This window comes from Saccharothrix sp. S26, from assembly GCF_021390395.1.
In the GTDB taxonomy this organism is placed as follows: domain Bacteria; phylum Actinomycetota; class Actinomycetes; order Mycobacteriales; family Pseudonocardiaceae; genus Actinosynnema.
Window position 1 is genome coordinate 57,672 of record NZ_JAJUWT010000004.1, and the last position, 112,248, is coordinate 169,919.

109 protein-coding genes, 2 pseudogenes and 1 riboswitch (2 of these 112 running past the window's edge) are annotated in these 112,248 nt (G+C 72.7%); of the genes and pseudogenes, 66 read left to right on the top strand and 45 right to left on the bottom strand.

The features are described 5' to 3' along the window. A protein-coding gene (locus tag LZG04_RS07360) for a P-loop NTPase fold protein (RefSeq protein ID WP_233814540.1) crosses the window boundary here: on the top strand, positions 1-1,125 show its 3' portion. Its footprint begins 1,914 nt before the window's first position; 1,125 of the gene's 3,039 nt are visible here — the last part of the coding sequence; its start codon lies beyond the left edge, outside the window; it ends in the stop codon at positions 1,123-1,125. Here LZG04_RS07360 and LZG04_RS07365 read toward each other — a convergent pair. Further along, a complete protein-coding gene (locus LZG04_RS07365) occupies positions 1,122-1,355 on the bottom strand; it encodes a hypothetical protein (protein ID WP_233814542.1) in 234 nt (77 codons plus the stop codon). The two genes, LZG04_RS07360 and LZG04_RS07365, sit on opposite strands and share 4 nt — an antisense overlap. A gap of 186 nt (positions 1,356-1,541) precedes the next feature. Between LZG04_RS07365 and LZG04_RS42940 the strand changes: the two are divergent. Then, positions 1,542-1,712 (top strand): annotated as a pseudogene (locus tag LZG04_RS42940) (Pvc16 family protein); the annotation flags it as partial. Between the two features lie 76 nt (positions 1,713-1,788). Here LZG04_RS42940 and LZG04_RS07375 read toward each other — a convergent pair. From LZG04_RS07375 to LZG04_RS07385, 3 genes are all read right to left on the bottom strand, one after another. Further along, on the bottom strand, positions 1,789-2,415 hold the full coding sequence (locus LZG04_RS07375; RefSeq protein WP_233814544.1) for a response regulator transcription factor: 627 nt from the start codon (positions 2,413-2,415) through the stop codon (positions 1,789-1,791). A gap of 75 nt (positions 2,416-2,490) precedes the next feature. Then, the gene (locus LZG04_RS07380) at positions 2,491-3,165 is read right to left on the bottom strand and encodes a response regulator transcription factor (protein ID WP_233814547.1); all 675 of its coding nucleotides are present in this window, start codon (positions 3,163-3,165) and stop codon (positions 2,491-2,493) included. A gap of 6 nt (positions 3,166-3,171) precedes the next feature. Continuing rightward, on the bottom strand, positions 3,172-3,807 hold the full coding sequence (locus LZG04_RS07385) for a sensor histidine kinase (RefSeq protein WP_233814549.1): 636 nt from the start codon (positions 3,805-3,807) through the stop codon (positions 3,172-3,174). Between the two features lie 215 nt (positions 3,808-4,022). Here LZG04_RS07385 and LZG04_RS07390 point away from each other — a divergent pair, with 215 nt between their 5' ends. Continuing rightward, positions 4,023-5,027, top strand: a complete 1,005-nt coding sequence (locus LZG04_RS07390; RefSeq protein ID WP_233814552.1) for a radical SAM protein — start codon at positions 4,023-4,025, stop codon at positions 5,025-5,027. Positions 5,028-5,031: 4 nt separating this feature from the next. Here LZG04_RS07390 and LZG04_RS07395 read toward each other — a convergent pair whose 3' ends face one another. Further along, positions 5,032-6,015, bottom strand: coding sequence for a PHP domain-containing protein (locus LZG04_RS07395; RefSeq protein WP_233814554.1), 984 nt, complete (start codon positions 6,013-6,015; stop codon positions 5,032-5,034). A gap of 127 nt (positions 6,016-6,142) precedes the next feature. Here LZG04_RS07395 and LZG04_RS07400 point away from each other — a divergent pair, with 127 nt between their 5' ends. Then, positions 6,143-6,772, top strand: coding sequence for a TetR/AcrR family transcriptional regulator (locus LZG04_RS07400; protein WP_233814556.1), 630 nt, complete (start codon positions 6,143-6,145; stop codon positions 6,770-6,772). A gap of 9 nt (positions 6,773-6,781) precedes the next feature. Here the strand turns inward: LZG04_RS07400 and LZG04_RS07405 are convergent, their stop codons facing one another. Next, positions 6,782-7,975 carry a serine hydrolase domain-containing protein gene (locus LZG04_RS07405; RefSeq protein WP_233814558.1) on the bottom strand — a complete coding sequence of 398 codons (1,194 nt, stop codon included), beginning with the start codon at positions 7,973-7,975 and terminating at the stop codon, positions 6,782-6,784. A gap of 113 nt (positions 7,976-8,088) precedes the next feature. Here LZG04_RS07405 and LZG04_RS41530 point away from each other — a divergent pair, with 113 nt between their 5' ends. The 6 genes from LZG04_RS41530 (at position 8,089) to LZG04_RS07445 (ending at position 17,099) form a co-directional block, all read left to right on the top strand. Beyond that, positions 8,089-10,851: a LuxR family transcriptional regulator gene (locus tag LZG04_RS41530; protein WP_267935513.1), complete on the top strand. Its 2,763-nt coding sequence runs from the start codon at positions 8,089-8,091 to the stop codon at positions 10,849-10,851. 306 nt (positions 10,852-11,157) lie between these two features. Next, positions 11,158-13,278 carry a molybdopterin oxidoreductase family protein gene (locus tag LZG04_RS07425; RefSeq protein WP_233814560.1) on the top strand — a complete coding sequence of 707 codons (2,121 nt, stop codon included), beginning with the start codon at positions 11,158-11,160 and terminating at the stop codon, positions 13,276-13,278. 11 nt (positions 13,279-13,289) lie between these two features. After that, positions 13,290-15,026: a long-chain fatty acid--CoA ligase gene (locus LZG04_RS07430; protein WP_233814562.1), complete on the top strand. Its 1,737-nt coding sequence runs from the start codon at positions 13,290-13,292 to the stop codon at positions 15,024-15,026. A 137-nt stretch (positions 15,027-15,163) separates the two neighbouring features. Then, complete coding sequence (locus LZG04_RS07435) at positions 15,164-15,739, top strand: transcriptional regulator (protein WP_233814564.1); 576 nt, start codon at positions 15,164-15,166, stop codon at positions 15,737-15,739. Between the two features lie 56 nt (positions 15,740-15,795). After that, positions 15,796-16,638, top strand: a complete 843-nt coding sequence (locus LZG04_RS07440) for a S9 family peptidase (RefSeq protein ID WP_233814566.1) — start codon at positions 15,796-15,798, stop codon at positions 16,636-16,638. Continuing rightward, positions 16,560-17,099, top strand: a complete 540-nt coding sequence (locus LZG04_RS07445) for a hypothetical protein (RefSeq protein ID WP_233814568.1) — start codon at positions 16,560-16,562, stop codon at positions 17,097-17,099. The genes LZG04_RS07440 and LZG04_RS07445 overlap by 79 nt, the downstream gene beginning before the upstream one ends. Here the strand turns inward: LZG04_RS07445 and LZG04_RS07450 are convergent, their stop codons facing one another. Next, positions 17,100-17,975: an RNA polymerase sigma-70 factor gene (locus LZG04_RS07450; RefSeq protein ID WP_233814570.1), complete on the bottom strand. Its 876-nt coding sequence runs from the start codon at positions 17,973-17,975 to the stop codon at positions 17,100-17,102. A 113-nt stretch (positions 17,976-18,088) separates the two neighbouring features. On the opposite strand from LZG04_RS07450, the gene LZG04_RS07455 reads away from it, so the two are divergent. The 6 genes from LZG04_RS07455 (at position 18,089) to LZG04_RS07480 (ending at position 23,665) form a co-directional block, all read left to right on the top strand. After that, positions 18,089-18,475, top strand: coding sequence for a DoxX family protein (locus LZG04_RS07455; protein ID WP_233814572.1), 387 nt, complete (start codon positions 18,089-18,091; stop codon positions 18,473-18,475). Positions 18,476-18,668: 193 nt separating this feature from the next. After that, complete coding sequence (locus tag LZG04_RS07460; RefSeq protein ID WP_233814574.1) at positions 18,669-20,738, top strand: PQQ-dependent sugar dehydrogenase; 2,070 nt, start codon at positions 18,669-18,671, stop codon at positions 20,736-20,738. A gap of 197 nt (positions 20,739-20,935) precedes the next feature. After that, positions 20,936-21,400, top strand: coding sequence for a hypothetical protein (locus tag LZG04_RS07465; RefSeq protein WP_233814576.1), 465 nt, complete (start codon positions 20,936-20,938; stop codon positions 21,398-21,400). 27 nt (positions 21,401-21,427) lie between these two features. Next, positions 21,428-22,336 carry a DUF1996 domain-containing protein gene (locus tag LZG04_RS07470; protein ID WP_233814578.1) on the top strand — a complete coding sequence of 303 codons (909 nt, stop codon included), beginning with the start codon at positions 21,428-21,430 and terminating at the stop codon, positions 22,334-22,336. Positions 22,337-22,415: 79 nt separating this feature from the next. Then, positions 22,416-22,967 (top strand): sigma-70 family RNA polymerase sigma factor, encoded by a 552-nt coding sequence (locus LZG04_RS07475; protein ID WP_233814580.1) that lies wholly within the window; start codon positions 22,416-22,418, stop codon positions 22,965-22,967. After that, complete coding sequence (locus tag LZG04_RS07480; RefSeq protein ID WP_233814582.1) at positions 22,964-23,665, top strand: anti-sigma factor; 702 nt, start codon at positions 22,964-22,966, stop codon at positions 23,663-23,665. Before LZG04_RS07475 ends, LZG04_RS07480 begins: the two co-directional genes overlap by 4 nt. Positions 23,666-23,711: 46 nt before the next feature. On the opposite strand, the gene LZG04_RS07485 is transcribed toward LZG04_RS07480, so the two are convergent. Beyond that, a complete protein-coding gene (locus LZG04_RS07485) occupies positions 23,712-24,668 on the bottom strand; it encodes a zinc-binding dehydrogenase (RefSeq protein WP_233814584.1) in 957 nt (318 codons plus the stop codon). Between the two features lie 686 nt (positions 24,669-25,354). Here LZG04_RS07485 and LZG04_RS07490 point away from each other — a divergent pair. Next, positions 25,355-26,095, top strand: coding sequence for a DUF4383 domain-containing protein (locus tag LZG04_RS07490; RefSeq protein WP_233814586.1), 741 nt, complete (start codon positions 25,355-25,357; stop codon positions 26,093-26,095). Between the two features lie 75 nt (positions 26,096-26,170). Here LZG04_RS07490 and LZG04_RS07495 read toward each other — a convergent pair whose 3' ends face one another. After that, the gene (locus LZG04_RS07495; RefSeq protein ID WP_233814588.1) at positions 26,171-27,115 is read right to left on the bottom strand and encodes an aldo/keto reductase; all 945 of its coding nucleotides are present in this window, start codon (positions 27,113-27,115) and stop codon (positions 26,171-26,173) included. A gap of 70 nt (positions 27,116-27,185) precedes the next feature. Here LZG04_RS07495 and LZG04_RS07500 point away from each other — a divergent pair, with 70 nt between their 5' ends. From LZG04_RS07500 to LZG04_RS07515, 4 genes are all read left to right on the top strand, one after another. Then, a complete protein-coding gene (locus tag LZG04_RS07500; protein WP_233814590.1) occupies positions 27,186-27,848 on the top strand; it encodes a M50 family metallopeptidase in 663 nt (220 codons plus the stop codon). Positions 27,849-27,926: 78 nt separating this feature from the next. Next, on the top strand, positions 27,927-29,711 hold the full coding sequence (locus tag LZG04_RS07505) for a thiamine pyrophosphate-requiring protein (protein ID WP_233814592.1): 1,785 nt from the start codon (positions 27,927-27,929) through the stop codon (positions 29,709-29,711). A gap of 9 nt (positions 29,712-29,720) precedes the next feature. Then, entirely contained in the window at positions 29,721-30,707 is a 987-nt protein-coding gene (locus LZG04_RS07510; RefSeq protein ID WP_233814594.1) for a TIGR03557 family F420-dependent LLM class oxidoreductase, read from the top strand. A gap of 93 nt (positions 30,708-30,800) precedes the next feature. Next, positions 30,801-31,091, top strand: a complete 291-nt coding sequence (locus LZG04_RS07515; RefSeq protein ID WP_233814596.1) for a WhiB family transcriptional regulator — start codon at positions 30,801-30,803, stop codon at positions 31,089-31,091. A gap of 393 nt (positions 31,092-31,484) precedes the next feature. On the opposite strand, the gene LZG04_RS07525 is transcribed toward LZG04_RS07515, so the two are convergent. After that, complete coding sequence (locus tag LZG04_RS07525; RefSeq protein ID WP_308198994.1) at positions 31,485-32,276, bottom strand: SigB/SigF/SigG family RNA polymerase sigma factor; 792 nt, start codon at positions 32,274-32,276, stop codon at positions 31,485-31,487. Beyond that, complete coding sequence (locus tag LZG04_RS07530; RefSeq protein WP_233814599.1) at positions 32,273-32,704, bottom strand: ATP-binding protein; 432 nt, start codon at positions 32,702-32,704, stop codon at positions 32,273-32,275. Before LZG04_RS07530 ends, LZG04_RS07525 begins: the two co-directional genes overlap by 4 nt. A gap of 125 nt (positions 32,705-32,829) precedes the next feature. Here LZG04_RS07530 and LZG04_RS07535 point away from each other — a divergent pair, with 125 nt between their 5' ends. Beyond that, complete coding sequence (locus tag LZG04_RS07535; protein ID WP_233814601.1) at positions 32,830-33,585, top strand: ATP-binding protein; 756 nt, start codon at positions 32,830-32,832, stop codon at positions 33,583-33,585. 16 nt (positions 33,586-33,601) lie between these two features. Here LZG04_RS07535 and LZG04_RS07540 read toward each other — a convergent pair whose 3' ends face one another. Then, positions 33,602-34,021 carry an STAS domain-containing protein gene (locus tag LZG04_RS07540; RefSeq protein ID WP_233814603.1) on the bottom strand — a complete coding sequence of 140 codons (420 nt, stop codon included), beginning with the start codon at positions 34,019-34,021 and terminating at the stop codon, positions 33,602-33,604. A gap of 445 nt (positions 34,022-34,466) precedes the next feature. Between LZG04_RS07540 and LZG04_RS07545 the strand changes: the two genes are divergently transcribed. The 8 genes from LZG04_RS07545 to gcvP all read left to right on the top strand — a co-directional run bounded on the left by LZG04_RS07545 (position 34,467) and on the right by gcvP (position 42,524). Continuing rightward, positions 34,467-34,709 carry a hypothetical protein gene (locus tag LZG04_RS07545; protein ID WP_233814605.1) on the top strand — a complete coding sequence of 81 codons (243 nt, stop codon included), beginning with the start codon at positions 34,467-34,469 and terminating at the stop codon, positions 34,707-34,709. Positions 34,710-34,779: 70 nt separating this feature from the next. Next, entirely contained in the window at positions 34,780-35,367 is a 588-nt protein-coding gene (locus LZG04_RS07550) for a CDP-alcohol phosphatidyltransferase family protein (protein ID WP_233814606.1), read from the top strand. A gap of 61 nt (positions 35,368-35,428) precedes the next feature. Continuing rightward, the gene (gene gcvH, locus LZG04_RS07555; RefSeq protein ID WP_233814608.1) at positions 35,429-35,812 is read left to right on the top strand and encodes a glycine cleavage system protein GcvH; all 384 of its coding nucleotides are present in this window, start codon (positions 35,429-35,431) and stop codon (positions 35,810-35,812) included. A 113-nt stretch (positions 35,813-35,925) separates the two neighbouring features. Beyond that, positions 35,926-36,387, top strand: a complete 462-nt coding sequence (gene garA / locus LZG04_RS07560) for a glycogen accumulation regulator GarA (protein ID WP_033427969.1) — start codon at positions 35,926-35,928, stop codon at positions 36,385-36,387. Between the two features lie 14 nt (positions 36,388-36,401). Further along, entirely contained in the window at positions 36,402-37,076 is a 675-nt protein-coding gene (locus LZG04_RS07565) for a MerR family transcriptional regulator (protein ID WP_233814610.1), read from the top strand. A 144-nt stretch (positions 37,077-37,220) separates the two neighbouring features. After that, positions 37,221-37,694 (top strand): bifunctional nuclease family protein, encoded by a 474-nt coding sequence (locus LZG04_RS07570; RefSeq protein WP_053720858.1) that lies wholly within the window; start codon positions 37,221-37,223, stop codon positions 37,692-37,694. A gap of 1,034 nt (positions 37,695-38,728) precedes the next feature. Further along, entirely contained in the window at positions 38,729-39,295 is a 567-nt protein-coding gene (locus tag LZG04_RS07575) for a MerR family transcriptional regulator (RefSeq protein ID WP_308198996.1), read from the top strand. A 94-nt stretch (positions 39,296-39,389) separates the two neighbouring features. Beyond that, positions 39,390-39,480, top strand: a riboswitch (glycine riboswitch). A gap of 155 nt (positions 39,481-39,635) precedes the next feature. Next, positions 39,636-42,524 carry an aminomethyl-transferring glycine dehydrogenase gene (gene gcvP / locus LZG04_RS07580; protein ID WP_233814612.1) on the top strand — a complete coding sequence of 963 codons (2,889 nt, stop codon included), beginning with the start codon at positions 39,636-39,638 and terminating at the stop codon, positions 42,522-42,524. An 80-nt stretch (positions 42,525-42,604) separates the two neighbouring features. Here the strand turns inward: gcvP and LZG04_RS07585 are convergent, their stop codons facing one another. Next, on the bottom strand, positions 42,605-43,006 hold the full coding sequence (locus tag LZG04_RS07585; RefSeq protein WP_233814614.1) for a DUF3224 domain-containing protein: 402 nt from the start codon (positions 43,004-43,006) through the stop codon (positions 42,605-42,607). A 54-nt stretch (positions 43,007-43,060) separates the two neighbouring features. Between LZG04_RS07585 and LZG04_RS07590 the strand changes: the two genes are divergently transcribed. After that, positions 43,061-44,023 carry a YafY family protein gene (locus LZG04_RS07590; RefSeq protein ID WP_233814616.1) on the top strand — a complete coding sequence of 321 codons (963 nt, stop codon included), beginning with the start codon at positions 43,061-43,063 and terminating at the stop codon, positions 44,021-44,023. A gap of 127 nt (positions 44,024-44,150) precedes the next feature. On the opposite strand, the gene LZG04_RS07595 is transcribed toward LZG04_RS07590, so the two are convergent. From LZG04_RS07595 to LZG04_RS07605, 3 genes are all read right to left on the bottom strand, one after another. Further along, a complete protein-coding gene (locus tag LZG04_RS07595; protein ID WP_233814618.1) occupies positions 44,151-45,932 on the bottom strand; it encodes a substrate-binding domain-containing protein in 1,782 nt (593 codons plus the stop codon). A gap of 98 nt (positions 45,933-46,030) precedes the next feature. Further along, positions 46,031-46,972: a 3-methyladenine DNA glycosylase gene (locus tag LZG04_RS07600; RefSeq protein WP_233814620.1), complete on the bottom strand. Its 942-nt coding sequence runs from the start codon at positions 46,970-46,972 to the stop codon at positions 46,031-46,033. Positions 46,973-46,978: 6 nt separating this feature from the next. Continuing rightward, positions 46,979-47,875, bottom strand: coding sequence for a DUF5937 family protein (locus LZG04_RS07605; protein ID WP_233814637.1), 897 nt, complete (start codon positions 47,873-47,875; stop codon positions 46,979-46,981). Between the two features lie 59 nt (positions 47,876-47,934). Here LZG04_RS07605 and LZG04_RS07610 point away from each other — a divergent pair, with 59 nt between their 5' ends. Further along, entirely contained in the window at positions 47,935-49,179 is a 1,245-nt protein-coding gene (locus LZG04_RS07610; protein WP_233814639.1) for an MFS transporter, read from the top strand. A gap of 99 nt (positions 49,180-49,278) precedes the next feature. Here the strand turns inward: LZG04_RS07610 and LZG04_RS07615 are convergent, their stop codons facing one another. The 3 genes from LZG04_RS07615 to LZG04_RS07625 are packed head-to-tail and all read right to left on the bottom strand — an operon-like array spanning position 49,279 to position 51,092. Beyond that, positions 49,279-49,551 (bottom strand): hypothetical protein, encoded by a 273-nt coding sequence (locus tag LZG04_RS07615; protein ID WP_233814641.1) that lies wholly within the window; start codon positions 49,549-49,551, stop codon positions 49,279-49,281. Between the two features lie 58 nt (positions 49,552-49,609). After that, entirely contained in the window at positions 49,610-50,530 is a 921-nt protein-coding gene (locus tag LZG04_RS07620) for a CU044_5270 family protein (protein WP_233814643.1), read from the bottom strand. Beyond that, positions 50,523-51,092, bottom strand: coding sequence for an RNA polymerase sigma factor (locus LZG04_RS07625; RefSeq protein ID WP_233814645.1), 570 nt, complete (start codon positions 51,090-51,092; stop codon positions 50,523-50,525). Before LZG04_RS07625 ends, LZG04_RS07620 begins: the two co-directional genes overlap by 8 nt. A 156-nt stretch (positions 51,093-51,248) precedes the next feature. On the opposite strand from LZG04_RS07625, the gene LZG04_RS07630 reads away from it, so the two are divergent. Beyond that, positions 51,249-51,911 carry an LmbU family transcriptional regulator gene (locus tag LZG04_RS07630; protein WP_233814647.1) on the top strand — a complete coding sequence of 221 codons (663 nt, stop codon included), beginning with the start codon at positions 51,249-51,251 and terminating at the stop codon, positions 51,909-51,911. On the opposite strand, the gene LZG04_RS07635 is transcribed toward LZG04_RS07630, so the two are convergent. The 4 genes from LZG04_RS07635 to LZG04_RS07650 form a co-directional block, all read right to left on the bottom strand. Further along, on the bottom strand, positions 51,880-52,323 hold the full coding sequence (locus LZG04_RS07635; RefSeq protein WP_233814649.1) for a nuclear transport factor 2 family protein: 444 nt from the start codon (positions 52,321-52,323) through the stop codon (positions 51,880-51,882). The two genes, LZG04_RS07630 and LZG04_RS07635, sit on opposite strands and share 32 nt — an antisense overlap. A 38-nt stretch (positions 52,324-52,361) precedes the next feature. Beyond that, positions 52,362-53,396, bottom strand: a complete 1,035-nt coding sequence (locus LZG04_RS07640) for a hemolysin family protein (protein WP_233814651.1) — start codon at positions 53,394-53,396, stop codon at positions 52,362-52,364. Then, a complete protein-coding gene (locus LZG04_RS07645; RefSeq protein WP_233814653.1) occupies positions 53,393-54,718 on the bottom strand; it encodes a hemolysin family protein in 1,326 nt (441 codons plus the stop codon). Before LZG04_RS07645 ends, LZG04_RS07640 begins: the two co-directional genes overlap by 4 nt. A gap of 151 nt (positions 54,719-54,869) precedes the next feature. After that, positions 54,870-55,910 (bottom strand): LacI family DNA-binding transcriptional regulator, encoded by a 1,041-nt coding sequence (locus LZG04_RS07650; protein ID WP_233814655.1) that lies wholly within the window; start codon positions 55,908-55,910, stop codon positions 54,870-54,872. Between the two features lie 120 nt (positions 55,911-56,030). Here LZG04_RS07650 and LZG04_RS07655 point away from each other — a divergent pair, with 120 nt between their 5' ends. Genes LZG04_RS07655 through LZG04_RS07665 form a run of 3 tightly spaced genes read left to right on the top strand, consistent with a single transcriptional unit; the run spans position 56,031 to position 59,115 of the window. Continuing rightward, positions 56,031-57,170: a Gfo/Idh/MocA family protein gene (locus tag LZG04_RS07655; protein WP_233814658.1), complete on the top strand. Its 1,140-nt coding sequence runs from the start codon at positions 56,031-56,033 to the stop codon at positions 57,168-57,170. Then, complete coding sequence (locus LZG04_RS07660; RefSeq protein ID WP_233814659.1) at positions 57,167-58,285, top strand: dihydrodipicolinate synthase family protein; 1,119 nt, start codon at positions 57,167-57,169, stop codon at positions 58,283-58,285. Before LZG04_RS07655 ends, LZG04_RS07660 begins: the two co-directional genes overlap by 4 nt. After that, entirely contained in the window at positions 58,282-59,115 is an 834-nt protein-coding gene (locus LZG04_RS07665) for a sugar phosphate isomerase/epimerase (protein WP_233814661.1), read from the top strand. Before LZG04_RS07660 ends, LZG04_RS07665 begins: the two co-directional genes overlap by 4 nt. Here LZG04_RS07665 and LZG04_RS07670 read toward each other — a convergent pair. Next, positions 59,112-60,416, bottom strand: coding sequence for a Dyp-type peroxidase (locus tag LZG04_RS07670; RefSeq protein WP_233814663.1), 1,305 nt, complete (start codon positions 60,414-60,416; stop codon positions 59,112-59,114). The two genes, LZG04_RS07665 and LZG04_RS07670, sit on opposite strands and share 4 nt — an antisense overlap. Positions 60,417-60,593: 177 nt before the next feature. On the opposite strand from LZG04_RS07670, the gene LZG04_RS07675 reads away from it, so the two are divergent. Together LZG04_RS07675 and LZG04_RS07680 are read left to right on the top strand one after the other, a co-directional pair. Then, positions 60,594-61,448 carry a PP2C family serine/threonine-protein phosphatase gene (locus tag LZG04_RS07675; protein ID WP_233814665.1) on the top strand — a complete coding sequence of 285 codons (855 nt, stop codon included), beginning with the start codon at positions 60,594-60,596 and terminating at the stop codon, positions 61,446-61,448. A 145-nt stretch (positions 61,449-61,593) separates the two neighbouring features. Then, on the top strand, positions 61,594-62,781 hold the full coding sequence (locus LZG04_RS07680) for a sugar efflux transporter (protein ID WP_233814667.1): 1,188 nt from the start codon (positions 61,594-61,596) through the stop codon (positions 62,779-62,781). On the opposite strand, the gene LZG04_RS07685 is transcribed toward LZG04_RS07680, so the two are convergent. Beyond that, a complete protein-coding gene (locus LZG04_RS07685; RefSeq protein WP_233814669.1) occupies positions 62,726-62,995 on the bottom strand; it encodes a hypothetical protein in 270 nt (89 codons plus the stop codon). The two genes, LZG04_RS07680 and LZG04_RS07685, sit on opposite strands and share 56 nt — an antisense overlap. A gap of 169 nt (positions 62,996-63,164) precedes the next feature. Between LZG04_RS07685 and LZG04_RS07690 the strand changes: the two genes are divergently transcribed. Both LZG04_RS07690 and LZG04_RS07695 read left to right on the top strand, forming a co-directional pair. Then, entirely contained in the window at positions 63,165-64,031 is an 867-nt protein-coding gene (locus tag LZG04_RS07690) for a helix-turn-helix transcriptional regulator (RefSeq protein ID WP_233814671.1), read from the top strand. Further along, positions 64,028-64,216 carry a DUF397 domain-containing protein gene (locus LZG04_RS07695; RefSeq protein WP_233814673.1) on the top strand — a complete coding sequence of 63 codons (189 nt, stop codon included), beginning with the start codon at positions 64,028-64,030 and terminating at the stop codon, positions 64,214-64,216. The genes LZG04_RS07690 and LZG04_RS07695 overlap by 4 nt, the downstream gene beginning before the upstream one ends. Before the next feature lie 48 nt (positions 64,217-64,264). On the opposite strand, the gene LZG04_RS07700 is transcribed toward LZG04_RS07695, so the two are convergent. Next, positions 64,265-65,305, bottom strand: coding sequence for a serine hydrolase (locus LZG04_RS07700; protein ID WP_233814675.1), 1,041 nt, complete (start codon positions 65,303-65,305; stop codon positions 64,265-64,267). Positions 65,306-65,405: 100 nt separating this feature from the next. Here LZG04_RS07700 and LZG04_RS07705 point away from each other — a divergent pair, with 100 nt between their 5' ends. Then, entirely contained in the window at positions 65,406-66,113 is a 708-nt protein-coding gene (locus tag LZG04_RS07705) for an SDR family oxidoreductase (protein WP_233814677.1), read from the top strand. On the opposite strand, the gene LZG04_RS07710 is transcribed toward LZG04_RS07705, so the two are convergent. Further along, positions 66,067-67,023, bottom strand: a complete 957-nt coding sequence (locus LZG04_RS07710) for a YafY family protein (protein WP_308198998.1) — start codon at positions 67,021-67,023, stop codon at positions 66,067-66,069. The genes LZG04_RS07705 and LZG04_RS07710 overlap by 47 nt on opposite strands. Positions 67,024-67,065: 42 nt before the next feature. Between LZG04_RS07710 and LZG04_RS07715 the strand changes: the two genes are divergently transcribed. The 3 genes from LZG04_RS07715 to LZG04_RS07720 all read left to right on the top strand — a co-directional run bounded on the left by LZG04_RS07715 (position 67,066) and on the right by LZG04_RS07720 (position 68,194). Further along, on the top strand, positions 67,066-67,734 hold the full coding sequence (locus LZG04_RS07715; protein WP_233814679.1) for an alpha/beta fold hydrolase: 669 nt from the start codon (positions 67,066-67,068) through the stop codon (positions 67,732-67,734). Positions 67,735-67,743: 9 nt separating this feature from the next. After that, positions 67,744-67,872 carry a hypothetical protein gene (locus LZG04_RS41535; protein WP_267935521.1) on the top strand — a complete coding sequence of 43 codons (129 nt, stop codon included), beginning with the start codon at positions 67,744-67,746 and terminating at the stop codon, positions 67,870-67,872. A 118-nt stretch (positions 67,873-67,990) separates the two neighbouring features. After that, positions 67,991-68,194, top strand: a complete 204-nt coding sequence (locus tag LZG04_RS07720) for a hypothetical protein (RefSeq protein ID WP_233814681.1) — start codon at positions 67,991-67,993, stop codon at positions 68,192-68,194. A 371-nt stretch (positions 68,195-68,565) separates the two neighbouring features. On the opposite strand, the gene LZG04_RS07725 is transcribed toward LZG04_RS07720, so the two are convergent. Continuing rightward, positions 68,566-71,394: a glycoside hydrolase family 9 protein gene (locus tag LZG04_RS07725; RefSeq protein WP_233814683.1), complete on the bottom strand. Its 2,829-nt coding sequence runs from the start codon at positions 71,392-71,394 to the stop codon at positions 68,566-68,568. A gap of 304 nt (positions 71,395-71,698) precedes the next feature. Between LZG04_RS07725 and LZG04_RS07730 the strand changes: the two genes are divergently transcribed. Beyond that, positions 71,699-72,565: an LLM class flavin-dependent oxidoreductase gene (locus tag LZG04_RS07730; RefSeq protein ID WP_233814685.1), complete on the top strand. Its 867-nt coding sequence runs from the start codon at positions 71,699-71,701 to the stop codon at positions 72,563-72,565. Then, on the top strand, positions 72,562-74,040 hold the full coding sequence (locus tag LZG04_RS07735; RefSeq protein WP_233814687.1) for an alpha/beta fold hydrolase: 1,479 nt from the start codon (positions 72,562-72,564) through the stop codon (positions 74,038-74,040). Before LZG04_RS07730 ends, LZG04_RS07735 begins: the two co-directional genes overlap by 4 nt. Here the strand turns inward: LZG04_RS07735 and LZG04_RS07740 are convergent. The 3 genes from LZG04_RS07740 to LZG04_RS07750 all read right to left on the bottom strand — a co-directional run bounded on the left by LZG04_RS07740 (position 74,033) and on the right by LZG04_RS07750 (position 76,045). Further along, positions 74,033-74,371 carry a hypothetical protein gene (locus LZG04_RS07740; RefSeq protein ID WP_233814689.1) on the bottom strand — a complete coding sequence of 113 codons (339 nt, stop codon included), beginning with the start codon at positions 74,369-74,371 and terminating at the stop codon, positions 74,033-74,035. The two genes, LZG04_RS07735 and LZG04_RS07740, sit on opposite strands and share 8 nt — an antisense overlap. A gap of 136 nt (positions 74,372-74,507) precedes the next feature. Further along, on the bottom strand, positions 74,508-75,143 hold the full coding sequence (locus tag LZG04_RS07745; protein ID WP_233814691.1) for a hypothetical protein: 636 nt from the start codon (positions 75,141-75,143) through the stop codon (positions 74,508-74,510). Between the two features lie 119 nt (positions 75,144-75,262). Beyond that, a complete protein-coding gene (locus LZG04_RS07750) occupies positions 75,263-76,045 on the bottom strand; it encodes an AraC family transcriptional regulator (RefSeq protein WP_233814693.1) in 783 nt (260 codons plus the stop codon). Positions 76,046-76,210: 165 nt separating this feature from the next. Between LZG04_RS07750 and LZG04_RS07755 the strand changes: the two genes are divergently transcribed. The 3 genes from LZG04_RS07755 to LZG04_RS07765 all read left to right on the top strand — a co-directional run bounded on the left by LZG04_RS07755 (position 76,211) and on the right by LZG04_RS07765 (position 79,158). Next, complete coding sequence (locus LZG04_RS07755) at positions 76,211-77,281, top strand: glycoside hydrolase family 19 protein (RefSeq protein WP_233814695.1); 1,071 nt, start codon at positions 76,211-76,213, stop codon at positions 77,279-77,281. Between the two features lie 466 nt (positions 77,282-77,747). Then, positions 77,748-78,506 (top strand): lytic polysaccharide monooxygenase, encoded by a 759-nt coding sequence (locus tag LZG04_RS07760; RefSeq protein ID WP_233814698.1) that lies wholly within the window; start codon positions 77,748-77,750, stop codon positions 78,504-78,506. Positions 78,507-78,591: 85 nt separating this feature from the next. Continuing rightward, the gene (locus LZG04_RS07765) at positions 78,592-79,158 is read left to right on the top strand and encodes a DUF305 domain-containing protein (protein WP_233814700.1); all 567 of its coding nucleotides are present in this window, start codon (positions 78,592-78,594) and stop codon (positions 79,156-79,158) included. Here the strand turns inward: LZG04_RS07765 and LZG04_RS07770 are convergent. After that, positions 79,155-80,057: a pseudouridine synthase gene (locus tag LZG04_RS07770; RefSeq protein WP_233814702.1), complete on the bottom strand. Its 903-nt coding sequence runs from the start codon at positions 80,055-80,057 to the stop codon at positions 79,155-79,157. The two genes, LZG04_RS07765 and LZG04_RS07770, sit on opposite strands and share 4 nt — an antisense overlap. Positions 80,058-80,059: 2 nt before the next feature. Continuing rightward, positions 80,060-80,638, bottom strand: a complete 579-nt coding sequence (locus LZG04_RS07775; RefSeq protein ID WP_233814704.1) for a DUF4386 domain-containing protein — start codon at positions 80,636-80,638, stop codon at positions 80,060-80,062. Between the two features lie 92 nt (positions 80,639-80,730). Between LZG04_RS07775 and LZG04_RS07780 the strand changes: the two genes are divergently transcribed. Then, complete coding sequence (locus tag LZG04_RS07780; RefSeq protein WP_233814706.1) at positions 80,731-81,396, top strand: TetR/AcrR family transcriptional regulator; 666 nt, start codon at positions 80,731-80,733, stop codon at positions 81,394-81,396. Here LZG04_RS07780 and LZG04_RS07785 read toward each other — a convergent pair. Next, on the bottom strand, positions 81,380-82,003 hold the full coding sequence (locus LZG04_RS07785; protein ID WP_233814708.1) for a DUF4230 domain-containing protein: 624 nt from the start codon (positions 82,001-82,003) through the stop codon (positions 81,380-81,382). The genes LZG04_RS07780 and LZG04_RS07785 overlap by 17 nt on opposite strands. A 23-nt stretch (positions 82,004-82,026) precedes the next feature. Further along, on the bottom strand, positions 82,027-82,707 hold the full coding sequence (locus tag LZG04_RS07790; protein ID WP_233814710.1) for an SDR family oxidoreductase: 681 nt from the start codon (positions 82,705-82,707) through the stop codon (positions 82,027-82,029). 69 nt (positions 82,708-82,776) lie between these two features. On the opposite strand from LZG04_RS07790, the gene LZG04_RS07795 reads away from it, so the two are divergent. The 6 genes from LZG04_RS07795 to lipB are packed head-to-tail and all read left to right on the top strand — an operon-like array spanning position 82,777 to position 86,702. Next, entirely contained in the window at positions 82,777-83,049 is a 273-nt protein-coding gene (locus LZG04_RS07795) for an acyl carrier protein (protein WP_233814712.1), read from the top strand. Beyond that, entirely contained in the window at positions 83,046-84,257 is a 1,212-nt protein-coding gene (locus LZG04_RS07800) for a beta-ketoacyl synthase (RefSeq protein WP_233814714.1), read from the top strand. The genes LZG04_RS07795 and LZG04_RS07800 overlap by 4 nt, the downstream gene beginning before the upstream one ends. A 10-nt stretch (positions 84,258-84,267) precedes the next feature. Further along, complete coding sequence (locus tag LZG04_RS07805; protein ID WP_233814716.1) at positions 84,268-85,230, top strand: beta-ketoacyl-ACP synthase III; 963 nt, start codon at positions 84,268-84,270, stop codon at positions 85,228-85,230. Further along, positions 85,227-85,571: a 3-hydroxyacyl-ACP dehydratase FabZ family protein gene (locus tag LZG04_RS07810; RefSeq protein ID WP_233814718.1), complete on the top strand. Its 345-nt coding sequence runs from the start codon at positions 85,227-85,229 to the stop codon at positions 85,569-85,571. Before LZG04_RS07805 ends, LZG04_RS07810 begins: the two co-directional genes overlap by 4 nt. Then, positions 85,568-86,011, top strand: coding sequence for a 3-hydroxyacyl-ACP dehydratase FabZ family protein (locus LZG04_RS07815; RefSeq protein ID WP_233814720.1), 444 nt, complete (start codon positions 85,568-85,570; stop codon positions 86,009-86,011). The genes LZG04_RS07810 and LZG04_RS07815 overlap by 4 nt, the downstream gene beginning before the upstream one ends. 10 nt (positions 86,012-86,021) lie before the next feature. Beyond that, positions 86,022-86,702, top strand: coding sequence for a lipoyl(octanoyl) transferase LipB (gene lipB, locus LZG04_RS07820; protein WP_233814722.1), 681 nt, complete (start codon positions 86,022-86,024; stop codon positions 86,700-86,702). Positions 86,703-86,750: 48 nt separating this feature from the next. On the opposite strand, the gene LZG04_RS07825 is transcribed toward lipB, so the two are convergent. After that, the gene (locus tag LZG04_RS07825) at positions 86,751-88,517 is read right to left on the bottom strand and encodes a 1-deoxy-D-xylulose-5-phosphate synthase (RefSeq protein WP_233814724.1); all 1,767 of its coding nucleotides are present in this window, start codon (positions 88,515-88,517) and stop codon (positions 86,751-86,753) included. A 372-nt stretch (positions 88,518-88,889) separates the two neighbouring features. Between LZG04_RS07825 and LZG04_RS07830 the strand changes: the two genes are divergently transcribed. Next, positions 88,890-90,008, top strand: a complete 1,119-nt coding sequence (locus LZG04_RS07830) for a polyprenyl synthetase family protein (RefSeq protein WP_233814726.1) — start codon at positions 88,890-88,892, stop codon at positions 90,006-90,008. A gap of 110 nt (positions 90,009-90,118) precedes the next feature. Here the strand turns inward: LZG04_RS07830 and LZG04_RS07835 are convergent, their stop codons facing one another. Together LZG04_RS07835 and LZG04_RS07840 are read right to left on the bottom strand one after the other, a co-directional pair. After that, a complete protein-coding gene (locus tag LZG04_RS07835; protein WP_233814728.1) occupies positions 90,119-91,285 on the bottom strand; it encodes an alpha/beta hydrolase in 1,167 nt (388 codons plus the stop codon). A gap of 19 nt (positions 91,286-91,304) precedes the next feature. Then, on the bottom strand, positions 91,305-92,087 hold the full coding sequence (locus LZG04_RS07840; protein WP_233814730.1) for a MerR family transcriptional regulator: 783 nt from the start codon (positions 92,085-92,087) through the stop codon (positions 91,305-91,307). A 147-nt stretch (positions 92,088-92,234) separates the two neighbouring features. On the opposite strand from LZG04_RS07840, the gene LZG04_RS07845 reads away from it, so the two are divergent. Further along, the gene (locus LZG04_RS07845) at positions 92,235-92,969 is read left to right on the top strand and encodes a sugar phosphate isomerase/epimerase (protein WP_233814732.1); all 735 of its coding nucleotides are present in this window, start codon (positions 92,235-92,237) and stop codon (positions 92,967-92,969) included. Continuing rightward, positions 92,966-94,069, top strand: a complete 1,104-nt coding sequence (locus LZG04_RS07850; protein WP_233814734.1) for a Gfo/Idh/MocA family protein — start codon at positions 92,966-92,968, stop codon at positions 94,067-94,069. Before LZG04_RS07845 ends, LZG04_RS07850 begins: the two co-directional genes overlap by 4 nt. Here LZG04_RS07850 and LZG04_RS07855 read toward each other — a convergent pair. Beyond that, entirely contained in the window at positions 94,050-94,640 is a 591-nt protein-coding gene (locus LZG04_RS07855) for a TetR/AcrR family transcriptional regulator (RefSeq protein WP_233814736.1), read from the bottom strand. The two genes, LZG04_RS07850 and LZG04_RS07855, sit on opposite strands and share 20 nt — an antisense overlap. Positions 94,641-94,968: 328 nt before the next feature. Between LZG04_RS07855 and LZG04_RS07860 the strand changes: the two genes are divergently transcribed. The 4 genes from LZG04_RS07860 to LZG04_RS07875 all read left to right on the top strand — a co-directional run bounded on the left by LZG04_RS07860 (position 94,969) and on the right by LZG04_RS07875 (position 102,632). Beyond that, a complete protein-coding gene (locus tag LZG04_RS07860) occupies positions 94,969-99,429 on the top strand; it encodes a carbohydrate-binding protein (protein WP_233814738.1) in 4,461 nt (1,486 codons plus the stop codon). Between the two features lie 27 nt (positions 99,430-99,456). Beyond that, positions 99,457-100,275, top strand: a complete 819-nt coding sequence (locus LZG04_RS07865; protein WP_233814740.1) for a sugar phosphate isomerase/epimerase — start codon at positions 99,457-99,459, stop codon at positions 100,273-100,275. Positions 100,276-100,408: 133 nt separating this feature from the next. Beyond that, complete coding sequence (locus LZG04_RS07870; RefSeq protein WP_233814742.1) at positions 100,409-101,356, top strand: hypothetical protein; 948 nt, start codon at positions 100,409-100,411, stop codon at positions 101,354-101,356. Between the two features lie 85 nt (positions 101,357-101,441). After that, complete coding sequence (locus tag LZG04_RS07875) at positions 101,442-102,632, top strand: lipase family protein (protein ID WP_233814744.1); 1,191 nt, start codon at positions 101,442-101,444, stop codon at positions 102,630-102,632. On the opposite strand, the gene LZG04_RS07880 is transcribed toward LZG04_RS07875, so the two are convergent. Beyond that, positions 102,566-103,879 carry a CdaR family transcriptional regulator gene (locus tag LZG04_RS07880; RefSeq protein WP_233814747.1) on the bottom strand — a complete coding sequence of 438 codons (1,314 nt, stop codon included), beginning with the start codon at positions 103,877-103,879 and terminating at the stop codon, positions 102,566-102,568. The two genes, LZG04_RS07875 and LZG04_RS07880, sit on opposite strands and share 67 nt — an antisense overlap. A 259-nt stretch (positions 103,880-104,138) precedes the next feature. Between LZG04_RS07880 and LZG04_RS07885 the strand changes: the two genes are divergently transcribed. Continuing rightward, positions 104,139-105,308: a lipase family protein gene (locus tag LZG04_RS07885; RefSeq protein ID WP_374202794.1), complete on the top strand. Its 1,170-nt coding sequence runs from the start codon at positions 104,139-104,141 to the stop codon at positions 105,306-105,308. Positions 105,309-105,372: 64 nt separating this feature from the next. Here LZG04_RS07885 and LZG04_RS07890 read toward each other — a convergent pair whose 3' ends face one another. The 3 genes from LZG04_RS07890 to LZG04_RS07900 form a co-directional block, all read right to left on the bottom strand. Then, complete coding sequence (locus LZG04_RS07890; protein WP_233814749.1) at positions 105,373-106,584, bottom strand: DUF6801 domain-containing protein; 1,212 nt, start codon at positions 106,582-106,584, stop codon at positions 105,373-105,375. A 138-nt stretch (positions 106,585-106,722) separates the two neighbouring features. After that, positions 106,723-107,265, bottom strand: a complete 543-nt coding sequence (locus tag LZG04_RS07895) for a hypothetical protein (RefSeq protein WP_233814751.1) — start codon at positions 107,263-107,265, stop codon at positions 106,723-106,725. A 38-nt stretch (positions 107,266-107,303) separates the two neighbouring features. After that, positions 107,304-107,987 (bottom strand): aspartate/glutamate racemase family protein, encoded by a 684-nt coding sequence (locus LZG04_RS07900; RefSeq protein ID WP_233814753.1) that lies wholly within the window; start codon positions 107,985-107,987, stop codon positions 107,304-107,306. A gap of 87 nt (positions 107,988-108,074) precedes the next feature. Between LZG04_RS07900 and LZG04_RS07905 the strand changes: the two are divergent. Next, a pseudogene (locus LZG04_RS07905) lies at positions 108,075-108,668 on the top strand (AMP-binding protein); the annotation flags it as partial. 377 nt (positions 108,669-109,045) lie between these two features. Here the strand turns inward: LZG04_RS07905 and LZG04_RS07910 are convergent. Then, entirely contained in the window at positions 109,046-110,896 is a 1,851-nt protein-coding gene (locus LZG04_RS07910; protein ID WP_233815162.1) for an ABC transporter ATP-binding protein, read from the bottom strand. A gap of 46 nt (positions 110,897-110,942) precedes the next feature. Continuing rightward, positions 110,943-112,148, bottom strand: a complete 1,206-nt coding sequence (locus LZG04_RS07915) for an FAD-dependent monooxygenase (RefSeq protein WP_233814755.1) — start codon at positions 112,146-112,148, stop codon at positions 110,943-110,945. A 93-nt stretch (positions 112,149-112,241) separates the two neighbouring features. Between LZG04_RS07915 and LZG04_RS07920 the strand changes: the two genes are divergently transcribed. Next, positions 112,242-112,248: the 5' end (the start) of a TetR/AcrR family transcriptional regulator C-terminal domain-containing protein gene (locus LZG04_RS07920; protein ID WP_233814757.1), read on the top strand. The gene runs 926 nt beyond the window's last position; 7 of the gene's 933 nt are visible here — the first part of the coding sequence; its start codon is at positions 112,242-112,244; its stop codon lies beyond the right edge, outside the window.

Genomic DNA, 112,248 nt, shown 5'->3' on the forward strand with positions numbered 1-112,248 from the left:
ATGGACATCGCGGGCTCCAACATCGCGGTGCTCATCGCGGTGTCCGTGTTCCTTGCGGCGGTCGGGCACTCGGCCTGGCGGTACCTCACCCGGCCCGCGGCCGACTTCCTGCCGGCCGACCTGTTCGTGGGTCCGGTGCCGAGCGGGACGTCCGACGAGGCGTTGCGCGACCCGTACCACAACGCCCGCTCCGGTTACCTCTACCTCGCCCAGCACGACGTCTTCGCGGTGTTGGAGGACGTGCGGGCCAGTGGGCACCACATGGTGGTGTTCGTGGACGACCTCGACCGGTGCACGCCCAGCGCGACGGCCGTGGTGTTCGAGGCGGTCAACCTGTTCGTGACCCGAACCTTCCCGGTCACCCGGTTCGTGCTGTGCCTGGACACGTCGGCGGTTGCGGCGCACCTCGACGAGGTCTACCCGAAGCTGAAGAAGACGGCGCTGCACGGCGACGACCCGAGCTCCGGCTGGAGCTTCCTGCGCAAGCTGATCCAGCTGCCGGTGCCCCTCCCGCCGGTCACGGCTGACCGCGTGCCCGACCTGCTGGTCGGTCTCCTCGGCGAGCCGAGGGGACCGGACCTCCCGCGGGGGGACTTCCGCGCGGACCCGACGACCGCGGAGGTGGACCAGGCTCCGCCGATCCGGGAAGAGGCGCCGAGCCGGGAGCCCGAACCGATGCCGACGCCCGAGGTCGACGCCGCGGTGGGCAACATCGAGCACGACGAGGGGGTGCTGGAACGGATGTCCGAACGCCTGCGCGAGCAACCGTCGCTGTCGGTGCGCGAGGCCAAGCGGATGCTCACGATCTGGCAGTACTACATCAGGGTGCTCATCCGGCTCGGACACCGGGAAGGGCTGGCGGCACGGGCCCGGCACCTGGTCGTCCTGGCCGAGATCATCGCCCGGTGGCCCGCTTCGCAACGGGCACTGGGCCGCCGCACGGCCGGCCGACACGGGCTCCAGCTCCTCGCCGAGGCCGCCCACGACGACTGGGCGTGGCTGCGGGCCCTGCGCCACCTCGACCTGCACGGCGCCGAACACCGCGACTGCGCCGCCGGTGTCCGCGACCTCCTGCTCAGGTACGACGGCGGGCAGGTCGCCGACCTGGCCGCCGAGCTGACCTAGACCTCAGGACGGGGGTCGGCCCGGACGGCCACGCGTTCCGGTCCCGGGCAGCGGCTCGGGTCGCCGGTCGGTGGTTCGACGCCGATGGCCAGCCGCCGGACGCCGGTGACGGGGACGCCGACCGGGTGCGGGGTGGGGCCGGTGTTCGGCAGCTCGGCGGCGCGCTGGTCGATCAATGAATCGTCCGCGATGGCGACCCGAGCGGTGAAGCGGGCGTATTCGCCGTCCACTGCGAACGTGAGTTGTGCCGCGGTGCACCACGCGTCGGTGGATGTATTTGGTGTGCGTCAGACCGCGCACGGGAGCGACGGCGCTGGGGAAATGTGTGCTCCCTGCCCGCACGGGCACCCGGCGCTGCCCCAAGGTCCGCCGGTGAGCCGCTGGTCGTGGGCACGGCGCGGGGCCAGGGTGGGTGCGTGATCCACGAGGTCGACGAGGCGTTGAGGCGGTTGGTCCGGGACGACGCGTTGCGCGGCACGGACGTCGAGGTGGCGTTCGACGCGCCCACGAAGGACTGGGCGGCCCGGCGCAACGCGCCCACCGTCGACGTCTACCTCTACGACATCCGCGAGGACCTCCGCCGCCGGCTGCCAGAACCCGGGTGGGAAGGGCAACTGCCGCCCGTCGGTGTCGTTCGCCGGCCGGGCCGTCTGACCGCCCGCCTCAGATCAGGCCCTCGCGCAACGCGAACGCCACGGCGTGCGCGCGGTTGCGCAGCTGGAACCGGTTGGTGATGTCGTGCAGGATCGACTTGACCGTGCGCTGCGAGTAGCACAGCTTCTCGGCGATCTCGCGGGTCTCGAAGCCGTCCGCGACCATGCGCAGCACCTCGGTCTCCCGGTCGGACATGCCGGCCATCGTCCAGCCGTTGGGGTGCAGCACGGTGCGCTGCAACCGCGACACCCGGTCCAGCAGCCGGCCGAGCAGGTCCGGCGGCAGCGCCCCCTGGCCCGCCGCGGTCGCCTTCACCAGGCGCACCAACGTGTCCGGGGTGGCGTCGCCGCGGCGGATCACCGCGGACACGCCGCCGCCGACCACGTCGAGCAGCTCGGGGTCGGCGATGTCGCCCGCGACCAGCACGATGCCCGCGCTGCCCGGCGCCTGGAGCCGGCGCAGCAACTGCCGCGCCTCGCCGTCGAGCCGGTCGAGCACGACCAGCGCCACCGGCGCGGGCTGGTCCGGCTCGACCAGCCGGATCTCGGGCCGCGACCGCAACGCCGCGGTCACCCCGGCCCTGGTGATGGAGTCCGTCGCGTGCAGGACGACCGCGATCTGGTGGTGTGCGTTCATCTCTGGCGCTCCCCGCCCTCTCCGGTGAACCCCCGGTGTGCCACCGCAATCGTGGCCGCCCGGCGCGTCCCGGCACTACGGGCGGACCGTCCCGACGTGTCCCGGGTCTTCGCCCAGACCGGCCCGCTTGGCCCGGGACACGGCCTGCGCCCGGTCGGCCACGTGCAGCTTGCGCAGGATGTTCGACACGTGGTTGCGCACCGTCTTGGGGCTGAGCACCAACGACCGGGCGATCGCGGTGTTGCCCCGGCCGTCGGCCATCAGCCGCAGCACGTCCCGTTCCCGCGCGGTCAGCTCCGGGAACGCCTCCACCCGCTCACGCGGCGCGGTGCCGAAGTACGCCAGCAGCCGCACCGCGATAGCCGGGCTGAAGATCGCCTCGCCCTCGCCGACCGACCGCACCGCGCGCACGATCTGCGTCGGCCGCGACGCCTTGAGCAGGTAGCCCAGCGCGCCCGCGCGCATCGCCGCGAACACCGACTCGTCGTCGTCGAACATGGTCAGCACCAGCACCTTGACGCCCGGGTCGCGCGCCACGATCCGCCGCGTCGCCTCGACACCGCCCAGGTCCGGCATGTTGAGGTCCATCACCACCACGTCCGGGTGCAGCACGGCGGCCATGGACACCGCCACCCCGCCGCCGGACGCCTCGCCGACCACCTCCGTGTCGGGCGCGGCCGCCAGCGCGGCGGCCAGGCCGTACCGGAACAGCGGGTGGTCGTCCACGACCAGCACCCGCAGCGCCGGCATCCCGGCTCACACCCCGCCCGCGAGCGGCAGGTCCGCCGCGATCCTGGTGCCGCCCGCGGCGGCGTGCTCCACCCGCCACGTGCCGCCGACCTCGCGGGCCCGGTCGCGCATCGAGCCGAGCCCCACCCCGACGTCGCGGTCCCCGACCAGGCCCACGCCGTCGTCCACGACCTCGACGTGCAGGCAGCCGTCGAACCGCAACCGCACCGAGCAGTGCCGCGCGCCCGCGTGCCGCACCACGTTCGTCAACGCCTCGCAGATGATCCGGTACGCCGCCACCTGCACGCACATCGGCAGCTCCGGCACGTCCGCGCACTGCACGTCCACCCGCACCGGGTGCCGGTCGGCCAACGAGGCCACGTGCGCCCGCACCGCGCCGGCCAGCCCCAGCCGCGTCAGCACCGCCGGGCGGGCACCGGACGCGAGCCGGCGGACGTCGGTGACCGCGGTGTGCACCTCTTCCTCCAGCCGCGCCAGCAGCGGACCCGCCGCCGCGGGGTCGTGCGCGGCGAGGTGCCTGGCCGCGCGCAGCCCGAGCGCGATCGCCGCCAGCGCCGGCCCGAGACCGTCGTGCAGATCCCGCAGCAGCCGGCGCCTGGCCTCGTCGGCGGCGTCCTCGGGAACCAGGAACTCGCGGCGCATGTCCCCTCCCCCACTGGGTGAGCGCGCGGGCCGCCTCGCCGCGACACCGGGCCGCCTCGCCTGTATGGAGAGTCGTCGGACCATCACACGGCGTTTCAACTACCGGTCAGGTTCCCACGTTGGGGGGAATGGCTGCGGAGAGTGGTGAACGCTGAGACGTATCACCGCGCATCGAGCGCCCTCCATACGGGTATCGGACACCACGGGAGGGTGGAATGGGGCAGACGAGTGGCCGGGCGGTCCTTCAGGTCCACCCGACCAGGCTGTGCAACCTGCGCTGCCTGCACTGCTACTCCAGTTCAGGCCCGGACGTGGCCGAGTCGATCCCCGTGTCCGTGCTGTCGGCCGTGGTGGAGGACGCGGCCGCGCTCGGCTACGACGTGCTCAACGTGTCCGGCGGCGAACCGTTCCTGTACCCGGAACTGCCCGCCCTGCTGCGCGCGGCCCGTGCGGCCGGGATGCGGACGACCGTCACGACCAACGCCGTGGCGCTGACCCAGCGGCGGGTCGGGCTGGTGCGCGGGCTGGTCGACCTGGTGGCCGTGTCGCTGGACGGCGACCGCGGCACCCACGACCGGATCCGGGACCAGGAGGGGTGCTTCGACAAGGCCCTGGCCGGGATCCGCAGGTTCACCGAGGTCGGCATCCCGGTCGGCGTGATCACCACCCTGACCCAGGGGAACGCGACCCAACTGGGTGATGTCGCGCTGGCCGCCGCCCAGTCGGGCGCCCTGCTGCTGCAAGTCCACCCGCTGGAGCCGGAAGGCGCGGCGAACCGGCTGATGGTCGGCGAGCGCCCGGACGCGGTGGAGCTGGCCTACGCGGCGGTGGAGCTGGGCCGCATCGCCGAGGAGCACGGCCTGGCCGTCCAGCTCGACGCCGTGCCGCGCACCATGCTGGCGCGCGAACCGGAGGCGTTCATGGCCGCACCGGTCGACGACGACCAACCACTGGGCCGCTGGCTCACCCCGCTGGTGATCGAGGCGAACGGCGCGGCGGTCCCGGTCTCCTACGGCTTCGACCGCCGCTACGGCCTGGGCAACATCCAGGACCGCCCACTGTCCGACCTGGCCCGCTACTGGGACGCGGCCCCGTTCCTGGCCCTGTGCCGAGCCACCTGGCAACGCCTGGTCGACGGCCGCACCGGCCCGCTGGTCCCGTGGTACGGCCACCTGGTCCGCGCGTCCCGAACCTCCCGCCCGGCCACGGCAGGTCGTTGAGCGGTCAGCGGGCCAGGAGTTCGTCCGCCTCCAGGGTGTTGATCACCCGGTCGGGGGTGACGCCGCACTCCTCGGCCCGTTCGCAGCCGAACGACAGCCAGTCCAGCTGCCCCGGCGCGTGGGCGTCGCTGTCGATCGAGAACACGCACCCCAGCTCCACCGCCAGCCGCAGCAGTCGGCCCGGCGGGTCGCGGCGCTCCGGGCGCGAGTTGATCTCCACCGCCGTGCCGTGCTCCGCGCACGCCCCGAACACCGCCTCCGCGTCGAACGTCGACTCCGGCCGGCCCTTGCCGACCACCAGCCGTCCCGTGCAGTGGCCGAGCACGTCCACGTGCGGGTTGGCCACGGCGGCCACCATGCGGCGCGTCATCTCCGGCGCCGCCATCCGCAGCTTCGAGTGCACGCTGGCGACCACGACGTCCAGCCGCGCCAACAGGTCGGGCCGCTGGTCGAGCGAGCCGTCGTCGAGGATGTCGACCTCGATGCCGGTCAGGACGCGGAACGGCGCCAGCTCGGCGTTCAGCTCCGCCACCACGTCGAGCTGGCGCAGCAGCCGGTCGGCCGACAGCCCGTTGGCGACGGTCAGCCGGGGCGAGTGGTCGGTCAGCGCCAGCCACGAGTGCCCGAGGTCGCGGGCCGCCTCCGCCATCTCCCGGATCGGGCTGCCGCCGTCGGACCAGTCGGAGTGCGAGTGGCAGTCGCCCTTCAGCAGGGCCCGCAACGCCTGCCCGCCCACCACCGGCTCGCGGAACCGGCTCAGGTAGGTCGGCTCGCGCCCGGCCACCGCGTCGGAGATCACGCCGGCGGTCGCCTTGCCGATGCCGGGCAGGTCGGTCAACGTGCCCGCCGCGACCCGTCGTTCCACCTCGCCGTCCGGCAGCCCCGCCACCACCTCGGCGGCCTTGCGGAACGCCCGGACCCGGTAGGTGGGTTCACCGGCGCGCTCCAACTGGAACGCCACCTGCCGCAGTGCCCAGAGTGGATCCACACCCCATTGTCTACCCCGCGGCGGGCGGTGGTGCGCGTCGGCGGAGTCGGCGGCGGAGTTCTCGACTTGGTGGCGGTGCGTGCGAAACGCTTGCGGCCGCCCGGGCGGGGAACCGAGGATGTGCGCCATGTCCCCACGTGCCGGCACGGTCGGGTCGCGGCGCAGGCCCAGCAAGGGCGACCTCACCTCGCAGGCGATCCTCGACACCGCCGAACGGCTGCTCCAGACGCGCTCCCTGGACGACATCGCGGTCGACGAGCTGGCCTCGGGGGCCGGCATCTCGCGGTCGACCTTCTACTTCCACTTCGCGTCCCGGGAAGCGGTGCTGCACGCGCTGGTCGGCGGCGTGCTCGACGCGCTCTACGAGTCGGCGTCGTCGTGGCTGCGGCGCGGCAGCGAACCGCCCGAGGACTCGATCCGGCGCGCGTTGGGCGCGAGCCTGGCCCTGTGGCGCAAGCACGGCCCGGTGCTGCGCGCCGCCGTCCGGGCCCGTGACACCGACCCGTTGATGCGCGAGTTCTGGGCCGGTGTCGGCCGCCGGTTCGTCGACGCGACCGCGTCGCAGATCGAGATCGAGCGGTCGGCGGGCGTCGCGCCGCCGGGCCCGGACGCCAGGGCGCTGGCCGCGGTGCTGGTGTCGATGAACGAGCAGGCGTTCCTGAGCCGCTCGCGGTCCCGCCGGTCGGCCGCGCGGGACCGCGAGCTGGTCGACACCCTCACCTGCGTCTGGCTGCGCTCGGTCTACGGCCTTTCCTAGCCGACCCGGTCAGCGGAACCAGGCGCCGTCGGACGCCCGGCGGTACCCCAGCGCGCGGTACACGGCGTCCACAAGGGACTGGCCGCGCGCGTTGACGCCCAGACCCGGCCCCATCCGCGTCATCGCGTACCCGAACGACATGCGCGCGCCGGGGTCGGCGAACCCGAGCGACCCTCCCATCCCGGAGTGCCCGAACGCGTCCTCCGACATCGCCGCGCCGCGCTCCACCGCGGGCAGGTGGAGGTTGGCCGCCGACTTCATGAACCCCAGCGAGAAGCGGGTCGGCGCGAGCAGCATCTCGTCGAACCCGGCCGACACCACGCCCGACATGACCGGGATCTGCGCCTCGTCCACCACCCGAACCCCGTTGTACTCGCCGCCCAACGCCAGCGGCCGGTACATCTGTGCCAGGCCGCGCGCGTTGCTCATCCCGCCGACCGAGCCGTACTGCGCGGCGTGCGCCTCACGGGTGTCGGACGCCGCCACGTACCCGCCGGAGTTGCCCGCCAGCAGCGCCTGCATCGACTCGGGCCTGGTCATCGCGGTCACGTAGACGTTCGGCACCGCCTCGCCGCGCTCGGCCGGGATGGTGCGCGCGACCAGCGGTTCCAGGTCCTCGGGCAGCGTCAGCCAGAAGTCCAGCCCCAGCGGGCCGGACACCTCCTTCTCGAAGAACTCCGCCGGCGACAGGCCGGACACCCGTCGCACGACCTCGCCGACCAGGTGCCCGAACGTCAACGCGTGGTAGCCGTGCCGGGTGCCGGGCGCCCAGAACGGCTCCTGCCGCGCCAGCCGGTCGGTCATGAGCTCCCAGTCGAGCATCCCGCCCGGCGGCAGCGGCTCGCGCACGGCGGCCAGGCCGGCCTGGTGGGCCAGCAGGTGCCGCACCAGGGTGCCCTCCTTGCCGTGCTGCCCGAACTCCGGCCAGTGCTCGGTGACCGGCGCGTCCAGGTCCAGCTCGCCCCGTGACGCCAGCACGTGCGCGCACAACGCGGTCGCGCCCTTCGTGCACGACCAGACGTGCGTGATCGTGTCCTCGGTCCACGGCCGCCCGCCCGCGTCACCGCCCCACAGGTCGACCACGGTCTCGCCGTCCACCGTCACGTGCACGCCCGCGCCGACCTCGCCGCGCTCGGCGAAGTTGCGCTCGAACTCGGTGCGGACCTCGGCGAACTCGTCCGCGCAGGTGCCCTCGACCGTCATCGACCCTCCAGGTGCGGCAGTTGTCCGCCGCCATGCCACCACCGTGAGCCACGCCACGTGAGTAGGGATTCCTCAGTCGGTAGGGTGGTGGGCCCAACGAGGGGAGGTCGCCCTTGTCGCCTTTCTTCGGCCGGGAAAGCGAACTGGCGGCCGTGTTCGACGCGGTCGAGCGCGTGCCCGCGGCCGGGTTGGTGGCCGTGGTGGTGTCGGGCGAGCCGGGGATCGGCAAGTCCAGCCTGCTGGCCGAGGTCGGCCGCCGGTTGCGCGACCGGGGCCGCGCGGTGGCGGCGGTCGAGTCGGACGACGTCAGCAGGCGCATCCCGTACGCGGCGGTGGCGACGGCGTTGCGGTCGGTCGCGGGCGGTCCCGAGGTGCGCGCCGCCTTGGCGGCGTTGGACCTCACCTCCGCGCCGGACGCCACCTGGTTCGGGCGGTCGTGCGAGCTGGTGTCGCGGGCGTTAACGGGCCTGGCCGCCCAGCGGCCGGCGGCGTTGGTGCTCGACGACGTCGACCAGGTGGACGACGATTCGCTGGCCATGCTGGCGGTGGTGCTGCGCCGGGTCACGGCCGCGCCGCTGGCGCTGATCGCCGCGGTGCGCTCGCACCACCGCAACCCCGGCGTCGAGGAGCTGCTCGACCGGGTCGAACGGCACGCCGACGTGGTGCGGGTGCGGCTGGAGCCGTTGAGCGGCGGTGACGTGGCGCGGATCGTGGAGACCGTGCTGGGCACGCCGGTGGACGACGGGCTGGCGCACGAGGTGCACCAGCGGGCGGACGGCAACCCGTTCTTCGCGGTGGAGATCGCCCGGTCGCTGCGCGAGCTGGACCTGGTGGCGGTGGACGGCGACCGGGCGCGGCTCACCGTGTCGCCGTCGGCGATCCGGCTGACCAGGCGCGAGGCGGTGTTGCGGCGGGTCGCGCCGCTGGACCGGGACACCAGGGCGGTGGCACGGGCGGTGTCGATCTTCCGGCGCGTGCGGCTGGACCAGATCGGGCTGCTGGCGCGGGTGTCGTCGCTGCCCGAGGACGTCGTGGTGGACGCGTTCGACGGGCTGCTGCGCGCGCACATCGTGGTGCGTGACGACGACCGGGGGTACCGGTTCTCGCACGCGCTGGTCGGGGAGGCGCTGTACCAGGAGATCGGCCCGGCCCAGCGCAGGCACCTGCACAGCCTGATCAGCGCCCGGCTGCTGGACGACCGGGCGCGCGGGCTGGCCGTGGACGAGATGGAGCTGGCCTGGCACCTGGCCGAGTCCGCGCCGCCGGGCGACCTGCGCGCCGTGCGGGTGATGGCGCAGGCCGCCGCCGCCAACCGGGCCACCGCGCCGGAGACGGCGGCGGCGCTGTGCGCGCGGGCGTTGGAGCTGCTCCCGGTGGCCGCGCCGGAACGGGCCGGGTTGCTGGCCTCGCAGTGCCGGGCGTTGGCGCACGCGTCACGGCCCGGCGCGGCGATCGGGCCCGGGCTCGCGGCGTTGGCGGCGCTGCCCGCGGGGGCGGAGCGGTCCCGGTGCGCGGTGGTCGTGCTGAGCAGCATGTTCCTGGTCGGGCGGTTCGCGGAGGCGCTGCGGCTGGCGGACGCGGAGGTGCGGGCCGGGGACGCGCCGGCGGCCTTGCACGCGCAGCGCGCGCTGCTGTTGGTGTTCACCGGGCGTCACGCCGAGGCGATGGAGGCGGTGGACCGGATCGAGGCCATGCCGGTCGCGTCGGCGGCCGAAGGCGTGGTCGTGTTCGACCAGTTGGCGGTCATCACGTCGATGCTGTTCCGGCACGACAAGACGGTCGAGCACGCCAACCGGTCGCTGGCCGCGGCGGACGGCCAGCCCGCGCTGGAGCTGCAGGCGCTGGCGGTGGGCGCGTCGACCGGGGCGTTGGCCGGGTTGGTGCACGACGCGTCGTGGCGGCTGCGGCGGGCCGAGGAGCTGCGGGAACGGGCCGGCGGGCACGCGTTCCGCGGTGAGCTGGAGATGGCGCGGGTGGCGCTGGACTGGTTCGGCGGGGCGTGGGACGCGTGCCTGGAGCGGGTCGGCCGGGCCGCGGCGGAGCTGGAGTCGCGGCAGGAGCTGATGATGCTGGACGGCCTGCGCGCGATCGAGCTGGAGGTGCGGACGTGGCGCGGTGAGCTGGACGTGGCGGCCCGGTTGGCGGCGTTGCGGGTGCCGGACAGCCCCAACATGTCCCGGCTGCACGCGTTCGCGATGGCCGGGTACCTGGCGGCGCGCGGTGACGTGGAAGGTGCGCGCGGGGTGTTGGTGGACGCGGTCGACGAGGACGGGATGACCGCGTACAGCTGCGTGTTGTTGGGCCGGTTGGTCGAGCTGGAGCTCGGGTGCGGGCGGGTGGGCGAAGCGCGGCGGGTGGTGGAGCGGCTGGAGGCCGTGGCGGCGGACCGGGTCGCGCCGTGGACCCGGACGACCGTGCGGAGGGTGGTCGGGGTGGTGGAGCGGGACGGCGCGGTGCTGCGGGAGGCGGTGCGAGAGGCGGAGGTAGGGGGGTTGGTGTTCGAGAAGGCACGGGGGCAGTTGGCGTTGGGGCTGGTGGAGGGGGGTGCGGTGGGGTCCGGTGCGGTGGAGGGGTTGCTGGAGGCGTACGGGGTGTTCCAGCGGGTGGGGGCGCACGGGTTGCGGCGGCAGGCGGGGGCGCGGTTGAAGGAGTTGGGGGCGAAGGTGCCGCGGGCGCGCGGGCGGGGGCGCGGGGTGTTGACGGCGGCGGAGGAGAACGTGGCGCGGCTGGTGCAGCAGGGGATGCGGAACCGGGACATCGCGGCGGCGCTGCACTACAGCCCGCGCACGATCGAGGTGTACCTGTCGCGGATCTACGCGAAGTTGCGGGTGTCGTCGCGGTTGGAGTTGGCGCGGGTGCTCGACGGGCGGGCTTAGTTGTTGTGGAGTCCGCACTAAGCCGGTGAGGGCCGTGGGGTGTTGGGTGGGGGTGTGGCGGGCGGTCTGGTACGGGCTCCGGGTCAGTCCCGAGGTCAAGACCGGGGTGTTCGGCTGCGCTCACTTCCGGCTCGATTTGACATGGGGCCCTTACGGGCACTCCAGGCTGGCCAAAGCCGGGCAGGCATGGCGGATAAAGCGCCCGCCAAGCCTGCCCGGCTTCGACCAGCCTAAAGCACCCGAACCCATGTCAAATCGGGCCTCGGTGGGATGGTGCGGGTCCGTTGTGGGTGGATTGGGAGGGGCATGCGTACGGCGTGGACGACTTGTCCGTTGTGCGAGGCGACTTGTGGGTTGGAGTTGACGGTCGAGGGGGAGTTGGTCACGGCGGTTCGTGGTGATCGGCGGGATGTGTTGAGTGGTGGGTTCCTGTGTCCCAAGGGTGCGTCGTTGGGGGCGTTGGACGCTGATCCGGACCGGTTGCGACAGCCGGTGGTTCGGCGTGGTGAGGGCTTTGAGGCGGTGTCTTGGGGCGAGGCTTTCGAGGTAGTCGATCGGCGGTTGGGTGAGGTTGTCTCGCGGTTCGGGCGGGATGCGGTGGGGATGTACTTGGGGAATCCCACGGTGCATTCGTTGGCTGGTGGGTTGTACGCGGGGGTGTTGCGGAGGTCTTTGGGGTCGCGGAATTTCTTCACGGCGGCGACGGTGGATCAGATGCCGAAGCACGTGTCGTCGGGATTGCTTTATGGCGGGATGTACTCGATTCCGGTTCCGGATGTGGATCGGACCGATTTCCTGTTGATCCTCGGTGCGGACCCGTTCTCGTCCAACGGGAGTTTGTGGACGGTGCCGGACGTGGTCGGGCGGTTGAAGGCGTTGCGGCGGCGGGGCGGGGCGTTCGTGGTGGTCGACCCGCGGCGCAGTCGGACCGCGGCGGCGGCTGATCGGCACCTGGCGATCGTGCCGGGGACGGACGTGTTCCTGCTGCTGGCCATGGTGAACGAGTTGTTCGCGGCGTCGTTGGTGGACCTCAAGGCGCTCGCGGGGCACGTGAACGGCGTGGCCGGGGTGCGGGAGTTGAGCTCGCCGTTCACGCCCGAGGCGGTGGCGGGGCGGTGCGGGATCGGGGCCGGGGAGATCCGGGCGCTGACGCGGCAGCTCGCCGAGGCGGAGCGGGCGGCGGTGTACGGGCGGATCGGCACGACGACGGTCGAGTTCGGGACGGTGGCCAGTTGGCTGGTCGACGTGCTGAACATCTTGACGGGGAACCTGGACCGGCCCGGTGGGGCGATGTTCCCGATGCCCGCGCACGGCCGGCGGGGGACGGGGTCGGGCAAGGGGTTCGAGGTGGGGCGGTGGCGCAGTCGGGTGCGGGGGTTGCCCGAGGTGGCGGGGGAGCTGCCGGTCGTCACGCTGGCGGACGAGATCGAGACGCCCGGGGACGGGCAGGTCCGGGCGTTGGTGACGGTGGCGGGGAACCCGGCGTTGTCGGTGCCCAACTCGGCGCGGTTGGACGCCTGCCTGTCCACTTTGGACTTCATGGTGTCGGTCGATCCCTACGTGAACGAGACGACGCGGCACGCGGACGTGATCCTGCCGCCTCCGCCGCCGAGCAGGCGTGCCCACTACGACGTGGCGTTCCTGTCGTTCGCGGTGCGGAACGTGGCGAAGTACTCGCGGCCGGCCGTGCCGTTGCGGCCCGGTGAGGTGGACGAGGGCGAGATCCTCCTGAGGTTGAGCGCGATCCTCGCCGGGGCGGGGCCGCGGGCGGACCTCGACGCGTTGGTGGGGTTGTCGGGGGAGTCGGAGCTCAGCCGTGAGGAACGGTTGCTGGACGCGAAGCTGCGGTCCGGGCCGTACGGGTTGTCGTTGGCGGACCTCCTGGAGCAGCCGCACGGTGTCGACCTGGGGCCGTTGACGAGTCGGGTGCCGGAGATCCTGCGCACGCCGTCCGGTCGGATCGAGCTGTGCCCGGAGCCGATCGCGGCCGACGTGCCGCGGGTGGTGGCGGCGTTGCGCCGGCCGGTCGACGGGCTGGTGCTGGTGGGGCGGCGGCACCTGCGGTCGAACAATTCGTGGTTGCACAACGTGCCCGCGCTGGTGAAGGGCAAGCAGTTGTGCACGTTGTTGGTGAACCCGGCCGACGCCGAGCGGTTGGGGTTGGTGGACGGCGGGTCGGCGCGCGTGGCGTCACGGGTCGGTGAGGTCGAGGCGACCGTGGAGGTCAGCGCCGACATGGCCGCAGGCGTGGTCAGCCTGCCCCACGGCTGGGGTCACGACCGGCCCGGCACGCGCCTGAGCACCGCCCGCGCCCACCCCGGCGTCAACGTCAACCTGCTCACCGACGACCTGGCCGTGGACCCGCTGTCCGGCACCGCCGTGCTGAACGGCGTCCACGTGCGCGTCACCCCGTCCGCAGCACAGTGAGGAGCACCGCCATGCCCGCGCGTGTCATCGCCGACCTGCCCTTCCTCGCCGCCCAGGCGCACGACCACCGGGTGGCGTGGCGCTGTTCGCGGGACGGGACGTGGCACGACCTGACGTTCACCGAGGTGGCCGAGTGGGTCATGGAGCTGGCGTCCGGGCTGGTGCACCTGGGCGTGCGGCCGGGTGAACGGGTGTGCGTGCTGTCGGACACCAGGGCCGAGTGGTCCGCGGTGGAGCTGGCGGTGCTCGCGGCGGGCGGGATCGTGGTGCCGATCTACCCGTCCAGCGCGGCGGAGGAGTGCGCGTGGATCATCGGCGACTCGGGCGCGGTGCTCGTGGTGGTGGAGGACGAGGCGCAGCGGGAGAAGGTCGAGTCGATCCGCGCGCGGGTGCCCTCGTTGCGGGACGTGGTCGTGATCGAGGGCGGCGGGCTGGACGAGCTGCGGTCGCAGGGGCGCACGTCGCCGGTGCCGGGCGAGCTGGACGACCGCCGTGCCGCGATCGACCCCGACGACCCGACGTTGATCATCTACACCTCGGGCACCACCGGGCCGCCCAAGGGCTGCGTGCTGACCAACCGGAACTGGCTGACGATGTGCCGGCTCAGCGAGGAGCTGTCGTACGTCCTGCCGGGTGACGTGGCCTACCTGTTCCTGCCGCTGGCGCACGTGTTCGCGCAGATCGTGCACCTGGGGGCGCTGTACACGGGGCACACGATCGCGTTCTACGGCGGTGACACATCCCAGGTGGTGGCCGAGCTGGCGCAGGTGCGGCCGACGTTCCTGCCGTCGGTGCCCCGGATCTTCGAGAAGATCTACACCGCCGCCACGGCCGGGGTGCCGGAGGAGCAGTTGCGGCAGGCGGTGCGGGTCGGTCTGGCGGTGCGGCAGCTCCAGGACGCCGGACAGCCGCTGCCGCCCGACCTGGCCGCCGCGTTCGAGCGGGTGGACCCCGTGTTCGCGCGGGTGCGGGCGATCTTCGGCGGCAGGCTGCGGCAGGCGCTGTCCGGTGCGGCGCCCATCTCGGTGGAGGTGCTGGAGTTCTTCCGCGCCGCCGGCGTGCCCGTGCTGGAGGGCTACGGCATGAGCGAGTCCACGGGCGTGGGCACGGTGAACACGCTGGCGCGGCACAAGCTCGGCTCGGTCGGCACGTTCGGGATGGCGGGGTTGCAGGTGAAGATCGCCGAGGACGGCGAGATCCTCATGCAGGGCCCGCACGTGTTCGCGGGCTACTGGAACAACCCGGCCGCGACCGCCGAGGTGCTCACGGACGGCTGGCTGCACACCGGCGACCTGGGCGAGATCGACGACGACGGCTTCGTCACCATCACGGGCCGCAAGAAGGACATCATCATCACCGCCGGCGGCAAGAACATCGCCCCCGCGAACGTCGAGAACCAACTCCGCCAGTCCCGCTGGATCTCGCACGCCGTCGTCTACGGCGACCTCAAGCCGTACCTGGTCGCGCTGATCACGTTGGACGAGGACGAGGTCGTCCCGTGGGCGAAGGCGCAAGGCCTGCCGACGGACCTGCCCGCGCTGTCCCGCAGCCCCGAGGTGCGGGCCCTGATCCAGGACGTCGTGGACGAGGCCAACTCCCACTTCGCCCACGTCTCGCAGATCAAGCGCTTCACCATCCTGGACCGCGACCTGAGCCAGGACGACGGCGAACTGACCCCGACGCTGAAGGTCAAGCGCAAAGTCGTCCACTCCACCCACGCCACCCTCTACGACGCCCTCTACCGCTGAACCGACCTGCCGGCCGCCGGTCCCCTGATTTTCCTCCGCAGGACTTCGGGTGGGCCGGTGGCTGGGCATGGGCGGCGCACGGGCGTGCCGGAGGTGAGGAGGTTGCAAAGACGTCTTTGCAACGGTAGCTTTGCATCATGGTCGCACCGCGTGAGATCGCCGACGTAGACGAGTTGCGGACGCTCGCGCACCCGTTGCGGCAGAGGATTTTGCGGTTCCTCGGGCAGCACGGGCCGGCGACGGCCAGCATCGTGGGCAAGGCGTTGGGCGAGAGCAGCGGTGCGACGAGTTACCACCTGCGGATGCTCGCCAAGCACGCCTTCGTGGAGGAGGTGCCCGAGCGGGCGCACGGGCGGGAGCGGTGGTGGCGGGCGCCGGCGCAGGACCTCCGGTCGCCGCGCGCGCCGCGAGACCCGGAGGTGCGGGCCCTGGTCGAGCAGCTCAACCAACTGAAGTTGGCGGCTGACCAGGAGTTGTTCGCGAGCTTCCTGGAACGGCGCGCGGAGCTGGGCGAGTGGGCCGACGCGCTGCCCTACTCGCGCGGCTCGGTCCGGGTGACGTTGGACGAGCTGCACGAGTTCTTCGACGAGTACATGGCGCTGCTCAAGCGCTACCAGCGCCCGGTCGACGAGACGCCCGCGGACGCGCGGCACGTCGCCGTGCGCTTCTTCGCCTTCCCCGTGCCCGGGGTGACCCCGGGCGACCCTTCCTGAAAGAAGGCACACCCTTGTTGCGCGACACCCGGTGGTTTCGGCACGCCCTTTTCCGGTTGCTCGCGGCACTTGCGCTGGGTCTCGCGCTGGTCCCGCAGGCACAGGCGGAGACCGCGCTGGTCGAGCAGGACATCACCTTCTCGAGTGGAGAACTCACCCTGCACGGCACCGTGATCGCGCCCGCGACCGGTGGTCGGCACCCCGCCGTGGTGATGGTGCACGGCTCCGGCCGGGTGTCGCGGGACGGCTACCGGCCGGAGGCGGAGTCGTTCGCACGGGCGGGCATCGCCACGCTCGTCTACGACAAGAGGCCGAAGCGGTCCAAGTCGGACGTGGACTTCGACCTCCTCGCCGACGACGCGCTGGCCGCGTTGCGGGCGCTGAAGGCGCATCCGGCCGTCGACCCCGCCCGCACCGGCCTGTGGGGTGTCAGCGAAGGCGGCTGGGTCGCACCGATCGCCGCGGCCCGCTCGACCGACGTGGCGTTCGTCGTCACGGTCGGCGCACCGGGCGTGGCACCCGAACGCCAGCAGTCGTGGAACCTCGTCAACCGCCTCACCGCGGCGGGGGTGTCGGGTTCCCTGGTGGACACCGTCTCCCGCACCACGCTGGGCCTGCTCGTCGGCGCGGGCCAGTTCCCCGAGTCCGGCTACGACCCGGCGCCGGTGCTGGCGCGGGTCACCCAGCCGGTGCTCGGCCTGTGGGGCGATCTCGACCGGGTGATCCCGGGGCGGAGAGCATGCGCGTGTTCCAGGAGTCGCTCGACCGGGGCGGCAACGACCGCTACACGCTGCTCGCCGTGCCCGGCGCGGACCACACGATGCGCCGGTCACCGGACGGCTTCCAGCGCGGCGACGAGATCGCCCCGGCCTACCTGGAGCAGGTCGCGTCCTGGGTGACGGGCGACCGGTCGCGCGCCGGCGAGGTCGGCACGCCGCCGCAGCAGGAGCGGCAGAGCGCACCCGTGCCCGCCGGGTCGCCGGTGGCGCAGCTCGCGGTGCTCGGGGTGCTGGTGGTGGCGTTCGCCGGGTACGGGGTGGGCGCGCTGGTACGGCGTGGACGTCGATCCGGCGGCGCGGCGGCCCGGGTGCTCGCGACGACCGGCCTGCTCACCGTGCTCGGCCTGGTCGCCTACCTCGGCTACCTGGCCTCCAGCGGCGCGAAGAGCCTCGGCGTGGTGGTCCTGGGCCGTCCGCTGCCGTGGCTGGCGCTGCAACTCCTCGCGGTGGCGGTGGTGGCCGCCACCGTCGTCACGGCCGTGAAGCTGCGGTCGGGCGTCACGGTCCGCTCCGGCCTGCTGGTGGCGGGCGGTGTGCTGTTCGTGCCCTGGGCCGTGCACTGGGGCCTGCTGCTGCCGTGATCAGCGGCTCACCGCGGTCTCCCGCGTCACGTGCCCGAGCTTCTCGGGGTTGCGCAGGAAGTACAGGCCGGTGACGACGCCGTCCTCGACCCGGGCCGTGACGACGCCGTCGAGCTCCCCGTCCACCCGCATGATCAGCGCGGGAGCGCCGTTGAGCAGCACCGGTTCGGTCGACGTGCGCGTGGTCACGACGTCCCACCGGGCGGCCAGGAAGCGGGCCACCTTCTCGGCGCCGACCACGGGCTTGCGCGCGGCCTGCTTGAGGCCGCCCGCGTCGCTGAGCACCACGACGTCCGGCGCGAGGACGTCCAGCAGCCCTCGCAGGTCGCCGGTCTCGACGGCGCGCTGGAACGCCGAGAGCGCGTGTCGGGTGGCGTCCGGGGAGACGGTGCCGCGCGGTCGGCGTTCGGCGACGTGCGCGCGGGCCCGGTGGGCGATCTGGCGGACGGCGGCCGGGGTCTTGTCCACGGCCTCGGCGATCTCGTCGTAGCCCAGATCGAACACCTCGCGCAGCACGAACACCGCCCGCTCGGTCGGCGCGAGCGTCTCCAGCACCAGCAGCATGGCGGTCGAGAGGCTGTCGGCCAGCTCCACGTCCTCGGCGACGTCCGGCGAGGTCAGCAGCGGTTCGGGCAGCCACGGGCCGACGTAGGACTCCTTGCGCCGGCCCAACGCGCGCAGCCGGTTCAGCGCCTGGCGGGTGGTGATCCGGACCAGGTACGCGCGCTCGTCGCGCACCTCGGCGAGGTCGACGCCCGTCCACCGCAGCCACGTCTCCTGCACCACGTCCTCGGCGTCGGCGGCCGAGCCGAGCAGCTGGTAGGCGACGGTGAACAGCAGGTTCCGGTGGGCGACGAACGTTGCCGTGCCGTTCATGGTGCTCCCGTCTCGTCGACGCCGGGTAATGGGCGTCACGCGGCGGTGGTGTCACAGGGGTCGAGCCGGCGGTGTCTCCTGACCGACCGACTACCGGCAACCAGGAGGAACGCGTGGACCTCGCCCTGTGGATCGTGACCGGCGCGCTCGCCGCCGCCTACTTCTTCGGCGGCGCCGCCAAGCTGGTCCTGCCCAAGCAGAAGATAGCCGCCGCCGGGCCGAGCGCCGCGTGGACGGAGGACTGGAGCGCCGGGGGCATCAAGGCCATCGGGGCCGCGGAGGTGCTGGGTGCGCTGGGCCTGGTGCTGCCCGCGGTGCTCGACATCGCGCCCGTGCTGGTGCCGGCGGCCGGCATCGGCCTGGTGATCGTCATGGCGGGCGCGGTGGTCGTCCGTGCCCGGCGAGGTGAGGTCAAGCTGGTCGTGGTGGACCTCGTCTACCTGGTCCTGCTGGCCTTCGTGGTGTGGGGCCGGTCGGTCGTCGAGCCCTTCACCGGCTGAGCACCCCACTGGACGGTCGTCGGGAAAGCCCTTACCGTTCGGAGGTGATGCCGAGGACGGGGTTCGGAGGTCACCGGTTGCGCAAGTCCCGCAGACGCAGACCCTGAGTCCGGCCCGTCCTCTTCCGCCGCCACGCCGCCGCACCCCTCCCTCGCATCCGGCGGGGGAGTCGCCAACGACCGTGGAGGCTCCTGTGGCACCCCGTACTAGGCGCGCCGCGCCGACCCTGCTCGGCGCGCTCGCCACCGCGCTGGCCGTGGTGGCGTCGACCCTGGTGTCCGCCGCGCCCGCCGGCGCGGCCCCCGTCCTGCTGTCCCAGGGAAAACCGGCCACCGCGTCGTCTTCGGGCGCTTCCGGTTTCGCGCCGTCGATGGCGGTGGACGGCAACGCGTCCACGCGCTGGGCGAGCCAGGGAGGCGTGGACCCCTCGTGGATCTCCGTCGACCTCGGCACCACCGCGACGATCACCCGCGTCCGGTTGCAGTGGGACCTGTCGTGCGCCCGCGCCTACCGGATCGAGACCTCGCCCGACGCGACCACGTGGACCACCGTCTTCGCCACGTCCACCGGCGCGGGCGGCGTCGAGGACCTCGTGGTCGGCGGGACCGGTCGCCACGTCCGGGTGCACGGCACCACGCGCTGCCGCACCGCGTCGTACCACGGCTACTCGTTGCAGGAGTTCCAGGTCTTCGGCGAGACCGGCCGGGTGGACACCACGCCGCCGTCACCGCCCGCCGACCTGCGCTCGGCCAACGTCACGCCCACCTCGGTCGACCTGGCCTGGAACCCGGCCACCGACGACGTCGGCGTGACGTCCTACGAGGTCTACCGGTCCGGGCAGTTCGTCAAGGCCGTCACGGGCACCTCCACCACGGTCACCGGCCTGAGCCCCAACGGCACGTTCACCTTCTACGTCAACGCCAAGGACGCCGCCGGCAACATCTCCCAGGCCAGCAACAACACCGAGGTGCGCACACCGCCCGCGCAGGCCGACACCGAGCGGCCGACCCCGCCGATGGGGGTGCGCGTCACGGGCGTCACGGCGAACTCCGTGTCGCTGACGTGGACCGCGTCGACCGACAACATCGGCGTGACGCGCTACGAGGTGCTCGCGGGCGGTGCGAAGGCCGGTGACGCCACCGGCACGTCGGCCACCATCGGCGGGCTGCGCCCGAGCACCTCGTACCTGTTCACCGTGCGGGCGTTCGACGCGGTGGGCAACGTCTCCGACCAGAGCACGGGCGTCAACGCCACCACGACTGCGGGCGGTGACCAGGTCGGCGCGGTGACGCAGCTCGCCACCGACAACGACGTGCCGTGGGGCCTGGACTTCCTGCCCGACGGCTCCGGCGTCTATTCGAGGCGCGACGCGTTCGACATCGTCAAGCTGTCGCCGTCCGGGGTGAAGACCACCCTGGGCACCGTGCCGAACGTGGTCACGACCAACGGCGAGGGCGGCCTGCTGGGCATCGAGGTGTCGCCGACCTTCGCGTCCGACAACTACCTGTACGTCTACCACACGGCGGCGAACGACAACCGGATCGTGCGGATCAAGGTGCAGGGCAACGCCCTGGTGCCCAGCTCGCTGCAAGTGCTGCTCACCGGCATCCCGCGCAACCGCTACCACAACGGCGGCCGGCTGCGGTTCGGCCCGGACGGCAAGCTGTACGCGGGCACCGGCGACGGCCAGAACGCGAACTGGGCGCAGGACCTGACCAACCTGGGCGGCAAGGTGCTGCGGCTCAACCCCGACGGCTCCGCGCCGACCGACAACCCGTTCTACGGCAACGGCGGCAACGCCCGGTACGTGTGGACCTACGGCCACCGCAACGTGCAGGGCCTGGCGTTCGACGCCCAGGGCAGGCTGTGGCAGGCCGAGCTGGGCAACACGGTCATGGACGAGCTGAACCTGTCCGAGCGCGGCGGCAACTACGGCTGGCCCGCGTGCGAGGGCACGTCGGGCAACTGCTCGGGCTACCTCGCGCCGAAGCGGACGTGGAGCACCGCCAACGCCTCGCCCAGCGGCATCGCCATCGTCAACAACGCCCTGTACGTGGCCACGCTGCGCGGCAGCAGGCTCTACCGGCTGGTGATCAGCGGCACGTCGGTCGGCTCGGAGACGACCCACTTCCAGGGCACGTACGGCCGGTTGCGCACGGTCGAGCGCGCGCCGGACGGCAGCCTGTGGCTGACCACGAGCGACGACCGGGACAGCGTCCCGAACAACTCGAACTCCCGCATCCTGCGCGTCCAGTTGAACTGACCGGATCCACCACGCGACGCGAGGCGGTCCCGGCTCCCGGGGCCGCCTCGCGGCGTGTCCGGGGACCGTTGAACCGAACGTCCCACGGGTCCGTGTCACGGGTGTCCGCAGCCCGGGGAGGAACCCGCCGATGCACGCCACCCGCCGCAACCCGTCACCGCTCGGGGCACGTCCGAGCACGAGCTGAACGAGAAGTGATGCCCGACCCGATCCTGGACCGCGCGCTGAGCCGGGTCCGCGCCGAGCGGGCGCGCGACCGCCGACGCCGGGGCGGTGCCGCCACGGCGGTCTGCGCCGTGCTCGCCACCGCGGTGCTGGCCGGTGGCGTCCACCTCGGCCGCCACAGCGTGCCCGGCGAGCGGGTCCTGGTCGTCACGACGCCCGACGGCGTGCGGATGACCACCGCGGTCACGCCCGCCGACGGCTGGGTGCGGCTGCGCGTGGTGGTCGACGGGGTCGACGCCGGGGAGCGGTGCCGGCTCGTGGTCACCGACGGGCGCGGTGAGCGGCACGTGGCCGGCGGCTGGGTCGCCTCGCGGTTCGGCGGCACGGCGTTGGCCGGTGCGGTGGTGGTGGACCCGGACGAGCTGGCCGCCGTCAGCGTGGTCACCGAGGACGGCCGCGTCCTGGTCGCCTCCGACGGCTCGGATCCGGCACGGTGACCCGCCGCCGGCGAATAAGCTGGCGCCGTGAGGTGGTCGCCCCTGCTGCTGGTGCTCGCGCTGGCCGCCGGCTGCGCGGACAGCCGCACGGTGGCCATCGGTGACGTGCCGGTGGCGGTCGAGTCGGTCACCACCACCGGGGACGCCTCGACCGGCACGTTCCGCCTCGACTGCGGGCGCAACGAGGGCCGCCACCTCAACGCCGACAACGTGGTGATCGCGCCCGGCCGGCCGTTCGGCGCGCACCACACCCACGAGTACGTCGGCAACCTGAGCACGGACGCCGGTTCGACCGACGAGTCGCTGGCCGCCGCCGGCACCACCTGCCCGGCGGGCGACCGGTCCGCCTACTTCTGGCCGGTGCTGCGGCTGACCGACCGGACCGGGCACGACGCGCACGAGCCCGGCGGCGGCGCGCACGGCAACACCGGCGAGGTGCTGGCGCCCGCGCGCGTGGAGATCACGTTCAGCGGCAGCCCGGTGAGCCGGGTCGTGCCGATGCCGCGGTTCCTGCGGATGATCACCGGCGACCCGGCGGCGCGGACCACCGGTCGCGGCCGGGCGCGGTGGAGCTGCACCGGGTTCGAGGACCGGCGCACCGACCGCTACCCGGAGTGCGAGCCGGGCAGCGCGGTGCTGCGCGAGTTCGAGTTCCCCAGTTGCTGGGACGGCCGCAACACCGACAGCCCGAGCCACCGGGCGCACGCCGAGTTCCCCGGCTCCAACGGGGCGTGCCGGCCGGGCACGTTCCCGGTGCCGAAGCTGCGCGTGCGGGCCGCCTACGACGTGCCCGCGGGCCGGCCGTACGCGATCGACAGCTTCCCCGAGCAGCTGCACGACCCGCGCACCGACCACGCGATGGTCGTCAACGTGATGCCGGTCGAGCTGATGGACCGCGTCACGACCTGCCTGAACACCGGCCGGACCTGCGCCTAGGAAGTTCTGCCCGCCCGGGGTGAACCAGAACCGCCCGGCGTCCGTGTCCGGGGCGGTGGTTCACGAGAGGAGTGGGTGGATGGCGGCTCTGTGGTCCCGGAAACGGGAGGCCGCGGCCGACGAGGCACTGATCCGATCCCTCTACGAGGAGCACGGTCGGGCGCTGCTCGCGTACGCGACGCGGTTGACCGGTGATCGGGCGGCGGCCGAGGACGTCGTCCAGGAAACCCTCGTGCGCGCGTGGCGGCACCCGGACGCCCTGGTCAACGGCAAGGGCTCGGTCCGCGGCTGGCTGCTCACGGTGGCGCGCAACATCGTCACGGACCGGGTCAGGGCCAAGGCGGCCCGGCCGCAGGAGGTCGCCGAGGCGCCGACGACCCCGCCGGTGCAGCGCGACCACGCCGACTCCGTGGTGGACTCGGTGGTCGTGCTCGAAGCCCTGGACCGGCTGTCGGCCGACCACCGCGACGTGCTGCTGGAGATCTACTTCCGCGGCCGGAGCGTCAGCGAGGCGGCCGCGGCGTTAGGGGTGCCGCCGGGCACGGTGAAATCGAGGTCCCACTACGCGCTGCGGGCGTTGCGAGAGACGTTCGCCGGGCACCAGGTCGCGCTGAAGGGGGTGGCCGGATGACCACGGACCACGATCAACAGCTGCTCGGCGCATACGTGCTGGGCGTGCTCGACGAGCGGGAGGCGCGTGCCGTGGAGGACCACCTGGCGTCCTGCCCGCGGTGCCGCGCGGAGTCGGCCGAGCTGCGGGCGGTGGAGGAGGCGATGGGCGGCGTGCCGCCGGAGGCGCTGCTCGACGGCCCGCCCGAGGGCGGCGACCTGTTGTTGCGGCGGACGTTGCGGCAGGTGCGGTCGGAGCGCGACGTGCGGTCGCGCCGCCGCCGGGTCGGTCTGGGCCTGGTCGCCGCGGCGGCGGCCGCGATCGTGCTCGGCGGTGGTTTCGCGGTCGGCCGGGGCACCGCGCCGGACGTGGCGGCGGTCCAGCAGACGACGAACCCGCCCGTGCCGCCCGCCGGGACCAAGCTCGGGTCGGCCACCGACCCGGTCACCGGCGCGCGGATGACCGTGCAGGTCCGGCCCGCCGCCGGGTGGGTGCGGGTGAACGCGTCCGTGGCGGGCGTCGCGCAGGGCGAGAAGTGCCGGCTGTTCGTCGTCGCCAAGGACGGCAGCAGGCAGGAGGCGGGCAGTTGGCTCGTCTCGGCGGCGGGGGAGGAGGACGGCACGAACCTCGACGGCTCGGCGCTCGTCGCGCCCGAGGACGTCGTGGCGGTCGAGGTGCGCGACTTCGACGACGAGCGGATCGTCATCGTGCCGGTGTAGGCGGTGCGGCCCCCGTGCGCGGTCGTCGCGCACGGGGGCGCGCGGGTCAGGGCTTGAGCACGACCTTGCCCACGGTGGCGCGGCCCTCCAGCGCGGTGTGCGCCTTGGCGGCCTCGCTGAGCGGGAACGTGGTGGTCAGCGGGGTGAGGCGACCCTCGGCCAGCGCGCGCAGGGACAGCTCCTCCAGCCCGCGCAGGTTCGTGCCCTTCATCATCCGGGGTCCGACGACGACCGACGCGGTGATGCCGAGGCGGTAGAGGTCGGCGGTCTCGATGCGGGTCGGTTCGCCCGCCGTCCACCCGAACAGCAGGACCCGGCCGCCGATGCCGAGCAGCTCCAGCGCCTGGCGGCCGGCCTCGCCGCCGACGCCGTCGAGCACCACGCTCACCTCGCCGATGCCCTCGTGCCAGTCGGGCCGGGTGTAGTCGGCCACCACGTCCGCGCCCAACTGGCGGACCAGGTCCAGCTTGGCGGTGCTCGCCACGCCGACGACCCTGGCCCCGACCGCCTTGGCCTCCTGCACGAACAACGCGCCCAGCCCGCCGGCCGCCGACGTCACGAGCACCACGTCGTCCGCGGTGATCTCGGCGATGCGCAGCACGCCCACGGCGGTGCGCCCGGTGCCGATCATGGCCACGGCGGCGTCGTCGGACACGTGGTCGGGCAGCTCGTGCAGCGAGGCGGCGTTCGCCACGGCCTGCTCGGCGTACCCGCCACTGGCCTGGCCGAGGTGGGCGACGACCCGCTTGCCCAGCCAGTGCGGCTCCACGCCGTCGCCCAGCTTCGTGACGACGCCGGCGACCTCCCGACCGGGCGTCATGGGCAGCTCGGGCAGCGGGAACGGCCCACCGTGCTCACCGCGCCGGATCGACGTGTCGAGCAGGTGCACCCCGGCCGCGGACACCGCGATCCTGACCTGGCCCGCGCCGGGCTCCGGCTCGGGCACCCGCTCGAACCGCAGGTTCTCCGCCGGACCGAACTCGTGCTGAACGATGGCGTGCATCTCGTGTTCCCCTCTGCGAGCGACTGCCGCCACGCTAGGAGTTCGAGTTAAGTCGAGGTCAACGCCGAGTGACCTCCGCGACGGCCGGGTCCGCCGACCTCGTCGGACCGACCGGTCGGGCCGGCGTCGGCCGGCGCCCCGATCCCGGAGGTCTCTCTTCCGGCGCTGTCCGACGCTCTGCCGGACCGGTTCGACCAATTCGCGAACGCCGTAATTGCTTTGACGGCGAGCGGTCCGTTCGGAGATAGTATCGGTCACACCGCAGTGGTGTGCGACAATCACAAAGGGGACCTTCGTGAACTGCCGGGAGACCGAGTGGAACGGCTCCGCGACGCGTACGTCCGGTGATCGGGGCCAGCGCTTCTGACCTGCCCGTACGCCGAATGGAGCGATACGGTGCACAATTATTGGGAAATCGTATCGACCTATTGGCTGCGATGATGCGACGCGCATTCGGCGCGGTACGGCGGCCCGACCTTCATGGGGTGGGTCGGGACGGATGGACCCCGGCACGACGGGGAGTGCGACTCCTGTCGGGAAAGGGGGGACGGGTTCGTGCGCCCGTCCCCCGCCCCCATTCGGCGCGGACCGCGGCACGGGTCTGTTTGCGGTTCGGACCGGCCGGGTAGTCGGTGGGCGTCCGGAGCCCGGTCAGACGGGCTCGTGGTCCTCAGTTGGAGGGCGAGATGACCCACCACTCGACCGTCGGTCGCGTCAAGGTCGCGGGCCTGCAACCCGCCCAGGTGCTGGCAGGCCTGGTCGGCCTGGTCTTCCTCGCGTTGGGTGTGCTGGGCTTCGTGCGCACCGGGTTCGGCGACTTCGCGGGCGACAACCACGCGATGCTGCTCGGGTTCACCCTGAACCCGCTGCACAACGTCGTCCACCTGGCGTTCGGCGTGCTCGGCCTGCTCATGGCGAGCACGTCCGGCCTGGCCCGGCTGTACGGCTGGATCCTGTTCCTCGCCTACGGCGCCGTGGCGCTGTGGGGGCTGGCCCTGGCCGGTGTGTTCGCCACCAACCCGGTCGCGGGCCTGGGCAACCCCCTGGCGCTCAACGTGAACGACAACTGGCTGCACCTCGGCCTCGCCGCCGTGGGCCTGCTGATCGCGGTGCTGCCCGCGCGGCGCAAGATCGTGACGGAACCCCCGGTGGACACCAGCACCGGTGAGCCGATCGCCCCGGTCGGTACCGACGACACCGTCGTCGGCGGGCGCGAGCAGCTCCGTCACCGCCGCGAAGCCAGCATCCGCGACCCCAAGGCCGACCCGGTGACGCAGGAGATGCCGACCCAGCGGGTCGACGACTCGCGGCACGGCGCGCACCCCGACGAGCGGATCGAATCGATGGACCCGACCGTGAACCCGCGGCCGGTCCAGCCGATCGACCCGGCCATCGCGGAGCAGCACAGGTCGCGGTTCAGCCGGTGACGCGCACCGCGCGGCACTGACGCACGTCGGCGGCGCACGGCCCCTGTGGGGACCGTGCGCCGCTGTGCGTCGTGGTCAGGCCGCCGAGTCGAGGCGGTCCACCTGGTCGTCGTCCAGCTTGATCTCCAACGCCCCCAACGTTTCCTCGAGCTGCGCGACGGACGTGGCCCCCACCAGCGGGATGATGTCCTGGCGCAGCAGCCACGCGAGGACGACCTGGTTGACCGTCGCGCCGAGCTCCGCCGCGACCTGGTGCAGCACCTCGAGCCGCCGCGTCGTGCCGGGGTGGTCGTACTCCTGACCCAGCGGCTTGTCCCGGTACCGGCCCGCGAGCAGCGCCGAGTACGCCACCAGCGCCACGTCGCCCTCGGCCGCCGCGTAGTCGAGCAGTTCGTCGGTCATGTGCACGTGACCGCCTTCGGGCAGCGTCACGTTCGGCCGCGGTCGCAGGTAGCTGTAGCGCTGCTGCACGGCGGCGTAGGCGGGCCACCCGTTGGCCCGCGACACCGCCCGTGCCCGCTCGAACCGCCAGGTGGCGTGGTTGCTGGCCGCGATCTCGCGGACCTTGCCCTCCCGCACGAGGGACGCGAACCCGCCGAGCGTGTCCTCCAGCGTGACGCTGCGGTCCTCGATGTGGCTGTAGTAGAGGTCGACGTGGTCCACGCCCAGCCGCTCCAGGCTCGCCGCGGCGGCACGGCGGATCGTGTCACCGGACAGCCCTTCGGCGTTATCCAGGCCCGTGCCCGGCGTCAACGGCCGGGCGCCCACCTTGGTGGCCAACACCATCGCGTCGCGGTTGCCCCGCGCGGCCAGCCAGCGGCCGACCGCCAGCTCGCTCTCGTCACCCGTGCCGCCGTCCCAGAACACGTAGTTGTTCGAGGTGTCCAGGAAGGTGCCGCCCGCCTCGGCGAAGCGGTCCATGATCGCGAACGAGGTCCGGTCGTCCACCCACTTCCCGAACGGCAGCGTGCCCAGTGCCAGGGCGCTGACCTCCAGTGAACCGATGCGCTGTCGTCTCATGGCGGTCAGCCTGGGTGCTGGAGCGCGCTCCAGGTCAAGCCCGGTGGCCCGCGTGGCATGCTGGCGGGCGATGTCGACACTGACGCTGACGAAGTGGGCACCCGCCGTGCTGGCCCTGGTCCTGGTGGCCAGTCCCGGGGTGTGGCGGTACAGCAGGCACGTGATCACGATCGCGCACGAGGCCGGGCACGCCCTCGTCGCGCTGCTCACCGGCCGCCGGCTGGAGGGCATCAAGCTCAACTCCGACACCTCCGGCGTCACGGTGTCGCGCGGACGGCCCACCGGCCTGGCCGTCGTGCTCATGTACTTCGCCGGGTACGTGACGCCGTCGTTGCTCGGGCTGGGCGCGGCGGCGCTGGTGACGGCCGACCAGGTCCGGCCGCTGCTGTGGGCGACGGTGGTGCTGCTGGTCGGGATGCTGGTCATGATCCGCAACGTGTTCGGCGTGGTCTCCGTGGTGGTGACCGGCGCGGTCATGTTCGCCGTGTCCTGGTACGCCACGGCGCCGTGGCAGGCGGCGTTCGCGCTGTTCGTGGCGTGGTTCCTGCTGCTGGGCGGTGTCCGGCCGGTCGGCGAGTTGCAGCGGCGGCGGATGCGCGGGCTGGCGCGGCAGTCGGACGCCGACCAGCTGGCCCGCATCACGCGGGTGCCCGGCCTGGTGTGGGTGCTGCTGTTCGCCGGCGTGACGGTCGGGACGTTGCTGCTGGGCGGGCGGCTGCTGCTGCCGCTGTAGCGGACGTCGCCCGGACGCGGCACGCGTCGTTAGGAGCCGCGGTGGTCGGGTAGTCCAGTCCCGTCGAGGGAGGACGCCATGACCGACACCGTCGCCGACTTCGTGCTGCGCCGACTGCGCGACTGGGGCGTCGAGCACGTGTTCGCCTATCCGGGCGACGGCATCAACGGGCTGGTCGCGGCCTTCGGGCGCAGCGACGACCGGCCCCGGTTCATCCAGTCGCGGCACGAGGAGATGTCCGCGCTGGAGGCCGTCGGGTACGCGAAGTTCAGCGGCCGGGTCGGGGTGTGCCTGGCGACGTCCGGCCCCGGCGCGATCCACCTGCTCAACGGCCTGTACGACGCGAAGCTCGACCACGTGCCCGTGGTCGCGATCGTGGGCCAGACCGCGCGGACCGCGCTCGGCGGCAGCTACCAGCAGGAGATCGACCTGCACGCGCTGTTCAAGGACGTCGCCTCGGAGTACCTGGTGGACGTGGTGGTGCCCGAGCAGCTGCCCAACGCGCTGGACCGGGCCATCCGCACCGCCGAGGCGCAGCGCGCGCCCACCGCGCTGATCATCCCGGCGGACGTGCAGGAGCTGGAGTACTCGCCGCCCGAGCACGCGTTCAAGCACGTGCCGTCGAGCGCGCCCAGCCGGTCGTGGGCGACCGCCGTGCCGTCCGAGGAGGACGTCGAGCGCGCGGTGGAGGTGCTCAACGCGGGGGAGCGGGTCGCGATCCTGGTGGGGCAGGGCGCGCGGGGTGCCGCCGACGAGGTGCGGCAGGTGGCCGACGTGCTCGGCGCGGGCGTGGCGAAGGCGTTGCTGGGCAAGGACGTGCTGCCCGACGACGAGCCGTGGGTGACCGGGTCGATCGGGTTGCTCGGCACGCGGCCCAGCTACGAGCTGATGCGGGACTGCGACACGTTGCTGATCGTCGGGTCGAGCTTCCCGTACTCGCAGTTCCTGCCGGAGTTCGGCAAGGCGCGGGCCGTGCAGGTGGACGTCGACGGGCGGTTCATCGGGATGCGCTACCCGACCGAGGTGAACCTGGTGGGCGACGCGCGGGCGACGTTGCGGGCGATGGTGCCGTTGCTGCGGCGCAAGGAGGACCGCTCCTGGCGGGAGAAGGTCGAGCGCGACGTCGTGGAGTGGTGGGAGACGCTGCGCCGCCAGTCCTTCGTGGACGCCGAGCCGGTCAACCCGATGCGGATCACGTGGGAGCTGTCGCCCCGGCTGCCCGAGGACGCGATCGTGACCGCAGACTCGGGGTCGGCGGCGAACTGGTACGCGCGGCTGGTGAAGCTGCGCGGGAGCATGCGCGGGTCGTTGTCGGGCACGTTGGCGACGATGGGTGCCGGGGTGCCTTACGCGATCGGGGCGAAGTTCGCCCACCCCGAACGGCCGGTGGTGGCGCTGGTCGGCGACGGCGCGATGCAGATGAACGGGCTGGCCGAGCTGATCACGATCGCCCGCTACTGGCAGGAGTGGTCGGACCCGCGGTGCGTGGTGTGCGTGCTGCACAACAACGACCTCAACCAGGTGACGTGGGAGCTGCGGTCCATGGGCGGCGCCCCGAAGTTCGAGCAGTCCCAGGTGCTGCCGGACGTCGGTTACGCGGAGTTCGCCCGGTCGCTCGGGCTGGACGGCGTCGACGTGGACGACCCGGAGGAGCTCGGCGGGGCGTGGGAGCGCGCGTTGTCGGCCTCGCGGCCCGTGGTGCTGGACGTCCGGTGCGACCCGAACACGCCGCCGATCCCGCCGCACACGACGTTCGAACAGGCCAAGGCCACCGCCGAGGCGATGCTCAAGGGCGACCCGGACGCGTGGGACGTGGTCCGGCGCGGGGTGGCGACCAAGGTTCAGGAGTTCCTGCGGGGGTAACCGTCGGTCATGGTGAGCATCGGTTACTTCCTCTCCTGCGAAGAGCACGGTCCGCGCGAGCTGGTGCGGCAGGCGCGGTGGGCGGAGCAGGCCGGCTTCGAGCGCCTGTGGATCTCCGACCACTACCACCCGTGGAACGGCGAGCAGGGCAACAGCCCGTTCGTGTGGTCCGTCATCGGGGCGCTGTCCGAGGTCACGTCGCTGCCCATCACGACCGCCGTCACCTGTCCGACGGTCAGGATTCACCCGGCCGTGGTGGCCCAGGCCGCCGCGACGGCCGCCGTCCAGTGCCAGGGCGGGTTCACCCTCGGGGTGGGCTCCGGCGAGGCGTTGAACGAGCACATCTTCGGCGACCGGTGGCCGTCCGCACCCGAACGGCTGGAGATGCTCGAAGAAGCCGTCGAGGTGATGCGGGCGCTGTGGACCGGCGACGAGGTCAGCCACCGTGGCCGGCACTACACGGTCGAGAACGCGCGCCTCTACACCGTGCCGTCGTCACCCGTCCCGGTGTACGTGTCGGCGTTCGGGCCGAAGGCGGCGCAGCTCGCCGGGCGCATCGGCGACGGCCTGTGCTCCACGATGCCGGACGAGTCGCTGCTGGAGAAGTTCCGCGACGCCGGTGGCGCGGGCAAGCCGACCCAGGCCGGGTTCAAGGTCTGCCACGCGGCCTCGGCCGAGGCGGGCGTGAAGACCGCGCACCGGCTGTGGGCGAACGAGCAGTTGCCCGGTGAACTGGCCCAGGTGCTGCCCACGCCCAAGCACTTCGAGCAGGCGTCCACGCTGGTCACCGAGGAGATGGTGGCCTCGGCGCTGCCCGTGGGGCCCGACCCGCAGCCGTACGTGGACCGGGTGCGCGAGTTCGCGCAGGCGGGCTACGACGAGGTGTACGTCAACCAGATCGGGCCCGACCAGGAGCAGTTCTTCGCGTTCTGGGCGGAGTCGGTGGCGCCTGCGCTGGACGGCGCGGCGGCCGGCGGCGGCAAATCCACCCGCTAGTGACCCATCGATGAGGCGCACCACGTTTGCCCCCGGGGGACCAGCGGGTAAGCCGTGATCAAGCACCTGTGACACCGCAAGGGGGTTCATCCGATGACCAGCACCGCGCGCTTGCCCAAGCCCGTGACCGACGTCTGGGACTGGCAGAAGGAAGGGCTGTGCCGAGGCCGTGACAGCGCGGTCTTCTTCCACCCGGACAACGAGCGCGGCTCCGCCCGGGCCGCCCGTGAGGACAAGGCCAAGCAGCTCTGCGCCCGCTGCCCGGTGGTGGACCCGTGCAGGGAGCACGCGCTGGCGGTCCAGGAGCCCTACGGCGTGTGGGGCGGCATGGGCGAGGACGAGCGCCGCCGCATCATCGCGAGCCGTCGCCGTTCCGCCGCCTGACGGGCCCGACGGCCCGGGTCGGTTCGACTGCCCCCGCCCAGCCGTCACCCGATCGGCTCAGTCCCGCCGGCCGCGCCCGCCCGCGTCGATCGGCGCGACCGGGTTCGACCGGCTGCCTCACGTCCGCCTCGACCGACCGCCTGACCGGCTCGCCCGACCGGCTCCGCCTGCCGGCTCGGACCTGTCCGACCAGCCGGAACCCGGCGACCTGCCAGAACTCGCCCACCCTGTCAGAACCTGCCCGACCAGCCAGACCCGCCCGACCAGCCAGAGCAGCCCCGGCCGCTCGGTCCCGCGACCCCTCCACCCCCTCCACCAGCGGGCCCGGTGCCACCCGGAACGCGAAGAGGCCGCCCGACACACCTGTGCGTCGGGCGGCCTCTCCTCGTGGTCCTACTCGGTCAGGCCCTCGCGCAGTTGCCGCAGCGTCTTGGCCAGCAGCCGCGACACGTGCATCTGCGAGATGCCGACCTTCTGCGCGATCTGGGTCTGCGTCATGTTCCCGAAGAACCGCATCACCACGATCTTGCGCTCCCGCTCGGGCAGCTTCTCCAGCAGCGGGTGCAGCGCCTCCCGCTGCTCGATCGCCTCCAGCTCCGGGTCCTCCTCGCCGAGCGTGCTGCCCAGCGAGATGGAGCTGTCGTCGGCCACGAGCAGGTCGTCCAGCGACGCGCTGTGGTAGGCGTTGCCCGCCGCCAGCCCCTCGTGGATCTCCTCCCGGCTCAGGCCCAGGTGCTGCGCCAGCTCGCTCGGCGTCGGCGCGCGCCCCAGTTGCTGCGACAGCCGCGCCGACCCCGCGTTGATGGCCAGGTGCAGCTCCTTGAGCCGCCGCGGCATCCGCACCGACCAGCTGGAGTCCCGGAAGTACTTCCGGACCTCGCCCATGATCGTCGGCACCGCGAACGACAGGAAGTCGCTGCCGCGCTCCGGGTCGAACCGGTCCACCGCGTTGATCAAGCCGACCGTGGCCACCTGCACCAGGTCGTCGTGCGGCTCGCCGCGGTGGCCGAACCGCCTGGCGATGTGCTTGGCCACGGGCAGGTGCTCGGTCACCAGCTCGTCGCGCAGCCGCTCCCGCTCCGGGTCGTCCTTCGCGGTCGCGGCGAGCCGGACGAACAGCGGCGCCAGGTGGTCGTAGTCACCCTGGGTGCCGGACCGCGTCGTGCCCCCGTCCGACCCCGTCACGCATCCACCGTCCCCAACGACCGCTTGACCAGGTCGATGTGCACCTCGAACGCGTCCGCCTGCGGCGCGACCCACGTCGTGACCGAGTCGACCAGCGCGCTCAGCACGCGCCAGCCGAAGCTGTCCCGGTCGGGAGGCGCCGACCGCTGCGACCCGACCTTGGTGAACACCTGCACCGAACCGTCCACCACCACGAACTGGGCGCTGAGCACCGCGCCCCGCTCGGCCAGCGAGATGAGCGTCGAGCACGCCTCGTCCACCGCCAGCTTCAGATCCTCGATGGAGTCCAGGTCGAAGTCCTGCCGCATGGCGATGTCCGCCGCCACGGCGCGGACGACCGACAGCTGCGTGGGGTCGGCCGCCATCCGCAACTCGACCCCGGCCAGGGCGTTATCCGACTCACCGCTTCGCGGCTCAGTGTGCGACACGCTCACCTCGTCGTCCGTTCTTCTAGTTGTGCTGCTGACGCTATCGGTACCCGAATTGATCGTCGCTCACACGTGTAGCGGGCGCATGGGCTGGGAAGACTGCTTGGTGCGACGGGGGAGGCCTTTTGACCGATCAACTCGCGGACCACCACTGGGGAGTGGAGTTCCCGGCCCAGGCCGGGCAGCTCGCGGCGGTCCGTGCCCGGCTCGACGCCTGGCTGGCCGCCGAGGGGCTGTCCGAGGACGACCGCTACGACCTGCTGCTCGCCGTGAACGAGGCGGCCAGCAACGCCGTGGAGCACGCGTACGGGCCGGATCAGCACGGATTGGTGCACATCGAAGCACAGGCGCGGCCCGACGGCAGCGTGCGCGTGGTCGTCACCGACCACGGCGGCTGGCGCGTGCCGCCGCCCACCCTGAGCGCCCGCGGTCGCGGGCTGCTGCTCATGCGGGAGAACGTGGACGAGGTGCTGGTCGACCGCGGCGCGAACGGCACCACCGTCACCCTGGTCCTCGCGGCGCGGCACACCTCCGGCGGCACGTACCTCGCCGCGCCGACCTCGGCCGACCCGGTCGACGTCACCGCGCGGGACGGCTGGGTCGAGGTGCACGTGCGCGGCGACGTGCCCGCGCACGCCGCGCCCGCCGTCCGGCGGCGCATCCTCACCGCCGCGCGCGGCGGGACCGTGCCGGTGGTGGTGGACCTGATCGCCCTGGGCGAGCACAACGACGGCCTGGTCCGCAGCCTGCGCGCGGTCGCCGAGGCGGCCGCGGCGGCGGGCAACCGGGTCGTGGTGCGCGCACCCGAACACGGCCACGCCCGCCGCGCGCTCGTCGCGGCGGGCGTGGACCAAGTCGTCGACCTGGTGCCGCACGTCTAGGGCTCCGTCACCCGGTTCAGCGGGACCGGTCGGCCTCCAGGGCCTGCTCGACCGACCCGAACACGCTGAACACCTCACCGAGGCCGGTGGCGGCCAGCGGGCGCGTCACCGCCCGCTCCACCGCCACGACGCGGAACTGCGCGTCACGGCGCTTGGCGTGCTGCGACGCCTCCACCAGCACCGCCAGACCCGCAGAACCGAGGAAGCTCACCCCGGACAGGTCCAGCACCAACGTGCTGCCGGCGTCGAGGTGGGGCAGCGCGCCCGCCCGCAGTTGCGGCGCGGTGAGCATGTCGACCTCACCGCTCACCGACACCACGGTGACGCCCTCGGTCGCCGTGCGGACGTCGAGCCCGAGCTGCCCGGCGCGCGGGCTTTCGGCCGCGGCGGACTCGGCTCCGCTCGTCGCCACGACGTCCGGATCCTGAACCGTCACGAGGCACTCCTCTTCAGCTGGGACCGCTGGGTGGGAAGCCCGGACGCGCGAAGTACGCGCGCAGCACTGGACAGCAGCGTGGCGGAAACGGTTCCCCGCTAGCCGGACTTCCCGGCGCGGCTGTTGGCTCAACCGCTGCGCCACCCACCGTACGGAGCCCGTGAAGACACCACAAGCGAGTGGGTAGCGCCCTGATGGCACCAGTGTAGAGGGCCGCGTTCGGTGTGCGGCCGATGGCGAACGGTGAACGGTTTGGTACCGCCGGGGCCGGCTACACCGCAGGGGAAGCGTTCCCGTCCGTCCGGCGCAACTCGGCGACGCAACCGGCCGCCGGTCGCGACCGGGCGCGGAAGCGGAGGTGGTCTCGACCACAGTCGCGCAGAATCGGGTGACGGGGATAACGCCGCGAAGGCCGCGCGCGACATACCCGGTGGAGGGATTTCAGATGAGCACCAGAACGGAAACCGAGTCCGAGCCGGCGAAGCCCCGGGCGGCGCGTGCCCGCACCACAGGCGCGGCGGCGCTGCCCACAGCCCCCTGCAGCGTGGTCTGGAGCCAAGGCCACGCCTACGTGCTCGAAGGTTTCCGGGCCCGCTGGGTCGGCGTCGACGACCGCGGTCGTCCGCAGGCGCTCAGCGGCGCCGAACTTCAGCGCCGCGGCTGGAGCCGCACCCGTTCGAACAACTGAGCGGATCTCGCGGACCCCGAGCCGCGAGTCGACCACCGGGGCACGCCGGGCGGCCCTCTACAGTGCGGACGTGTCGCACGATCCCGCCGACCGGCTGCTGACCATCCCGAACGCGCTGAGCGTGTTGCGGCTGCTCGGCGTGCCCCTGTTCCTCTACCTGCTGCTCGGCCCGCACGCCGACGGCTGGGCCCTGGTCGTGCTGGTCGCGGCGGGCCTCTCGGACTGGCTCGACGGCAAGATCGCCCGGTGGCTCGACCAGGCCAGCAAGCTCGGCGCGCTGCTCGACCCGGCCGCCGACCGGCTCTACATCCTCGCCACGCTGGTCGCGTTCGTCGTGCGCGGCATCGTGCCCTGGTGGGTCGCGGCGGTGCTGGTCGGCCGGGAGCTCGTGGTCGGCTTGTGCCTGCCGGTGCTGCGCAGCCGGGGTTACGGCCCGTTCGAGGTCAACTACCTGGGCAAGGCGGCCACGTTCAACCTGCTCTACGCCTTCCCCATGCTCCTGCTGGCCCAGGGCACCTCCACGGCCGCGCAGGTCGCCCGCCCGGTGGCCTACGCGTTCATGGTCTGGGGCGGGGCCTTGTACCTGTGGTCAGGGGTGCTGTACGTCTACCAGTTCACCCTCGCGGTGCGGCGACGGCCGGGTGTCGCGCCGGCCTGAACGCCGACGTGGGAAGATCCGGCGGAGCGTTGATCCACCGTCATTGAAGGAGCACACCGCGGTGATTCCCGAGGAGCTCAAGTACACCGAGGAACATGAGTGGGTGCTGCGCACTGGTGAGGACACCGTGCGCGTGGGCATCACCGACTACGCCCAGGAGCAGCTCGGCGACGTCGTGTTCGTCCAGCTCCCGGAACTCGGCGAGCAGGTCGCGGCCGGTCAGACGCTGGGCGAGGTGGAGTCGACCAAGAGCGTGTCCGACATCTACGCGCCGCTCGCCGGCGAGGTCGTCGCCCGCAACGACTCGCTGGACCAGCAGCCCGACCTGGTGAACTCCGACCCGTACGGCGAGGGGTGGATGGTGGAGCTGCGGCTGGAGGACCCGACCGCGGTGGACGACCTGCTGGACGCCGCCGCGTACCAGGAGTTGGCGGCCGGGGAGTGACGTCGATCTTCCGGCGGCTCTTCGGTCGGTGGGGGAGCCGCCCCTCAGACAAGGGTTCGGGCACGATAGGTTCTAGCGGTCTTGACGGTTCCAGCAGCAGGAGGAGAGCTCAGGTGAGCACGAACGACGGGCCAGGCGTTCCGCCCGAGCAGTCCCCGGAGCGGACCTCCGTGTTCCGGGCCGACTTCCTCGCCGAGGTCGAGGGCGCCGAGGCGCCCGCCCAGGAGCCTGCCGTCGCGGGTGTCGACGCGCTGCCCGCGGGGTCGGCGCTGCTCGTGGTCAAGCGCGGCCCCAACGCGGGGTCGAGGTTCCTGCTGGACCGCGACACGACGAGCGCGGGACGGCACCCCGACAGCGACATCTTCCTCGACGACGTGACGGTCTCCCGTCGCCACGCCGAGTTCCGCCGCGAGGGCGGCGAGTTCGTGGTCATCGACGTGGGCAGCCTCAACGGCACCTACGTCAACCGCGAGCCCGTCGACCAGGCGGTGCTGGCCAACGGCGACGAGGTCCAGATCGGCAAGTTCCGCCTGGTGTTCCTGACCGGTCCGGGCGCCGGGGGCCAGGGGGCCTGAGCGATGGGGCTCCGGTGACGGCGGCCGGGCGGCCACGCGGGGGGTTGAGCATCGGGGTGGTGCTGGCGCAACTGCGACCCGACTTCCCCGACGTCACCATCTCCAAGATCCGATTCCTGGAGTCGGAGGGGTTGGTCCGCCCGGCGCGCACGGCCTCGGGGTACCGGCAGTTCACGCCCTCGGACGTGGACCGCCTGCGGTACGTGCTGTCCGCGCAACGGGACAGGTACCTGCCGTTGAAGGTCATCAAGGAGCAGTTGGACGCGGCCGACCAGGCCCCGGCGAAGGCGTTGCGCGCGGTCGACCTCTCCCCGGCCGCCGGGCACCGGGTCACCCGCGAGGACCTGCTGGCGCGGGCGGGCATCGACGCGGGCCTGCTGGCCGACCTGGAGCAGCACGGTTTGATCAGGGCCGGTGCGGGCGGGTTCTACGACCACGAGGCGGTGCAGATCGCCTCGACCGCGCGGGCGATGGCCGAGCACGGGCTTCAGGCGCGCCACCTGCGGCCGTTCCGCGCGGCCGCCGACCGCGAGGTCGGGCTGGTGGAGCAGGCCGTGGCCAACGCGCACCGGCGGCGCGACCGCGAGGACGTCGTGCGCGAGTTGGCGGCGCTCTCCGTAACGCTGCACACACTGCTGGTGAAGGTGGGGCTGCGTGACGTCGCAGGTCGCCCGGTTTCGCCGAGGTGACGGCGTGTCCGCATCGTGATCCGAAGGTGCCGGGCGGTTGCGCACAGAGCCCGCTTGGCGGGTAGCGTCGAAACTGTACGTGGGGGATCCTCGTTAGGTAGCGGGGACGCCAGAATTTCAGCGCGCTGAGGGAGGCGAGACCCGATGAGCGAAATGCGCGTCGTCGGCGTGCGGGTGGAACTGCCCGCCAACCAGCCGATCCTGCTGCTGCGCGAAACCGAGGGCGAACGGTACCTGCCGATCTGGATCGGATCGGTCGAGGCCACGGCGATCGCGTTGGAGCAGCAAGGTGTCCGTCCTGCCCGGCCGTTGACGCACGACCTGCTCAAGGACGTCATCGGAGCCCTCGGCCGGCAGCTGGAGCAGGTGCGGATCACCGACCTGCAGGAGGGCACGTACTTCGCGGAACTCGTCTTCGACGGCGACATCCGCGTCTCGGCGCGGCCCAGCGACTCGGTGGCGCTGGCGCTGAGGATCGGCGTGCCGATCCACGCGGAGGAGTCCGTGCTGGCGGAGGCGGGCCTCATCATCCCGGACGAGCAGGAGGACGAGGTCGAGAAGTTCCGCGAGTTCCTCGACTCCGTCTCCCCGGAAGACTTCCGCGGCGCCGACACGTAGTACCGCGGTTCGCGCGCAGGCAGGTGGGCGGGTCGCTCCTCGTGCCGTTCGGGCCGGTTGGTGCGGTCGTCCTGTCGGGTCGCTTGACCGGTGTCGTGCGGTTCAAGAGCGCAAAGATCAAAAGCGTCCTCGCCGGACGGGCAGATCAGCAGGATGACCCCAACTGCCCCCTGGATGCTGCGGTTGCGTCGTGGGTCGGGTTTCGTGTCATCCCACCGACCTCCCTCCGGGCTACCACACGCGTCAAGGGGGCGACATCGGTCAACGCCGCAGCCCGCAGTGGACTACGCCCCCTTGACACGTGCGGTAGGGCAAAGCCAGGTCGGCGGGATGACACGAAGCCCTCCTGCTGAAAAAGGAAGGGCATCGCGGCCTCACCGCGCCGGACGAGACTGAACCCCAGGCCCGCCGGCGACCCCCGATCCCCTCCACTGGGCGTCTTTGCTGCAAAAGTAGGGCTTCGTGTCATCCCGCCGACCTGGCGCAGCCCTACCGCACGTGTCAAGGGGGGCGCGGGTTCAGCTTTGCCCGCGGCCTTCACTGTGGGCCGCGCCCCCCTTGATACGTGTGGTAGCCCTTGTGGAGGTCGGTGGGATGACACGAAACCCGGACCACCCACCCAACCGGACGATCCAGGCGTAGTCGGGGTCATCCTGCTGATCTGCCCGTCCGGCGAGGACAGCTTTTGAAGCTTCTACGTCAACGGTGACAACACCGTCCACCGCCCCACAAGCGCCTCACAGCGCGTCGCGACCCGGCCTCACACCCCACCATCAGGCGTCGCTCGCTCGGGTTACACAACGTCAACCCCGCCTCGCTAAACGATCACTAAACGTCACCCGAATGGCTTACGACGGGCGGCTCTCTCGACCTCTACCTTAGGTTGAGGTCAGACACGCCCCGCGCGTCGCGTTGACCTGCCCCCTAGGCGGTCTTACCGTCGAACTCAGGTGAATTGCCACGGTGTGATTCGGACACCGCGGCGGCTTCACGTTGGTCGCCGGTCGTCGTGACCGGACCGAGGGGAGGCAGGCGTGGTCGAGGAAGCGCCCATCCGGGCCGGATCCGGCGAACAGGGTGAGCTGTTCCCGGACTCCTCGCTGCCGGACGAACTGGTCGGGTACCGCGGCCCCGCCGCGTGCCAGATCGCGGGCATCACCTACCGCCAGCTGGACTACTGGGCGCGCACGGGGTTGGTCAACCCGACGATAAGGAGTGCCCAGGGCTCCGGCAGCCAACGGCTCTACTCGTTCAAGGACATCCTGGTCCTCAAGGTCGTCAAGCGGCTGCTGGACACCGGTGTCTCGTTGCAGAACATCCGGGTCGCGGTCGACCACCTGCGTCGCCGCGGCGTGCAGGACCTGGCCCGGATCACGCTGTTCAGCGACGGCACCACGGTCTACGAGTGCACCTCGCCGGAAGAGGTGGTCGACCTGCTCCAAGGCGGCCAGGGGGTGTTCGGGATCGCGGTCTCCGGCGCGATGCGGGAGATCAGCGGCACGATCCACGACTTCCCCGCCGAACGGGCGGACGGCGCGGAGATCGTGGAGCCGGCCGACGACGAGCTGTCCCGTCGCCGTCGCACGAGGGCCATCGGCTGACCCGGCCGCGAGGACCGGCGCGCGCACTGAGATCCACGTCGCGCCGGCGGTACCGTTCACCCCTCCGACAGGTACGATTTCGCGCGTAGTCGCTTTATCCCGTGCGGGAGAGTCCGAGCCCGTCTCGGCGCCGAAGGAGCAAATCCTCCCCGGAACCTCTCAGGCGCAAGGACCGTGCGGGTGAGACGCCTCTGGAAAGCGGGTCGGCCACAACCGGCCGACCCCGCCGACGGTGCAAGCCCGGTCACCGGGTGAAGCTCTCAGGCGCCCGACGTCGGGCAGAAGACAGAGGGGGAGGGCAACGGCAGAAGTCTGTCCGGAGCCCTGGAGGCCAGCACCGATGACGCAGGACCGCATCCCCCTCGCCGCACTCGAGCACGGCACCCCGTTCGCCGACCGGCACGTGGGCCCGCGGCCCGCGGAGCTGGCCCGCATCCTCGACGTGATCGGTGTCGGCTCCCTGGAGGAACTGGCGCAGCACGCCGTCCCCGAGTCGATCCGCGAGCGCGACCTGGTGCTGGACCTGCCCGCTCCGGCCACCGAGACCGAGGCGCTGGCCGAGCTGCGCGCCCTGGCCGCGCGCAACCGCCCGATGACGCAGATGATCGGGCTGGGCTACTACGGCACGACCACCCCTCCGGTGATCCGCCGCAACGTGCTGGAGAGCCCCGCCTGGTACACCGCGTACACGCCCTACCAGCCGGAGATCTCCCAGGGCCGGCTCGAGGCCCTGCTGAACTTCCAGACGATGGTCGCCGACCTGACCGGTCTGCCGCTGGCCAACGCCTCGATGCTGGACGAGTCCACGGCCGCCGCCGAGGCGATGACGCTGGTCCGCCGCGCGGGCCGGTCGAAGTCGGACAAGTTCGTGGTGGACGCCGACACGCTGCCGCAGACGTTGGCCGTCATCGAGACCCGCGCCGAGCCGCTGGGCATCGAGATCGTCACCGCCGACCTCTCCCAGGGCATCGAGGGGCTCGGCCTGGGCGGCGACTTCTTCGGCGTGCTGCTGTCCTACCCCGGCGCGTCCGGCGTGGTGCGCGACCACGCGTCGGTGATCGAGGAGATCCACAAGGCGGGTGCGCAGGCCGTGGTCGCCGCCGACCTGCTGGCGTTGACGCTGCTGCGCCCGCCCGGCGAGATCGGCGCGGACGTCGTCATCGGCACCACGCAGCGGTTCGGCGTGCCGATCGGGTTCGGCGGGCCGCACGCCGGGTACATGGCCGTGCGCCAGGGCCTGGAGCGGCAGCTGCCCGGCCGGCTGGTCGGCGTGTCCGTGGACGCGGACGGCTCGCTCGCCTACCGCCTCGCGCTCCAGACGCGTGAGCAGCACATCCGCCGGGAGAAGGCGACCAGCAACATCTGCACCGCGCAGGTCCTGCTGGCGGTGATCGCCTCGATGTACGCGGTGTACCACGGGCCGGAGGGCCTCAAGGCGATCGCGACCCGCGCCCACCGGATGGCGACCGTGCTGGCCGCCGGCCTGCTGGAGGGCGGCGTCGAGATCGTGCACGGCGAGTTCTTCGACACCGTGCGGGCCCGCGTCGAGGGACGTGCCGCCGCCGTCGTCTCCGCCGCGCGCGACCTGGGCGTGAACCTGTGGCAGGTCGACGACGACGTGGTGTCCATCGCGTGCGACGAGACCACCACGCGCGAGCACCTGGAGCTGGTCTGGAAGGCGTTCGGCGTGACCGTCGCCGACGTGGACGGCCTGGACGCCGACACCGCCGACGGCATCCCCGCCGACCTGCGCCGCACCAGCGACTACCTGACCCACCCGGTGTTCCACGCGCACCGCTCCGAGACCGCGCTGCTGCGCTACCTGCGGTCGTTGTCGGACAAGGACGTCGCGCTGGACCGCAGCATGATCCCGCTGGGCTCGTGCACGATGAAGCTCAACGCCACGGCCGAGATGGAACCCATCACGTGGCCGGAGTTCGCCGACCTGCACCCGTTCGCGCCCGCGTCGGACGCCGAGGGGCTGCTGAGCATCGTCACCGACCTGGAGCGGTGGCTGGCCGAGGTGACCGGGTACGACGCGGTGTCGTTGCAGCCGAACGCGGGCAGCCAGGGCGAGTTCGCGGGCCTGCTGGCGATCCGCGCCTACCACCGGGCCAACGGCGACGACCACCGCGACGTGTGCCTGATCCCGTCCAGCGCGCACGGCACCAACGCCGCGTCCGCCGTGATGGCCGGGATGCGGGTCGTGGTGGTCAAGTGCGACGACCACGGCAACGTGGACATCGACCACCTGCGCTCGACGATCGACGCGCACCGGGACGACCTGGCCGCCATCATGATCACGTACCCGTCGACGCACGGCGTGTACGAGGACACCGTGCGCGAGGTGTGCGGGCTGGTGCACGACGCCGGTGGCCAGGTGTACGTGGACGGCGCGAACCTCAACGCGCTCATCGGGCTGGCCCAGTACGGCAAGTTCGGTTCGGACGTGTCGCACCTGAACCTGCACAAGACGTTCTGCATCCCGCACGGCGGCGGCGGTCCGGGCGTCGGTCCGATCGGCGTGCGGTCGCACCTCGCGCCGTTCCTGCCGAACCACCCGTTGCAGCCGGCGGCGGGCCCGGCGACCGGGGTCGGCCCGATCAGCGCCGCGCCGTGGGGTTCGGCGTCGATCCTGCCGATCTCGTGGGCGTACGTGCGGATGATGGGCGCGGACGGGTTGCGGCGGGCGACGCTGACCGCGGTGGCGGCGGCGAACTACGTGGCGCGGCGGCTGGACGAGCACTTCCCCGTGCTCTACACCGGCGAGGGCGGGTTCGTGGCCCACGAGTGCATCCTCGACCTGCGGCCGATCACGAAGGCGACCGGCGTGACCGTGGACGACGTGGCGAAGCGGCTGGCCGACTACGGCCTGCACGCGCCGACCATGTCGTTCCCGGTGGCGGGCACGCTCATGGTGGAGCCGACCGAGAGCGAGGACCTCGCCGAGATCGACCGGTTCATCGACGCGATGATCGCGATCAAGCACGAGATCGACCGCGTCGGCTCGGGCGAGTGGCCGGTGGACGACAACCCGCTGCGCAACGCCCCGCACACGGCCGCCTCCATCGCGACCGAGTGGAACCACCCGTACAGCCGCGAGGTGGCGGTGTTCCCGGCGGGCACGGCCGCGCCGAAGATCTGGCCCCCGGTGCGCCGCATCGACGGCGCCAAGGGCGACCGCAACCTGGTCTGCTCCTGCCCGCCGGTCTCGGCCTACGGCGGCTGATTTCACGTGCACGGCGGGCCGCCCTTTGACCGGGCGGCCCGCCGTCGTGCGGGTCGGGCAGCCTGGGAGTTGCTCGACGGTCAGCGCAGGTCGTGGTCCAGTTCGAACCGGCCAGGTTCGCCCTGCGGCCAGGTGATGCGGCCCGTGCCGGTCAGGCCCGCGAGGTCGCCGGTGGCCGAGGTGACGGTGAAGGTGGAGGACGCGACGCCGTCGTGGAAGTCGCCCGTGTGGTGCAGGACGAAGCTGCCCTCGCGGCCGTTCAGAGTGCCCGTGACGACCTCGTAGCCCGTGGTGACGCAGGAGTCGTCGTCCGAGTAGGACATGACGAACCGCAGGTCGCCCGTGGCGTCCAGGTCTCCGGTGTAGGCGGTGGTCATGCCGCCCACGGTCTGCTTCGGGCCGGTCACCTCGTCGTAGCGCTTGCCGTCCCAGGTGTGCTCGTCCCAGCTCTTCATCTCTGCGTTCGCGTGTGCGGTGCTCATGGGGAGGAGCCTGCCGGGCTTACCTGACAGGTCGTGTCAGGAAAGATGGGCCGCATGCGTGCGAGTCGGTTGTTGTCGTTGCTCCTCCTGCTCCAGTCGCGCGGCCGGATGACGGCGCAGCAGTTGGCGGACGAGTTGGAGGTCTCGGTCCGCACGGTCTACCGGGACGTGGAGGCGCTGGGCGCGTCCGGCGTCCCCGTGTACGCCGACCGCGGGCCGGCGGGCGGCTACCAGCTCGTCGACGGGTACCGCACCCGGCTCACCGGGCTGACCACGGAGGAGGCCGACTCGCTGTTCCTCGCGGGACTGCCGGGCCCGGCGGCGGAGCTGGGGCTGGGTGCGGTGGTGGCGGCGGCGCAGCTCAAGGTGCTCGCCGCCCTGCCGCCGGAGCTGCGGTCGCGGGCGGCGCGGATCCGGGAGAGGTTCCACCTCGACGCGCCCGGCTGGTTCCGCGGCAACGAGGGCACGCCGCACGTGGCCGAGATCGCGGAGGCGGTGTGGCAGCAGCGGCGGCTGCGGATCCGGTACGTGCGGTGGGCGCAGGTCGAGGTGGAGCGGACCGTGGAGCCGCTGGGGCTCGTGCTCAAGGCGGGCACCTGGTACCTCGTGGCCCGCACGGACGACCTGCGCACGTACCGGGTGTCACGGGTGCTGGAGCTGACCGCGCTGGACGAGTCGTTCGACCGGCCGGAGGGGTTCGACCTGGTGGAGTACTGGGCGGGCTGGTCGGAGCGGTTCGAGCAGCGCCTGTACCCGATGCGCGTGACGGTCCGGATGACGCCGAACGGGCTGCGCAGCGCCCGCGTGCTGTTGGGCCTGGTCGCGGCGCGCGAGTTGCGGGACGTCGAGCCGGAGGGCGAGTGGACGACGGTGCGGGTGCCGGTCGAGTCGCTGGAGCACGCTCTGGTCGACCTGCTGCGCCTCGGGCCGGAGGTGGAGGTGCTGGAGCCGCCGGAGCTGCGGGAACGGGTGGTCGACCGGATCACGGCGACGGCCGCCGTGTACGGGCGCGGGTGACCCGGCTCGACTCGGCTCGGGCTGGTTCGGTTCGGGCTGGGTGGTTCGGCTCGGCTCAGTTCGGCTCGGGCGGGCTCGGTTCGGCTCGGCTCCGTTCGGCTTGGGCGGGTTCGGGCCGAGCCGTCCCTCAGTCGGCCGACAAGAGCTGACCCAGGGCGGCGTCCACGCCGCGGCCGTCCTCGACCACGGACAGGGTGCCGCCGGTGGACCGGGCCAGTTCCGACAGCGGCGCGCGTTCCGGGTCCGGTCCGATCGCGATGACGCTGATGGCGATGTCCCTGCCCGGCTGCTTGAGCGAAGCGAGCCGTGACGTCAGCTCCGCGAACGACAGGCCGCCGTCGTTCACGCCGTCGGTCAGCACCACGATCCGGTTGCGCTTGCCGTCCTGGTAACCGGTCAGCATCCGCTCGTACAGCGCGAGCACGCTGGTGTAGAGCTGGGTCGCGCTGCGCGGCTGGAGCGCGGCCACGCCGTCCAGCAGCGCCTGCCGTTGCGCGGCGACCGGGCCGGTGGGGACGAGTTGCCGGTACGGCTTGTCGCCGTCGAGCTCCCGGGAGAACTCCCACAGCCCCAACGACCCCGACACCGACCGGTTGACCTGCCCCGACAGCGCCTGCTTCACCCAGTCGATCCGGCTGCGGCCCTCGCCGCCCGGTTCCTCCATCGACTTCGACGTGTCCACCAGCACGGTCACGACCTGGCCGTTGCCCGCGGTCGCCCACGCGGCCGAGATCTGCTGGGTGGTGTTCGCGTCGGCCGGCGTGAGCGTGTCCGTGACAGCGGCCCACCGGATGCCGGGCGACGGCTTGGGCCGCTCGGTCGTGGCCTCGACCCGCAGGCCCGCGCCCGCCAGGATCTTCTGCTGGTCCGGCTCGCGCAGGAAGTCCCGGAACGCCTGCGCCGCGCGCACCTGCGCCTCACCGACCCAGTCGCCCGCCAGCGGCACGAACGGGAAGTCCGCGATCGGCGTCGGCCCGCCCGCCGCGATCCCGTACAGGGGCTGCGACGGCGGCGTGCCGCTGTCCTTGCCGGTGTTGTGCCGGTACAGGTCCACCTCGAACACCGGCACCGCGCTGAACCCGGCCGCGTTGACCGCGGTGTCGTCGGCGAGCAGCTTCATCGCCTCCCACGTGGTCGCGGGCGTCTGCTCGGGCTTGGACGACGACAGCCTGCTCATCGTGTTCCGCACCGGCTCCAGCGCCAGCATCTCGACGGTGACGGGCCCCTTGCCCTCGGGGCTCGCGCCGGCCAGCGCCGACTGCATGGCCATCGCGGACGCCGCGTTCGTCGCCGGGTCGGGCATGGCGACGGTGAACCGGCCCCACTCGGGGTGGCCGAAGCGCGCCCAGCCGTCCGGCGCGCCGGCCAGGTCCGGCAGGTCGGTCCAGCGGAACCCGGACCCCGACTGCACCGCCTGCGCCGGGTCCTGGTGCAGGGCGAGCAGCACCGGGCTGGTGGCGACCGACTCGGGGACGCCGCCGAGCAGGGCGGCGTTCTGCGCGCCGAGCCGGTTGGCCCACAGCATCGAGTCGGTGACCCAGGCGTGCGGGCGCTCGCCGATCTCGGCGGTGTCCCAGCCCTGCGTGAGACCTTCCAGCACGACTTCGGAGTCGATCGACTGGACCTCGATCTGGATGCAGTGGTCGTAGACGACGGGACGCTGCTCGCTCCACGCCTCGGCGACCTGCTTGACGGCCTCGGCGACGCTGGGCGTCGACGCGATCCGCAGCAGCGCGTCACCTTCGTTGCAGTCGCCGGCCTGGGCCGCGGCACGGCGTTCCACCAGGCCGCCGACCCAGCTCCAGCCGAGCCACCCGAGCACGAGGAGGACGACCAGGCCGACGATGGCCACGGGCCACGTCGCGATGCCGCGCCGCACCTTCGTCCGCAGCGCGCGGTGTCGAGACATCGTCTTCCCTCTCAGCGTCCGACCGGATACGGCTGGCGAATCCCGACCGGCGTCACGCTAACAGGTGACGTCTGCGGATCGGGTGAAGTTACTCCAGGTCATCGAGCGGCGACGGGTGCGGAGGTGGGTTCGACGGTGGTGGAGGAGGCGGTGGTGGTGGTGGAGGAGGTGGGTGCCGAGGACAGGGTGCGGGTCAGGTCGATGAGCCGGGCTCTCAGCGGGGCGGCGGCCTGGGCGAACGCGCTCTGCTGCCGCACGTACTCGGCGCGGCCCTCGGCGGTCTCGATCCGCACCGGCTCGTAGCCGAGGTCGGCCAGGTCGTACGGGCTGGCCCGCATGTCCAGCTCACGGACCCGCACGGCCAGTTCGAAGCAGTCGGCGACCAGCTCGGACGGCGTCGCCGGGTCCAGCTTGTAAGCCCACTTGAACAGGTCCATGTTCGCGTGCAGACAGCCCGGCTGTTCGAGCTCGACCTGGGTTTCGCGGGTCGGCTGGAGCGCGTTGCGCGGCCGTGCCTGCGGGGTGAAGAAGCGGAACGCGTCGAAGTGCCCGCACTGCACCCGCTGCGACTCCACCACCCGGTCGGTGCCGTCGCTGCCCAGCCGCAACGGCCACGCGTTGTGCCGCACCTGGTCCGGCCGCTGCCGGTAGACCATCGCCCACTCGTGCAACCCGAAGCAGCCCAGCCGGGGCGCGCGGCCCGCGGTCGCGGCGAGCAGCCGCCCGGCGAACGCGATCGTGTTGGCCCGCTCGCGCGCGAACGCCTCGACGTCGAGCGCCACGCCCTCGGCGGTGCGCCGGTAGACGGGCCACTTGAGGTAGGCCAGCGCCGCGTCGCCCTCGAGCACGACGCCGGGGCCGGGGTGCCAGCGCTCCAGGCGTGACGGGCGGTGCGAGTAGTAGGAGAAGAGGAAGTCCAGCACGGGGTGCTTGCGGCCGGCGGCCTTGCGCTCGTGGTGCGGGCCGGTCCACCGGCGGACCCGGTCCGCGTGCGCGTCACGCCGAGCGGTCCACTCGGCTTCGGACAACACGACCCCCACGAGGTATCAGGGTACTTCGCCCCGGACCAGGGCCAACCCGAGCCCGGTGCGCAACGACACCAGCTCCCGGCCTTCGCGGTGGCTGACCGCGAGGCCGGCCGCCCGCAGCACGCCCAGGTGCTGGGACACCGCGCCGACCGTGACGCCGAGCCGGGTGGCCAGTTCGGTGACCGTGCTGGGGCGTTCCAGCTCGCACAGCAGCCGGGCGCGGGTGCGGCCGACCAGGCGGGCCAGCGCGCCGTGGGTGGGCGCGTCGGACCGTTCCCAGAGGGAGCCGAAGCCGTGCGCGGGGTAGCACAGCGCCAGGCGGACGGGGCTGTCGCGCAGGTAGGCGTGCGGCCAGGTGAACGCCGACGGCACGAGGACCAGGTCGCGCTCGCCGATCTCGACGGTGCGGTCGGCCACGGTCAGGCGCGGGCTGTGGAACGACACGTCGGGGTGCAGTTCGGCCAGGACGGTGGGGCCGCCGGCTTCGACCAGCCGCCGTCCGCGCCGTTCGACGTCGTCTTGGAGCACGCCCTCCAGGCGTGGCCAGACCGGCGCGATGATCGCGTCGTGGACGGCGCGCAGCCGGTCCTGCATGGCGGTGACGGTGGTCGGGTCGGCGAGGAGCCGGGGGTCCGCCACGGCCGCGGCGATCCGCTCCGGGGTGGCCTTGGCGATAGCGTCGATCTCGACCTCGACGCGTTCGGACCGCACGCCCGGGGTGGGGATGAGGAACTCCGGCACGACCGGTCGGGTGACGAGGTGGTGCAGCGGCGAGTGGTCGCTACCCAGGTCGAGCAGGCGTTTCTCGGCCCAGGAGATCCAGCGCTGGTGCACCGGCGACAGGCCCGGCGCGGCCAGCACGCGCAGGGCCGCGATCGTCTCCCAGAGGGGGGAGACGGCGAAGCGGAGAGCCATGGGTTCACTCCACGCTAAAACGTCCCTCGGTGCCAGTGCGGGTTGGCAAGGTGTGGACCATGTCCAGGGGGTGGGTGCGGCTTCAGGCCGTCGCGGTGTCCGGTTCGGTGGCCGAAGGCCTGATGTTGTCGGTGTTGCCGTGGATCGCGGCCACGATCACGTCCGATCCGCGGCAGTTGTCGCTGGTCAACGTGGTGGGTCAGGCGCCGTGGCTGGTGTTCTCGCTGTTCGCCGGTGTGCTGATCGACCGGGTGCGGCGCAGCGCCGTGCTGGCGTCGGCGTACGCGGTGCAGGCGTGCGCGGCGCTGACGCTCGCGGTGGCGGGCCTGGCGGACGCGGTGAGCCTGCCGTTGCTGGTGGTGCTGGCGTTCGTGGTGACCTCGGCGCAGGTGCTCGGCGACGGCGCGACGGGCGCGTTGGTGGCGGAGGTGGTGGAGCCGAGCCGGTTGCCCGCGGCCAACACGCGGATGCTGGTGATCGACCGGGGCGTGGTGCAGTTCGTGGTGCCGCCGGTGGCCGGTTTCCTGGTGGCGTTCGGCCTCGGGATGCCCGCGTGGCTGGCGGTCGCGGCCGCTGTGGTGGCGTTGGCGCTGGTGAGGGGCGTGCGTTCGGCTCCCGTGACGCCGTCGGCCAAGCACCCGTTGCGCGACATCGCGGAAGGGCTGCGGTTCCTGGTCCGGACGCGGTTGCTGCTGTCGATCACGGTGGCGGTGGGGCTCGGGTCGTTCGCGGCGGCCGCCACGATGGCGATGTTCGTGCTGTACGTCAAGGAGCTGCTGGGGCTGGGGTCGGTCGGGTACGGCGTGATGCTGGCGGCGATGGCGGCCGGGTGGGTGGTGTCGTCGTTCGTGGTCGGACGGGTGGTGGACCGGTTCGGTTACGCGTGGTGCATGCGGTTGTCGCAGGTCGGGATGGTGGTGACCATCGCGCTGTTCGCGGTGCTGCCGCCGTGGGCGTGGGCGGTCGCGGTGGTGATGTTCGCGCAGTCGGCGACCGTGATGGTGTGGAACGTGTGCTCGCAGTCCAGCCGGCAGCGGTTCACGCCGGCCGGGTTGCTGGGGCGGGTGCTCACCAGCCACCGGGCGTTGGCGTGGGGGTTGACGCCGTTGGGTGCGTTGGCCGGTGGGTTCGTGGCGGCGGGGTTCGGGTTGCGGGCGGTGTGGGTGATGGCGACGGTGATCCAGGTCGGGGCGTTGGTGACGGCGTGGTTGGGGTTGTCGCCGAAAGCGTTCAGGGAGGCGGAGCTGGTGGTGGTGGGGAGGGGAGATGAAGAGCCTCGCCGGACGAGTAGATCAGCAGGATGACGGGGTTCGGCGGTGACGCCGCGTTCCCGCGTGGGTCGGGGTTCGTGTCATCCCGCCGACCTCCCGGAGCTGAAGGCGAGGCGGTGTGGGGGCCCGTCGTCAAAGAGGGGGGATCAGGCCCGGGAATTTGCGGGCGCCGGTGCAGTGGGGGCACTCGCGGCCGTTGTCGACGGTTCGGGGCTGGCCGCCGATCACGGCGGAGGTCGGGTTGGCGATGAAGCCCGCCCCGCCGCACAGGTGGCAGATGGTGCGAGGGTCCGAGGTCACGCCGAACAGGTCGTCCTCGTCCTCGACGTCATCGTCGTCGAAGCCGTCCTCGTCCTCTTCGGGGTCGAAGTCGTCTTCGTCGTCGTCATCGTCACGCGGGTCCACGTGACCAACCGTAGTCGGGTGGGACCGGGCTCGTGCCGTCCGGTCCCACCCGGGTCGGTCAGGGGCGTTGGCCCGCTTGGTCCACGACGGACTGCTCGGTGATGGCGTGGAAGTTGGTGCCGAGCAGGTCGTAGGTCTGCGCGTCGAACACGATCACGACGGGCTGGGCCTTCGGCGAGCCCTCGGGGACGGGCCAGGTGATGCCCACGCCCGGCCGGCCGGCCGCGTCACGGGCGTCCTGGACCACGGACAGGCCCGGGATGCGGGTGGCGGCCTCGTAGAGGGCCGCCCTGGACAGGGGTGGGAGCAGGTACTCGTTGATCAGGCTCAGGATGTCCTTGCCGCGCGCGTTGACGCTGCCCGGTGCGCCGCTGGCGTTGGCGTCGAGGTAGGCCAGCATGGCGTCGACGTCGGTGGGCAGGTCGGAGCGGTAGGCGGGGCGCGGGTCGCAGGGTTCGGTGCCGAGCACGACCGCGGGGTCCTTGAACACGTCCCGCTGTCCGTTGACGCAGCCGGCGAGGCGGATCGGTTCGGGTGGTTCGGGGTTCTTCAGCACCCCGTCGCGGGTGCCGTCCACCGACAGCCAGATCTCCCGTTCCGCGCCGCCGGGCGCGGTGCTGCGGGTGTAGACGAACTGGTCCGGGCGCGGTGGGGCGGACGGGTCGGCGCGGGCCGTCTCGGCGGCGAAGGTCAGCAGGCGGACGGCGTCGGTCACCGGTTCGACCGGGGTCGCGGACGAGGTGGTGGTGGCGCTGATCGCCTGGCCGCCCGGGGCCGGTTGGGTGGTCGGCACCAGGGTGATGGTGGCGGCGACGGCGGCGGCCAGGCCGATCGCGGAGGCGGCGGCCAGGGTGCGGCGCTTGCGCGGGCGGGACCGGGTGAGGCCGGCGACGAACGCGGCGCGGGCCGGTGCCAGGGACGCCTGGTCGGGCAGGGGCGTCTCGTCGCCCAGTTCGCGCAGCAGGTGCAGGTCATCCATTGTTCAGCAACTCCTCGACCTCGGTGGGGTTCTGGCCGCCCAACGCCTCCCTGACCTTGCGCCGGGCCCGGTGCAGGCGGGAGCGGACCGTGCCGACGGGGATCGCCAGGGCGGCGGCGACCTCCTCGTAGCTGAGCTGTTCCCACGCCACGAGCAGCAGCACGTCCCGGTCCTCGGGCGACAGGCCGCCCAGCGCGCCGGTGAGCAGCGAGCGGGTGGCCCGCGCCGTCACCTCGGCGGCCACGCGGTCGGCGTGGTCCAGTTCGGAGGTGTCGGCCGGGGTGGTGCGGTAGCGGCGTGCCTCCTGCCTGCGGTGTCGGGCGACGAGGTTCGTGGCGATGCCGTACAGCCACGGCCGGGCGTCCGGTCGGGCCCGGTCGTAGCGCTGCCGCTTGTCGAACGCGGTGAGGAACGTGTCGGCGACGAGGTCGTCCGCGACCTGGGCGCCGAGCCTGCGCGCGAGGTACCGCCAGATGTGCGGCGCGTGCCGGTCGAAGATCGCCGCGAACGCGTCGGGCTGGTGCCGCGACCTGTCGATGATCTCGGCGTCGGTGGGTGTCATGGTGGCCTTTCCGGCTGGTTCCCGGTGAAGGGCGGTCACCTTTTGTCCGCCGTCGGGGCCGATCGGGTTCACGGTGTGAGCGGAAGTTGACCGGTGTGTGAGGGGGCCTGGGGTAGCAAGGAGGCACGAAGCGATCAGGGGGAGCAAGTGGACAAGGTGAACGCAGTGCCGCGCCGTCGTCCCGGCGGTGCGGTCGAAGGCCGGATCCTCACCACGCCGGTGGGGTTGGCTTTCCCGCGGGACGTCACGTTCGAGTCCTGGGAGCAGGCGGGGCAGCGGATCTCGCGCATCGCCAGCTCGTCGGCGTGGTACCTGGGGGACTGGCTCGTCTACGGCCAGGACAAGTACACCGGCAGGTACCGGCGGGCGGTCGAAGCTGTGGGGCTCGACTACCAGACGTTGCGCAACTACGCGTGGATCGCGCGCAAGTTCGAGCCGTCACGGCGGCGTGCCGGGCTGCCGTTCCAGCACCACGCGGAGGTGGCGGCGCTGCCGCCGGCCGAGCAGGACCAGTGGCTGGACCGCGCGGAGCAGGAGGGCTGGTCGCGCACGGCGCTGAGGCGGGCGTTGCGGGAGAGCCGCGACCCCGGCTCGAAGTCGTTGCGCGCGGTGATGCCGAGGGTCAGCGCGGCCGGCGAGTCGGTGGACCGGTGGCGGCGGGCCGCGATGGCCGCCAACGCCGACTTCGAGGCGTGGATCGTGGCGGCCCTCGACCGCGCCGCCGACCGGGACCTGGAGCTGGTCAGCGTGCCGCCTCTGGAGGAGGGGCCCGCCGAGCCGGAGTACGTCAGCCTGCCCGCTGTGCGGCCGGCGTCATGATGTGCTGATTGCCCGTGGCCCACGTCGTGGTCATGGTGACCGCGTCGATGCGCCAGCCGGCGTCGGTGCGCACGAGGCCGAAGCGGTAGTGGCCGCCCAGGGTCCAGGTCGGGTCGCCGTGCGGGTTCGCCGGCACGTGCACGGCCTGGAACTGGGCGGTCACCACGGCCCGGTCGCCGTCGACGTCGACGAGGTGGTTGGACACCAGGTGCTGCGTGGCGTCCAGGCCGCCGAGCCCGGCACGCCACCCGGCGACGATGTCGGCGGCCTTGAGCCGGGCCGGCTCGCCGCCGGTGAGGCTGGTGTAGTCGAGGTCCACCTCGTCGGCGAACACGGTGAGCAGGGCGTCCCAGTCGCGGCGGTCGGCGAACCACGTCATCCGCGTGGTCACGTCGACGATCTCGTTGATCACGGCACGACTCCAGGTCGTCGGGGTGGCGAAGCCACCCTTCACAGCTCGCGCCGCACGTGCGTGCCGTCGCGGACCGTGCCGACGTACTCCTCGACCAGGTCCTCCAGCGCCACGAGGCCGCGCACGACGCCGTCGGCCGTCACCGCCTGCGCCAGGTGGCTCTGCGAGCGCCGCAGGGAGGCCACCGCGTCGTCCAGGCTCGCGTCCACCGGCACCCGCGGCAGGCCGCGCACCCGGCTCGGCGGCACCCGCGTGGACGGGTCGGCGTCGGCCAGGTCCAGCACGTCCTTGACGTGCAGGTAGCCGATCAGCCGGTCGTCCTCGCGCACCGGGAACCGGGAGAAGCCGGTGGCCGACACGGCGGCCTCGACCTGTTCCATGGTGGGCCGCGCGGGCACGGACGTGATCCGGTCCAGCGGGACCAGCACGTCGGCGACGGTCCGTTCCGCCGACGACAGCGTCTGGGTCAGCCGGCGGTGCTCGGAGTCCTCCAGCAGGCCCTCCTGCCGGGACTGGCCGATCAGCAGGGCCAGCTCGTCGCGGGTGTAGGCGGACTCCAGCTCGTCCCTCGGCGTCACGCCCACGAGCTTGAGCACCGCCGTCGACACCACGGTGAACCCGCGCAGCAGCGGCGCGACCAGCCGGCAGAACCAGTAGTGCGTGGGCACCAGGAGCAGCGCGGTGCGCTCGGGACCGGCGATGGCCAGGTTCTTCGGCACCATCTCGCCCAGCACGGTGTGCAGCGCCACGACGATGATCAGCGCCAGCGCGAACGCCACGCCGTGGCGCACCGCGTCCGGGATGCCGACGCCGTGGAACGGGGCCTCCAGCAGCGTCGCCACCGCGGGCTCGCCCAGCGCGCCCAGCCCCAGCGAGCACAGCGTGATGCCGAGCTGCGCGCCCGCGATCAGCAACGGCAGCTCGCGGCCCGCCTTGATCACCGTGCGGGCCCGGCTGCTGCCCTGCTCGGACAGCGCCTCCAGCCGGTCGCGCCGGGCGGTGATGATGGCGAACTCGGCACCGACGAAGAAGGCGTTGCCCGCCAGGAGCAGCACGACCACCAGCGCGATCACCGCGTCACCCCCGACTCCTCGACCCGGGCCACCCGCAGCTCGGCCACCCGGTGGCGGTCCATCTGCACCACGGTGATCCGCCAGTCGTCCACCCGGATCTCGTCACCGGCGTCGGGGATGCGGCCCAGCCGGGCCAGCACCAGGCCGGCCACGGTCTCGTAGTCACCCTCCGGCATCCGGAACCCGGTCGCCTCGGCGATCTCGTCGTCGCGCAGCAGGCCCGACACCAGCCACGCCTCGCCGCCCAGCCGCCGCACCGGCGAGGTCTCCCGCCGGTCGTGCTCGTCGCGCACGTCGCCGACGATCTCCTCGACCAGGTCCTCCAGCGTGACCAGGCCCGCGGTGCCGCCGTACTCGTCCACGACCAGCGCGGTCTGCAGGCCCGAGGCGCGCAGCCGATCCAGCAGCGCGTCGCCCTCCAGCGTGGCGGGCACCGTCTGCACCGGCCTGGTCAGCGCCGACACCGGCGTCGTCGCGCGCTGCGAGCGCGGCACCCCGAACGCCTGCTTGACGTGCACGATGCCGCGCACCTCGTCCAGGTCGCCGGTGTAGACGGGGAAGCGGGAGAACCCGGTCTCGCGCGCCTTGGCGACCAGGTCGAGCACGGTGGCGTCCGAGCGCAGCGACTCCACGCGCACGCGGGGCGTCATCAGCTCCTCCGCCGTGCGGTCGCCGAACCGCAGCGAGCGGTCCAGCAGGGTCGCCGTGCTCGGGTCGAGGGTGCCCTGTTCGGCGCTGGAGCGGATCAGCGCGCCCAGCTCCTGCGGCGAGCGGGCCGAGGCCAGCTCCTCCGCGGGCTCCACGCCGAGCCTGCGGACCAGCCAGTTCGCGGTGCCGTTGAGGCAGGTGATCAGCCACTTGAACACGGCGGAGAACCCGGCCTGCACGCCGGCGACGGCCCGCGCGGTCTCCAGCGGCTTGGCGATCGCCAGGTTCTTGGGCACCAGCTCGCCGAACACCATCGACAGCGACGTGGCCAGCGCCAGCGCCAGGGTCAACGCGATCGGCCCGGCCACCGAGGCGGGCACGCCCACGCCGGTGAGGGCGGGCGAGATCAGCTCGGCGATGGCCGGTTCGGCGATGTAGCCGGTGATCAGCGTGGTGATGGTGATGGCCAGCTGGGAGCCGGAGAGCTGGAAGGACAGCGACCGGTGGGCCTTCTCCACGGTCCGGGCCTTGGCGTCACCGACTTGGGCGACGTGCGCCTCGACGGTGCTGCGTTCCAGGGCGGTCAGCGAGAACTCGGCGGCCACCGCGATGAACGTGCCGATGGTGAGCACCACCACGGCGGCGAGGCCGAACAGGCTGAGCAGGATGGTCATCGGGCCCACCGGGGGTGGGCCGGGCGGGGCCGGCAGCCGGGTATCGGACCCGGCTCGGTACTGCCGCCCGAGGACTGCGCGTCGCGCACGGAAGGGATCACTCCTCGCGAGGGGTGGTCGAACGGTGTCCAGAATAGAGCGTAACGGCCGGTCAGCGCAGTCCGGTACCGCTGGGCGGCGAAGTGGACGCCCGCAGCACCACCTCGCCCGCCACCCGGACCGTGCGCGGCGCGGCCACCACGTCGTCGAGCACCAGCCGGGCCGCCCGCTCGCCCATCTCCTCCAGCGGCAGCCGGACCGTGCTCAGCGCCGGCACCAGGTCGCGCAGGGTGGGGATGTCGTCGAACCCGGCCACCGAGACGTCCTCCGGCACGCGCAGCCCGTGCTCGCGCAGGCCCGCCATCGCGCCGAGCGCCATCACGTCGTTCACGGCGAACACGCAGGTCGCGCCGGTGCGCGCGGCGACCAGGTCGGCCACGGCCGCGTGCCCGCCGTCGCGGGTGAACCCGCTGGTGATGACGTTGGCGTGGGGCAGGTCGATGCCCTCGTCGGCCAGGCCCGCCCGGAACCCGGCCAGCCGGTCGCGCGCCACCAGCAGGTCCGGCGGGCCGGCCAGCACGGCGAAGCGGCGGTGGCCGAGCGCGGCGAGCCGGCGGGCCAGGGCGCGGGCGCCGGACCGGTTCGCGGGCACCACGGTGTCCGTGCCGAGCTTGGCCTGGGAGACGCACGCCACCCGGCCGCCCTGGGCGGTGAACGCGGTGATCTCCTCGGCGAGGTGCCGTGACGCCGACCGGTCGGTGGTGCGGCTGCCCGCGATCACCAGGGCGCGGGCGCGGTGCGCGCGCAGGGTGTTGACCAGCTCCACCTCGCGGCGCGGGTCGCGGCCGGTGGTGCCGAGCACCACGACCAGCCCCGCGTCCTCGGCGATCCTCGTCACACCGGCGGCGATGCTGGAGAAGTAGGGGTCGGCGATGTCGTGCACGACCAGGCCCACCAGCACGCTGGAGTTGCGGGCCAGCGCCTGGGCGGAGGCGTTGGGCAGGTAGCCGAGCCGGCGCGCGGTGCCGAGCACCCGTTCCCGCAGCTCCTCGCTGACCTGCCGGGTGCTGCCGTTGAGCACGCGTGACGCGGTGGCGAGCGAGACGCCCGCTTCCTTCGCCACCTCCGCCAGCGTGACCTGCCGCGACGTCAACGCCGCCTCCTTCGCGTCCCTTGGTGCGGCGAGACTAGCTCGCCGGGAGGTTGACGTCCGCGACGAGCCGACCGTAGCGTGTTGGAAAGCGCTTTCCACGGACTTGAGCGGGGTGTACGCATGGCGGTGCGCACGATCGGCGTCGCGTTGAACGGGGTCACGGGGCGGATGGGGTACCGGCAGCACCTCGTCCGGTCGATCCTGGCCCTCCGCGAGCGCGGCGGGATCCGGCTCGGTGACGACGTGCTGGTCCCCGAGCCGCTGCTGGTCGGCCGCAACGCCGCGAAGCTGAAGGAGATCGCCGAGCGGCACGACCTGCCGCGCTGGACGACCGACCTCGACGCGGCGCTGGGCGACCCGGACGTGTCGGTCTACTTCGAGGGCCAGGTCACCTCGGCGCACGCCGCCTCGCTCACCGCGGCGATCGACGCGGGCAAGCACGTCTACAGCGAGAAGCCGGTGGCGGCCACCCCCGAGGAGGTGCTGGCGCTGGCGCGGCACGCCGACGCGGCGGGCGTGAAGCACGGCGTGGTGGCCGACAAGCTCTACCTGCCCGGCATCCGCAAGCTCAAGCGCCTGCTGGACGGCGGGTTCTTCGGCCGGGTGCTCTCGGTGCGCGGCGAGTTCGGCTACTGGGTGTTCGAGGGCGACTGGCAGAGCGCGCAGCGGCCCTCGTGGAACTACCGCGCCGAGGACGGCGGCGGGATCGTCGTGGACATGTTCTGCCACTGGAGCTACCTGCTCGAAGGGCTGCTCGGCCCGGTGGAGGCGGTGACCGCGCGTGCCGTCACGCACATCCCCACGCGGTGGGACGAGAACGGCGCGCCTTACGCGGCGACGGCTGACGACGCGGCTTACGCGATCTTCGAGATGGCGGGCGGCGTGGTGGCGCAGGTGAACTCCTCGTGGGCGACCCGGGTCAACCGCGACGAGCTGGTCGAGTTCCACGTGGACGGCACGCACGGCAGCGCGGTGGCCGGGCTGCGCAACTGCAAGGTGCAGTCGCGGGCGATCACGCCGAAGCCGGTGTGGGACCCGGACGTGCCGCAGTCGATCGACTTCCGGTCGCTGTGGCAGGAGGTGCCGGACAACGAGGTGTTCGACAACGGGTTCATGGTGCAGTGGGAGGAGTTCCTCAGGCACGTCGCCGTCGACGCGCCGTTCCCGCACGACTTCCACTCCGGGGTGCGCACGGTGCGGTTGGCCGCGCTGGGCCTGGAGTCCTCGGCCACCGGCCGGCGGATCGAGGTGCCGGCATGACGTCGGTGTCGTTGCCGCGTCCGGACGGCACGTTCCGCGAGCACGCGCTGTCCCAGCCGAAGACCTGGGACGTCGGACCGTTCCAGTCGCGGGTGGCGTTCGCCGCGGCGCACGTGGTGGCGGACCCGTTCGGGGGCAACGCCCCCGGCGCGCCCGCGGTGCTGGACTGGGACGCCACGCTGGCGTACCGGGTGCGGTTGTGGGAGCACGGTTTCGGCGTCGCCGAGGCCATGGACACCGCGCAGCGCGGCATGGGCCTGGACTGGCCCACCGCACTGGAGCTGATCCGGCGCAGCGCGGCGATCGCGACCGGGAGGCTGGCCGCGGGCGTCGGCACCGACCACGACACCGCGGACCCGTTGACGGCGTACCGGGAGCAGTTGGCGGCCGTCGTCGAGGCCGGCGCGCAGCCGATCCTGATGTGCAGCCGCAAGCTGGCGGCGCGGGCGCGCGGCCCCGAGGACTACCAGAAGGTGTACGGGGCGCTGCTGGAGGAGGTCGACCAGCCGGTGGTCCTGCACTGGCTGGGCACGGCGTTCGACCCGGCGCTGGAGGGCTACTGGGGCTCCTCGGACGTCCCGACCGCCACCGGGCACTTCCTGGACCTGATCAACGCCTACCCGGACAAGGTCGACGGCGTGAAGGTGTCGCTGCTGGACGCCTCGCACGAAGTGGGGTTGCGGCGGGCGCTGCCGGCCGGCGTGCGGTGCTACACCGGCGACGACTTCCACTACCCGGAGCTGATCGCGGGCGACCCGGACGGGCACAGCGACGCGTTGCTGGGCATCTTCGACGCCATCGCGCCGGCCGCCTCCACCGCGTTGCGCGCGCTCGACGCGGGCGACCGGGCCCGCTACGACGAGGTGCTGGAGCCGACGGTCGCGTTGTCGCGGCACATCTTCGGCGCGCCCACCTACCACTACAAGACCGGCGTGGTGTTCCTGGCGTGGCTGGGCGGGTTCCAGGAAGCGTTCGGCATGGTCGGCGGGATGCAGTCGGCCCGGGACGTGGTGCACCTCGGCGAGGCGCTGCGGTTGGCGGACCTGGCCGGGCTGCTGCCCGACCCGGAGCTCGCGGCCCGGCGGTGGGGACGACTGCTGGACGTGCTGACGTGAAGCTGTCGTTGAACCAGGCCACGGTGAAGCGGGCGTCCGTGCCCGAGGTGGTCGACGCGTGCGTGCGCACCGGGATCGGCGCGGTCGGGCTGTGGCGCGACCCGGTGGCCGAGTACGGGCTGGAGCGGACCGCGGCGCTGGTCGCGTCGGCCGGGCTGGAGGTGTCGTCGCTGTGCCGGGGCGGGTTCTTCACCGGGCACGACCAGCGGCTGGACGACAACCGGCGGGCCATCGACGAGACCGCCGCGCTGGGCGCGCGGTGCCTGGTGCTGGTGCCGGGTGGCGTGCCGGACCGGGATCTCGTGGCCGCACGGGGGCGCGTCGCGTCGGCGTTGGAGGTGCTGGCCCCCTACGCGGAGGCCGCCGGGGTGCGGTTGGCGCTGGAGCCGATGCACCCGATGTTCTGCGCCGACCGCGGTGTGGTGTCGACGTTGGGCCAGGCGTTGGAGCTGGCCTCGCCGTACCCGGAGACCGTGGTCGGGGTCGTCGTGGACGCCCTGCACGTCTGGTGGGACCCGGCGTTGGCGGCCGACGTGCGGCGGGCCGGTCCGCGCATCCACTCCTACCAGGTGTGCGACTGGGTCACGCCGCTGCCCGCCGACGTGCTGCTGGGCCGCGGGCTGCCCGGTGACGGCCACATCGACCTGGTCGGGCTGACCTCGCTGGTCGCCGCGACCGGGTACGACGGGCACGTCGAGGTCGAGGTGTTCAACGAGGAGGTGTGGTCGCGGCCGTTCGACGAGGTCGCGGCGGAGCTGGTGCGGCGGCACGCGACGGGGTGGGAGCCGGTCGTGGACGGCGGCCACGACCGGCTCCCCGTCACCCCTTAGCGGGGCAGTTCCCGGCCCGCGGCGAGCAGCCGCAACGTGCTCACCGACGGCGTCAGCGCGTACAGCGCGCCGGTGGTGCGCACGAACCGGCCGCCGATGACGGGGTCGACACCGGTGGGCGCGCCGCGCTCGCCCGGCACGAAGTCCGGGTTGCGCGCGCGGGTCTGCTGGATGAACTCGAACTGCTCCGCCAACGACGTGCAGTGGGCCACGAACACCAGGCCGCGCTCGCCGTCGCCGTCGTCGGCCGGGCCGAACGGGATGCCCCGGCGCAGGATGCGGTGCTGCCGGGGCGTCCGGTGCGCGAACGCGCGCGGGTTGGTCTTGCGAATGTGCGCCGGGCACGGCGTGATCGCGCCGGTCGGGTCGTCGGAGTAGTCGAAGTCCTCGCCCCGGGCGGCGGCCAGCGGGCGGCCGTCGGGGTGCCTGCCGATCAGCCGCGGGCCCAGCCCGTGCCGTTCGACGGCGTCGTGCCAGCCCTCGACGTCCTGGGTGAGGCGGCGGACCACCTGGATCGAGCCGTCGGCCAGCCACGCGGCGGCGTCCGGGCGGGGCGACTCGGTCGGGTGGCCGAACACGAACTCGCCCGCGTTCACCAGCGGCGACCCCGGCCTGCCCGCGCGGTGACCCGGCCGGTCGGGGTCCTCGTGGTGGAAGCCGCGCACACCGGGCTGCGAGACGCCGTCCTTGTAACCGAAGTGCTCACGGCCGCGATTTTCACCCGGAAGCGTGGCCGCGGGCTGCTCGTGGACCATCGTGACACCGAGGAGGGTGTCGAGCACGTCGAGGTTGCGCGCGGTGGTGTCGAGGCGGTCCGGGTCGTCGGAGGCGACCGTGACGACGGCGTGGACGTGCTGGTGCGCGCGGCCGAACAGCCAGTGCTCGGGCGCGGAGTGGTCGGTGTCGCCGTTGGCCCGCGCGGCCTGCTCGGCGGTGTGCGGGAAGTGCTCGCGGAGGTCCTCGCGCGTCGCGTCGGGGTTGATGCTCAGCTCGACCAGCGCCTCGGGCGTCAGCGACACGGTCGCCCAGGTGGCCTTCAGCCCGGCCGGGTCGCCGCCGAACAGCGTGCGGCCCAGCGAGAAGACCTCGTTGAAGTCCTCGACGTCGGCGGTGGTCCCGACGTGCCCGAGCATGGCGGCCAGCCAGGTGCGCGCCGACTTCTCGTCGGTGAAGCGGAGGAACCGGAACAGCTGGTGGTCCTTGTTGAACCCGGCCAGCACGTTGCCCTGGATCTCGTGCGACCCGCGCAACGGCGGCCGTGCCTCCCACCTCCGCCCGCGCGGGTGCAGCAGGTCGGTCATCGCTCACCTCCTCCACTCACAGGAGCGTCACGGTGGGCGTCGGATACGTCGCTCTGCGTTGGAATCGCCCGACCGTGTGATCCGCGTGGGTCCGAAGGGTGGTTCCGCCTGGTCCGCGCGCCGTCCGGCCTTATCTTCACGCCCGAAGCGGTTCGTCGCCGCGAGAGGATGCCTTGCATGACCACGCCAACCAACCACCCGGCGGCGCCCTCGGCGCGCGTCCGCGTGGGAGCGGCGACCTCTCAAGGCCCCAGCCGCCCGCTCAACGCCGACGCCTGCGCCCACCACCTCCACCGCGGCACGTTCGCCGCCGCGGTGGTGGACGGGACCGGCTCGACACCGGAGGTCGCCGACTTCGCCCGCGTCGCCGCGTCCGTCGCCGCCCGCGTGGCTGCCCGGCAGACACCGGTGCTCGGGGTCGTCGCCGCCGCGGCGGCCTACGCCGACCACGACGACGAGGTGGGCCCCAACGGCGCGATCGTCGTGGCGTCGGTGCGGGAAGGCGGCTACTGGCGCATCGCCTACGCCGGCGACAGCTCCGCCTACGGCCTCAAGGACGACGGCACCGTGCGCCGCTTCACCACCCCGCACACCCTCGGCGAGGAGCTGCGGCAACAAGGCGTGGCCGAGACCGAGGCCGCCGCGCACGACCACAAGCTGCGGCACAACCTGGGCCGCGTCCCGCTCTACGGCGTCGAGGGCTTCGAGGCGGTCGCCGACCTGCTGGTCCTCGCGTCCGACGGGCTCAAGCTGCCCCACGACGAGTTCGAGCGCCTGCTGGGCGCGCACGGCCACGACCCGCAGCGGTGCGCGGAGGAACTGGTCGTCGCGGCACGGGCGCACGGCAGCCGTGACGACGTCACGGTCCTGGTCATCCCCCACCCCGACCGCCCTGCGACCACCCGTCCGATGCAGGAGAGGAGCGACGATGAGCAACACCGACCGGAAGGACCCGCAGGATCCGCAGAACCCGCCGGCGGACGAGAGCCCGACGCAGGAGTTGCCGAAGGTACCGCGGAAGTAGTCGCCTGAGGTGCCGGGCGGCGTGCCGTCACCACGCCGCCCGGCCCGGGTTCGCGTTCTCCGGCGAGGGCTCGGGTTTTCGGCCGGGGCCGGCGCGGCGCGGGTTGCGTCGAATGGCTGCCGCGCGAGGTCGCCGGGCGCGCCACGATGGCTCATGGACCTCGCGGGGTCGCGGACGTTCGTCCCCCTGCTGGCGGTGAGCCTGTTGACCGGCGTCGGGTACGCGCTGGCCGGTCCGTTCCTGTCCGCGTTCCTGATCAAGGACGTGGCCGCGGGCCCGGTCGCGGTGGGCGGGTTCCTGCTGTCCGGCTCGGTGGCCGCGTTGGTGGTCGGCACGGTGATCGGGCGGCTCTCGGACGCGCGGGCCGTGCGGCGTGAAGTGATCGTGTGGGGCTCGGTGGCCGCGACGGCGGCGTACGGCCTGTTCGCGGTGACGCGCGACTACTGGCTGCTGCTCGCCGTGTCGTTGACGTTGGTCGCGGTCTCGTCGTCGTTGGCGCCGCAGACGTTCGCCTACGCGCGGCAGGTGGTGGAGCGCAGCGGCTCGACCAAGGGGCCGCTGGCGGTCAGCGTGGTGCGCACGGTGGTGTCGGTGTCGTGGGTGGTCGGGCCGCCGGTGGGCGCGCTGCTGATCGACACCAGGGGGTTCGCCGGGCTGTTCGCGGTGGCGGCGGGGCTGTACCTGGCGGCGGCGCTGGTGACGTTCGCGTCGCTGCCGGAGTTGGGCGGCGGGTCCGTGCCGGTGGTCTCGCGGGACGGCTCGCCGCGTCGCGTCCTGGTCTCGGCGGCGGTGGCGTTCGTGCTGCTGCAAAGCGCGGACGTGCTCGGCTTGCTGGTGATGCCGCTGTACGTGACCGACGTGCTGCACGGCACGACGTCCGACGCGGGCCTGGTCATGGGGCTGTGCGCCGCCTTGGAGATCCCGTTGATGCCGGCGTTCGGCGCGCTGGCGCTGCGCATCGACCACGGGGTGCTCGTGCTCGCGGGCGGTGTGGTGGCGTTGCTCTACTACGCGGCGTTGCTGCTGACCACCGCGACCTGGCAGGTGGCCGCCGTGCAGGTGCTGCACGCGATCGTCATCTCGGCCGTGATGGGCGTGGGCATCTCGTACTTCCAGGGCCTGGCCCCGGACCGGCCGGGGTACGCGACGACCCTGTACACCAACACGTTGACGATCAGCGCGATGGTGTCCGGGCCGCTGCTGGGCGTGGCCCAGGCCATGGGGTACCGCAGCGCGTTCGCCATCGCGTCCGTGCTCACGGTGTTCGGCCTGGCGCTGCTCCTCGTCACCGGTCGAGCCAGACGAGGTGCGCCCGACGCGTCCCGGCCGACCGGGAGCTGACCTCGAACAGGGCGCGGGCGTTCTCGGGGCTCTGGGAGCTGAGCCGGAACCCGCCTTCCACGGCGCTGACCTCGGCCCGGTCCTCGAAGGCGACGCCGTAGCCCGCCACGCGCACGCTCTCCCGCTGCCCGTACTCCTCCACGATCGCGAACATCCGCGGCGCTTCCTCGTGCGCCACCTCGTGCACCAACTCGGTGAATTCCTGCTCGGTCATGTCGGTTCTCCTTTCGCCCCACTGGTCAAGGCGCTGGTGGTCACGCTGCGTCGCCGATACGGTGACCGCCTGCAAGGCTGCCCACATCTGCGGTGGATCGCAAAAAAAGCAAAGAGGTGCCTTGCATTCGCCGTGCAGCACCGAGGCAGAACCGAGGAGGACCGATACCGTGGCCGCGAAGAAGAGCACACCGACCATCCGGTTGCGCAGGCTGGCCGGTCAGCTCAGAAGGCTTCGCGAGGACACCGGCCTGCGTCGGGAGGACGTCGAGGAGCGGACCGGCCTGCACGCCACCACCCTGTACCGCATCGAGACGGCCCGGTCCCGGCCCCAGTACCGGACCTTCGACATGCTCTTGAAGCTCTACGGAATCCCGGCCGACGAACAGATCCGACTGAAAGCCCTCTACAAGCAATCGGCCGGAGAAGGCTGGATCCAGCCCTGGCACGAGCAGCTGCCGGAGGGTTACACCGCTTACATCAGCTTCGAGCGGGAAGCGCAAGGGCTTCGCCACTACTCGGGACTGCCCATCCCGGGCTTGCTCCAGACCGAGGACTACGCCCGCGCCGTAACCCGAGGGACTCTGCACGAGGCGACCACCGAGCAGGTGGAAGACCTGGTCACCTCGCGAATCGACCGCCAGTCCGTCCTGGCCAAGGAGAAGCCGTTGAAACTCTGGGCGATCATCGACGAGGCGTCACTGCATCGGGAGGTCGGCGGGCCGGAGGTCATGCGGGCACAACTCGAGCGCTTGCTCGAAGCGGCCAAGGCGCCGAACGTGACCATCCAGGTCATCCCGTTCAGCTCAGGCGCTCATCCAGGGACACCCGGCCAGTTCATCATCATGGACTTCGAGGACCCGCTCGACACCGACTTGATCTACATCGACGGTCCGGCCGGTGAGATATTCTTGGAGTCCGAGGCTGATATCAAGCGCTTCCGGGCCGACTTCGACCAGCTCGTGGCGGTGGCCGCGAGTCCTGACGACTCGATGGCTCTGATCGCTGGTCAGGAAAGGAAGTTCGCGCACACATGAGGCATGCGGATCTGGCGGGTGCCACCTGGCGCAAGAGCAGCTTCAGCAGTAGCGGCGAGTGCGTCGAGGTCGCGCCGGCAGGCGAAGGGTTCGCTATGCGCGACTCCAAGAACCCGGCCGGGCCGACGTTGTCCTTCCCGGCGGGGGAGTGGCGGCAGTTCCTGGCCGGGCTGAAGGACTCCTGATCGCGCCGGAGCCCGCCCCGAGAGCGCGGGGCGGGCTCCGGCGTGCGGTCAGCCGCCGTTGCCCGGCTGGTACTGCGGGGTCCGGTAGGTGCGCGGGGTGTTCGCGGTGATGCGCAGGACCGAGTCGTACAGCGTGCGGCCCAGGGCGGCGCGGGCGCGCAGGGCCGGGTGGGTGGCACCGTAGTTGTCCGCGTTCACCGCCGGGTCACCGCTGTACTGGCCGGACGCGAACAGCGCGTAGGTGATGATCGGCTTGCCGTTGGCGTCGAAGACGATGCCCGCCTCGTTGCGGCCGTCGGCCTCCCAGCCCGCCTTCGTCGCCACGTTCAACCGCTCCGCCGAGGTCAGGTTGAGCCTGATCCCGTCGGTGAACGACGTCAACGACCGCAGCACCGTGAACAGGTGCTGGGTCGACGCGGCCGACAGCAGCTCACCCGCCGCCAGCTTGCGCAGCATCGTGAACGTCTCGCGGGCCGTGGTGGTGCCGAGGTAGAACCGGTTCGGGTTGGCCACCGGCACGACCTGGGTGTGCACGAAACCCTTGGCGCGCAGGATCTCGTTCAGCTCCAGCGCGGGCACGACCAGGCCGCACAGGCGCACCGCGGTGTTGTCCGACACCGTGAGCAGGTTCGCCAGGGCGTGGCCCACGGTCACCGAGCTCGGGTAGCCGCCGTCGAGGTGGAAGATGCCGTCGGTGTCCCGGATGACGATGTCCGAGGTGACCTCGACGCGCTGGTCCAGCCGGACCAACCCGCGGTCGACCTTGTCCAGCACCGCCAGCGCGACCGCGATCTTGTTCACGCTGTAGGCCTCGACCACGCGGTCGGCCTCGACCTCGACGGCGGGCTTCACCGTGCCGTCCGGGTCGGCCACGCCGATGTAGGACGACCACGTGCCGCGCGCCCGTGCCGTCTCCCACGAGTACTTCAGCGAGATCTTGCGGCGCGCCTGCTCGGCCGTGGTCGGGATCAAGGCATCCCACTCCGCCTCGGTGGTCTGCGCCTGCGCCGTGCCGGCGGTCGAACCGAGCACGGCGCTCGCCGCCGCCGCCGAACCCAGCCCCAGCGCGAACCTGCGGTTGATGTTCATGTGCCCCCAATCATGTGGATACGCCCGTATAGACGCCACGGACGGCTCAGATGTTGCTCCGATCCGGTGATTTCGATCTAACCAGCGGTAACCTGCCGGCATGGCACAAGGGGTGTTCCTGGTGACGGGGGCCAGCCGGGGGATCGGCGCGGCGACCGCGCGGCTCGCCGCCGAAGCCGGCTACCGGCTCGTCCTCACCGCCCGCGACGCGGCGAACCTCGCCCAACTGGCCGCCCAACTGGGCGGGCCGGACCGGGTGTGGGTGGCCGCGTGCGACGTCCGGTCCTACGACCAGCTCGCGGCCCTGATGGGCCGGGTCGAGGAGGAGTGGGGCAGCCTCGACGTGGTGTTCGCCAACGCGGGCGCGAGCGTGACGACCTCGTTCACCTCGACCGACGGCGCTCCACCCGCCGAGTGGGCCGACATGGTGCTGACCAACGTGTGCGGTCCCGCGTTCACGGCGCGGGCGGCGATGCCCGCGTTGATGCGCCACGCCGGGCACCTGGTGCTGACCGGGTCGGCCGCCGGGCGCGGGGTGCGGCCGGGGAACCTCTACTCGGCCACCAAGTGGGCGGTGACGGGGCTCGCGCAGGCGATCCGGGCCGAGTGCGTCGGCACGGGCGTCCGCGTCACGCTCGTGCAGCCGGGCCTGACCGACACCGGCGGCATCCCGCCGTCGCGGGCGGGCGACCCGAAGCTCGCGCCGCAGGACGTGGCCCGCGCCGTGCTGTACGCGGTGGGCCAGCCGCCGAACGTCGACGTCAACGAGGTGCTGATCCGCCCGGTGGGCCAGGACGCCTACCGGTGAGCCCCGCCCCGACCTCGCGCAACGCGTCCAGCACCTCCGGGCCGGCGTCGAGGGTGTAGCCCGCGCCGAGCAGCAGCAGGTCGGCGGCCACCTGCTCGATCGAGCCCGCGCCCAACCGCACCCGGCACGTCCGGTCGTCGATCGGCTCCACCCGGCCCGGCAGCGCCACCACCAGCCGTGACCGCACCGCGGACGCCGGCGCGTCGACCGTGGCCGTGCACGTGTAGCGGTACGGCGCGGTGGTCAGCGAGCGCGCCACGTACGCGGCCGGGTCGTCGGGCAGCTCACGGGGCGTGAAGCGGCGGCCCGTGGCCCGCGGCGAGCCCATCCGGTCCACCCGGAACGTGCGCCAGTCGTCCCGCGCCGGGTCGTAGGCCAGCAGGTACCAGCGCCGGTAGGCGGTCACCAGGCTGCGCGGCTCCACCCGCCGCTCCTGCCCGCGGTGGGTGAACGCGACCACCTCGTGGTCCCGGCACGCCGCCGCGAGCACGCCCAGCGCCGCCGGGTCGGACACCGGGCCGTCCACCGACATCACCGCGATCGCGTCGCGCACCGCCGCGATACGCTGCCGCAACCGGGACGGCAGCACCTGCTCCAGCTTCGCCAACGCCCTGGTGGACGACTCCTCGATGCCGTGCACGCCCGCCGCCGTGCGCAGGCCGACGGCCACCGCCACCGCCTCGTCGTCGTCCAGCAGCAACGGCGGCAGGTTGCGGCCCGAGGCGAGCCGGTAGCCGCCCGCCGTGCCGGTCGTGCCGTCCACGGGGTAGCCCAGCTCGCGCAGCCGCTCGATGTCGCGGCGCACCGTCCGGTCCGTGACGCCGAGGCGTTCGGCCAGCTCCGGTCCCGTCCAGTCGCGCCTGCCCTGCATCAGCGACAGCAGGCGCAGCATCCTCCCCGGCATCGTCATCACGGACATCCTATGTCCTAAAGGGCCTCTAGCGTGGTGTTCATGACGACATACGTGCTCATCCCCGGTGCCTGCCACGGCGGCTGGTACTACGACCCGATCTCCGAGCGGCTGCGCGCCGAGGGCCACGAGGTGCACGCGGTGACGCTGAGCACCGGGCGGGTCAACCTCGACGACCACGTGGCCGAGGTGCTGGACCTCTTCGAGCGGCACGACCTGCGTGACGTCGTGCTCGTCGGGCACAGCTACGGCGGCATGGTGATCACGTCCGTGGCGGACCGCGTGCCCGACCGGGTGGCGACGCTGCTGTACGTGGACGCGTTCGTGCCGCGTGACGGCGAGTCGGCGTACGACATCGTGCACGGCGACTGGCGCAAGTGGTACGTCGAGGGCGCGGCGGGCGACGGGTTCTCCATGGCGCCGCTGCCGATCTTCGACGAGCGCGCCACCCCGCACCCGCTGGCCACGTTGCTGCAACGGGCGTCGATCACCGGGGCCGTCGACCGGGTCACCGACCGCCGGTACCTGTTCATGGCCGAGTTCCCGGACAGCCCCCTGGCCACCACCTACGAACGGCTGCGCGACGACCCGACGTGGCACGTCGAGTCCTGGCCGTCCGGGCACAACGTGCTGCGGGACGCGGCCGAGCGGTTCCTGGACGTGCTCAAGTCCGCGAGCCGGGATCAGCGGGTCGTCGACGGTGCTGCCTAGCGTGGCCGGATGAAGGTCCACGACGTGCTCGTGCGGGAGCGGCGGCGGATGGCGGACCTGCTCGACGGGCTGGACGAGGGCCGGTTGGCCACACCCGGCCCGTCCGCGGGGTGGACCGCGAGGTCGGCCCGCACCTGACCACGTACCTGCGGTTCGGCCAGGCGCAGCCGTCAGCCCACGTTCCGGCGTGGCAGCGGGTGTTGGGCGCGACTGGCAATTCGCTAGCTGGATCAATCCCGCGGTCGGGTTGCGACCCGTGCTGACCGACGTCCTGTTGCGCGACTACGACATCCGCGTGCCGCTGGGCATCGCGCGGGACGTGCCGGAGGACCGTTTGTGGGTGGCGTTCCAGCACCTGGCGGCCAAGCCGTCGTCGGGTTACCGCGTGGGCTCGCGGCTGGCGGGACTGCGCCTCGAAGTCGTGGACACGGGCTGGACCTCGGGCACGGGTGCGCGGTGACACCGAGTCGTTGGTGCCGGCGATGAGCGGCCGTGCCGCGGGCCTGGGCGTCCTGTCCGGCGACGGCGTGCCGCTGCTGCCCGCCCACCTGCCCACACCACCGCGTGAGTCCTACCTCCAGAACGCGAGTGTCCTACGTTCGCGTCGCGCGTGTCCTACGTTCAGAACACCCGAATTCAACGCTCAGGTCAAAGCGGGGTGTTCTGAGCGTTCAACTCGGGGGTCCTGAACGTAGGACTCTCGCGTTCTGAACGTAGGACTCTCGCGTTCTGAACGTAGGACTCGCGGGAAAGAGCGGTGGCGGGCTTCGTGGGAAGCCCGCCACCGGTCAGGTGGGCGGCCCGAGGTGCCGGGCCGCCCGGATCAAGGGGTCACCCCGAGGTGCAGGGGTTGCCGTTCACCCGGAAGTCGGTCGGCTTGGCCGTCGAACCCGACCCGGAGGAGTTGAAGCCGATGCCGACCGAGGCGTTCGGGGCCACGGTGCGGTTCCACGACAGGTTCGTCGCGGACGCCGCCTGACCCGACTGGGCCCAGGTCGCCGACCAGCCCTGCGTGATCTTCTGGTTGCCCGGCAGGGTGAACTCCAGCTTCCAGCCGTTCCACGCCTGGGCGCTGGTGTTCGTCACGGTGATGTTCACCGACATGCCGGTGGACCAGGTGGACGCCTGCCACGTCACCTTGCAGTACCCCGCCACCACGTCCGGCTTGGTCCGCACGCTCACCTGCGGCGACATGGCCGAACGCAGGTTCGCGCCGTTCTTCGCCACGACGGTGAACTGGTACGCGGTGTCCGGCCGCAGCCCGGTCAGCGTCGCCGACGGGCTGGTGACCGTGGCGACCACGCGCAGCGCGTCACCCTCGACGGAGATGACCTCGTACTCCTTGACGCCGCTCTCCGCGTCGGTGGACGCGGTCCACGTCAGCTTCGCGCCCGTCGAGGTGACGTCGGACGCCACCGGCGTGCCCGGGGTGGACGGCGCGGTGGTGTCGACCGGCGGCGCGGTCGTGATCTTCTCGGCCGCCCAGTTGGCCACCCACGCGAGCGCGGAGTTCCAGTTGACCGTGACCTCGTTGACCGAGTACGCCTCGATGTGGTCGACGAAGCACTTCTGCGCCTTGCAGCCGGTGAGCAGGCGCGCCGCGATCGGGTCCTGCAGCGCGCTGTTCGGGCCACCCGAGAGGGCGCCGGGCGGCGCGGTCGGCAGGGTCGGGTCGAGCTGGTTGGCCCAGTGCCGGTGGTGGACGTTCTTCACCGGCTGCTCGCCGTAGCCCGAGACGTACGAGTACGACACCGGGTTGCGACCGAGCAGGTAGTTCAGGCCCTGGAACACGCCCTGGCGGTACTTGGCCGCGCCGGTGAAGTCGTGCGCCAGCGCCAGCACCGAGATGTTGTTCGCGACCAGGCCGTTGGAACCCCAGTCGTAGCCCTCGGTCGGGCTGTACGGCGCGGGGTAGGCCTGGGTCGCCATCCTGGCCAGGTGCGCGTCCGCCACCGCGGTGAACGCCGACTTGATCGCCGTGACGTCCGCGGCCGGCAGGCCGTTGGGCACCAGCGCCAGCGTCATGTCGCCCAGCGGGCCGGTGGAGCCCCAGTCGAAGCCGCGCGTGGTCAGGCTCTTGCCCTTGTAGAGCGTCGACGACGTGAGGTCGGTGCGGTAGGACGTCTCACCGGTGGTGGTGAACAGCTCCGCCGCGGCCCAGTAGAACTCGTCGGTCAGCGTGGCGTCGCTGTAGGAGCCGCCGCCGGTGCCGTCGTTCGGGTCGGCGATCTTGTTCGGGTTCGCCTTCGCCGCCGCGTACGCCTTGGTGGCCGCCGCGAGCGCCTTCGCCGAGAACGTCGGGTCGATCGTCTTCCAGATGCGGGCCGCCTGGGCCGCCACGGCGGCCGTGTTCAGCGTCGCGGCCGTGCTGGTCGCGGACAGCCTGCGGGCCTGCGGGTCCTGGTGGGGCAGCAGCGGCAGCCCGGTCCAGTTCTGGTCGTGGATCTTGTGGTGCACCATGCCGTCGGGCGCCTGCATCTTCAGCAGGAACTCGGCCTCCCAGCGCGCCTCGTCCAGGATGTCCGGGACGTTGTTGGCCTTCTCCGGGATGTTCAGCTTGCCGTCACCCAGCGGCGCGGCGTCGCCGATCAGCTTCGCGCGCTCGTAGGTGTTGAGCAGCTGCCACACCGAGATGCCGCCGTTGACGACGTACTTGCCGTGGTCGCCCGCGTCGTACCAGCCGCCGCGCACGTCCAGCGTGTAGCCGCAGTTGATCGTCGCGAGGCAGGGGACGTTGTTGTCACCCTGGTTCGGCGCGACGTTGAGGTGGCCGGCGGGGCGCGCGTACTGCTCGCCCACGTACTGCGCTTCGATCGGGATGCCGCTGCGGTTGTGGTAGAAGTACGCCAGCGAGTCGTAGCGCAGCTTCTTGAGCTGGTCCGTCGCGATGTCGAACGGGTAGCTCGTCTCCGCGCCGACGGTCAGCGTGTAGCCGGTGCCCGCCGTGTCGAACGACGAGAAGTCGATCAGGTGCGTGGAGTCGCCCGACTCCGGGTCCACCGAGCCCTTGGGCACGGTCTGGCCGGTGGCCACCGTGGTGCCGGCGGAGTTCTTCAGCGCCCACGTCTGCGGCGCCGTCGAGTCGGAGGTCAACGTCGCCTGCTTGGGCAGGCCCGGCACGTAGGCGACCTGGTTGACGTTGATCTTCTTCACCGGCGCGCCCGTGTCGCCGCCCGGCGGCTTCACACCGCCGATGAGGGAGACGTTGTCCACGCAGACCGTCGTGTCGGCCGCCTGCGCACCCAGGTGGAACGTCACCTGGCCGGGGCCCGCGTCCGGGAAGTCCAGCTCGGAGGTGAACGTGAAGGTGAAGTGCTGCTTCGTCGTGGTCAGCGCGATGTCCTGCTTGGCGATCTGCCGGTACGGGCTGACGCCCTCACCGGCCACCGCCGCCGCCGGGCGGGCGACCGACGCGTAGGCGTCGAAGGACATCGTGTAGGACTGGCCCGCCTCGAACGGCACGCCGTTCTGGCCGATCAGCGCGTCCCACGGGTTGACCGTGCCGCCGGTGACCGTGGCGCACAGCTCGCCGTTCGTGACGCGGTTCGACACGCCGGCGCTGGCCCACCACGGGTCGGCCGAGCCGTTGCTGAACGAGCCGTTGACCAGCCGTTCGTAGTCGGCTGCGTAGGCCGTTCCGGACGCTAGCGCGCCGCTCACCGCCACTAGTGCGAGGGCTGCGGTGGCCTGGCGGCGCCACCGGGGAGAAGGAAGCGATCTCATGGACTTGGGTCTCCTCCGTCTGCTCTGACGGTTGACGACGCTTCTGGGAGCGCTCCCTGGGAGCGCTCCCAGGGACTCTAGAGTGACTCGGCTTACATTCACAAGGGTGGATTTGACCTCCAGTTAAGTGGAGGTCACACGGTGTGAGCGGCAACTCGGCGGCTCTGGAGGGGGAAGCGGTGCGCGTGAGGCGTTCGACGGGGTTCGATGAGCTGAGCGGCTCCTTCGTGGAGGCGCAGTGATGGACGTCGGGATCACCCTGCCGGGGTTCGGGGCCGATGCGGTGGAGCACGCGCAGCACGCCGAAGGGCTCGGGTTGGAGTCCGTGTGGCACGGCGACCACCTGATCCCGGTCACCCCTTTCCTCGACGCCACGCTGGTCCTCGCGACGGTGGCCGCTTCGACCAACCGGGTGAAGCTGGGGTTCGGTGTCATGGTGCTGCCGCTGCGCCCGGTGGCGTGGGCGGCCAAGCAGGTCGCCACCTTGCAGCACCTGTCCGGCGACCGGGTCCTGCTCGGCGTCGGCAGTGGCGGTGACGCGCACGGCGAGGCGGCGTGGCGCGCGGTCGACGTGCCGTTCGCCGAACGGGGCAGGCGCACCGACGAGGCGTTGGCCGTGCTGCCGCGCCTGGTGCGGGGCGAGGCGGCGTCGGTGCACGGCGCGGAGGTCGTGCTGTCGCCCGGCGCGACGGTGCCGCCGGTGCTCGTCGGCGGTGGCGGCGGGGCCGCGTTGCGGCGGGCGGCGCGGTTCGGGGACCACTGGTACCCGGCCTTCGTGCCGCCGCGGGCGCTGTCGTCGGGGGTGGCGCGGCTGAAGGAGCTGGCGCAGGAGCACGGGCGGCCGGTGTGCGGGGTGACGGTCGGGGTCGGCGTGGCGCTGGGCGACGTGCCCGCGTCCGCGGTGGAGCACCGGGTCCGGTCGATGACCGACTACGGGCTCACCGAGCGGCAGGCGCGCGAAGTGCTCGTCACCGGGTCCGTCGAGCAGGCCCGGGACCACTTCGGGCGGTTGGCCGAGGCGGGCGCGGACCGGGTGGTCGCGATGCCGTTCACCGCTGACCGGTTCCGGCAGGCCGAGCTCGTCGCGCGCGCTACGGTGGCCGGGTGACCGAGCGGATCATGCGGGCCAACGGCGTCGACCTGTGCGTGGAAACCTTCGGCACACCGGCGGATCCGGCGGTGCTGCTGATCGCCGGCGCGACCGGGTCGATGCTGTCGTGGGACGACGCGTTCTGCGCCCGGCTGGCCGACGGCGGGCGTTACGTCATCCGGTACGACCACCGCGACACCGGGCGGTCGGTGACCTACCCGCCGGGTGAGCCGGGGTACGGGTTCGCCGACCTGGTGGCGGACGCGGTCGGCGTGCTGGACGCGCTGGCGGTGGTCCGGGCGGGCGTCGTCGGCATCTCCATGGGCGGCGGCATCGCGCAGCTCCTCGCGCTCGACCACGCCGACCGGGTGGCGTCGCTGACGCTCATCGCGACCAGCCCGGCCGGGCCGAACGCGCCGGGCCTGCCGCCCATGTCGCCCGAACTGCTCGCGCACTTCGCCGCCGGCGCGCCGCCCGCGCCCGACTGGACCGACCGCGACGCCGTGGTCGAGCACCTGGCGGCGGAAGGACGGCCCTACGCCGGTCCGCGGCCGGTGGACGCACGGGCCGCACGCGAGGCGGCGGGCCGGGTGTTCGACCGGGCGCGGAACATCGCGTCGAGCGCCAACCACTTCCTGGCCGGCGGCGGCGAGCCGTGGCGGAGCCGGTTGGGCGAGATCGCGGTCCCGACCCTGGTGCTGCACGGCGACGCGGACCCGCTGACCCCGCCCGCGCACGGCGAGGCGATGGCCCGGGAGGTGCCCGGCGCCCGGTTGGTGCTGCTGGAGGACACCGGGCACGAGCTGCCGCCCGGCGTGTGGGACGTGGTGGTGCCCGAGATCGTCGCGCACACCGCGCTGGCCCGGCCGTCGCGGGACGAGGTGCTGGCGCGGATCCGGCGGCTCGGGACGGTGGACGCGGGCACGGCGTTCGAGCGGCTCTACGCCGCCGCGGCCCGCGGCGAGGTGGACGTGCCGTGGCACCGGGAGCAGCCGCACCGGCTGATCGTCGCGCGGTTCGACGGCGTGGACGGCACGGGCAAGCGCGCGCTCGTCGTCGGCGCGGGGTACGGGCAGGACGCCGGGTACCTGGCGGGGCTCGGCTTCGACGTGGTCGGCTTCGACATCTCACCGACCGCCGTGGCGGCCGCGCGGGAGCGGTTCCCGGCCGCGCGGTTCGAGGTCGCCGACCTGCTCGACCCGCCCGCGGCGTGGGCGGGCGCGTTCGACGTGGTCCTCGACGTGCTGATCGCCCAGTCGCTGCCCGCGGACGTGCGGCCGACGGCCATCGCGAACACCGGCCGGTTCGTCGCTCCCGGCGGCACGTTGCTGGTGCTGGCCCACGCCCGCGCCGACGACGAGCCGGCGACCGGCCCGCCGTGGCCGTTGACGCGCGCGGAGGTCGAGTCGTACGCCACCGACGACCTCCGTGCCGTGCGGGTCGACCGCGCGGGTCCGGGGTGGCGGGCGGAGTTCCGGCGCGCGGTCAGCTGATGCCGATGATCGACGGGTAGCCGTCGGGCACGATCCGGTCGGCCATCCGCCGGTACGCCTCGGGGTCGTCGGGCACCCACGTGGCCGGCCCGTCGACGTAGCGGTTGGCCGCGCAGAACATCGCCGCGATCAGCACGGTGTCGTGCACCTCGAGGTCGGTCGCGCCGTTTCCCTTGGCCTTGGCGATCAGCTCGCGCTCGCCCCGGGACGAGGTGCTCGGCCCCCGCGACAGCACCTCGGTGAGCTCGGCGAGCGGTCGGCCCGTCTCCGGGCGGTAGTTCATCAGCCCGGCGATCCCCGGCAGGGCGTTGTCCAACTCGATGTGCGGCATGGGATCAGCGTCCCGAGGGCGGGACACCGGATCGAGCGGCGATCGGACGAAAGCACAACACAGTTATGTGAAGGGCTCGTCCGGATCGCCGCCCCGGTGTGCCCGACGGGTCAGGCGACCCGCGTCCGGTCGCGCGTCAGGCGCAGGACGCCGGGTCGACCTGGTAGGCCGGTGCGTTCCGCTCGGCGAGCACCGGCGTGGTGGAGACCGGCGTGGCGACGCCGTCCCCGACCACGTAGGTGACGCGCTCGCCGTCGTACACCAACGGGTCGCTCGTCCACACCACCTCGCCGCGGACGACCACGAGGCGGCGCTGACCGTCGACGACCTCGCAGCCGAACCGGCTGACCGCGCTCACGCCGCCGCCTTCGGCGAGTTCGAGCGGCTTGCCGTCGGGCGTGGTGACGGCCCGCAGCCCCGCTTCCCCCAGGCCCCACACGGTGGAGATGTCGGTGTTGGCCCCGATCGACTCGGTCACCACCACCTCGTCACGGCCATCGTCGTCCAGGTCCGTGACGCGCAGCGCGCCCACGCCGAACGGGCTGTGCAACGGCATGCGGGCGGTGAACCGGACGCCGCGGACGACGGCGACCAGCTCCTGCGTGTCGGGCACGCCGTCGACCTGCCGGACCGCGACCCGGTCCACGCGGCCGTCGCCGTCGAGGTCCGCGCCCCGCGTCACGTCCCCCGAGACGGCCGCCGATCCCGCCGCCCACGCGGTCGAAGCCCCCGCGGCGACGAGCGCGGACGCGAGCACGAATGCTTTCAGCACAACGATTCCCCCTGCTTTCGGGCACCACGAAGACACCTCGTGGCACCGGATCCCCCCCGGACGCGATCGCGTCGACAACGAGAAGACGGGCGATGGTGGGGGAGGTTCCAGCATGTGCCTCAGGTCACAGCGCGGGCGTAGGTGGCGGGCGTGATGCCGTAGCAGCGGCGGAACCAGCGGGTCAGGTGGGCCTGGTCGGCGAAGCCGGTGAGCGCGGCCGTCTCCGCCGCCGAACGGCCGTCCGCGAGCAGCCGCCTGGCCGCGCGCAGTCGGCGTTGGCGCTGGTAGTCGCTGGGGGACAGGCCGTACTCGGCGCGGAACGCCCGGTAGAGCGCGAAGCGGCTCAGGCCGGTCGCGGCGGTGAGCTCCTCGGTGGTGACGTCATCGGCGTAGTGCGCTTCGATCAGGTCGCGGGCGGCGGAGGCGTTGCCCCGGGCCGGGGCCGTGGCGGGCAGCGGCATGACCTCCGAAGCCATCGCGCGCACGGCGTGCATCAGGTGCTCGTCCCGGGCGAGGTTGCCCTCCTGGAGGGCGGTGTGCAAGCGGCGCAACGCGTCGGCGAGCACCGGCGAGTGCACCACCGGGTCGCGGAACAACGGCAGGCGCGGCAGCAGTTCGGCGACCAGCGACGGTCCGATGTGGACGATCCGGTAGGTGAAGCCGTCCTCGGTCGCGGTGCGGCCGTCGTGCGCCTCGTCCGGGTTGAACGCGAGCACCATGCCCGCCGCGCTGAGGTGCGTGCCGCCGCGGCACCGGAACGCCTGCGCGCCCTGCTCGGTCACGCCGAACGAGTAGGCGTCGTGGCTGTGCCGGTGGTAGCGGTGCGAGGTGAAGTGCGCGTGCATCGCCTCGACCGGGCGATCCGCCGCACGCCAGTACCGCGTCCACTCCACGCCCTCCATTCAACCGCACCACCACCGCCATGATCGCGCTCTCACGGAAAGCTCCAGCTCACCCGGTGAGGCACGGCGGAAAACCCGGTCGCGCTCTTGACTGGTGTAGACCATTTCCGGTTGAGTGGCCCCCGTCACGTCCGATGGCCGCCTCCAACGGGAAGGAGTGATCACGTGTCGAGAATCCGCCTAGTGGCGGCGATCGCCGCCGTCGTGGTCGGGGTCGCGCTGACCGTCGTCGCGGCCAACTCGGCCTCCGCCGCGGCGTGCGCGTCCGCGTGGAGCTCGTCCGCCGTCTACACCGGCGGCATGACGGCCTCCTACAACAACAAGAACTGGCGAGCCCAGTGGTGGACCCAGAACGAGACCCCCGGCACGGCCGCGGTCTGGGCCGACCAGGGCGCGTGCGGCGGCACCACCACGCCCCCGCCGACGTCGTGCAACCACCCGAACTGGGTGCAGGGCCAGTTCTACGCCGCGGGCAGCATCGTCAAGTACACCGACGGCAAGTACTACATCGCCGAGCACGACAACCCGGGCTACGACCCGACGATCAGCACCTGGTACTGGGATCCCTACAGCTGCGGCTCGACCCCGACGACCACGACCACCGCGCCCGCGCCGGGCGGGTTCGTGGTCAGCGAGGCGCAGTTCCAGCAGATGTTCCCCAACCGCAACCCCTTCTACACCTACGCGGGCCTGACCGCGGCGCTGAGCGCCTACCCCGGTTTCGCCAAGACCGGCTCGGACACCGTGCGCAAGCAGGAAGCGGCGGCGTTCCTGGCCAACGCCAACCACGAGACCGGCGGCCTGGTCCACGTCGTCGAGCAGAACCAGGCGAACTACCCGCACTACTGCGACGCGAGCCAGCCCTACGGCTGCCCCGCCGGCCAGGCGGCCTACTACGGCCGCGGTCCCATCCAGCTCAGCTGGAACTTCAACTACAAGGCGGCGGGCGACGCGTTGGGCCTGCCGTTGCTGACCAACCCGTGGCTCGTGCAGAACGACGCGTCGGTGGCTTGGAAGACCGCCCTCTGGTACTGGAACACCCAGTCCGGCCCCGGCACGATGACCCCGCACAACGCGATGGTCAACGGCTACGGCTTCGGTGAGACGATCCGCAGCATCAACGGCTCGCTGGAGTGCGGCGGGCGCAACCCGGCGCAGGTGCAGAGCCGCGTCGACGCCTACCAGCGGTTCGTCGGCATCCTCGGCGTGCCCGCGGGCAACAACCTGTACTGCTGAGAGCCCGGGACGGGGGTCGCGCGCCGGACCCCCGTCCCGCCTCACCGCGCCGGGTGCGCGAGCACGGCCCACCCGAACGACCCCGGCGACCCGAGCAGAGCCATCTCCGACGCCCGAAATGGCACCCGGTCGGCCGGCGCCCCACCTCGACCGCCCGCACCACGTGGCCGTCCTCCGCGATGGACTCGTGCTCCTCCACGTGGACCGGTGTCGGGCAACCGCGCGCCGCAGCGCACCGATGCGGCCAATCGAGTCGCCGTGGTGCGCGTTCACAGTCGGGGGTGCGTGCGGCTGGACCAGTCGGTTCAGATCCTTGACCCGGATGACGTTCCCGATTATGGTCTAGACCACGTCGCAGTGCGTGACGGACCGTCCCCGGCCCGTCGCGCGCCGCGTGTTCCGGCCGCCGCGGAAATGGACCCTGCCTTGGGGGCCCCTCCGGGTCCCCTCCGAAGGAGCTGGACACATGAGCCTGAAACGCAAGCTCGCGGTGGCGCTGGCCGCCGTGGGTATCGCCCCGTTCTTCGTCGTGATGTCGGCGGGGACGGCGAGCGCGCACGGCTACATCTCGTCGCCGCCCAGCAGGCAAGCGATGTGCGCGCAGGGCCGGATCTCGAACTGCGGTCCCATCGTCTACGAGCCGCAGAGCGTGGAAGGGCCCAAGGGCCAGTACAACTGCCACGCGGGGCTGAGCCAGTTCGCCCAGCTCAACGACGACAGCCGGGCGTGGCCCACCACCTCGGTGGGCAACAACGTGACGTTCAACTGGACGCTCACGGCCCGGCACTCCACCACCACGTGGCAGTACTTCGTCGGCGGCACCAAGATCGCCGAGTTCAACGACGGCGGCCGCCAGCCCGCGGCCACCGTGACGCACAACGTGAGCCTCGGCGGGCGCACCGGCCGGATCAAGCTGCTGGCCGTCTGGAACATCGCCGACACGCCCATGGCGTTCTACTCGTGCGTCGACCTCCAGGTGGGCTCCGGTGGCGGCACGCCGACCACCACGACCACGCCGACCACGACCACGCAGCCGACCACCACCACGCGGCCCACGACGACCACGACCGTGCCCCCGGTGGGCGGCACGTGGGCGCCGAACACCGCGTACTCGGTCGGCTCGCAGGTGACCTACGGCGGCGTCAGCTACCGCTGCATCCAGGCCCACACGTCCCTCGTGGGCTGGGAACCGCCGAACACCGCATCCCTGTGGCAGCGGCTCTGACCCCCTGACGGGGACCGGATGTGCGGCCCGTCCGCGTCGACCCTGTGACGGTGCGGGCGGGCCGCCCGGCGAAGGAGGACGACCCTTGCGACGCCTCGCAGCCCTGGTGGCCGGCGTGCTCGTGCTGGCCGGTTGCGGCTCCACCACCGCGGCCGAGCCGCCGCCGGTGTCGACCGTGGTGGAGACCGACGAGTTCAACCAGACCGACGTGATGTTCCTCCAGATGGCCGTGCCGCACCACGAGGCCGGGCTGGAGATCGTGCGCCTGGCCAAGGACGGGCCCGTGCGCGCGGAGGTGAAGACGTTGGCCGCGGCCATCGAGGTCACCCAGCTGTCCGAAGTGGACTCCATGAGGAAGTGGCTCGCCGAGTGGGAGCAGCCCGAGTCGGCGGGCGACAACCCCCAGTTGCACGCCGGTCACGGCGGCGACCACTCGACCAGCCCGGAGGCCATCGCGGAGCTCGCCGCGACCGGGCCCGGTGAGTTCGAGAAGGCGTTCCTGAACCTGCTGATCGCTCACCAGCACAACGCGGTGGCGATGGCGAAGCTGGAGAAGGAGGGCGGGGTGAACCCGCAGACGAAGGACCTGGCGGAGCGGATCTTCAACTCCCGCACCGCGCAGATCGCGCAGATGCTCGGTTACCTGGACTAGAGGTCGAGCGCGAGGGTGCTGGTGAAGCGGCGGTGCTCGCCCGTCACCGGGTCGGTGAACTCGAGCACCTTCGCCAGCAGTTGCAACGGGTCGGTGAAGTCGTCCAGCGGCTTCTCGCGCAGGACGGGGTAGAAGTCGTCGTTGCGGATCGGCACGCCGAGCGACGCCATGTGCAGGCGCAGCTGGTGCGTGCGGCCGGTCAGCGGCACGAGCCGGTACCGGCCCCAGCCGTCGCGGTGCTCGACCAGGTCCACCAGCGTCTCGGCGTTGGGCGGTCCGGACACCTCCTGCGCCGTGATCACGCCCTTGACCTTGACGATCCGGCTGGTCACGCGGGTCGGCAGGGTCAGCGCCGGGTCGTGGGGCGCGATCGCCTCGTACTCCTTGCGCACCGCCCGGTCGGCGAACAGCGTCTGGTACTTGCCGCGCAGCGCCGGTTCGGCCACGAACATCACCAGCCCGGCGGTGACGCGGTCCAACCGGTGGGCCGGGCTCAGGTGCGGCAGGCCGAGGTCGCGGCGCAGCCGGACGAGCGCGGTCTCCACCACGTGCCTGCCGCGCGGGATCGTGGCCAGGAAGTGCGGCTTGTCGACCACGACGATCGCGTCGTCGCGGTGCACGACCCGGACCTCGAACGGCACCGCCACCTCGTCGGGCAGGTCGCGGTGGAACCACACCGAGCCGCCGGGGGTGAACGCGGCGTCCGGCGCGATGGGTCCGTCGAGGTCGTAGATCCGGCCCTCGGCGAGCATCAGGTCGATCCGCTCCGGCGCGACCCGGGGCAGCCGCTCGACCAGGTGGTCGCGGACGGTCGCCCACGGCCCGTCGTCGGGCAACCGCAGACGGGCCGGGTCGAGGCCGTGGCGCTGGTCGAGCGGCGGCCGGAGCTTGCGCCTCATCGTCACGCAGCGTACGCCGGGGCCTTCGGCGGCGAGGCCGAGGGCGCGGCGAAGCCCTTGGCGATCAGCAGCACGCCCAGGGCGATCTCGAACAGGCCGCCGGGGACGGACAGCGCCACGCCGACGGGGTGGCCGAGGACTTCGAGGACCGCGCCCGCCAGGAACACGGCGTAGCCGACCAGGCCCCACACCGCGAGGGCGCGGGGGACCAGCCGGGCCCGCAACAGCACGCGGCAGAACAGCACGCCCGCGGTCGCCACGGCCATCATCGCGACCTGGTAGCTGTAGTGGTTGCCCGCCGCCACGGGCTCGGGCAGCAGCAGGAACACGACGCCGACCGCCAGCAACGCCGCCTCGACCGCCCGGCCGGTCAGGTACGCGTGCGCGGTCAGCTCGCTGTGCGGTCGGAGCACCGGGAACGCGAGCACGCCGATCCCGACCACCGCGGCCGAGTTCAGCAGCATGAGCAGGCCGCCCGCGGCGCTGGACCCGGCCCCCACCAGGGCGTTCCCACCGCCGTAGGCGACGAACGCGACGAGCAGCAGCACCCCGATGGACCGTCCGACGGCTCTCGATGACATGGGTCTTCCCTTCGACCGCCCCGCGCCAGCCTTACTAAGTAAGGCGAACGCTACCGTACAAAGTACGAACCTGTCACCGCCGGAGGTCAGCAGTGCCGAAGGGCGCACCGCTCAGCCGGGACCGCGTGCTGCGCGCCGCCGTCGCGATCGCCGACGCGGGCGGGATCGCGGCGCTGACCATGCGGTCGCTCGCCGACGCGCTCGGGGTCAAGCCCATGTCGCTCTACCACCACGTGGCGAACAAGGACGAGATCCTCGACGGCATCGTGGACGTGGTCTTCAGCCGGATCGACCTGCCCACGCCCGGCGGCGACTGGCGGCACGAGATGGTCAAACGGGCGAACTCCGCGCGCGAGGTGCTGCGACGCCACCCGTGGGCGATCGGCCTGCTGGAGTCGAGGACCGCGCCCGGCCCGGCGACCCTGCGCCACCACGACGCGACCATCGGCACCCTGCGCCGCGCGGGCTTCTCCGTCGCCATGACCGCCCACGCCTACGCCCTGCTGGACAGCTACGTCTACGGCTTCGCCGTGCAGGAGGCCGCGCTTCCCTTCAACAGCCCCGATTCCGCCGCCGAGGTCACCGGGTCGATCCTGGCGCACCTGTCGCCGGCCGACTACCCGCACCTCGTGGAGATGGCGACCGAGCACGTCCTGCGACCGGGCAACGACTTCGCCGACGAGTTCGGCTTCGGGCTGGACGTGATCCTCGACGCCCTGGCCGGGTGGATCGCCGACGACGTCAGTCCAGGCTCGTGAACTCCACCTGGTAGCCCAGCGCGCCGAACATGCCGGTCAGCATCTTGCGCGTGTTGTCGTCGGCCCGCTGCACCAGCCCGGACTCCCGTGCCGCGTCCGCGATCTTCTGCTCCGCCGCCACGTAGAACGGCTGCTGGTCCTGCGTCTGCACCAGCGACGCCAACCGGTCGAGCAGCCCGCGCTCCTGCGCGAACACGTAACACCGCTCCTGGTCCAGGTTCGGCTTGTCCAGCACCGCCCGCGGCAGCGCCACCCGCACCTTGCGCGCCTCGCCGGAGGCGGTGGTCGGCGCCACCTGCACCGCGTCCTCGGCCAACCCGCCGAAGTCCACGTAGGCGTTGACCGTCCCGGCCGCCACGAACAACGTCCGCTGCCCGGCCAGCGCCGCCGGCACGTACCGGACGTCGCGCTCGATGTCGAGCACCACCTGGAACTCGCCCGCCGAGGCGTGGTACTGGCTCAGGTCGCGCAACGACTGCAGCAGCGCGGGCTGGCTGCGGTCGATCGTGTCGGTGCCACCCGGGAACCGGGGCACCACCACCACCGCCGCGACCAGCACCCCGACCGCCACCAGCACCGCCGCCGCCACACCGATGCGCCACTTCATGGCGGCGGGATACCCGCGAACCGCTACCAGGCAACCCGCTCGCCGTCTCGGAAGAACCCGCCGGTCGGCCCGTCGTCGGGCAGCGTCGCCGCCCACACCACGCTCGCCGCGCCCTGCTCCACCGGCCGCCCGCCCGCGCCGCCCATGTCCGTGGCCACCCAGCCCGGGCACACCGCGTTGACCTTCATCGCGGGCAGTTCGGCGGCCAACTTCAAGGTCAGCGCGTTGAGCGCCGCTTTCGACGTGCCGTAAGCCGGCGTGCCGCCGCCCATCGACGCCAGCGACCCGGCCTCGCTCGACACGTTGACCACCCGCGCGCCGCGGGACGCGCGCAGCAGCGGCAGCAGCGCCAGCACCGTGCGCCACGGCCCGTAGAAGTTCGTCTCCATGGCCTCGCGCACCACCCCCAGATCGGCCGACGACGCCCGCTGCCAGGTGTCGTAGTGGATGGCCGCGTTGTTCACCAGCACGTCGACCCGACCGTGCCGCCGGGTCAGGTGCGCGGCCAGCGCCGCCACCGACGCGTCGTCGGTCACGTCCAGCGCGTGGTGCTCGACACCCAGCCACCCGGCGGCCTGCTCCGCCTTGCGGGCGTCCCGCGCGGTCAGCACCACGACGTGACCGAGCAGCGCGAGCTGACGGCACACGTCCAGCCCGATGCCCCTGTTCCCGCCCGTCACGACCGCCACCGGCGCGTCCGACATGCCGTTCCTCCCCGCCGAGTACCCCGCACATTCTCCCTGGTTGGCCGTCGCCGCGGCCGATGAGGTTCGATGGCGGTGCAGGAGTCGGGTGAACGAGGAGAGACCGCCGTGTACGAGACGCTGAAGAAGATCCTCGTCGACACGTTGAAGGTCGCGCCGGAGCAGATCACCCCGGACGCGACCAAGGACGACCTCGACCTGGACTCGCTCGCGTTCGTGGAGCTGTCGATGGTGCTCGGCAAGGAGCACGACCTGCACATCAGCGACGACGAGCTGTTCGACATGGAGACCGTCGGCGACATCGTGGCGCTGATGGAGGAGCGCGCCGGGACCGACAGGTGAGCGGGCTCGACATCGCGGTCACCGGGCTCGGGCTGGTCACGCCGGGCGGCGTCGGCGTGGAGGCGGGCTGGTCGGCGGTCCTCGCGGGCCGGTCGACCGCCGCGCACGACCCGGTGCTCGCGGGCCACGAGGTCACGATCTCGTGCCGCGTGCCGGGGTTCGACGCGGACGCGCTGCTGGGCGCGCGGCGGGCCGTGCGGCTCGACCGGTTCGCCCGGTTGGCGCTGGTCGCGGCACGGGAGGCGGTCGCCGACGAGGACGTCACGGCGTGGGACCCGGCCCGGGTCGGCGTGGTGATCGGCACGTCGGCGGGCGGCGGCGAGACGGTCGAGAGGCAGCACGGCGTGCTGCTGGCCGACGGGCCCGCCGCGGTGTCGCCGCTGTTGCTGCCGATGCACCTGCCGAACATGGTCGCCGGGCAGGTCGCGATGGAGTTCGGCTTCCGCGGCCCGAACCTGGTGGTGTCGACCGCGTGCGCGTCCGGCGCCACCGCGATCGGCGTCGCGTGCGACCTGCTCGCCGCGCGCCGCTGCGACGTGGTGCTGGCCGGCGGGGTCGACGCGCTGCTCAACCCGTTGACCATGGCCGGTTTCGCGCGGATGGGCGCGCTGTCGCGGCGCGCCGACCCGGCCACCGCGTCACGGCCGTTCGACGCCGACCGGGACGGGTTCGTCGCGGGCGAGGGCGCGGCGGTGCTGGTGCTGCGGCGCGCGGAGGACGCGCGGGCCGCCGGGCGGCGGGTCCGGGCGCGGGTCGTGGGGTACGGCGCGACCGCCGACGCCCACCACATCACCAACCCCGACCCCGAGGGGCGGGGCGTGGTCGCGGCGGTCGAGGCGGCGTTGGCGGACGCGGGCGCGTCGCCCGCCGACGTCGGGCACGTCAACGCGCACGGCACCTCCACCCAGCTCAACGACCTGGTGGAGGGGCGGGTGCTGGCGCGGCTGCTGCCGGCACGGCCGCTGGTCACCTCGACCAAGGGCGTGACGGGGCACCTCCTGGGCGCGGCCGGCGCGGCGGAGGCCGTGTTCACGGTGCTCTCGGTCGAGCGGGGCGTCGTGCCGCCCACGGCCAACCTGGAGACCCTCGACCCCCGGCTGGACCTCGACGTGGCGACGGGTGCGGTGCCGCGGGAGATCGACCTGGCGTTGAGCAACTCGTTCGGCTTCGGCGGTCAGAACGCGGTGCTGGCCATCGCGAAGGCGTGAGGGGAGCGGCATGTCGGTGATCCTGGGGGTGGGTGCGAGCCTGCCGCCGCGCCTGGTCACCAACGACGACCTGGCCACCCGGCTCGACACGTCCGACGAGTGGATCCGGTCGCGCACCGGCATCCGCGCGCGCCGGTGGGTCGAACCGGGCACGACCACGTCGGACCTGGCCGTGGACGCGGGCGCGCGGGCGTTGCGCTCGGCCGGCCGGTCCACTGTGGACGCGGTGGTCGTGGCCACCACGACGCCGGACCGGTCGTGCCCGGCGATCGCGCCCGCCGTGGCCGCCCGGCTGGGCCTGGTCGGCGTGCCCGCGCACGACGTGGCCGCCGTGTGCACCGGTTTCCTGTACGGCCTGGCCAACGCCGTGGGCCTGATCGCGAGCGGTGCGGCGCGGACCGTGCTGCTGATCGCGGCCGAAACGTTCTCCACCATCCTCGACCCCGACGACCGCGGCACGGCGGTGATCTTCGGCGACGGCGCGGGCGCGGTGGTCGTGGGCGAGGGCGGGCCCGGCATCGGCCCGTGCGTGCTGGGCAGCGACGGCACGGGCGCGGACCTCATCCAGGTGCCGGCGGGTGGGCGCCACTTCCGGATGAGCGGCAAGGAGGTGTTCCGCGCGGCGGTCGAACGGATGTCGGAAGTCGCGCTGGACGCGCTGGCCCGCGCCGGCCTCGGCCCGGCCGACGTCGACCGCCTCGCGCCGCACCAGGCCAACCAGCGCATCTGCGACGCCGTCGCGCGCAACCTCGGCGTGGCCGGGTCGAAGGTGCTGACCGATCTCGACGCGGTCGGCAACACGGCCGCCGCCTCGATCCCCGTGCTGCTCGCGGACGCCGCCGCGCACGGCGCGCTCAAGGCGGGCGACCGGGTGCTGGCGGTGGCCTTCGGCGGCGGCCTGACCTGGGGCGCGGTCACGTTGACGTGGCCGGACGTGGTGGCGGACTTCGGCGTGCTGGGGCAGGACCGGTGACCGGCTTCCTCACCTCGCCCGTGCAGGTCGTGGCACGAGCCGGCCGCACGACGGTCGCGCGCATGGTCGTCGCGGCGGACGACCCGGTGTTCGCGGGCCACTTCCCGGGCTTGCCGGTCCTCCCCGGCGTGGCCGTGGTCGAGTTCGCGCACCGCGCCGCGACCGCCTCGGGCGTCCGGCGGCTGGCCGCGGTCGAGTCCACCCGCTTCGTGCGGCCCGCGTTCCCCGGCGTCACCCTCACCGCGCACCTGACGTGGGACGACGACGGACTGCGGTGCGCCGCGGTGGTGAGCGACGACGACGGCGTGGTCGCCCGGGTGAAGCTGAGGTACGAACCGTGACGGCCGACCTGCTCCGGCGGCTGCCGCACCGGTTCCCCGTGCTGCTGGTGGACCGGGTGGTGGACGTGGTGCCGGGTGAGTCGTTGACCGCGCTCAAGGCGGTCAGCGCCAACGAACCGTGGTGCGTCGACTTCGGCGACCTGCCGTCCACGTTGTTGCTGGAGTCGTGGTGCCAGGCGGCGGTGCTGCTGTCGTCGTGGGACGAACCGGACCGCGACCGGGTGGTCCTGCTCGGCGCGATGGCGGACGTGGAGTTCCACCGGCCCGTGACGCCGGGGTGCGTGGTGCGGCACTCGGTGCGGATCGTCGACGCCCGCGGCGGCACGGTCGCGTTCACCGGTCGGTCGCGGGTCGACGGGCAGGACGTGATGACGGTCGGCCGGGTGGTCACGACCGCGCGGCCCGCCGCCGACCTCCGGCCCCGCGGCGCGGACTCGTAGGGTGGTGGGGATGCGGTTCCTGTACGGGGGTTTCGGGGCGGACGCGGTGCCGTACGAGCAGGCGTACGCCGAACAACGGCGGCTGCACGCGATGCGCGTGGCCGACGAGATCACCGACGTGTGCGTGCTCCAAGAGCACCTGCCCGTGTACACGGCGGGCAAGCGCACCAAGGCCACGGCGTTCCCGCCCGAGGACGTCCCGGTGCTGACCGTGGACCGCGGCGGCGAGATCACCTGGCACGGTCCCGGTCAGCTCGTCGGCTACCCGGTGGTCAAGCTGCCCGTGCCGCTGGACTCCGTCGGCCACGTCCGCCGGATCGAGGAGGCGTTGATCGCGACGTGCGCCGAGTTCGGCGTCCCGACGGGCAGGCTCGCCGGGCGCAGCGGCGTGTGGGTGCTCGGCGACCAGCCGCCCGCGCCGGACGTGCCGCCGTCGGCCGCCCGCGCGCACGGGCAGCACCGCAAGATCGCCGCGATCGGCGTGCGCATCGAGCGGTGCACGAGCCTGCACGGGTTCGGCTTGAACTGCGACCCGGACCTGACCGCGTTCGACGCGATCGTGCCGTGCGGCATCGAGGACGCGGGCGTCACGTCGCTGGCCGCCGAACTGGGCCGCCCGGTCTCGCCGGCCGAGGTGGTCCCGGTGGTCGAACGCCACCTGACGCGGGTGTTCACGACCGACCACCGCTGACCACCGACCGCCCGGTTCGCCCACCGCGGCGGCGTCACGTCATGGCGGTCACGAGGCCCGGCCCGGCAGGAAGCGGGCCACCGTGCGGGCGATGCCGGCGGCGTCCAGGTCGTGCATGCGCAGGATGTCGGCCCGCGAGCCGTGCGGCAGGAACTCGTTCGGCAGGCCGAGGACCAGCGTCCGCCGGCTCACGCCGGCCTCGCGCAGCGCCGCGGCCACCGCCTCGCCGATCCCGCCGCCGCGCACGCCGTCCTCCACGCACACCACCACGCGGTGCTCGGCGGCCAGCGCCACCACGGCCGGGTCGACCGGCGACACCCAGCGCGGGTCGCACACGGTCACCCCGACGCCCTCGCCCGCGAGCGCCACGGCGGCGGCCACCCCGTCGGACGCGAGCCCGCCGACGGTCACCAGCAGCACGTCCCGCCGCGACGACCGGTGCAGCACGTCCACCCGGCCGAGGCGGTCCACCGCGGGCACGTCCGCGCCGACCGGGCCCTTCGGGAAGCGGACCGCGGTCGGCCCGTCGTCGGCGACCGCCTCGTCCAGCAGCTCGCGCAGCCGCGTGCCGTCCCGGGGCGCGGCTACCCGCAGCCCCGGCACGACGCGCAGCAGCGCCAGGTCCCACGCGCCGTGGTGGCTCGGCCCGTCCTCACCGGTCACACCGGCCCGGTCGAGCACGAACGTCACCGGCAGCCGGTGCAGCGCCACGTCCATCAGCACCTGGTCCGCCGCCCGGGTCAGGAACGTCGAGTACACCGCCACCACCGGCCGCAGCCCGCCCATGGCCAGGCCCGCCGCGCACGTCACGGTGTGCTGCTCGGCGATGCCGGTGTCGAACACCCGGTCGGGGAACGCCTCGGCGAACGCGGTCAACCCGGTCGGGTGCAACATCGCCGCGGTCAGGCACACCAGGTCCGGGTGCCGGTCGGCGAGCACCAGCAGGTGCTGCCCGAACACCGACGTCCACCCCGGACCCCGGGACGCCGCCGGCGCGGACACGCTGTGCAGGCGGTCCACCGGATCGTTCTCCGCCGGAGGGTGACCCTTGCCCTTCGTCGTCACGCAGTGCACGACCACCGGCCGGCGCAACGCCTTCGCGGCGGTCAACGCCTCCTCCACCCGGACGACGTCGTGCCCGTCCACCGGGCCCAGGTAGTGCAGCCCGAAATCGGCGAACACACCACCGCCGCGGCCTTCGCGCAGGGCGGCGAGGTGCCTGCCCACCGCACCCGCGGTGGGCGCGTACGAGCGGCCGTTGTCGTTGAGGAGCACCACGACCGGGTGATCGACCCCGCCGAGGTTGTTCAACGCCTCCCACGCCATGCCGCCGGTGAGCGCGCCGTCGCCCACGACCGCCACCACGTGCCGGTCGTGCTCGCCGCGCAGCCGCGCCGCCCGCGCCAGGCCGTCCGCGTAGGACAGCGCCGTGGACGCGTGCGAGTTCTCCACCAGGTCGTGCGGCGACTCCGCGCGGCTGGGGTAGCCCGACAGGCCACCCTCGCGGCGCAGGTCGGCGAACCCGTCGGCGCGGCCGGTGAGCATCTTGTGCACGTAGGACTGGTGGCCGGTGTCGAACACGACCCGGTCGTGCGGTGACCGGAACACCCGGTGCACGGCCAGCGTCAGCTCCACCACCCCGAGGTTCGGGCCCAGGTGACCACCGGTCCGGGTGACCGCCTCCACCAGCCGCGCCCGCAGCCGCCGCGCCAGCCCGTCCAGCTCGTCGCGCGACAGGCCCGCCAGGTCGGCCGGCCCGGTGATCGCGGGAGCCGGCGCCCGGACGGCCCTGGGTAGGGTGGTGGTGTCGGTCATCGGGCCACTCCCTGCGGTGCGCAAGCCCCTGCGGCGACGGGCGATGAGGCGAACGTGCCGCACCTGACCGGTCGGTACAAGCGCGGCGACGGGTTTCACGCGAACGAGAGCCCGCGCGCCACACGGACGGGTGCGTGTTGTTTCCGCCGACCGGGACCGTGCTCCTCAGCGTTGCCGGGTTCGCGTTCCACCCCGTCCGGAAGGGCCCCACTTCCCCGAACGGGGTCGTCGGCCGCCGGTGGAGCCGCACCGGTGTTAGCTTCGGACGGCCGGGAGGCGACCACGCCCGACCGCCGCACCGGCACCGTGCGCACCCACCGCGTCCCCCTCGTCCTCGCCGGAACCGGTCCTGCTCGTGCCCGTGGAGGTTCCATGACAGTCATCGACGCCGTGCGCGGCGACCTCGCCGAGGTCCGCGCGGAGGTGGACGCGACGCTCGACCGATTCCTGGTGGAGAAGGCGCGCACCGCGCCGGACCCGTGCCTGCCGCCGTTGGTGGGCGTGCTGCGGGAGTTCGTGGCCGGAGGCAAGCGGTTGAGGCCCTTGTTCTGCCACTGCGGTTTCGTCGCCGGCGGCGGGTCGCCCCACCACCGCGCGGCGGTGTGGACCGGTGCCGCGCTGGAGATGTTCCACACCTTCGCGCTGGTGCACGACGACATCATGGACCGCGCCGAGCTGCGCCGCGGTCGACCGACGCTGCACCGGGCGCTCGCGGAGAGGTTCGCGGATGAGCACGGGCCCGCGGGTGGGCGGCACGAGCCGTCGGGCGGCCGCGGCGACGGGTCCGCCACCGAGCGGTTCGGGGTGAACCTGGCCATCCTGGCGGGCGACCTGTGCTTCACGTGGACCGACGAGATGCTCGACCGGGCCGACGTGGACCGACGGCGGTGGCGCGAGGTGCGGTCGCTGTTGCACGCGATGCGCACCGAGCTGATCGCCGGGAAGTTCCTGGACCTGCGCGGCACCCCGCGGGCCGCGGCCGACCCGGTGCGGTCGGCGTGGCGGACGACCCGGCTCAAGACCTCCCGGTACACGGTGGAGCTGCCGTTGCGCATCGGCGCGGCGCTCGTCGGTGGCGACCCGGCGCTGATGCGGGTGTGCGGTGCCTACGGGCGGCCGGTCGGCGAGGCGTTCCAGCTGCGCAAGGACTTGCTCGGCGTGTTCGGCGACCCCGGTGCGACCGGCCGGCCCGGCCTGGCCGACCTGCGCCGGGGCAAGCCCAGCGTGCTGATGGCGTTGGCGTGGCAACAGGCCACGCCAGAACAGCGCGACCAGCTCTCCTCCCGGTACGGCGACCCGGAGCTGGACGAGGACGGCGCGGCCCGACTGCGGGACGTGGTGGTCGCGACCGGGGCCGTCGCACGGGTGGAGCGGTTGATCACCACCCGCGTCGACCGGGCGCTGGGCGCGCTGCGCTCCTCGTCGATGAACCCGGCGGCCAAGGACCCGCTGGCGGAGCTGGCCGCCCACCCGACCCGGCGCACGCCGTGAGCACCGCTGCCGGTGGTCGGACGTCACCGCCCTGATCGCGGTCGACCCGGCCACCGGCATCACCGAGGAGCACCTCGCCGCGGTCGAGGCGGCGTTGCGGTCCTGGCCGGTCAGCGCAGGTGGCGGTCGAAGAACGAGACCACCTGCCGGCGCACGGTCGGCACCGACGTGGACGGGGGCAGCGTGCCGACCATGGCGGCCAGCTCGGCGTCGTCCATCAGGCCCGCGGCGTGCAGTTGCGGCGCCACGGCGGCGAAGTCGGTCAGGGCCCAGTGGTTGGCGTCGGCGATCACGTGCTGCCGCGCGCACCCGTGGGCGAGCACGGCCGACCACGCGCGCCGGTAGCGGTCGTTCTGGAAGCCCTCGGTCCCCAGCAGCAGCAACGGCCGGTCCACGCCCTGCTGCGCCACGGGGAGCAGCTCGCCGTCCTGGCCCGGCTGGTCGGGGTGGTAGTCCAGGAAGCCCTCCATGTTGATCGCCGCGTCGATCCGGCGGTCCTCGTGCATCCCCTCGGCGGCGATGGTGCCGCCCAGCCCTTGGCCGTACATGCCCACGCGGCGCAGGTCGAGGGCGCGGCCCAGGTTCGCCGGCAGGGGTCGGCCGCCGGCGTCGGGGTTGCCGCCCGCCGCCAGGACCTCCAGCCGGTCGAGCACGAACGCGGTGTCCGCGAGCCTGGTCGCGATCACGGTCCGGTAGAGCGCCGGGTCCGCGTCGGGCCGGCCCGGCAGCGCGATCGGCCGCGGCCCGCCGGGCAGGTCGACGGCGAACGCCTCGCCGGGGTGGTCGATCGACACCACGACGTACCCGCGGCTCGCCAGCTCCTCGGCGGTGTTCGTGCCGAACGCGGCCGGGTCGACCAGTCCGGGGCTGTAGAGCACGACCGGTCGACGCACGGGCCGCGCGGGCGCGTCCACGTGCGAGTGGGTGGGCGTGGCGCCCCAGGCCACGCCGCTCGGCGGCAGGTTCGGGTACACCCACGGTCGCACCAGCGGCAGCGTCGCGGCGACGCCCGGCGTGAGCTGCGGTGCGACCGGGTGGCCGCGGACGTCCAGCGCCGGGTAGCGCACCGAGACCAGCACCTCGCGCGGCCGGCCCGCGGCGTCGGGCCACGGGTCCGGGCGGTCGGCGTCGACCAGGTGCAGCGCGGTGACGCCGACCTGGTGACGGCCGGTCGGCGCGGGCAGCGTCGGAGTCAGGTCGGGCTCGGCCTCGGCGACGCCGGTCAGGCCGGCGCCGAGGACCAGGGCCGCGATGGACGCACTCGTCCTGCGGAACATCTTTTCCCCCTGTGGTGATCTATTCGTTCGACAAAGCGGCGTACATGCGGGCCACGTAGTCCCACAGGCCGTCGCCGAGGTCGTCCACCGGCTGACCCGGCAGCACGTCGCGCAGCACCCCCCGGCCGTTCTCGCGGAAGAACGCCCACATCTCGCGCAGGATCTCCCGGTCGCCGGCGGCGAAGGTCTCGCCCACGTCGACCAGGCGTCGAGCGGTCCGGCGGACCTCCGGGTCGTCCACCGGGTCGCCCGCGCGGTAGTGCTCGACGACCTTCGCCAGCACTTCGGGCCACTCCTCGTCCAGCCGTTCCCGGGCCCGCGGCCCGATCTCGACCGCGTGCCGGTCGAGGAAGTCGCGCTGCTCGCGGGTGAGGCGCTGGTCGAAGATCGTGGTGCTGCCCAGCAACGCCAGCAGCCGGTCGGAGTCGGGCCGGGTCGGCCCGTTCAGCTGGGCGAGCAGACCCCTCGTCTGGCGGCGCAACGCGTTGAGGCGCCACACCTGCTCGTCGAGCTGTTCCAAGTGCCCGGCCAGCACCCGGGCGAGCGGCCCGGGGTCGACCGAGTCGGCCAGCACGCCGCCGATCTCCTCCAGCGACATGCCGAGCTGCCGCAGCAGCCGGATCTGGTAGAGCCGGTGCAAGTCCCCCTCGGTGTAGCGGCGGTGGCCGGACGGCGTGCGCTCGCTGGGCCGCAACAGGCCCAGCTCGTCGTAGTGGTGCAGCGTCCGCACCGTCATCCCGGCGACCTTGGCCAGCGCCCCCACGCTCCATCGCGGCTGGTCGAGGCCCCCTTCAGCGGTCATGGCACCGACCCTAGAACCTCACCCGACGTGAGGTTCAAGTCCGTTTCACGGACGTGTGAAAGGTGGGGGCCGGCCAAAATTTCTACCAAGTGGTAGAAATCTGTGGGAGCGCTTCCACACGCTTGACACCGACGTCAGGAGCCCGTGATGAGCAGAACGTCCGTGCAGCTGTACTCCGTCCGCGACGCCTTCGCGGCCGACCCCGCCGACACCCTCCGACGACTCGCCGGGATCGGCTTCACCGCCGTCGAGCCCTACGGCGTGCTGGAGAACGCCGACGTGCTGCGCACCGCCCTGGCCGAGCACGGCCTCACCGCGCCCACCGCGCACGCGCAGCTCATCGGCGCCGACCAGCACGCCGTCTTCGCCGTCGCGGCCGAGTGCGGCATCGAGGTCGTCATCGACCCGTACGTGGGCGAGGAGCGGTGGCAGGACCCGGCGGACATCGCCGCCACCGCGTCCGCCCTCAACGCCGCCGCGGCGGTCGCGGCCGAGCACGGCGTCCGCGTCGGCTACCACAACCACTGGTGGGAGCTCGCCTCCCGGATCGACGGCCGCAGCGCGTTCGAGGTGCTCGCGGACCGGCTCGACCCGGAGGTGGTGCTGGAGGTCGACACCTACTGGGCGACGGTCGGCGGCGAGGACGCTCCCGCGCTGCTGCGCCGGCTCGGCGGCCGCGTGCACGCGTTGCACGTCAAGGACGGCGGACTCGCCCGGGACGGGTCGGGCCAGGTGCCGGCCGGGCAGGGTCGCGTGCCGGTGCGGGAGGTGCTCGCGGCCGCGCCCGGGGCGTTGCGCGTGGTCGAGTTCGACGCCTACGACGGCGACGTGTTCACCGGTCTCGCCCGGAGCCGCGCGTTCCTGGCCGAGGTGGAGGCGTGACCGCGCCGCTCGGTGTCGGCGTCGTCGGCACCGGCGTGATCAGCGAGGAGTACCTGCGCAACCTCACCTCGTTCCCGGACCTGCGGGTGGTGGCCGTGGCCGACCTGGACCCGGCGCGGGCGGCGGCGAGCGCGGCCCGGCACGGCGTGCCGCGATCATCCACTGTGGACGAATTGTTGGCCGACCCGGGCATCGGCCTCGTGGTCAACCTGACCGTGCCGGCCGCGCACGTCGAGGTGAGCCTGGCCGCGATCGAGGCGGGCAAGCACGTGTGGGTGGAGAAGCCGCTCGGGCTGGACCTGCGCGGCGCCCGCGCGCTGCTCGACCTCGCGGCCCGCCGGGGCCTGCGGGTCGCGTGCGCGCCCGACACCCTGCTGGGCGCGGGGTGGCAGACCGCGCGCCGGGCCGTCGACGCCGGGGTGATCGGCGAGCCGCGCACCGCGCTGGCGCTGTTCCAGTCGCCGGGCCCGGAGAGCTGGCACCCCGCGCCGGAGTTCCTGTTCCAGCCGGGCGGCGGGCCGTTGCTCGACATGGGGCCGTACTACCTGACCGGGCTGGTGCACCTGCTCGGCCCGATCCGCCGGGTCACCGCGACCGGCGGCCGGGCGCGCGACACGCGGGTGATCGGGTCCGGGCCGCGGGCGGGCGCGGAGTTCCCGGTGACCGTGCACACCGCGGTGTCGGCGCTGGTCGAGTTCGAGCGGGGCGGGTCGGCGCAGGCGGTGTTCAGCTTCGACTCGGCAGTGCACCGCACGGGCTTCGTCGAGGTCTCCGGCACCCTCGGCACGGTCGTGCTGCCCGACCCGAACCGGTTCGACGGCGAGACCGCGGTGCACCTGTTCGACGGTGGGCAAACGCTTGCGCCGCAAGGGCACGGGGCCACGCGCGGTACCGGAGTGCTGGAGCTGGCGCGGTCGATCCGGGCCGGCGAGCCGGAACGCGCGTCCGGCGAGCTGGCCTACCACGTGCTGGACGCGATGCTGGCCATCGAGGACTCGATCGCGCTCGGTCGCCCGGTGGACGTGGGCAGCACGGTCGAGCCGCCGCCCGCCTTGCTGGCCGACTGGGACCCGCACGCGGTCAGTCCAGCGGCACGGTGAGCAGCGCGCGCAGGTAGAACCGCAGCGAGCCGACCAGGTCGACCTCGTCGGGCGTGGTCAGCCACTGCACCTGCAAACCGTCCATCAAGGCCATGAACGTCAGCGCCGCGGTCGCCGGGTCGACGCCGGGGCGCAGCTCGCCGCGGTCGGCGAGGGCCTGGAACGAGCCCACCACGCCCTCGCGCGCCGCCCGGTAGTGGCGGACGAAGTACTCGTGCGCCGGGTGGTCCGCGGTGACGGCCTCGGCTGCCAGGCGTGAGTACAGGTCGACGATGCCGGGGTGGCGGACGTTGTGCTCGGCCAGCGCGAGGAAGTGGCGCAGGACGTCGAGGCCGGGGGTGGCCTGCAACCGCTCCCGCTCGGCGTCCTCCGCGTCACGGCGTTCCAGCACGGCGGCCAGCAGCGCTTCCTTGGTGGGGAAGTAGTACAGCAGCCCGGCGTGCGTGATGCCGGCGCGCTTGGCGATCTCGCGCAGCGACGAACCGTGGTAACCGGCCTCCCCGTACACCGCGACGGCCGCCGTGATGATGTCCTCGCGGCGGATCCGGCCTTTCAGGTACCCGCGGGTCACGGGCTCGCCGTCGGGGTCTCGCGCACGCGCACATCATGCCGCACGCCACGACGGTGACAGCACGTGCTCGCCGGCGATCCACTTTCGTCCATTCGTGCACGACTTTTGTCAGAGCCAGGCGAAAGTCTTGCGTACTTCCGTCTGTCCTGAACAGAATGGCGCTCACGTTCCAGCCTGTGAGCTGGACCACAGAGCCACCGTCCGCGAAGCCCAGCGTTGTGCGAACGAGGAGACAGCGGTGCGACGTCAGCGCAGCACGCCCCGAAGCCGGCCCCGACCCACCCGACGCGCACCCGCCGCCCTGGCCCTCGCCGCCGCGCTAGGCGCGATGACCCTGGTCCCCACCCCCGCGACCGCGCACCCCGACGGCGAGCACCTCCTCGTGTTCTCCAAGACGGCGGGCTTCCGGCACGACTCCATCCCCGACGGCATCGCCGCGATCACGGACCTCGGCGCGGCGCACGGCTTCACCGTCGAGGCCACCGAGGACGCGACCGCGTTCACCGACGCCAACCTCGCCCGGTTCGACGCCGTGGTCTGGCTGTCCACCACCGGCGACGTCCTGGACGAGGCCCAGCAGCAGGCGTTCCAGCGGTTCGTCGAGAACGGCGGCGGCTACGCGGGCGTGCACGCCGCGGCCGACACCGAGTACTCCTGGCCCTGGTACGGCGAGCTGGTCGGCTCCTACTTCAAGTCCCACCCGCCGATCCAGCGCGCCGACGTCGTGGTGGAGGACCACGACCACCCGTCCACCGCGCACCTGCCGCAGACGTGGACCCGCACCGACGAGTGGTACACCTACCAGTCCAACCCGCGCTCGCGGGTGAAGGTGCTGGCCGCGCTGGACGAGGGCAGCTACACGCCCACCGACCCGTCCGGAGACCACCCGATCTCCTGGTGCCACACCCCCGGCCAGGGCCGCTCCTGGTACACGGGCCTGGGCCACACCAAGGAGTCCTACGCCGACCCGACGTTCCGCCGGCACCTGCTCGGCGGCCTGCACTACGCGCTCGGCGTCGCGCCCGCCGACTGCGAACCCCCGGCCGCGCCACCGACCGACGCCGACTTCGACCAGGTCACGCTCGCGCGCGGCGAGGACAAGACCGGCGAGCCGATCGCCCTGGCCGTGCTGCCGGACCGCAAGGTCGTGCACACCTCCCGCGACGGTCGCGTGTGGCTCACCACCCCCGAGGCCACCACCACGCTCGCCGGCCGCGTCCCCGTCTACAGCCACGACGAGGACGGGTTGCAGGGCGTGGCGGTCGACGCGGGCTTCGCCGACAACCGCTGGCTCTACCTGTACTACGCCCCGCCGCTGGACACCCCGGCCGGTGACGCGCCCGAGAACGGCACGGCCGCGGACTTCGAGCGGTTCCGGGGCCACAACCAGCTCTCCCGGTTCAAGCTGACCACCGACGGCGTGCTCGACCTGGCGAGCGAGCAGCGCATCCTCCAGGTCCCGGCCGACCGCGGCCTGTGCTGCCACGCCGGCGGCGAGATCGACTTCGACGCGCACGGCAACCTGTACCTGTCCACCGGCGACGACACCAACCCGTTCGCCTCCGACGGCTACACCCCCATCGACGAGCGCGCCGGCCGCAACCCGGCGTTCGACGCGCAGCGCTCCTCGGCCAACACCGACGACCTGCGCGGCAAGGTGCTGCGGATCAAGGTCGGGGACGACGGCACGTACACCGTGCCCGACGGCAACCTGTTCCCGCCCGGCACGGACAAGACCCGGCCGGAGATCTACGCGATGGGCTTCCGCAACCCGTTCCGGTTCGCCGTGGACAAGGCCACCGGCTGGATCCACCTCGGCGACTACGGCCCCGACGCCGGCTCGGCGAACCCGGCCCGCGGCCCCGGCGGCAGCGTCGAGTTCAACCTGATCAAGCAGCCGGGCAACTACGGCTGGCCCTACTGCGTGGGCGACAACGTCCCGTACGTCGACTACGACTTCGCCACGGGCACGTCCGGCAGCGCGTTCGACTGCGCCGCGCCGAAGAACACCAGCCCCCGCAACACCGGCCTGGTCGACCTGCCGCCCGTGCAACGCGCCTGGATCGCCTACGACGGCGGGTCGGTGCCCGAGTTCGGCAACGGCGGCGAGTCCCCGATGGGCGGACCCACCTACGACTTCGACCCGGCGTTGGACAGCCCCACGAAGTTCCCGGAGTTCTTCGACGGCAAGACGTTCGCCTACGAGTGGGACCGGGGCTGGATCAAGACGATCGACGTCGGGCCGGCCGGCGAGCGGGGCGCGATCACGCCGTTCTTCGACTCGATGGCGCTGACCCGGCCGATGAACCTGGAGTTCGGCCCGGACGGCTCGCTGTACGTGCTGGACTACGGCAGCGGCTACTTCGGCGGCGCGCCGGACTCGGCGGTCTACCGCATCGACCACGCCAGGGGACGCCACACCCCGGTGGCGCGGCTCGCGGCGGACAAGACCTCCGGCCCCGCGCCGCTGACCGTGCGGTTCGACCCCGCCGGCACGACCGACGAGGACGGCGACCCGCTGACCTACGCGTGGGACTTCGACGGCGACGGCACGGTCGACTCGACCACGCCCGGACCGGTCACCCACACCTACCCGGCCGTGGGCCGGTTCACCGCGAAGCTGTCCGTCACCGACCCGACGGGCCTGGTCGGCTCGGCCGGCGTCGTGGTCAACGTCGGCAACACCGCGCCCGTCGTCGTGCTGAACGCGCCCGCCGACGGCCGCGTGTTCAGCTTCGGCGACGAGGTGCCGTTCTCCGTCACGGTCACCGACCCGGAGGACGGGCCGGTCGACTGCGCGAAGGTGACCGTGGAGTACATCCTCGGCCACGACAGCCACGGCCACCCGCTCACCCGCGCCACCGGCTGCGAGGGCGTGATCCCCACGCCGTCGGACGGCGGGCACGGAATGGACGCCAACATCTTCGGCGTCATCCACGCCTCCTACACCGACGGCGGTGCGGCCGGCGCGCCCGCGCTGACCGGCGAGGCCGAGGCGATCCTGCAACCGGAGGACAAGCAGGCCGAGTACTTCACCACCATGCAGGGCGTGCAGGTCGTGGAGACCGGCACCGCGGAGGGCGACAAGCGCGTCGGCTACCTCGACAACGGCGACTGGATCGCGTTCGACCCGGTGAACCTGGGCGGCGTCACGGCGATCGGCTACCGGGTGTCCTCCGGCGGCAGCGGCGGCACGATCGAGGTGCGCGTGGACTCGCCGACCGGCCCGCTGGTGCAGCAGCAGCCCGTGCCGCCGACCGGCGGTTGGGACGACTACGTCGAGCTCGCACCCTCGCCCATCACCGACCCCGGCGGCTCCCACCGGCTGTTCCTGGTGTTCAAGGGCTCCGGCAGCCTGTTCGACGTGGACGCGGTCCGGTTCACCCGCGGCACGCCGCCGCCGTCGTGGGAACCCCTGCGGCACACGCCCGCCGAGTCGTACTCCGCGCAGCAGGGCACCACGGTGGTCCCGGCCGCGCAGGCGCAGGGCGGCCGGCAGGTCGGCAACGTGCACGACGGCGACTGGATCGCGTTCGACGCGGTGTCGCTCAACGGCGTCACGGGCATCGGCTACCGGGTCTCGTCGGCCACGGTGGGCGGCTGGATCGAGGCGCGCCTGGACTCGCCGACGGGCCCGCTGCTGTCGAGCACCCGGGTCGTGCGCACGGGCGGGTGGCAGCGGTACGCCGACCTGCCGCCGTCGGCGATCACCGATCCCGGTGGCACGCACCGGCTGTACTTCGTCTTCCGCGGGGGCCGCGGCGCGTTGCTGGACCTGGACACGATCACGTTCCGCGGTCCGGGTACGGTCGCGCCGGTCGACGTGCCGGCGGAGGCGTTGAGCGGGCAGCAGGGCGTCGCGGTGTACGACCGCGAGACCGCGCAGGGCGGCAAGCGGGTCGGCGAGATCAACGACGGCGACTGGGTGTCCTACGCCGGCGTCGACCTGTCCGAGGTCGCGGGCATCGGCTACCGGATCTCCTCCGCCGGGGTCGGCGGCACGTTGGAGGCGCGCGCGGACTCGCCGACCGGTCCGCTGGTGCACGAACCGCTGACCGTGCCGGTGACGGGCAGTTGGGACCTCTACCTCGACCTCGCGCCCCAGCAGGTCACCCTGACCGGCGTGCGCGACCTGTACCTGGTGTTCAAGGGCGGCGCGGGCGCGTTGTTCGACGTCGACACCATCAGGTACCTCCGCTACCGGCCCGCGAGCGGCACGTGCGCGCCGACCCAGCCCGAACCGGGCTACCGCAGCCTCTACGACGGCACCGGCGTGGACGGGTGGCGGCAGGCGGGCCCCGGGCGGTTCTTGGTCGAGGACTGCGCGCTGCGCACCGAAGGCGGCCTCGGGCTGCTGTGGTTCGAGGAGGAGTTCTCCGCCTACAGCCTCAAGCTGGACTGGAAGGTCGCGGGCGACGACAACTCCGGCGTGTTCGTCGGTTTCCCCGACCCCGGCGCGGACCCGTGGGTGGCCGTGAACGAGGGCTACGAGATCCAGATCGACGCGACCGACGCGCCGGACCGCACCACCGGCGCGGTCTACTCCTTCCAGTCGGCCGACATCGCCGCCCGTGACGCGGCGCTGAGGGCGCCGGGGGAGTGGAACACCTACGAGATCGTCGTGTCGGGGCAACGCCTGCGCGTGTTCCTCAACGGGGTGCTGGTGAACGACTTCACCAGCACCGACCCGGCACGCGACCTGACCAGCGGGCGCATCGGCCTGCAGAACCACGGCGACGGCGACGACGTCTGGTTCCGCAACGTCCGCGTCAAGGAACTGTCCAGCTGACCGAAGCCAGACGATCGGAGAGTCACCATGCCGTCCCGCCGCACGTTCCTGGGCACCGCCCTCGCCACCGGCGCGGCCTTGGCCCTGCCCTCCGCGGCCACCGCGGCCGACCGCCCGTGCCGCCGGGTGCCGAAGGAGTCGATCAGCATCCAGCTCTACACGTTGCGGGGCATCATGGGCGACGACCCCGAGCCGGTGCTGTCGGCGTTGGCCGACATCGGCTACCGCAAGGTCGAGCTGGCCGGCACGTACGGCCGCAGCGCCGCCGAGTTCGCCGGCGTGCTGCGGCGGTGCGGCCTGCGGGCGACGTCCAGCCACGTCGGCATCGACGGCGACCTCGACCAGGTGATCGCCGACGCGCGCACCCTCGGGCACAAGTACGTGGTGGTGCCGTGGGTGGACTACGCGACCTTGGCCGAGTGGCGGGCGTTCGCCGTGCGGTTGGAGGCGGCGGGGGACGCGGTGCGGCGCGCGGGGTTGAGCCTGGGCTACCACAACCACGCGCACGAGTTCGCCCCGGTGGAGGGCACGCGGCCGTTCGACGTGATCACGGCGGGCACGACGCGGCGCAACGTGCACCTGGAGCTGGACCTGTACTGGGCGGTGGCGGGCGGGGTGGACCCGGTGGCGCTGCACCGGGCGAACTTCCCGCGCGTGCGCCAGTTCCACGTCAAGGACCGGGCGGCCGACGGGTCGTTCGCCGACCTCGGCACCGGCACGATCGACTTCGCGGCCATCTTCCGGGCCGCGAACGTGGCCGAGTACATCGTGGAGAACGACCAGCCGCGCGACGCCCTCGTCACCGCGCGGGTGGGCTACGAGTACCTGGCGAACCTCCGGTTCTGAGGTGGGCGGCTTGCCCGGGGCGCGGGCGGGCCACCAAGATTGCGCCCGTGACGTCGCAGGGTGCCCAGCCGGAAGCGGCGCGTGCCGCCGCGCAGTTCGTGGCGATGTTGCGGGAGCTCAAGGAGCGGTCGGGTTGACGCTGCGCGGCTTGGAGGAAGCCGCGGCGGGGCGGGGCGAGGTGCTGGCCCGCAGCACGGTCGCGGACATGCTGCGCAAGGACGCCCTGCCCCGGCCGGACCTGCTGACGGCGTACGTGCGGGCGTGCGGTGTCGACGAGCCCGAGCCGTGGTCGCGGGCACGGCAGCGGTTGGCCGCGGGCGTGGTGGCCCCGGTGGCGGCGACGTCACCGGTGCGCCCGCCGTGGCGGCGGCCGTCGCTGGTGCTGACCGCCGTCGTGGTCGCCGCGCTCGCGGCCGTGGTGCTGCACCGCTCGGCAGCGGTCACCGACACCGCGCCGACGGGCAGCCCGCCGACCGCCGCGGCGCTGGGCGGGACCGGCGGGCCGGGCCCCGACCTGCTGCCGCTGCCGCCCGGTCCGAGCCAGGTGGGCCTGCGCGCGGCGGACGCGCCCGAGCTGTGCCTGACCGAGGGCCGGGACGGCACCGGCCGCTACCGGTCCGAGATCGCGGCGCTGCGCCCGTGCCAGGGTCGCGGGCCGCGGGTGTTCCTGGAGCCGGTGGACGAGGAGTTCGCCACGATCAAGTGGGAGCACCCGGTCGACAAGGCCATCGGCTGCCTGACCGCGCTCCGGCTCGACGAGGCGACCGTCCTGCTCGAACCGCGGGAGCGCTGCGCCGACGACGACCTCGACCAGCTGTTCCGCGCGGAACCCCCTCGGCGCGGACCGGTACCGCTTCCGCTCGGCGAGCGGTCCGACGTGCGTGGGCCTGCGCGGCGGCACGGCGCGGGAGGGCGCGGAGGCGATCCTCGAACCGTGCGCGGACGAGCCGGACCAGCGGTTCACCGTCGACCTCGCCCTGGAGCAGCCCTGACGGCCACGAAGCCGTTCGGTGAACTGGCTTCCCCGGTGCCCGGACAGCACGTCCGCGCAATTCCCCGCCTCGGGTTTGCGCGCCGGTGACAAGATTTCGCAGGCCCCTTGACCTGCGAGAACCGGCCACGCAATGGTTCGGCGGTATTTCGGCGAGCCCGACGAGGAGCAACCCATGCGAGTGCACCGGGGGTGGGCCGTCGCGCTCACCGCGGTCCTGGTGGCGGCCGGCACGGCCGACGCCACCGCCCAGATCTCCCACCACGCTTCGGCCCCCGCGCCGGCCAACGGCGATGTGCTGCGGTCCGAACCCGCCGACTTCTTCCTCGACCCCGTGAAGCTGGTGCGCGCGCCCGCCCGCGTGCACCGCATCCTGTACCGCAGCACGGATACGCACGGCCGGCCGATGGACGTCAGCGGCACCGTGCTCACACCGCACGCGCCGTGGACCGGGCCGGGGCCGCGGCCGATCGTGGGCTACGCGCCCGGCACCCAGGGCGTCGGCGACGACTGCGCGCCGTCCCGGCAGTTGGCGATGGGCAGCGAGTACGAGGGCCCGTTCCTGGCCGGCCTGCTCGCCCGCGGCTACGGCGTCGTCGTCACCGACTACGAGGGCCTCGGCACGCCCGGCATGCACACCTACGTCAACCGCGCGTCCGAGGGCCACGCCGTGCTGGACGCGATCCGCGCCGCCCAGCGGCTGCCCGAAGCCGACCTGCCCGACGACGGCCCGGTGGCCACCGCCGGGTACTCGCAGGGTGGCGGCGCGTCCGCGGCGGCCGTCGAGCTGTACGCGGGCTACGCGCCGGAGCTGGACCTGAAGGGCGCGTACGCGGGCGCCCCGCCCGCCGACCTGGGCGCGGTGGCGCGGAACCTGGACGGCCACTACGCGGCCGGGTTCCTCGGGTACTCGCTGCTCAGCCTCGACGCGGCCTACCCGGAGCTGGACATCCCGGGCGTGCTGAACGACGCGGGCCGGGCGTTGCTGGCGCAGGTCGAGCACCAGTGCACCGCCGAAGCGCTCCTCGCGCACGCGTTCCGCAGGTCGGTCGACCTCACCGCGGACGGCCGGCCGCTCGCCGCGTACCTCGACGAGGAGCCGTACCGGTCGCGGGTGGAGGAACAGCGGATCGGCCTGCGCGCGCCGGGTGCGCCGGTGCTCGTGGTGCACAGCGCGTTGGACGACATCGTGCCGTACCCGCAGGGCGCGGAGATGGTGCGGCGGTGGTGCGCCCTGGGCGCGAACGTCCGGTTCAGCACCTCGCTCGTGCCGACGCACGCGGCCGCCATGGTCGCGGCCTACCCGGAGGCGTTCGCCTGGCTGGAGGCGCGCTTCGCCGGCGTCCCCGCCCGCGGCGGCTGCTGAACGTCACGGGCCTGGCTGAGGACCCGGCGGGCGCGCAACGCGATCTCCAGCGTGAGGCGCTCGTCGGGGTCGGCCAGCCGGTCGCCCAGCAGCTCTTCCAACTGGTGCATCCGGTACCGCACGGTCTGGGGGTGCACGTCGAGCCGGCTCGCGATCTCGCCGATGCCGCCGCGCGTCTCCAGCCACGCCAGCAACGTCGTCTCCAGCCGTTCGCGCTGCTTCACCGTCAACCCGGCGAACGCCGCCAGCGCCCGCCTGCTGAGCTGGTCCACCAGGAACTCGTCGGACAGCAGCGCCAGCGTGGCCAGGTGGTCGTCGCACCACGTCACCGGCGCGGCGGGCAGCAGGCCGCGGCGCACGAAAGCCAGGGCCCGCCGCGCGCACGCCAACGACTGCCGCGCCTGCGCCAACGGCACCGTCGGCCCCACCGCCGCCCGCCGACCGCGCAGCTCCGGCCGCAGCCGCCCGGAGGGGTTGGCCACCACCAGGCACGGCGTGGAGCTCTCCAGGTCCACCAGCACGTCACGGCCCAGCGCCACCGACGGCAACTGGTGCTGGTCCTCCCGGTACTCCAACGCCACCACCGCGACCTGGTCCGGCAGCGGCCAGTCGGTCGTGCCCGCCAGGTCGGCCAGCGACCGCGGCGACGGCGGCTGCTCGGCCAGCACCAGCTTGAGCAACTGGCGTCGCCTGCGTTCCAGCGCGCCGCTGGCGTTGGCCCGCGCCTCGGAGTAGCCCTCCACGGCCACCCGGCACAACTCGTCCACCCACGCGAAGATGGCGTCCGCGACCACGAACAGGGTGTCGGTGGACACGCCCATCGCGCGGCCGTGCTCGCTCAGGTGCCGCCACACGACCCGTGCGCCGACCCGCACCGCGGTCTGCAACGAGTCCATCGTGCGGCCTTCGAGGTACTCCATCCGCCCGCTGTAGCGCAGCACGGCCTGCCAGTCGGCCTGCGGCGCGTCCGGGTCGGCGATGGTGTCGAAGCACTTCACGATCGCCATCTCGACCGCGCCCACGAGCACCTCGCGGAACTTGCCCTCCAGCGGCTGCGCGTACGCGGGCACGGCCCGGCGGATCTCCCGGACCGCGTCGCGCACCATCACGCCGGACAGCGGGGCCATCCGCTCCGCCAGCTCGCCCGGGATGCTCGACCAGAGTTGCCGCGCCGCGCCGTACTCGCCGCCCCCGTCGCCCGGTGCCGATCGCTGCCGCACCAACCCGCCGTTGAGTGAGATCGTCATGATGCCGCCTCCGCCTGGCGAAGCACCGCCGGTGGGACTTCGCCCGGCTGACCGTAAAAGCAGTCGCGTTCGTGTGTCAAACATTGTCCAGAGCATCGTGATTCTTCACTCTTTCGAGTGATGTGTCGGTTGTAGGACCATTACAAGTCCGGTTTTGGAAACACGCACGCGGATGACAAGTCGGTCGGTCGGCCTGGACTGGCCGACCGCTATTAATGCACTGTGCATTGTCCTTGTCGCATTACTCCGGAGGTGCCGGTTGCGAAAGACTTTCTCATTATCGGCGGTCGCGGTCGTGCTGGCCGCCGCGGTCACGGGCCTCGCGCCCGCGGCACCGGCCGACGACTCGTTCTACGTGCCGCCCGCCCCGCTGCCCGCGGGCGCGCCCGGCGACGTCATCCGCTTCCGCGCGTCGCAGGCGGGCGCGCTCGGCTCGGCGGTGCGCGCGTGGCAGGTCATGTACCGGTCGACCGACGCCTCAGGGCAGCCGAACGCGGTGACCGGCACGGTGCTTGTGCCCACCTCGGTCGACCCCGCCACCGCGCCCGTGGTGGCGTTCGCCGTCGGCACGCACGGACCGGCGTTCCGCTGCGTGCCGTCGGAGATGGTGCGCATCGGTGCGCTCTACGAGCAGCCCGCCGTCAACGACCTGCTGCGCGCGGGCTACGCCGTGGCCGTCACCGACTACGAGGGCTACCGGCCCGACCCGCGCACCACCTACGTCACCGGCCGGTCCGAGGGCCACGCCGTGATCGACGTGGTGCGGGCCGCCCAACGGCTGCCGGACGCCCGGCTGTCGCGTGCCGCGAAGGTCGTGTTCCGCGGCTACTCGCAGGGCGGCGGCGCGGCGATGTGGGCGGGCCAGTTGCAACCGGGGTACGCGCCCGAGCTGAACCTGGTGGGCGTGGTCGGCGGCGGCGTGCCCGCGGACCTCGTGCAGGTCGCCCTGCCGCTGGACGGCCGCAAGGGCTTCGGCCTGCTCGCGTACTCGTTGATCGGGCTGGACCACGCCTACCCCGAGCTGGACCTGGAGAACTACCTCAACGACGCGGGCCGCGCGGAGTTCGCCCGGATGCAACGCGAGGCGTGCACGCTGGAGCTGCTGGTGGACTACCAGGGGCGCAGGCTGGCCGACTACACCACGTCCAGCCCGGTGCTCACGCCGCCGTGGCTCGCGCGCGTGGCGGAGAACAAGCTCGGCGGCACGGCGATCCGCGTGCCGGTGCACCTCTACCACGCCACCGGGGACGACCTGGTGGACTTCGCCCAGGCCAAGGCGTTGCGCGACGCGTACTGCCGGCTGGGCGCGCAGGTGGACTGGAGGACCTACGCCACCGACCACATCACCGCCGTGTACACGGGCAACGCGGCGGCGCAGGCGTTCACGGCGGACCGGATCGCGGGCCGCCCGGCGACGTCGAACTGCTGACGGCGTGCGACGACGAGGAGACCGCCGCGGTCGGGCGCGGCGGTCTCCGGTGGTGCCGGGGGCGTTACGCGGTCTTCGCGGTCAGGGTCAGGTCGATCGTGTTGCCCGGACCCGCGGCGAACCCGCTGACCAGGTCGTTGAGCGGACCGCAGCCGGTCAGCGCCGGGATCTCGTACGTGCCCGCCAGCTTGCCGCCCTTGAGCGGGTCGAAGCCCGCGGCCGAGGTCAGGGCGATGTCGGCGGGCGTGCCGGTGCGGCAGTTCGGGTCGTTGCTGATCGGGATGCCGAACGCGGTGACCGACGGCAGCTTGATGGTGACCTTCGAGCTCGACCTGACCGCGCCGGCGGTGAGCGTGCCCGTCGTCTTGCCCTCGGGCACGAACTCGATCTTCGACTCCACCGGCACGAACCCGAACAGGCTGAACTTGCCCGAGGTCGGCGGCAGCACCAGGTCGCCGGTGAACCTGCCGGTGGACAGCTCCAGGTCGGCGTTCAGGCTGCCGGGGCCGAGCGCCACCGCGCCGCCCAGCTTCTTGATCGTCGACGTGCCGTTGAGGCTGTAGGCGTACTTGATGCCGCCGGGCGGCTGGGTGGTCGTCGTGGTCGTGGGGACGGTCGTGGTCGTCGTTGTGGTGGTCGTTGTGGTGGTCGTGGTCGTCGTGGTCGGGCCGCCGCCGCCCGACACGTCGAACCGGATCAGCGTCGGGTCCTGGCCCGCGTCCAGCACGCAGTTGGACGTGAACGTGCCCAGGCCGGTGTCCGAGCCGTCGGCCTTCTTCGGGGTCAACGTCGTGCTGTAGTTGCCGACCGTCACGGTCGTCGTACCGGCCTTCGGGATCACCGCCGTCGGCACCGGACCGCTCGCGACCACGTCGAACGCGCCCTCGGCGGGCACCGGCGTCTTCGGCACGGTCAGGCCGGGGATCTTGATGTCGAGCTTGCCGCCGGCGTTGTCCAGCGTCACGCCCGCCTCGGCGGAGCCCTCCACCGTCGCCGCGCCGACCAGGGTCAGGCCCTGCGTCGCGGTCGGCGGCACGGTGACCGTGGCGGAGAAGTCCGTCGTCTTCAACTCGCCGCCGACGGTGGTGGGCGCGTCGATCGTGGCCCGGATGCGGGTCGACAGCACCTGGTTGCCGATCAGCGGGAACGGGCAGGTGAACGTCAGCGTCTTGTCGACCTGGACGGGCGCGGCCGAGCCGCTGCCGACGCCGGCGAGCAGACCGGCCACGACGAGCCCGGACGTCACGCCCGCGCCCAGTATTGTCTTCAACCTCACGGGTGTTCCTTCCTCGAAATCTGCCGGAAATATGCCGACTCGACGGAAGTTAATGAGGCGCGCGGACCGGCGGCAAGAGCACGGCGGAAAACCCGCGAAATCCGACAAATAATGCGCCGGACATTGTCTTCGGCGACTCTAGTCGCCTTCCTTGGCCTCGCCGCGGCGGCGCATGAACGCGAAGCCGGGGATGCCCAGGATCGCCTGCCGGACGTCGTCGGTGACCTCCAGCAGCTGGTGGATGTCGGGGCCGACGCGGTCCAGCGTGGCCAGGATCGGCAGCACGTCCTCGATCAGGTGCTTGGTCAGCACCGGCAATTGGTCGACCAACTGCACGGCGGCGTCGACCTCCTGCGGCGACAGGTCGTCCACGAACCGCTCCGCCAGCGGGTGGGCCTTCCGCGCGAGGGGCGCGTAGGTGTCCAGCAGCTCTCCGGACACGCGGGCGGTGCGGCCGACGTCGGTGGTGACGCCCTCGGCCGCCGCCGTGACCGCCTTGGCCCGCCCGACCAACGACTCCGTCTCGTCCAGCACCCGTTCGGTGCGGGAGACCAGCTCGTCGGCGCGGCGCACGACGGCCTCCGCCGCGCCCAACAGGTCCAGCACGCGCCCTGGCACGGACACGGCGGTCTCGACGGTCGTCCGGGCCAGGTCGAACAGGCCGCGCGGGGTCAGCTCCATGCCGTCCACTCTGCCGCACGCGGCCGTGCCCGGCGCGGCTAGGCCAGCGCGAGTTCGACGCCGGTCTCCACGTGGATGCGGGTGGAGTCGACCAGCGGCACGGTGCAGTCGGACTGGTCGACCAGCAGCGTGATCTCGGTGCAGCCCAGGATCACCGCCTCCGCGCCCCGCTCGACCAGCCGGGCCATCACGTCCCGGTACGCGGCGCGGGAGGCCGGCTCGACCCGGTTGCGGGTCAGCTCCTGGTAGATCACGTCGTGCACGAGCGTGCGGTCCGGCTCGTCCGGCACGACCAGCTCGATGCCGTGCTCGCGCATCCGGTCGCGGTAGAAGTCCTGCTCCATGGTGAAGCGGGTGCCCAGGAGGCCGACCTTGCGGTGGTCGGTCAGCCTGCGGGCGGTGGCGTCCACGATGTGCACGAACGGCACCTTGATGGCGTCGGTGATCGCGTCGGCGACCTTGTGCATGGTGTTGGTGCACAACAGCACCAGCTCCGCGCCCGCGCCTTCGAGCTTGCGCGCGGCCTCGGCCAGCAGCTCGCCGGAGCGCTCCCACTGGCCGGTGCGCTGGAGCTCCTCGATCTCGGCGAAGTCGACGGTCAGCAGCAGGCTGGGCGCGCAGTGGTGACCGCCGAGCCGGCGGCGCGTCTCCTCGTTGAGCAGCCGGTAGTACTCGGCGGACGATTCCCAGCTCATCCCGCCGATCAACCCGATGGTTCGCATGACGACGATTGTGTCGCTTGGTCGGCGGTGGGCAACCGCCTTTGGCGTTGTCGCTGGTGAGAGGCTTGTGGCCTGCGGTACGTTGCCTTGATTGCGCAGTTGAGCTACTCCTCGGGGATCTCGGACGTGCCGCTGTCGGGCGACACGATCGGCGCGCACCTCGACCGCCCGGTGGCCGCCCACGGCGACCGGGAGGCGCTGGTCGACCGGCCCACCGGACGCCGATGGACCTACCGCGAGCTGGCCGCCGAGGTCGACTCGGTGGCCCCCGGCCTGCTGGCGTCCGGCGTCGAGTTGGGCGACCGCGTCGGCATCTGTTCGCCCAACCGCGCCGAGTGGGTCATCGTCCAGTACGCGACCGCCCACATCGGCGCGATCCTGGTCGACATCAATTCCGCGTACCGGGTGCACGAGCTGGAGTACGTGCTCAACCAAGCGGGCGTGCGCACGCTCCTGGCCGCCGCGTCGTTCAAGGCCTCCGACTACACCGGGATGATCGCCGAGGCCCGACCCCGCTGTCCCGCACTGCGCCAGGTCGTGCTGTTCGACAGTCCGGAGTGGACGGACCTGCACGCCCCCGTCCCACCGGAGTGGCCGCGGCTGTCCGCGGACGACCCGATCAACATCCAGTACACGTCGGGCACCACCGGGTTCCAGTCCACCCCCCGCGCAACCACCCACTGCCCAACCACCCTTGGCCCAACCACCCTCAGCCCCCGCCCCAACCCCTGGGGCCCCAACCCTGTGGCCCCACCACCCAGCCCTACCGCCGGATCCACTCCCAGACCCGACCCCCTCCCCGGCCCAACCTCCGGCCGGGCCCGGCCCTCTGGCCTCTAACCCGGTCCAACCCCCGCCCCCCGTCGCGCCCTGCGCCCGGGCCCACCCCTCGGACTTACCTCGCGGCTCAGCCCCGGCCCACCACACCGGTGCCACCACACCGGGCCGCCCCGGCTCGACCCCGCCGTCACCACCCCGCGGCCATCACCAACCCCCTGGCCGTCACCGCGCCCGGCGTCACCGCGCCCAGGTATCGACACCCCTCTCGGCCGCCGCCGTCACGCGGTGCGTGCCTCCTCCGCGAACTGGGTCCGGTACAGCTCCTCGTAGCGCCCGCCTGCGGCGAGTAGTTCGGTGTGGGTGCCGCGTTCCACCACCCGGCCGCCCTCCACCACGAGGATCAGGTCAGCCGCCCGGATGGTCGACAGCCGGTGTGCGATCACCACGGCGGTCCGCCCCTGCAACGCCTCGCCCAGCGCGGCCTGCACGGCGGCCTCCGAAGTGGAGTCCAGGTGCGCGGTCGCCTCGTCCAGGATGACCACGCGCGGCTTCGCCAGCAGCAGCCGGGCGATGGTCAACCGCTGCCGCTCACCGCCGGACAACCGGTAGCCCCGCTCACCGACCACGGTGTCCAACCCGTCCGGCAGCGACGCCACCAGGTCGGCCAGCCTCGCCCGCCGCAGCACCTCCCACAGCTCCTCGTCCGTCGCCTCGGGCTGGGCGAGCAGCAGGTTCGACCGGATCGACTCGTGGAACAGGTGACCGTCCTGCGTCGCCATGCCCAGCACCTCGCGGACCGAGTCGGCCGTCAAGTCGCGGACGTCCACGCCGGACAGCCGCACCGCACCCGAGTCCACGTCGTACAGCCGGGGCAGCAGCGAGGCGATCGTGGACTTCCCCGCACCCGACGAGCCGACCAACGCCACCACCTGGCCCGGTTCGGCCCGGAATGACACGTCGTGCAACACCTCCACTCCGCCGCGGTTGTCGAGCACCGCGACCTCTTCCAGTGACGCCAGGGACACCTTGTCCGCCGCCGGGTAGGCGAACCGGACGTTCTCGAACTCCACCGACACCGGACCGTCCGGCACCGACCGCGCGCCCGGCTTCTCGGTGATCAACGGCTTCAGGTCGAGCACCTCGAAGACCCGCTCGAAGCTCACCAGCGCGCTCATCACCTCGACCCGTGCGCTGGCCAGCGCCGTGAGCGGCGCGTACAGCCTGGTCAGCAGCAACGCCAGCGCCACCACCGACCCCGGGTCCAACTCGCCGCGCAGCGCGTAGAACCCGCCCAACCCGTACACCACGGCCAGCGCCAGCGCCGAAACCAGCGTCAACGCGGTCAGGAACACGGTCTGCACCATGGCCGTGCGCACCCCGATGTCCCGCACCCGCCGTGCCCGCGTGGCGAACTCCGCGGACTCGTGCGCCGGCCTGCCGAACAGCTTCACCAGCGTCGCGCCCGGCGCGGAGAACCGCTCGGTCATCTGCGTGCTCATCGTGGCGTTGTGGTTGGCCGCCTCACGTTCCAGCCGCGCCAGCCGCGTCCCCATCCGCCGCGCCGGCACCACGAACACCGGCAACAGCACCAGCGCGAGCAGCGTGATCTGCCACGACAGGCTGATCATCACCGCCAGCGTCAACGCGAGCGTGACCAGGTTGCCGACCACGCTGGACAGGGTGTCGCTGAACGCCCGCTGCGCGCCGATGACGTCGTTGTTGAGCCTGCTGACCAGCGCACCGGTGCGGGTGCGCGTGAAGAACGCGATCGGCATCCGCTGCACGTGGTCGAACACCGTGGTCCGCAGGTCGAGGATCAGATCCTCGCCGATGCTCGCCGACAGCCACCGCGTGACCAGGCCCAACCCCGCCTCGACGATCGCGATACCCGCGATCACCGCCGCGAGCGCGAGCACCACCTGGTAGGCCGAGCCGTTGACGATGGCGTCCACGATCCGACCCGCGAGGACCGGCGTCACCACCGCCAGCACCGCCACGACCACGCTGAGGGCGAGGTACTGGGCCAACCTCACCCGGTGCGGACGCGCGAACGTCCAGATCCGGCGGAACGTGGCAACGGAGAACGGCCGCTTGTCGTCCTGCGCGTTGGTCACGTGGTACAGCGACATCCAGGCGGTGGTCTCCATGTCCATGCCCGGAACGTAAGACCTGGACTCAGCTGGAGGTCAAGCTCCGCCCGCGGTAGTCCTGCAGCGACACCGTGCTCGCGAGCTTCTGCAGGTCGCCGAACAACCTCGCCCCGCCGGGGAGGTGCGGCACGACCCGCAGCGAGAAGTCGCGCATGCGGATGAACATCCGTGACTTCGGCATGAGGCTGTCGACCCCTCCCAGCGCGAACTTCTGGCATCTCCTCACGTATTCGCGCATCACCTCCTCGTACCGTCTGAACGCCGTGGTGTGGTCCGGCGCGGTGGCCAGCTCGCCCGCGAGGACGTACGCGCCGACCAGCGCCATGCTCGTGCCGTTGCCCGCCATCGGCGACGCGCAGAAGGCCGCGTCGCCGAGCAGCGCCACCCGACCGTCCGACCAGCTGTCCATCCGGATCTGGCTGAGCCGGTCGAAGTAGAAGTCGGGTGCCTGGCTGAGGTCGCCCAGCAGCCGGGGCACCTCCCAGCCGTCGTCCGCGAACGTGGTGGCGACCACGTTTCGCTGCCACGCCGTGTCGCGCCGGTCGTGCTCCAGCGGGGGAGAGGCGAACACGAACATCGCGTTGGCCTCGCCGCCCGGCAGCGGGTAGAGGCCCGCGGTGCGGCCGGGCACGGTGTGCATCAGCTGCCACCCGTCGAGGTCGTCCCGTTGGGTCGTGCCGAAGACGCAGATGTAGGCGCCGAGGTCGTGCGCGAACCGCGATTCGGGGCCGAACACCAGCGACCGGACTCCGGAGTGCAGCCCGTCCGCGCCGATGACGAGGTCGAACGTGCGCGGCGCGGCGCGTTCGAAGGTCGCCCGAACGCCGGTGTCGGTCTGGGTGAGCGAGGTGATCCTGTCGCCGAAGGCGTACTCGACGCCGCTGTCGGTGGCCTCGTGCAGGATGCGGACCAGGTCGCCCCGCAGGATCTCCAGCTCGGCGATCACGCCGCCCGAGTCGCCCAGCGCGTCGGACGCCATGGTGGACGTGCGCTTGCCGGCGGCGTTCACGAACGCCATGCCCCGCGCGCCCGTGTGCGCGGCGCGGACCTGGTCGAGGACGCCCATCCGCCGGGCGACCTCGCGGGCCGTGCCGCGCAGGTCGATCGCTTGGCCACCCGCCCGGGGCGCGGGGGCCCGTTCGACGACGGTCGGGGCGAATCCGTAATGGCGCAGCCAGTAGGCCAGGGCCGGGCCGGCCACACCGGCGCCGGAGATCAGTACGCTGTTCATGCGTACACCGTACCGAAGTGCACTGCGTGGTCAAGTCACCTGATCGTGCACTAGTGCACTAGACTCCAGTGCACTACATTCGAGGAGGCGGGCATGAACG

Bases quoted from the DNA above. Each gene is read 5' to 3' on its own strand.
- LZG04_RS07465 (WP_233814576.1), top strand. From the start codon at position 20,936: ATGCCCGACCCGATCCTGGACCGCGCGCTGAGCCGGGTCCGCGCCGAG.
- LZG04_RS07915 (WP_233814755.1), bottom strand. From the start codon at position 112,148: ATGAACAGCGTACTGATCTCCGGCGCCGGTGTGGCCGGCCCGGCCCTG.
- LZG04_RS07880 (WP_233814747.1), bottom strand. From the start codon at position 103,879: ATGACGATCTCACTCAACGGCGGGTTGGTGCGGCAGCGATCGGCACCG.
- LZG04_RS07865 (WP_233814740.1), top strand. From the start codon at position 99,457: ATGCCGTCCCGCCGCACGTTCCTGGGCACCGCCCTCGCCACCGGCGCG.
- LZG04_RS07375 (WP_233814544.1), bottom strand. From the start codon at position 2,415: ATGAACGCACACCACCAGATCGCGGTCGTCCTGCACGCGACGGACTCC.
- LZG04_RS07730 (WP_233814685.1), top strand. From the start codon at position 71,699: ATGGACGTCGGGATCACCCTGCCGGGGTTCGGGGCCGATGCGGTGGAG.
- LZG04_RS07545 (WP_233814605.1), top strand. From the start codon at position 34,467: ATGAGCACCAGAACGGAAACCGAGTCCGAGCCGGCGAAGCCCCGGGCG.
- LZG04_RS07430 (WP_233814562.1), top strand. From the start codon at position 13,290: ATGCCCGCGCGTGTCATCGCCGACCTGCCCTTCCTCGCCGCCCAGGCG.
- LZG04_RS07710 (WP_308198998.1), bottom strand. From the start codon at position 67,023: ATGACGATGCCGGGGAGGATGCTGCGCCTGCTGTCGCTGATGCAGGGC.
- LZG04_RS07670 (WP_233814663.1), bottom strand. From the start codon at position 60,416: ATGACCGACCTGCTGCACCCGCGCGGGCGGAGGTGGGAGGCACGGCCG.
- LZG04_RS07895 (WP_233814751.1), bottom strand. From the start codon at position 107,265: ATGGAGCTGACCCCGCGCGGCCTGTTCGACCTGGCCCGGACGACCGTC.
- LZG04_RS07590 (WP_233814616.1), top strand. From the start codon at position 43,061: ATGCGTGCGAGTCGGTTGTTGTCGTTGCTCCTCCTGCTCCAGTCGCGC.
- LZG04_RS07795 (WP_233814712.1), top strand. From the start codon at position 82,777: ATGGCGGTGCAGGAGTCGGGTGAACGAGGAGAGACCGCCGTGTACGAG.
- LZG04_RS07675 (WP_233814665.1), top strand. From the start codon at position 60,594: ATGACCACGCCAACCAACCACCCGGCGGCGCCCTCGGCGCGCGTCCGC.
- LZG04_RS07750 (WP_233814693.1), bottom strand. From the start codon at position 76,045: ATGGAGGGCGTGGAGTGGACGCGGTACTGGCGTGCGGCGGATCGCCCG.
- LZG04_RS07695 (WP_233814673.1), top strand. From the start codon at position 64,028: ATGAGGCATGCGGATCTGGCGGGTGCCACCTGGCGCAAGAGCAGCTTC.
- LZG04_RS07510 (WP_233814594.1), top strand. From the start codon at position 29,721: ATGGTGAGCATCGGTTACTTCCTCTCCTGCGAAGAGCACGGTCCGCGC.
- LZG04_RS07425 (WP_233814560.1), top strand. From the start codon at position 11,158: ATGCGTACGGCGTGGACGACTTGTCCGTTGTGCGAGGCGACTTGTGGG.
- LZG04_RS07585 (WP_233814614.1), bottom strand. From the start codon at position 43,006: ATGAGCACCGCACACGCGAACGCAGAGATGAAGAGCTGGGACGAGCAC.
- LZG04_RS07860 (WP_233814738.1), top strand. From the start codon at position 94,969: ATGACCCTGGTCCCCACCCCCGCGACCGCGCACCCCGACGGCGAGCAC.
- LZG04_RS07705 (WP_233814677.1), top strand. From the start codon at position 65,406: ATGGCACAAGGGGTGTTCCTGGTGACGGGGGCCAGCCGGGGGATCGGC.
- LZG04_RS07505 (WP_233814592.1), top strand. From the start codon at position 27,927: ATGACCGACACCGTCGCCGACTTCGTGCTGCGCCGACTGCGCGACTGG.
- LZG04_RS07400 (WP_233814556.1), top strand. From the start codon at position 6,143: ATGTCCCCACGTGCCGGCACGGTCGGGTCGCGGCGCAGGCCCAGCAAG.
- LZG04_RS07610 (WP_233814639.1), top strand. From the start codon at position 47,935: ATGTCCAGGGGGTGGGTGCGGCTTCAGGCCGTCGCGGTGTCCGGTTCG.
- LZG04_RS07760 (WP_233814698.1), top strand. From the start codon at position 77,748: ATGAGCCTGAAACGCAAGCTCGCGGTGGCGCTGGCCGCCGTGGGTATC.
- LZG04_RS07805 (WP_233814716.1), top strand. From the start codon at position 84,268: ATGTCGGTGATCCTGGGGGTGGGTGCGAGCCTGCCGCCGCGCCTGGTC.
- LZG04_RS07385 (WP_233814549.1), bottom strand. From the start codon at position 3,807: ATGCGCCGCGAGTTCCTGGTTCCCGAGGACGCCGCCGACGAGGCCAGG.
- LZG04_RS07825 (WP_233814724.1), bottom strand. From the start codon at position 88,517: ATGACCGACACCACCACCCTACCCAGGGCCGTCCGGGCGCCGGCTCCC.
- LZG04_RS07715 (WP_233814679.1), top strand. From the start codon at position 67,066: ATGACGACATACGTGCTCATCCCCGGTGCCTGCCACGGCGGCTGGTAC.
- LZG04_RS07900 (WP_233814753.1), bottom strand. From the start codon at position 107,987: ATGCGAACCATCGGGTTGATCGGCGGGATGAGCTGGGAATCGTCCGCC.
- LZG04_RS07390 (WP_233814552.1), top strand. From the start codon at position 4,023: ATGGGGCAGACGAGTGGCCGGGCGGTCCTTCAGGTCCACCCGACCAGG.
- LZG04_RS07605 (WP_233814637.1), bottom strand. From the start codon at position 47,875: ATGGCTCTCCGCTTCGCCGTCTCCCCCCTCTGGGAGACGATCGCGGCC.
- LZG04_RS07840 (WP_233814730.1), bottom strand. From the start codon at position 92,087: ATGACCGCTGAAGGGGGCCTCGACCAGCCGCGATGGAGCGTGGGGGCG.
- LZG04_RS07485 (WP_233814584.1), bottom strand. From the start codon at position 24,668: ATGCACGCCATCGTTCAGCACGAGTTCGGTCCGGCGGAGAACCTGCGG.
- LZG04_RS07515 (WP_233814596.1), top strand. From the start codon at position 30,801: ATGACCAGCACCGCGCGCTTGCCCAAGCCCGTGACCGACGTCTGGGAC.
- LZG04_RS07835 (WP_233814728.1), bottom strand. From the start codon at position 91,285: ATGTTCCGCAGGACGAGTGCGTCCATCGCGGCCCTGGTCCTCGGCGCC.
- LZG04_RS07435 (WP_233814564.1), top strand. From the start codon at position 15,164: ATGGTCGCACCGCGTGAGATCGCCGACGTAGACGAGTTGCGGACGCTC.
- LZG04_RS07875 (WP_233814744.1), top strand. From the start codon at position 101,442: ATGCGAGTGCACCGGGGGTGGGCCGTCGCGCTCACCGCGGTCCTGGTG.
- LZG04_RS07380 (WP_233814547.1), bottom strand. From the start codon at position 3,165: ATGCCGGCGCTGCGGGTGCTGGTCGTGGACGACCACCCGCTGTTCCGG.
- LZG04_RS07500 (WP_233814590.1), top strand. From the start codon at position 27,186: ATGTCGACACTGACGCTGACGAAGTGGGCACCCGCCGTGCTGGCCCTG.
- LZG04_RS07740 (WP_233814689.1), bottom strand. From the start codon at position 74,371: ATGCCGCACATCGAGTTGGACAACGCCCTGCCGGGGATCGCCGGGCTG.
- LZG04_RS07450 (WP_233814570.1), bottom strand. From the start codon at position 17,975: ATGAACGGCACGGCAACGTTCGTCGCCCACCGGAACCTGCTGTTCACC.
- LZG04_RS07700 (WP_233814675.1), bottom strand. From the start codon at position 65,305: ATGAACATCAACCGCAGGTTCGCGCTGGGGCTGGGTTCGGCGGCGGCG.
- LZG04_RS07405 (WP_233814558.1), bottom strand. From the start codon at position 7,975: ATGACGGTCGAGGGCACCTGCGCGGACGAGTTCGCCGAGGTCCGCACC.
- LZG04_RS07645 (WP_233814653.1), bottom strand. From the start codon at position 54,718: ATGACCATCCTGCTCAGCCTGTTCGGCCTCGCCGCCGTGGTGGTGCTC.
- LZG04_RS07625 (WP_233814645.1), bottom strand. From the start codon at position 51,092: ATGACACCCACCGACGCCGAGATCATCGACAGGTCGCGGCACCAGCCC.
- LZG04_RS07490 (WP_233814586.1), top strand. From the start codon at position 25,355: ATGACCCACCACTCGACCGTCGGTCGCGTCAAGGTCGCGGGCCTGCAA.
- LZG04_RS07480 (WP_233814582.1), top strand. From the start codon at position 22,964: ATGACCACGGACCACGATCAACAGCTGCTCGGCGCATACGTGCTGGGC.
- LZG04_RS07910 (WP_233815162.1), bottom strand. From the start codon at position 110,896: ATGTCGCTGTACCACGTGACCAACGCGCAGGACGACAAGCGGCCGTTC.
- LZG04_RS07475 (WP_233814580.1), top strand. From the start codon at position 22,416: ATGGCGGCTCTGTGGTCCCGGAAACGGGAGGCCGCGGCCGACGAGGCA.
- LZG04_RS07680 (WP_233814667.1), top strand. From the start codon at position 61,594: ATGGACCTCGCGGGGTCGCGGACGTTCGTCCCCCTGCTGGCGGTGAGC.
- LZG04_RS07595 (WP_233814618.1), bottom strand. From the start codon at position 45,932: ATGTCTCGACACCGCGCGCTGCGGACGAAGGTGCGGCGCGGCATCGCG.
- LZG04_RS07445 (WP_233814568.1), top strand. From the start codon at position 16,560: ATGCGCCGGTCACCGGACGGCTTCCAGCGCGGCGACGAGATCGCCCCG.
- LZG04_RS07685 (WP_233814669.1), bottom strand. From the start codon at position 62,995: ATGACCGAGCAGGAATTCACCGAGTTGGTGCACGAGGTGGCGCACGAG.
- LZG04_RS07660 (WP_233814659.1), top strand. From the start codon at position 57,167: ATGACGTCGGTGTCGTTGCCGCGTCCGGACGGCACGTTCCGCGAGCAC.
- LZG04_RS07775 (WP_233814704.1), bottom strand. From the start codon at position 80,638: ATGTCATCGAGAGCCGTCGGACGGTCCATCGGGGTGCTGCTGCTCGTC.
- LZG04_RS07785 (WP_233814708.1), bottom strand. From the start codon at position 82,003: ATGAAGTGGCGCATCGGTGTGGCGGCGGCGGTGCTGGTGGCGGTCGGG.
- LZG04_RS07770 (WP_233814702.1), bottom strand. From the start codon at position 80,057: ATGAGGCGCAAGCTCCGGCCGCCGCTCGACCAGCGCCACGGCCTCGAC.
- LZG04_RS07570 (WP_053720858.1), top strand. From the start codon at position 37,221: ATGAGCGAAATGCGCGTCGTCGGCGTGCGGGTGGAACTGCCCGCCAAC.
- gcvP (WP_233814612.1), top strand. From the start codon at position 39,636: ATGACGCAGGACCGCATCCCCCTCGCCGCACTCGAGCACGGCACCCCG.
- LZG04_RS07790 (WP_233814710.1), bottom strand. From the start codon at position 82,707: ATGTCGGACGCGCCGGTGGCGGTCGTGACGGGCGGGAACAGGGGCATC.
- LZG04_RS07655 (WP_233814658.1), top strand. From the start codon at position 56,031: ATGGCGGTGCGCACGATCGGCGTCGCGTTGAACGGGGTCACGGGGCGG.
- LZG04_RS07830 (WP_233814726.1), top strand. From the start codon at position 88,890: ATGACAGTCATCGACGCCGTGCGCGGCGACCTCGCCGAGGTCCGCGCG.
- LZG04_RS41535 (WP_267935521.1), top strand. From the start codon at position 67,744: ATGAAGGTCCACGACGTGCTCGTGCGGGAGCGGCGGCGGATGGCGGAC.
- LZG04_RS07495 (WP_233814588.1), bottom strand. From the start codon at position 27,115: ATGAGACGACAGCGCATCGGTTCACTGGAGGTCAGCGCCCTGGCACTG.
- LZG04_RS07845 (WP_233814732.1), top strand. From the start codon at position 92,235: ATGAGCAGAACGTCCGTGCAGCTGTACTCCGTCCGCGACGCCTTCGCG.
- LZG04_RS07620 (WP_233814643.1), bottom strand. From the start codon at position 50,530: ATGGATGACCTGCACCTGCTGCGCGAACTGGGCGACGAGACGCCCCTG.
- lipB (WP_233814722.1), top strand. From the start codon at position 86,022: ATGCGGTTCCTGTACGGGGGTTTCGGGGCGGACGCGGTGCCGTACGAG.